This is a genomic window from Bradyrhizobium sp. LeoA1Lang, assembly GCF_055413685.1.
Genome location: NZ_JBVAPG010000012.1, coordinates 1 through 91,037, shown reverse-complemented (window position 1 = coordinate 91,037; position 91,037 = coordinate 1). Strand labels below are relative to the sequence as shown.

The window sequence follows — 91,037 nt, the reverse complement described above, 5'->3', positions numbered from 1 at the left end:
TGTGAGGTTGATCAGGCTCGGCAAACGAGCCGCGTCACGCACGGGCTTGGACCTGGATAGCGACGCTTCGGAGGGACTGCTGATGCATTGCGATTGATGGCCTTGACACGAACCATCCCATGTGAGGTTCTGGCTGGCTGGTTACCCGCCTCGATACGCCGCCCTTCTCAGGCCGTCATCACCCAGATTCCGCCATAGCTCGACCGCAGCTTCGCGGTGCTTTTCCATGTAAATTTCGCAATTCTCTCGGCGCGTGCTATCCCTTCTGCCGCCCTATGCCCTACTCCCTCGTCATCTTCGATCTCGACGGCACGCTTGCGGACAGCTTTCCCTGGTTCTCGCGCAATGTGAACGACGTCGCCGACCACTTCGGTTTTCGCCGCGTCGCGGATGATGACGTCGAAGAGCTGCGGCATGCCGGCTCGCGGGAGATCGTCGCGCGGCTTGAAGTGCCGATGTGGAAGATACCCACGATCGCCCGGCATATGCGGCGGCTGAAGGCGGAGCACCTGGCCGACATCGCGCTGTTTCCAGGCGCCGAGACCACGCTGCGTGCACTCAAGGACGGCGGTCTGCAACTGGCGTTGGTCAGTTCGGACAGTGAGACGAACGCTCGCCGGCTGCTTGGCGAGGCCGCCGCACTGTTCTCCTGGTTCGATTGCGGCGCATCCATTTTTGGCAAGGCCGCAAAATTCCGCCGCGTCGTCAAACGCGCCGATCTGGCTCCATCGCAAACGATCTCGATCGGCGATGAAACCCGCGACATCGAGGCCGCCCGCGCCGCCGGCATCGCCTGCGGCGCCGTAGCGTGGGGCTATGCGGCGCCGGCAAAACTTCGGGCGCTCGGCCCTGACCTGATGTTCGAGCGGATGGAGGACATCACCGGCAATCTGCTGGCATCAGAGACGATCCCGTAGGATGGGTAGAGCGCAGCGAAACCCATCGCCCTGCGCTTGGTGGGTTTCGCTTCGCTCTACCCACCCTACGCAGCTCATTCCTCGATCGCCGCTGTCACGAAGCCCACCGGGTCCGCGTAGAACTCGCGCATCACCTTGTAGTGGTCGGTCTCCTCAACGGTAACAGGCTCAAGGTCGTATTTTGTCAACCGCAACAACGTTGCGTTGGGATAGGCCATCAGCACCGGCGAATGCGTGGCCATCAGCACCTGGCAATGTCCTGTATCGTCCATGCGGCGCAGCAGTTTCAGGAATTCGATCTGGCGCGCAGGTGACAGCGCCGATTCCGGCTCGTCGAATATGAAGATGCCCTGGCGCTGGCACTGCTCGTTAAAGAAACGCAAAAAGCCTTCGCCGTGAGAGTGGGAGAGGAAGTCTGGAGGGATGCCGCGACCAACTCCCGGAATAAATTCGTTGTTGACCTCGTCCAGATATCTCGCGACCGAAAAGAAGCTTTCCGCCCGAAAGAACCAGCCATTGGTGATTTTCGGCAACCAGCTTGCGCGAAGCGCGGTCGACAGTTGCCCGCCCATCTTCTCGATCGCCTTCGAGTGATCGACCGGCATGTAACCATTTCTGCCGCCAGCCTCGTCGAAGCCGGCCAGCACCGCTATACCTTCCAAGAGCGTCGACTTGCCGGTGCCGTTCTCGCCGACAATGATGGTGATCGCACGATCGAAGCTCAGCTCGAAGTCATCCCGCAGCAATGGCAGGCAGAACGGATAAGCGTCCCGGTTCGTGATGCGGGACGGATCGAGCCAAATGCGCTTGAGGTAGGGCGCCGGCAGATTGATCGTTCGGCTTCTTCGCGAGGCCATGGGCGCACCTAACAACCGACGCAGTTCAGAGCTTCAATCTCAGACTGATTATCTGGCATAGTTCATGGAACACAACAAGAACGATCCTGACTATGAGCGTCCGCCCCGCGCCGAGCGCCACCTACGCTCTCTTCCGTGATGCCATTCTCGGCGAGCAGCAGGTCGTCTGCACCTACGAGGGCCGGCCGCGCGAGCTTTGCCCGCACATCATCGGCACCAACAAATCAGGCGAAGAGGTCGTGCTGGCCTGGCAGTTCGCCGGCGAGAGTTCGGGCAGGCTCCCGCAATGGCGCTGCCTGCGGCTCGCCAATGTGCGCGATGCCCGCCTGCGCAAAGGCCGCTGGCACGAAGGCGGCTCGCACCGCACCGAGCAGACCTGCGTCAGCAACATCGACCTCGACATCAACATCCACGTCCGCAAGCGGCGGTGATACCGCTCCGTCCTAGCCGCGCGGGCAGTGCCAGTCCCTCACGGTGAGGAGCCGCGAAGCGGCGTCTCGAGCCATGCAGGCCGAGACCTCGCCCGCGGCCCATCCTTCGAGACGCCTGCTGCGCAGGCTCCTCAGGATGAGGACTGAACTGGTGGCCTCGCTCACGCATCGGATGTCGCCTGAGCAAAGATTCTCCCGCAATATCAAGGTGATTTGCCTCGTCCAGTCGGCCCGCGAAAAACATTCCGCTTCGTTCTGGCCGCAAATCACCTTAGAAACCGCGCCGTCCCGCCTCCACTTGGAGGGGCGTATCGCGATCGTCACGGACGTTGGAAGCGGGATGCGATGGACGTGGCTGTGTCAGGCGCGAATAGCGCCAGACGAATGGCGTGGCTGCGTACGGCGAAGTCGTGTGGTCCTGGCGCCCCGACGCTGGCGCTAAGCTTTTCGCGCGAACAAGTTCGCGCTTGAGGTGACGGTGGCAAGAAAGCCCGGTCACCGGGGAGAGCACGAAGTAAGCCGTAAAGCCGTCGTGCAGGGAAAGCCGGTGTGATTCCGGTTGAACCTGTGGTCCTACCCCCGTGCTTTTTGTTGCACGGGGCCCACGGGTGCAACCAGCACCCGGCTTTCCCTGCGCCCTCTGCTCAATGAGAGGGTCAGAAGCGACGCAAACCTCGGACGCAATGCGCCGCGAGAATGCGAACGTGTATCCTCTCCGCTGTTTGACAAATGAATCAGCAACATCCCCGTCATTGCGAGCGCAGCGAAGCAATCCATGCTTCCGCGCGTGGAGGGGTGGATTGCTTCGCTACGCTCGCAATGACGACGGAGAGAACTACATCCGTAATGACGATGTCGTCCCGGATCAAGGCCGGGACAACAGCCTACCCCTCCTCGTCCAGCACCTCGAGCACGAGCTCCATCGTCATCAGCACCGGGTTGTCGCCGCGCACCAATTTCCCTTCGGCGATGCCTCCGAGATAGTCGACGAGCGCGATATCGAGTTCGGCTTCGAGCTGGCCATCGGCATCGGGAGCGATCGTCCCCGCTCGGACCGCGAGTTCGGTCGCGAACGGCACCACCGTGCGGCCATCGGCGAAGCAGGCGCCAATGGTCGAGCCGACGCCGCCATGCAGGCGCGCATGCAAAATGCCATGCTGGCGGCAAAACTTCTCGAGCGCGCAGGCAAAATCCTGGTTCGGGCGGAGCCGCAGCGCAAAGGCGCGGCTGGTGGTCTCCGCATTCGTCGCCTGGCGCGGCATGGGGCCGAACAGTTTGAAATTGGTCTCGGCATCGCCCTCGGCGACAAACGTCGCGCCGTCGAGACCGAAGGCCTGCACCTCGAAGGGCTCGGCGACCACAGTCTCTTCCGGCAGCATATGGCCGCCGTTGAAGCGCCCGGAGGCTTCGGTCCACAATCCATGGCAGTGGAAGAATGGTGCGCCGTCGCGCTCGCCCAGCGTCATCGTGGCGAATTTGAGCCGGGTGATGCCGTCGGGACGAAAGGTCTCGCTGTAGAATGCGGCGTTGGCGCCGGTCTTCGACAGCGCCGGCATCACGTAAGCGAACGGGCCAAGCGCGCCGCCGCTTACGCTCAAGACGCCGCCCGAAAATCCTTCCGCCGCAAAGCCGCGGCGTGCGGCTTCAAGCAGCGGAATGCCGGCCTGCAGCGTGAAGGAAAATGCGCGCCCGCGCGCTTCCACCCATTGAATGCGCTCGCGCGCAGAGGGACCCGGTTGGGCGATGCTGCGCATCACCCGGTCTGCTTGGTGGAGACGTCGAGCAGCCCGCGCGCTTCCAGCTCATCGCGGATCAGGCGCTTGGGTATCTTGCCGTAGCCCGACTTCGGCAGCGCATCCCAGAAGAAGAAGCGCTTGGGCATCTTGTAGCGCGGCACCTTTGGCGCAAGGTACGCGGCAAGCTCCGCCTCGCCGACCGCGCCGGCGCCCTCGCGCGCGACGCAGACGGCAACGCCAACCTCGCCCCAGAAGGGATCGGGCACGCCGAGCACGGCGACCTCGCCGACAGCAGGATGCGTCAGGATCTTCTCCTCGATCTCGCGCGGATAGATGTTGGAGCCGCCGGAGATGTACATGTCGGATGCGCGGCCGGTGATGTAGACAAAGCCCTCTTCGTCCATGTGGCCGAGATCGCCGGTGCGAAACCAGCCGTCGCGAAACGCCTTCGCGTTGGCTTCAGGGTTATCATAGTAGCCGGCGAACACCGCGGGGCCGATCACGCAGATCTCCCCGGTCTCGAACGGCTTCAGTTCGCGGCCCTGGTCGTCCTGGATCGAGACCTGCATGCCGACGCGCTCGAAGCCGCAGGTGCCGATCCGCGCATGCGGGCCGTCCTCGGGATCGTGCAGCGCCGGCGGCAGCACGGTGATGTTGCCGGTGACCTCGCCGAGGCCGAAATACTGCACCAGCACGGCGCCGAGCTTTCGCATCGCCAGCTTCTGGTCCTCGCGGTACATCGGCGCCCCCGCATAAATCACGTGGCGCAGCGAGGAATGATCGAACTGCTCGACGGCGGGATGTTCGACCATCATCTTCAGGATCGTCGGCACCGTGAAGAGGTTGCTGACGCGGTGCTGCTCGATCAGCCGGAATGTTTCGGCGATATCGAATTTCTCCGAAGGCAGCAGGATGGTCGGCACCCCGCGCGCGGCCTGCATGAGCTGGTGGATGCCGGCGCCATGCGACAGCGGCGCGACCACGATCGAGGCATCCCGCTCGCTGACGCCGGGCGTCAGGTCGGCGAGATGGTTGGTTACCACGAAGGCCATCTGGCCATGGGTCAGCACGGCGGCCTTGGAGCGGCCAGTGGTGCCGGAGGTGAAGAAGAACCAGCAGGGATCGTCATGCTCGACCGCGACATTGTCGACCTTCGCGCCGGCGTGCGCCGCGATCGCTTCAGTGACGGTCCGCTCGCCAAAGCTCCCCTCCTCGCCGATCCGCCAGGTGAATTGCAGCGCGGGATTGGCGGCGGCCGCGGCATGCTCGGGAAAGTCGCCGTGGCAGAGGAAGGCCTTGGCGCCGGAGGCTGCGGCGAGATAGGCGACCTCGTCGGGCATCAGGCGAAAATTGGTGGGCACCCAGACCGCACCGAGGCGGAAGGCGGCGAACATCGACCAGAACATCTCGTCGCAGTTCTTGGAGTGGACGAGGATGCGGTCGCCCCTGACGATGCCCCGCGCCGCCAGCGCGGCGGCAAGTGCGGAGACGAGGCCATCGATCTCGCGCCAGGTCCAGCTTCGATCCCGCCAAATGAAGCCTGCGCGATCGCCATGCCGGCGTGCATTCTGGGTCACGATATGCGCCAGGTTCATCACCCGGCGCGACATCCGCAACTGATCGCCGCGCGGCGCGGCCACGCTACCCGTCTCTCCGCTCATTTCCGTCCCATCGGGAATTTCATCACGCGGGGCTTCTGGCTGCCCCTCTGCGGTTTATCGTCTCCGCACGGGGTTCGGCAAGGGCGGACCCGGCGCCTCCGGCCGCCCGGCCACGGCTCCGCGACGAGGGCGGTCACTGCGGATGGTTGGCGAGTTCCTGGTCGCTCCTGCCCCAATCCTGCCAGAGCTGCAGCGCACCCAGCAGGACCACCAGCGCGCCGAGGATGCCGTGCCAGACCTGCAGCAGGGTGTCGCCGGAATAGCCGAACAGGAACGGCGAAGCGATCAGCCAGCAGCCGAGCACGATGGCCGCGACCTCCTCCCAGCGCTGCAGGGCGACATATTCGAGCTGGGCCAGGCCGAACACCAGCATGCCGATCACGAAGGTGTTGAGGATCATGATGCTGCGGTCGGCGTCAACGACGTCGCGACCGGCCTGCATCGGAAACCACGGCGAGACCACGATCAGCACGCCAAGCAGCATGCCGAACCAGTCCTCCCAAGGTCTATGGGTGCTAAAGAAACGCTTATCCGACATGGTAGACCTCCCTGGAAAAGAGGCATACGTCAGCAGCCAGCGATTATGACATTGCAGGACCAAACGACCATCTGGCCGCTTCGGGGCGTATGTCTTGAAAAAAACGTAGGCCGGTTATGATCGGCTTGCAAGGCGGGCGATTGCCATTTCGCGGGACAACCACGGGGCGATGCCGCGATGCAAACAACGGGAATGAGATAATGGATGGACGTGTCAACGAAGCCGTAGTCAACAACCCGGGGCGCAAGCGCTACGAGCTCGCGGCCGACGGACATATTGCCGCGACCTACTACGAGAAAGCGGACGGTGTGATCACCTTCGTTCACACCGAAGTGCCGCCGGAGCTCAGCGGCAAGGGTATCGGCTTAAAGCTGGTCCGCGGCGCGCTGGACCAGGTGCGCGCCGAGGGCCTGAAGGTGATCGCGCAATGCCCGTTCGTGAAGGCCTTCATCGAGAAACATGCGGATTACCAGGATCTGCTGAAACACTGAAAGCGCAGACATCAGACATGACATCGGTCCGCAACAACACGGCACAAAGCCGCTTCGAACTCGACGTCGAAGGCCGCATCGCGTTCGCAAACTACCGCGCGACGCCGTCGGCTATCATCATCACCCACACAGAAACGCCGCGTGCACTGCGCGGCCGCGGTATCGCCTCCGAACTCGTCAAGGGCGCGCTGGAATTGATCCGCGCCGACGGCCACAAGGTGATCGCCGGCTGCGGTTTTGTCGTCGACTATCTCAGCAAGCATCCCGAATACCGGGATCTCGTGGCGTGAGAGTCGGGCGGCCTGCTACACGATCCGGAGCGACATGTCCGGCAGGCCCTCGAGCTTGCACAACAGCACGTCGCCCTTGACCACGGGGCCGACATTTTCCGGCGTGCCGGAATAGATGATGTCGCCAGCCTTCAGCTCGAAGGCTTCCGACAGTTTTGCGATCTGCTCGGCGACGCTCCAGATCATGTTCCGTAGGTCCGAGTTCTGCCTGATGGTGCCGTTGACCGCGAGCGAAATCGCGCCCTGGGTGAAATGTCCGGTCTTGGAAGCCGGATGGATCGGACCGATCACGGCGGCATGGTCAAAGCTCTTGCCGATCTCCCACGGCTTCTTCTCTGCGGCCATGCCGTTCTGCAGGTCGCGGCGCGTCATGTCGAGACCGAGCGCATAGCCATAGACGTGATCGAGCGCCTTATCGGCGGGAATGTTGGCGCCGCCGGATTTCAGCGCGGCGACGAGTTCGACCTCGTGATGATAATTTTTCGTCAGCGACGGATAGGGATGATCGGCAACCGTCCCGATCGCAACGTTCTGGATCGCATCGGTCGGCTTCTGGAAGAAGAACGGCGGCTCGCGCGTCGGATCGGAGCCGCGCTCGATCGCATGCGCGGCATAGTTGCGGCCGATGCAATAGATGCGGCGGACCTGGAATACCTCGGTCTCGCCGACAATCGGGATCGTCGTCGCTGCTACCGGAAACATCGCCTTCGGCCCGACCTGCGCGTCGGCGGACGTAACCTGCGCGGCCGTTCCCGCCAGCGCGAGCGCGCCGGTGGCGAGCATGGTCCTGCGATCAATCGTATTCATGGGCGTTCTCCTTCGTTGTTGTTATTATCTGGCGGGGTCGACAAAAAAGGCCCGCGACGATCGCGGGCCTTCGAATGCTCAAGTACCAGCGTCGCCTTAATGCTTGATTTCCGGCGGCAGCTTGCCGCCATTGGCCGCAAGTTTGGTCATCACCTGCTTGTGCAGCCAGATGTTCATGCTCGCGGAATCATTGGTGTCGCCGGTGTAGCCGAGTTCCTTGGCAAGCTCCTTGCGCGCGGACAGGCTCGAATCGATGTCGAGCGCCTTCATCAGGTCGACGATCGATGTGCGCCACTCGAGCTTCTCCTTCTTCGCGGCGACGGCTGCATCCAAAATCGGAGCGACGTCGACGCTCTGCGCAGGCGCGGCAGCCGGAGCGGTCGGCGAGGCCCCGGCGGCGGGCGCGCTCCCCGCAGGCGCATCGCTAGCCGGCGCTGCAGTCGCTGTGCTGCTGCCGAAGATCGAGCTCATGATTTTTCCGAAAATGCTCATCGTTCACTCCAAAGGACTTGAGATGTGGTGTCAGGTGGTTCTCTCGGGGCTCTTTTCGACCGGCAGCACCCGCCGGGGTCGCAAAATGATTTTACCCGGACCAGCCAAGGTTGCCAATGCGACATTCACCGAAGCGTGAGTGCGTCTGTCCCGGTTTGGGAGTACCGTGACATCTCAGTTCGCGACATGGCCGCAGGGTGTCTTCGCGTCTGGCCTGTTCGTGATCGCTTAGGAGACGGCACGTCGTGCCCCTCGCTGGCGGGCACAGAAATGCGGCCGCGCAGGGAGACAACGACTATGGCCACCTATCACGACAATGTCACATCACTGACGCAGAGCGGACAGGAAGTCGCGGCTGCGCCCGAGATTCGTACCATCAGTCTCGGCGATCTGCATCGCGCCTTGCAGCTCGGCTGGGAGGATTTCAAGGCGGTCCCGAGTCACGCCGTCATCCTGTGCGTGGTCTATCCGGTGTTGGGCCTGGTGCTTGCCCGCGTCGTGCACGGCTATTCCGTGCTGCCGTTATTGTTCCCATTGGCCGCGGGCTTCGCCCTGCTCGGCCCGTTCGCGGCGATCGGTCTCTATGAACTCAGCCGCCGCCGCGAGAATGGCGAAGAGCCTTCTGCATGGGGCGCAATCGCGATCGTCCGCTCGCCGTCATTCGGCGCCATGCTTGGACTAGGCACGCTGCTGTTCGCGCTGTTCGTGACCTGGATCGCCACGGCGCAGGCCATCTATGTCTCGGCATTCGGTTATGCGACGGCGGCGGGGATCCCCGATTTCCTCACGCAGGTGCTGACGACAGCGCAGGGTTGGTGGTTGATCCTGGTCGGCTGCGGCGTCGGCTTCCTCTTCGCCCTGCTCGCGCTTTGCATCAGCGTGGTGTCATTCCCGATGATGCTCGACCGTCACGCTACGACCGGTGAAGCCATGGTCACCTCGCTTCGCGCGGTCGCGCGTAATCCGGTGCCGATGGCTGCCTGGGGCCTGATCGTCGCAGCATTGCTGGTGCTGGGAACGCTGCCTTTCTTCCTCGGCCTCGCCATCGTCATTCCCCTGCTCGGCCACGCCACTTGGCATCTCTACCGGCAGATCATCGTTCCCGACCCCAATGTGCAGCCGCTCCCGCCACGTCCGCGCGAGCGCAAGCCTGCTGCTGACTTCCCCGCTAACCTGTTCCCGTGGCGTCGGAAAAACAGCGCGTAGATCTTCGGCAAATCTGTTCCATCATCCCGGTCTGGTGCGCCAGCATCAGACTGGGGTTCGTCCGAGCTCCGGCACGTGACATCGCCCCGGCATGGTGGATTGACTTGCGCGTGCAACGCCGACAAGCCTTGTTTTGGCCGCTCTTGCCGCAAACATTTTGGTAGCGTTTCCAGATTAGTGTCGATGATGCGTCGACATGGAGTGAGTGATTTCATGGGCTTTCGCTTTTCCCTCCGGACTGCACTGGGAGCCCTGCTCCTGACCCTCAGCACGCCTTCGTTCGCCGCGACCTGCGGCAGCGGCTCGTTCGATACGTGGCTGGACGACTTCAAGAAGGAAGCGGCATCGAAGGGGATTTCGCAGTCCGCGATCCAGGTCGGCCTGAACGGCGTCACCCTCGACAAGAACGTGCTCACGCGCGACCAGTCGCAGAAGGTGTTCAGTCAGACCTTCGAGGAATTCTCCGGACGCATGGTGCCGCCCCGCCTGACCCGCGGCGCAAACATGATGAAGCAGTACGGCTCGGTGCTGTCCCGCATCGAGGAGACCTATGGCGTGCCGGGCGAAGTGCTGGTGGCGATCTGGGGATTGGAGACCGATTTCGGCGTCAACATCGGCAAATTCCCAACTCTGCGGGCGCTGGCGACGCTCGCCTATGATTGCCGCCGCTCCGATATGTTCAGGGCCGAGCTTCTGGATGCGCTCCGCATCATTGAACGCGGCGATGTCCCTCCACAGGAACTGCGCGGCGCATGGGCCGGCGAGATCGGCCAAACCCAGTTCATGCCGTCGAACTACATCAAATTCGCAGTCGATTTCGACGGCAATGGCCGCCGCGATCTCCTGCACAGCGCGCCCGATGTGCTGGCCTCGACCGCGAATTTCTTCGCCAACCATGGCTGGCAACGCGGCAAGAATTGGGAGCCAGGCAATCCGAACTTCGCGGTAATCCAGCAATGGAACAAGAGCGAGGTTTATGCGCGCACCGTCGCCTACTTTGCTACCCAACTCACCCGCGCACCGTAGCGCTTCCCTCCCTCTCGCTTTAAGGAGCCGATCGCCGCGGGACGATCGGCGCCTGTGAGAAGCGTTGCTCCTTACTTCGCCTCGCCGGCGTGCATCGCCTTGTTCAGATGCGCCGCGCACACGCCCATCTTGCCACCGAGCAGAGCGTCCTGCGCTTGCGCAATCTCCTTTTGCGCCACGATTTTGCCTGGACCGTCCGCCATTGTCTCGACTGCGGATTCGGTCTTGGCGAGATTGTCGCCGCTGCAGCCGACGGTGACCTTAGCCGCGTGGGCGGGAATGGCGGCATAAGCAATGAAAGCCATCGCAGTCGCTGCAATCAGTTTGTTGCGCATCGGTTTTTTCCCCATTTTCCGTATTATTTGAACGGAAGCCGACGTGATTGCCGGAATCCGTGACAACCATTGTTCGCTCATCATCGAAAAGTTCAGAATGAATTCCGCGCGATAGAGATGTGATCGACGCCGCGAGCAAAGCACGCATGCGTTGCATCTATTTTTCATTACAGCTTGGTAAGGAAGGGCAAGCCGCGCGAAGCATCGTTGCCGCTACTGCGGTATCCGGTCCCCTCCGCTCGCGAACCGTACCCCGGAGGATAGGGAGTTGAAGGTTCGGCAGCGGCATCGGCCGCAGGCAGCCTTCGGACTGCAAACATGCTTCAGTGATCCGTCGGTCTTGGCCCGGCTTCGCGGACTCGGCATTCCGCACCAAATCCTGGGACCACGAGGAATATTCTTCTAGATCGACCCCAGAAGAAATGAGTTTAATTTCATTTCTAAGGGTCAAGGCGCATGCGAATCACGCATGAGAAGCTAGCCACCCCGAATCGGTCTCCGGCGTTGCGCCGGGCGGGGCTCAAGGCCGAGCATTTGATTTCACGTCCGTGCGCACCCATATGCCAAGCGTCGACGGAAGTGCCGCCCTCATCGCAAGTCCGTGATTTTACGGACCTTTTCCAATACCGGAACGCGTTCTCACCAACCCGCTGACGCCTCGTCGGGCTGCTCCGCTGATGGGTTAATCAGGCCTTACCGACGTCATGCATTTTTCACTTAGCTGCACCGCAACATAGGAACTACCGCACTGCATCAACTCAACCTATGTTCATTCTATCGACGATGACGCTTCCCATAGAGCTGAATCGTAATTTCTAGGAGACTACCATGTTACTCTCGCTCATCCGCATGATCCGGGCGTTCCGTGATTATCAGCGTAATGTTGCCGAGCTGTCCCAGCTTAGCGATCGCGAGCTGGCGGACATCGGCCTTGATCGCTCTGATATTCCGCGCGTGGCCTCTGGGCACTTCAACGGCTGATCTTTTGTCAGCCCATCAATGAACGGATAACGCCCGCTCCTTTACGCGGGCGTTCTCGTATTCTCTCCCCAGTTTCTCTGCCCGGTTTCAGATGCGCTCGCGGGAAAAACGCGCTAACCCTGCGCGATGACCGCGACCAAGCCTTCTCCTGATCCTGTCCACATCATCGGCGCCGGCCTTGCCGGTTCTGAAGCCGCCTGGCAGGTGGCAAATGCCGGCCGGCGCGTGGTGCTGCACGAGATGCGCCCACAGCGGATGACCGAGGCCCATCGCACCGATGGCCTTGCCGAACTCGTTTGCTCCAATTCCTTCCGCTCCGATGATGCCGCCAACAATGCAGTCGGCCTGCTGCACGCCGAAATGCGCCGGCTCGGCTCGCTGATCATGCGCGCCGCCGACGCCAACCAGGTGCCCGCCGGCGGGGCGCTGGCGGTCGACCGCGAGGGGTTTTCCGCCGCGGTCACCAAGGCGCTCAACGAGCACCCCCTGATCGAGATTCGCCGCGAGGAGATCGCGGGCCTACCGCCCGCCGATTGGCGCAATGTCATCGTTGCGACAGGCCCCCTCACCTCGGCGCCGCTGGCAGACGCCATCCGTGAGCTAGCGGACGAAAGCGCGCTCGCCTTCTTCGACGCCATCGCGCCGATCGTGCACAAGGATTCCATCGACATGAGCGTGGCGTGGTTCCAGTCGCGCTATGACAAGGTCGGGCCGGGGGGCACCGGAGCCGACTACATCAATTGCCCGATGACAAAGGAGCAGTACGACGCGTTCGTCGACGCGCTGCTGGCCGGCGAGAAGGTGGACTTCAAGGACTGGGAGGCCAACACGCCGTATTTCGACGGCTGCCTGCCCGTCGAGGTGATGGCCGAACGCGGTCGCGAGACCCTGCGGCACGGGCCGATGAAGCCGGTCGGCCTCACCAATCCGAACGATCCCACCACCAAGCCCTACGCGATCGTACAACTTCGCCAGGACAACAAGCTCGGCACGCTCTACAACATGGTCGGCTTCCAGACCAAGCTGAAGCATGGCGCGCAGCAGCGCGTGTTCCGCACCATTCCGGGTCTCGAGCACGCCGAATTCGCGAGGCTCGGCGGATTGCATCGCAACACCTTCCTGAACTCGCCCAAGCTTCTTGATTCACAACTACGGCTGCGCGCCGAGCCGCGATTGCGCTTCGCCGGCCAGATGACCGGCTGCGAAGGTTATGTGGAGTCCGCCAGCATCGGCCTGCTCACCGGCCTCTATGCCGCGGCGGACGCTCGCGGCCATTCGCTGGCGCCGCCGCCTTCGACCACGGCGCTAGGCGCGCTGCTGGGCCACATCACCGGCGGCCATATCGAGACCGTCGACACGGGTCCGCGCTCGTTCCAGCCGATGAACATCAATTTCGGCCTGTTCCCGCCGCTGGCCAGCCCGCCAACGAAGAAGCCCGACGGCACGCGGCTCCGCGGCAACGAGAAGACGGCAGCGAAGAAGCAGGCGATATCAGCCCGCGCGCTTGCCGATCTTGACCGCTGGATATCCGACCATTTGCACGTCGCGGCGGCGGCTTAAGCCATGAGCTTGCCGAAAGACGACGCCGCCACCCTGTCGGCGCGATGGCGCGAAGGAGTCCTGCTCAAGCGCGACGTGTTCTCGACCGTCGAGCGCGGACGTTTCCGCATCGAGACCGGCGAAACCGATGCGGTGCTGCGCCGGCTCGACCTGGTGCCGTTCTGGTCGTTTCCACTGGCGCTGCACCTGTTTTCGCGCGAGCGCCGCGCGCTGTCGCTGGCGCGCGACCTCGACGTCGGACCGAAGCTGCTCTGGGCGGGACAACGCGCGCTGGTGCGCGGGTTCATCGACGGCGTGGCGCTGCACCTGGCGAAGCCGCATGGCGATGTCGCCTATTTCCGTTCGGCCAAGGATGCGCTGCGCAGACTGCATCGTGCCGGCATCTGCCACAACGATCTCGCCAAGGAGCAGAACTGGCTGGTCGGCCGCAACGGCCGCGCCTATCTCACCGATTTCCAGCTCGCCGCCTGCTTCAAGCGCCGCAGCCGGCTGTTCCGCATCGCGGCCTATGAGGATTTGCGGCATCTGCTGAAGCACAAGCGCAGCTATGCGCCCGATGCGCTGACCCCGAAGGAACGCAAGATCCTCGCTCGCAAGTCAGTCGTCGCCAGCGTCTGGCTCAAGACCGGCAAAAAGGTCTACCAGGCGATTACCCGTGGACTCTTCAATTTCACCGATCGCGAAGGCGGCGGCCGGCGGCTGGTCAATGACGCGCCGGTCCTGATCGATCTGATCCGGAAGAACCCGGAAGTCCGCGACACCGCGATCGTCGCCTTCGCAGACCGCCGGGTCGGCGTCGGGCTCTATGCCTTCGTGGAAGCCGACGAGGTCGCGCTGGAGAAGAAGCTGCGCAACACGCTTGCCTCAGCCAAGGGTGTCAAGCCGCCCGAGCATATCCAAGTCGTCCATGCGCTGCCGCGCGATGCCGCGGGCAAGCCGCGCACGGAGATATTGCAGCTCGTGGCGATGAACCAGATCGACCTGATCGAGCCGATGATGCAGAACGAGGCCGACCGCGCCTTCCTCAAGGACATCCTTGAGCAGCGCAAGAATCTTCGCGACCGTTTCAATTTCGAAGTCGCCGAGATGGACCGGCTCACGCGCTAGAGCTTCGGTTCTGATGGAATCAGAACCGAAAATGCTCTAGCCGCCGAACACCCGTCGCCGCGACGCCCGCCACACCGTCCACAGCACCCGCAGCCGCGATGTGACCTGTGGGGCGAACGGGTCCGTGCTGGTCCGCGACATCCGCGCGAGATCGCGCTCGAGGAGCGCCAATGGCAGAAAGATCGGCCGCATCGCCGGCGAAACCGTCGGCAACAGCGAGAGCGCGGTCTTCAGATGGCTCGTCGCCTCGCCGATGAGCTGGTCGATCGCAGCGCGCAGTTGCGGCGTCTGCTTGCCGGAGAATACGTCTTCGATTCCGCCGCCGTGCTGCTCAAGGAACTGCAGCGGCAGGAACAATTGCCGTCGCGAGGCGTCGCGCGGCAACGCGCTGATCACTTGCGCGATACCTTGCGCGAGCCCGGCGTGCTGCGCGAGGTGATCAATTTCTTCTGACGGCCGCGCCATCACGCGCGCAGCGAGCGAGAACAGCGCCGAGGCGGTCTCGTTGAGATAGCCCTCGAGCGCTGCCATCGACGGCATCGGATCGTTGTAGAGATCGAACTGGTGCTCCTCGACCAGCCGCGACAGCGGCTCGACGGGCAGCCGGAAATTCCTGATCGCGAGCAACAGCTCTGCTGCGACAGGGTTGCCTTCGACGCTGCCATGGCCGCTGCCTGCGAGCATGTCGGTCCACCATTGCAGGCGTATCTCGCCGGGCAAGGGTTGGCTGACGAGCTCATGAACGCGGGAAATTTCGGCGTTGAAGGCGTAGATCGCGAGCAGCGCGCGGCGTTCGACCGTCGGCACGAACAGCGTGGAGGCATAGCGCGCGAAATCATGGGTGCGCACCAGTTCGGCGCAGAACGCCGCGGCGTCCGTGCCGCCGGGCTCGCTCATGGCACTGCGATCAGCGCCGCCGCCACCCGCCGCCGCTCGCCCATCATGATGTTGTAGGTGCGGATCGCAGGTCCCGTCTGCATCGTATCCAACACCACATGCACCGCGCGCAAGGCGTCGCGCAGCGCCTTGGGCGCTATCCATGTTTCTGTTCCGGTGCCGACGATCAGCGTGTCAATGATGTTGGCCTTCGCGAACACACGCTCGAGCGAGTATCGGTCGATCTGCTGCGGGGTCGTCACCGGCCAGGCCCAGATCCCATCGGGCAGGCAGAGCAGCGAGCCGCGATGCGACATGTCGGCAAAGGCGAAGCCGCCTTTGCCATAGGCCTCGATCGGCGCCGACCTCGGAAGATGTGGAGCGTCCGAGGATTGAACCATGACGAGCTACTTCTTTGCCGCTGCTTCCGGCTTCTTGGCCGGCGTCTCCGGCGCGTCCCCACGTACGGTGCCCACGCCGAGATAGATCAGGATCGGCGCCGCGATGAAGATCGAGGTGTAGGTACCGACCAGCACCACGCCGAACATCATGACAGCGGTGAAGCTGTGGATGGCGTTACCACCAAACAGCAGCAGCGCCAGCAGCGCGAGCGTCACCGTGACGTGGGTGATGATCGAGCGTGACAGCGTCGAGTTGATCGATTCGTTGAGGAGCTGCGGCATCGGCATCTTCTTGTAACGCCGCAGCATCTCGCGGATACGGTCGTAGATCACGACCGTGTCGTTGAGGGAGTAGCCGAGAATCGTCAGCAGCGCCGCGATGCTGGTGAGGTCGAAATCGACCTGCGAGACCGACATGAAGCCGATCGTCAGCACGATATCGTGGACGTTGGCGATCATGGCGCCGAGCGCGAACTGCCATTCGAAGCGGAACCAGAGATAGATCAGGATGCCGACGATCGCGAGCATCAGGCCGAGCATGCCGTAGGCCAGGAGTTCGCCGGAGACGCGCGGGCCCACCACCTCGACACGGCGATATTCGACGGAATCGCCCAGCGCGCCGCGGACCCTCTGCACCGCCTCCTGCTGCGCGCTGTCGCCGCCGGGCTGCTCGGCGACGCGGATCAACACGTTGGCCGGCCCGCCGAACTGCTGCAACTGGACCTCACCGAGGTTCAAAGTGCTGAGCGTGGCGCGCATCGCGGCGATATCGGCGTTGCCGGATTTGGCCTGCACTTCCAGCAGCGTGCCGCCCCGGAAGTCGATGCCGAAATTCAGGCCGTGGGTGAAGAACAGCGTGATCGCGATGATCGAGAGCACCGCCGAGATCGGGAAGCTGATGCGGCGGAAGCGCGTGAAATCGAAATGCGTGTTGTCCGGGACGATGCGCAGCGGCGGCAGGATGCCGAGCGCGGCGACGACGGTCAGCACGGCGATCAGGATGCCAAGGCCAATGAGAACATAATGAGTCACAACAGGCCTCTCAGATCGGCACGGTCTTTTGCGGCCGCTTCCACCACACCCACCACGCGACGATCAGCCGCGTGAGCGTAAACGCGGTGAAGACCGTGGTAATGATGCCGATCCCGAGCGTGACGGCGAAGCCGCGCACCGGACCGGTACCGATGTAGAACAGCACCGCGGCGGCGATGAAGGTGGTGATGTTGGAGTCGAGGATGGTCGCGAGCGCGCGCTTGAAGCCGGCATCGATCGCCGAGATCGCGTTGCGCCCGCCCCGCAATTCCTCGCGGATACGCTCATAGATCAGCACGTTCGAGTCCACCGCGATGCCGACCGTGAGCACGATGCCGGCGATGCCGGGCAGCGTCAGCGTGGCGTTCAAAAGCGACAACAGGCCAAAGATCATCGCGACGTTGACGGCCACGGCGATGTTGGCGAACACGCCGAACAGCCGATACGTCAGAAGCATGAACACGATGACCAGGATCGAGCCGACATAGGCCGCCAGTTCGCCCTTCTCGATCGAATCCTGGCCGAGCCCCGGACCGACCGTGCGCTCCTCGATCACCGTCAGCGGCGCCGGCAGCGCGCCGGCGCGCAAGAGGATCGCGAGATCGTTGGCGGACTGAACCGTGAAGCTGCCCGAGATCTGGCCCTGGCCACCGGTGATCGGCTCGCGGATCACGGGCGCGGAGATCACCTCATTGTCGAGGATGATGGCGAAGGGCTGGCCGACATTCTCGGTCGTGGCTTGGGCGAATTTCCGCGCGCCCGAGGTGTTGAAGCGGAAACTGACGATCGGCTCGCCGGTGCGCTGGTCGAATCCCGGCTGCGCGTCGGTCAGGTCTCCGCCGGAGACCAGCACCTGTTTCTTGACGACGTACGGGACCTTCGGCGTCGACGCGCTCATCAGCAGTTCGGAATCAGGCGGAACCCTGCCCTGCTGGGCCTGGTCGGGCGACACCGAGGTGTCGACCATCCGGAATTCCATCTTCGCGGTCTTGCCGAGCAGTTCCTTCAGGCGTGTCGGGTCCTGCAGACCCGGCACCTGCACCAGGATGCGGTCAGTGCCCTGGCGCTGGATCACGGGCTCGACGGTGCCGAGCTGGTTGACGCGGCGCTCGACGATCTGGATCGACTGCTCGATGGTCTGGCGGATGCGCTCGGTGATGGCGGCCTGCGGCACGGTCAGGCGGATCAGCCCGCCGCCGGCATCGGACACTTCGAGGCTGCGCTGGCCGCTGGAACCGAGCAGGCCGCCGAGCGGCTGCGAGAGCTCACGCAGCTTGGAGAGCGCGGTCGGCAGGTCAGTATCGCGGCTGATCCGTACCTCCACGGCATCATTGCGCGCGTTGAGACCGGTGTAGCCGATCTTGGCGTCGCGTAACACGCGCCGCGCGTCGTCGCGGATCTGGTCGAGCTTCTCTTTCTTCACATAGTTGGAATCGACCTCGAGCAGCAGATAGGAGCCGCCCTGCAGGTCGAGGCCGAGCACCAGGCGCCGCTGCGCCCACCCCGGCCAGGTCTTGACCTGGGATTCCGGGAAGAAGTTCGGCACGGCGCAAAGGCACACCACGAGCGCCGTGAGAATGATTCCCAGCGCCTTCCACCGCGTGAAATACAACATCGGGTTGACCTGTCAGATCGGAAATTGCGGCGCGACAATCAGCTCGCTGACGTCTCGTCCTTGGCCTCGGCCTTTTCCTTCGCCGGCTCGCCCTTGGTGCGCACGCCCGAGATCATCTGCCGCATCTGCCGCACCCGGACGCCATCGGAGATTTCGAACTCGATCTGGTCGTCGTCGACCACCTTGGTCACCTTGCCGACGAGGCCGCCGGAGGTCACGACGGTGTCGCCGCGACGGATGTTTTTGACCAGCTCGGCATGATCTTTCACCTTCTTCTGCTGCGGGCGCAGAATCAGGAAGTACATGATCACGAAGATCAGCGCGAACGGCAAAAGCGACATCAACATGCTGTTGGCATCGCCGCCGGCTCCGGCCTGGGCAAACGCAGGAGTAATCAGCATTCGGACAATCCTCGTGAGACGGGAGAAGGACCGGCGACGCCTGGCGCGTCAAGCCCGGTCCGGGCAAATTCGCGCGGACTATAGCGGCGGCCGGCCCAATTGCAACGTTAACAGCCCCTCATTTAGGCCGCTTGCGGCAGCCGCCAAGGCCCGTTAAAGCCTGCCCCGTCAGGAACTGCGCAAATGTCGAAAAAAGCCAAAAAATCAGCGCCTCGCGCCATGCCCAAACTGGCCTCCAAAGGCCCCCGCAAAACCGCGACAAAAGGTCCGGCAAGCGAGCTCAACGGCGACACCGCGGAGCGGATCGCAAACGCCCTGGAGGCGATCTCGCGCCACCTCTCCGCCGCCGCCCCGGACGCGGATGCAAGCAAGCAGCTCGGTGCGGCCGATGCCTTCGTCTGGCATCCGGACGGACGGCTCTCAAAGGTCGCCCGCGTCAGCCGCGTCGAGATCTTCCTGCTCAAGGGGATCGACCGGATGCGCGACATCCTGATCGAAAATACCGAGCGCTTCGCCAATGGGCTGCCCGCCAACAACGCGCTGCTCTGGGGCGCGCGCGGCATGGGGAAATCGTCGCTGGTGAAGGCCGCACATGCCAGTATCAATCTCGACCGCAAGTTTGCGGACCGGTTGAAGCTGATCGAGATCCATCGCGAGGATATCGAGAGCCTGCCGATGCTGATGGAAGTGCTGCGCGCCTCCGATTTCCGCTTCATCGTGTTCTGCGACGACCTCTCCTTCGACGGCAACGACGCCTCGTACAAATCGCTGAAGGCGGTGCTGGAAGGCGGCATCGAGGGACGTCCCGAGAACGTCATCCTCTATGCCACTTCCAACCGCAGGCATTTGCTCGCGCGCGAGATGATCGAGAACGAGCGCTCGACCGCGATCAATCCCGGCGAAGCGGTCGAGGAGAAGGTCTCATTGTCCGACCGCTTCGGCCTGTGGCTCGGCTTCCACCGCTGCAGCCAGGATGAATACCTCGCCATGGTCAAAGGCTATTGCGACCATTTCGGCATCAAGATCGATGGCGAGGAATTGGAGCGCGAGGCACTGGAATGGTCGACCACCCGCGGCTCCCGCTCCGGCCGCGTCGCCTGGCAGTTCACGCAGGAATTGGCCGGCCGGCTTGGCGTGAGGCTGAGCGGCAAGTAGCGGGAAGTCTTGAGGCACTAACAGCCGTCATTCCCCGCGAAGGCGGGGAATCCAGTACGCCGCGGCCTCTCGACTCAACTACGACTGTCTCTGGAATACTGGATCGCCCGGTCAAGCCGGGCGATGACAGCGCATCTGCGGAGAGTGATAGTCCTGCGAACTCGCGCCTCACGCCCCGTTGAGGAATTGCAGCGGGTCGACCGGGGATGATCCCTTGCGGATCTCGAAGTGAAGCTGCGGCGAAGTCACCTCTCCCGACTGGCCCGACTTGGCAATCACCTGACCGCGCTTGATCGTATCGCCGCGCTTCACGAGCAGCTCACTCGCATGGGCATATGCGGTGACGTAGCCGTTGGAGTGCCGCACCAGGACCAGATTGCCATAACCCTTCAGTTCGTTGCCGGAATAGGCGACGACGCCATCCTCGGCGGCCTTCACCGGCGTGCCCTCGGGCACTGCGAGGTTGATGCCGTCATTGGACTTGCCGTTGGTCTTGGCGCCATAGCCGGTGATCACCTTGCCGCGGGCCGGCCAGCGGAAGGTCGGCAACGAGCTGGTGGTCTCGCTCGGCTTGACCGCCACCGGTTCGGCGGCCGGAGCAGGCTGTTCGACATTCGCCGCGGGCTGGACCAGCCGGGCGCTTTGCGGCTGCGCGGTCGCAACCACCTTCGGTGCCGGAGCAGCCGGCACGGGAGCCGGTGCCAATGCGGGTGCCGGCGCTGCGGGCGCAGCCGCGGCCGTCTTGGCGCCCGGGACGGTCAAGTTCATGCCAAGGCTGAGCTTGGCCGACTGGTCGAGATGGTTGGCCTTCGCAAGCTCGGCCGGCGAGACGTGATGCTGGCGCGCTATGCTGTGCAGCGTGTCGCCCTTGTTGACGTAATGGACGCCTCCGGCAGTGGCTGCGACGGCGACCGGCTTGCTCACCGGCGGCGCGACAGCAGGTGCTGGCGCTGCCGCCACCGCAGCCGGGCGCGGGATGACAAGCTGCTGGCCGGGCGACAGCGCGCGCGGCCCCTTGTAGCCGTTGGCGCGCAGGATTTCGGCGGTCGAGACGTTGTAGCGCTTCGACAGCACTTCCAGCGTATCGCTGGTGCCGACGATGATCGTGGTGCCGCCGTGACCTGCGGGCGCGCGCGCCACCGACTGCGGCACGGTCCCCGTGGCCTCAAGGCGCGGCGGTTGTTGTGGCGGCGCATAGGATGCCACGCCCCGCCCGCCTCCTGACACTCCGGAGTTGGAGACCGGATAGGATTGCGGCGCAGCAACCGGCGGCGGCAGCGGTTGGGATTGATAGGACTGCGACTGCGAATACGGCGATTGCGGCCGCGCATATTGCGGCAGCTCACGCCGCTCGACCGGCTGCTGCGGCACCGAGCCGGTCGCCTGGGGCTCGAAGGCGAAGGGATTGTTGGAATAAGAGTTTTGCGAGAAGCGCGTCGACATGTCGCCGCTGCACCCGGCAAAACCGACCGACATCAGCGCCAGCACCGCCACCTGCGGGACGCGGCGCGAGCGAAGCAACTCGACGACAGCGGACATGGTTACTCACTCGTACGCAACAAAATACTGTTTTGAGTAAACACGTACCGAGTAAACAAGCGCTTAACCTTCGGAATAAGGTATTGGCGCGAGGCAGCAATCCCCAGACTCTACAGTTCCCGCGCCACCCCCGGCAGGGCCGGCACGAAGCGCACGTCGACCAATTCCTTGCGCTCGAATCCGGTCTCGGTCCTGATCACCCGGACCAGCGTCTGGGTACCATGGTGTGGGCCGACCGGCGCGATCAGGATGCCGCCGACCTCGAGCCGCTGCAAAAGCTTCTCCGGAATCTGCTCCATCGCGGCGGTGACGATGATGCGGTCGAAATCGCCGGCGCCGGCGGGCACGTCGAAGCCATCGCCGAGCATGACCTCGATATTGTAATAGTCGAGCTTCTCCAGCCGCTGGCGGGCTGTATCGGCCAATGTCCGGTACCGCTCGATGGTCAGCACATGCTTGCACAGCCGCGAGAGGACCGCGGCATGGTAGCCGGAGCCGGTGCCGATCTCGAGCACCCGGTGCTCCCGGTTGAGCTGGAGCTGTTCGGTCATGTAGGCGACGACGAAGGGCTGGCTGATGGTCTGCCCGCAGGCGATGCCGAGCGCGCTGTCGCGGTAGGCATGGTCGCGGTCATTGGCCGCGACAAAGCGCTCGCGCGGCACCTCCTCCATCGCACGAAGCACCGACTGGTCGCTGATGCCGCGCCGCCTCAGCGCGAGCTGAAACATCATTTTCTCGGGCGGCTCAGATGTGCTGGCCATAGCGGGTCTCGTAAGCTTGCTGCGCGGCACGGTTGCCGAGCACGATCCTAGCCGATTAATGCCACACCAACTCGAAATCCCGCGTTGAGGAAAATTTCCCTCACGATCGCGTTCCCTCCCCGGAACCATAGCCATGACGCGGCGTTGGCGAGCAAGTATTTTATTCCCCATATGATCGGCGACGACGCACGATCGAGGCTCTGTGAGGCGAGCATGAGCGCGAACGTTTACGTTGCGCCTGCGGGAGATATTTGCGAACGTGGCGCGGGGACAGGCAAGGATTCCGACATGACTACCGCACGGCCTGAGGGCTGTTCTGTGTTTCTCGTCGAAGACGAGGTCATGATCCGGATGATGGTCGCCGACATGCTGGAAGAGCTGGGTCACAGCGTGGCGGCCGAGGCCGGGGAAATCTCAGAAGCGGTCAAGCTCGCGCAGTCGACCGAGTTCGACCTCGCGATCCTTGATGTCAATGTCAACGGCAAGGTGATCACACCCGTCGCCGAACTGATCAACGCGCGCAACCGTCCCTTCATTTTCGCGACCGGCTATGGCTCTTCGGGCCTGCCGGAGGAATATCGCGATCGCCCCGCGCTGCAGAAGCCATTCCAGCTTGAAACGCTCGCCCAACTGATCGACAGCACGCTCAAGAGCGCACCGGTCTAGCATTCACAAGGCAAATCCGTAGCCCGGATGGAGCTATTTCAGCGTCGACGTCAGCGCTTCCGAGAATGCCTCATCGGTGCGGTCGAGCCGCAGCGGCGTGACCGACACGTAGCGCGCCGCAAGCGCCGCGAGATCGGTGCCTTCCGCCGGCGTGTCCATCATCGCCGTGCGCTCAAAACCGATCCAGAAATAGGGATTGCCGCGGCCATCGCGGCGCTCATCGATCTTCAGGAAACCGAGATTGCGCTTGCCCTGCCGGGTGACGCGGATGCCCTTGACGTCCTCCGGCACGCAGGCCGGGAAATTGACATTGATCACCGTGTTCTTGGGAATGCCGGCATCCATCACCTTGCGCACGATGTCGGGACCGAATTGCAGCGCGGTGTCCCAGAGCGGCTTTTCACGGGTCTCGAGGCTGAATTCCTGCGACAGCGCAAATGACGGCAGGCCCAGTATGGTGCCCTCGAGTGCGCCGGCGATGGTGCCGGAATAGACCACGTCCTCGGCGACGTTGCGGCCCTTGTTGACGCCCGACAGCACGAGATCCGGCAGTTTCGGACCGAGGATATGGCGCGCGCCCATGATCACGCAGTCCGTCGGCGTCCCCCGGACGGCGAAGTGGCGCGGGCCGATCTCGCGCAGCCGCAAGGGATCGTTCAGGGACAGCGAATGCGACACGCCAGACTGGTCGAGCTCCGGCGCCACGATCCAGACGTCGTCGGACAAAGTGCGCGCGATCTGCTCGACGACCTTCAACCCGGGCGCGTGGATGCCGTCATCATTGGTGCAGAGAATTCGCATCCGTTCAAAATGCCCTGTTCGATCGCCTGTCTTGCCAAAGGTCTTAACCGGCAAACGCCGCAGAGGCAAACCCCGGCGATTTGCGGGTTCTTACCGCTTCATCCGGACACGCCAGGGTCGCAGGAATTTGGCGCTGCCCGCGATCCGAAGCTGAAATCCTGTGGTTTTCGGCGGTAGCGCCTCAATGGCTCCAGCCGTCGCAACGTCCACTTTCTCGACGACCAGCGGCTCGGGCGCCGAATCGACCTCAGCGGTTACAAGCGGTTTCGTGTGGCGCTGCCGCGCGACCCAAAGCCCTTTGCCAAAATCGACCGGATCGAACCATTTCTGCGCGCCCAGATCGCCCGCGAGCCCCTCGTCCCAGAGCCGTGCGATCTCGATATCGAACTTTCCGCCGTGCCGTTGATCGATGAGCTGCATCCCGAAACCGGTGACGGCCCACTGCCGTCCGATCCAGTAGATGTCGCGATGCAGCGCCATCTTGCAGGTTCACTTCATGTGTCGTGCTCGATCACTTTCAAGCCGCCCATATAGGGCTGCAGCACGTCGGGAACGGCAATCGAGCCGTCCTGCTGCTGATAGTTTTCCATCACGGCGATCAGCGCTCGGCCGACCGCGGTGCCGGAGCCGTTCAGCGTATGCACGAAGCGCGGCTTGCCGTCGCCGGCACGATAGCGCGCATCCATTCGCCGGGCCTGGAAATCGCCGCAGACCGAACAGCTCGAGATTTCACGATACGCGCCACCGTCGCCCTGACCTGAAAATTGTCCTGGCATCCACACTTCGATGTCGTAGGTCTTCTGCGCGGAAAAACCCATGTCGCCGGCGCACAGCGTCATCACGCGATAATGCAGGTCGAGCTGGCGCAGCACTTCCTCGGCGCAGGCCAGCATGCGCTCATGTTCGTCGCGGCTGGTCTCCGGCGTGGTGATCGAGACCAGTTCGACCTTCGTGAACTGGTGCTGGCGGATCATGCCGCGCGTGTCGCGGCCGGCGGCGCCGGCTTCGGCGCGGAAGCAGGGCGTGAGCGCAGTCAGCCGCATCGGCAGCTCTTTTTCGTCGACGATGGATTCGCGGACGAGATTGGTCAGCGAGACCTCGGCGGTCGGGATCAGTCCGAGACGCTCGCTCTTCAGCCGCTCTTCACCGGCAGTCAGCAATTCGCCCTTGATCGCCCAGAACTGATCGTCCTCGAATTTCGGTAATTGCCCGGTGCCGAACATCACCTCGTTGCGCACCAGGAGCGGCGGATTGATTTCGCTATATCCGTGCTCGTTGGTGTGCAGGTCGAGCATGAATTGCCCGATCGCCCGCTCCAGCCGCGCCAATCCCTTCTTCAGCACGACGAAGCGCGCGCCCGACAATTTCGCGGCCGCTTCGAAATCCATGTAGCCGAGAGCGCCGCCGAGATCGTCATGCGGCTTCGGCGCAAAACCGTACTGTCGTGGCGCGCCGAATAGGTGGTGCTGCACATTGCCGTGCTCGTCGACGCCATCAGGCACATCGTCCGCGGGCAAGTTCGGAAGCGCGGCGAGTTGCGTGTTCAATTCCTCATCGGCCACCTTCGCGGCGGCCTCGAGCTCCGGTAGCGAGGTCTTGAGCTCCGCGACTTCAGCCATCAGCTTCGCCGCGCGCGCCTCGTCCTTGGCTTTCTTGGCTTCGCCGATCTCCTTGGACGCCGCATTGCGCCGTGCCTGCGCCTGCTCGGACGCCAGAATTGCCGCGCGGCGTTTCTCGTCGATCGCAAGCAGCGACGGCGACAGGGGCGCAAACCCGCGCCGTTTCATTCCGACGTCGAAAGCCTCGGGATTGTCGCGGATCGCTTTGATGTCGTGCATGACCACATTCCTACGTCATGGCCGGGCTTGTCCCGGCCATCCACGCCTCGATTGCACGGTCTGTAAAAGACGTGGATGCCCTGGACAAGCCCGGGCATGACGAATAACGCCCTACTCGGCCGGATTGGTGGCGCTGGGCGTGCCGCCGGTCGAGGTTCGGGCGGCGGCTGCCTTCTTCTCCACCACGCGCACGGCGATGATGGCGCCCTCGTAGAGCGCCAGCAAGGGGATCGCGAGCGAGGCCTGGCTCAGCACGTCCGGCGGGGTCAGGACCGCGGCAATGATGAAAGCGATGACGATGAAATAGCGCCGCTTCTCGCGCAGCATCTGCGAGGTCACGATGCCGATGCGGCCAAGCAGCGTCAGGATCACCGGGAGCTGGAAGGCGATGCCGAAGGCGAAGATCAGCGACATCATCAGCGACAGATATTCGCCGACCTTCGGCAGGAGCTGGATCTGCGCGGTCTCCGCGCCGCCCATCTGCTGCATACCCAGCGAGAACCGCACCAGCATCGGCAGCACCACGAAATAGACCAGCATCGCGCCGGCCACGAAGAACACGGGAGTGGCGATCAGATATGGCAGGAACGCGTTGCGCTCGTGCCGATAAAGCCCGGGCGCCACGAACTTGTAGATCTGGGTTGCGACGATCGGGAACGAGATGAAGCCGGCGCCGAACAGCGCAAGCTTGAGCTGGGTGATGAAATATTCCAGCAGCGCGGTGTAGATGAATTTCGAGTTCTCAGGCCCGGCGACCCAGACGAACGGCCACACCAGCACGTTGTAAATCTGCTTGGCGAAGAAGAAGCAGAAGATGAAGGCCACGCCGAATCCGAGCAGCGCCTTGATCAGCCGCGAGCGCAGCTCGATCAAGTGGTCCATCAACGGTGCCTTGCTGGCTTCGATGTCTTCGGCGCTCATGACGCTTTCGCGCTCTTTTGCACGTCGGGCGCCTCAGGTGCGTCCTGCGGCACTGCCGGTTGCGGCTCAGCCTCTTTGACGATCGCGAGCGGCTCGTTCGCCGCCGCGTGCGCTTCGGCTTCGACAAAGGTCTCCGGCGTAGGCGCGGCCGGCGTCGTTGGAATTACCGGCGTATCGCCCGCCGATGCCGGCGGCAGAGCGGCCGGCGCATCCGCAGGCTTGGCCTCCGCGGGCTTCTCGATGTCGCCGATCTGCAGGGAGTCGTTCACGTCCTTCTGCAGTGACGTCATGACATTCCCGCTGGTAATGCCCGTGGCGGCTTCCCTGACGTCGTCAAAGCCCTTCTTGAGCTCGGCCATCTCGGCCTCGCGCATGGCTTCCTGGAACTGGCCCTGGAATTCAGCAGCCATCCGGCGTGCCTTGCCCATCCACTGGCCCACCATCCGGAGCACGCCGGGGAGTTCTTTCGGGCCGATGGCGATCAGCGCGACGACCGCGATGACGACCAGTTCACTCCACCCGATGTCGAACATGAAAGATTCCGCTCACGCGCGCAAACAACCCCGGCCCTTGTAACAGGATTTGGGGGCGCACGCGTTTTTTCTCAACGAACGTCCATAGCGTTTTCAAGCGAAGTGGTCACCGGTTCGCGTGAAGAAAACGCGTCAGACAAGCCTTAGACTTAGACGGCCTTGCTGCCGACGTCCGACCGTGCTGCCGACGGCGCCGCATTGTGATCAATGGACTTCACCGGCTCGGCGGGCTTTTCTGCAGTCTTGTCATCGTCCTGCATGCCCTTCTTGAAGGCCTTGATGCCCTGCGCGACATCGCCCATCAGGTCGGAAATCTTGCCGCGGCCAAACAGCAGCAGGACCACTGCGATCACGACGATCCAGTGCCAAATGCTAAGCGAACCCATCCTGCAAACCCTCCAAACGTGACCGGCGCACCGGCCGAAGCTTCGAGCGGAAAGTAGGCCCGCAGGGCGTCAAAAACAAGGACTCAAGCCGCGGCAAATCGCTGTCGCGGCTACGCAATATTGCTACCGTTAACCTGCTGCGTTCCGGCTGCGGGGGTCAGGCTGAATCCTTGCCATCACCCTCTGAAGGGCCACCGCCCTCTGACTCCGAATCCTTGCCGCCGCCCTCCTCGGGCTCGGCAACCGGCGCCAGGAACAGTTCCAGATTGTCGCCGGGCTCGAGCGGGTCCTCATCCTCGCGAAGCGTCGGATCGTCCGATGGCGTCGGGACATTGAAGCCGGACGGCAGGCGCGAATCCAAGAGACCGGTTCCCTTCAGCTCGTCGAGACCGGGCAGGTCGCCGAGCGCCTCCAGGCTGAACTGCGAGAGGAACGCTTCCGTCGTGCCGAAGGTGAGCGGCCGTCCCGGCGTCTTGCGGCGCCCGCGGGGGCGGATCCAGCCGGTTTCCAGGAGCACGTCGAGCGTGCCCTTGGAGGTGACCACGCCGCGGATCTCCTCGATCTCGGCGCGGGTCACCGGCTGGTGATAGGCGACGATCGCCAGCACCTCGATCGCCGCGCGCGAGAGTTTCTTCGTCTCCGTGGTCTCGCGCGTCATCAGCCAGGCGAGATCGCCTGCGGTGCGGAAGGTCCATTTGTTGGCGACACGCACCAGATTGACCCCGCGCGGGGCGTATTCCGCCTGCAGTTGCGCCAGCGCGGCCTTGACGTCGACGCCCTCGGGCATGCGCTTGGCCAGGGTGGCCTGGTCGATCGGCTCGGCGGAGGCGAACAGCAGGGCTTCCAGAAGCCGCAATTCCTCGGGCCGCGCCTGCGGATCGGTGACGTGCTCCTCGGCATCTTCCATGCGCTTTTCCGCCAGGCTTGCCATGGCTCGGTCTCCTTCTTCCACTTACTCAGCCGTAATGTCCGGCGCGGTGGCACCGGGCACTTGCGGCAAACGCTTACGAAAATAGAGCGGCGCAAACGCTCGGCTCTGGTTCAGCTCCATCTCGCCTTCCCGCACCAATTCCAGCGCGGCGGCGAAACTCGACGCGAACACGGTCGCCCGCTGCGACGGTTCGACGACGTAGTCCATCAGGAATTCGTCGAGGCAATTCCAGTGCTCGTTATCGGCCGCACCGACGAGGCGTTCCAGCGAGGCGCGCGCTTCGGCAAGCGACCACACCGTGCGCTTGGTCAGATGCACGCTGGCCAGCACCCGCTGCTGGCGCTGCACGGCGTAAGCCGTGAGCAGGTCGTAGAGCGTCGCGGTGAATTTCGGATGCTTGATCTCGGCGATGGACTCCGGATTGCCGCGCGGAAAGATATCGCGCTGGAACTGCGGCCGGTTCATCAGCCGGTTCGCCGCTTCCCGGATCGCCTCGAGCCGCCGCAGCCGGTTGGCAAGCGCGGTCGCCATCTCCTCGGCGCTCGGCCCTTCCGCTGCGGGCGGCTCCGGCAACAACAGCCGCGATTTCAGGTAGGCGAGCCAGGCCGCCATGACCAGATAATCGGCGGCAAGCTCCAGCCGGATCTTCCGCGCCGCCTCGATGAACTGCAGGTACTGGTCCGCGAGCGCCAGGATCGAGATCTTGGACAGGTCGACCTTCTGCTGCCGCGCGAGCGTCAGCAGGAGGTCGAGCGGGCCCTCATAGCCGCCGACGTCGACCACCAGCGCCGGTTCGTCCTCGCTGATTTCAGCCGGCCGGCCGGTCTCAAACGACAGAATTTCCGCGGTCATGCCGTACCTACTTGTCCTATCAAGGCATCCAGTTCGGCCCGTGCCGCCAGCCGGTCGAACGGAAGCGGCGGTTTCCGTGCTGCCAGCGCGCGCTTGGCGCGCTCCAGCGCCTCGCCGGTCAGTTCCGGCGTTTCGCGCGCAACTTCGCGCATCTCGTCGAGCTTGCCGTTGCAGTGCAGGACCATGTCGCAGCCTGCGCTAATGATCGCCCGGGTCCGCTCGGCGATCGATCCCGAGAGCGCGTTCATGGACACGTCATCACTCATTAACAAACCCTGGAACCCGATACCGTCGCGAATCACCTGTTGGATGATTGTCGCAGAAGTCGTCGCCGGTTGGGCGGGGTCCAGCGCGCTAAACACAACATGTGCAGTCATGGCCATCGGCAGATCGGCAAGCGGCCGGAATGCCGCAAAGTCGGTCCGTTCCAGTTCGGACCTGGCCGTATCAACCGTCGGTAGCCGGAAATGGGTGTCCGCCGTTGCCCGTCCATGACCTGGTATATGTTTCAGCACCGGTAAAATACCACCCTGCTCTAATCCGTCCGTCACGGCGCGGGCAATGGCGGCCACCTTGGCTGGATCGGTTCCATAGGCGCGGTTGCCGATCACGGCGTCGGCGCCTTCGACCGGCACGTCCGCCAGCGGCAGGCAGTCGACGGTGATCCCGAGATCCGCCAGATCGGCGGCAATCAGCCTCGCGCTGAGCCGCGCGGCGGCAAGCCCGAGCTGCGAATCGCGATCGTACAGCGCACCAAACGCCGCCCCGGCGGGATAGACGGGCCAATGCGGCGGTCCAAGCCGCTGAACCCGGCCGCCCTCCTGGTCGATCAGGACCGGCGCCTCAGGTTGACCTACGACTGAACGGCATTCACGAACAAGTGCAGATACTTGATCGGGGGTTTCGACGTTCCGTTTGAACAGGATGAAGCCCCACGGCCGTTCGGCGCGAATGAACTCGCGCTCGGCATCGGTCAGCTCAAACCCGGATACGCCCGTGATGAATGCTCGGTTTACCATGCGGCCGATTAGGCCGCATGTATCCCGAGCGTCAAGGAAACCGCCGTTAATTCCTTTGGATGAGGCACTGCGGCCCGCCGGCAGCCTTCAGGCTGCTGCAAACCTGCGTCGCCTGATCCAGGGAGCTGAACGGACCGGCAAACGCCCGGTAGTACACTCCCTTCTCGCCGAGATCGACGCGCTTCACGAGCAGCGACTGCGAGCCGAGCACGCTTGGATACTTGCCCTGCAGCGCCTTGTAGGAGGCCTGCGCATCCGCCTCGTTCCGTTGCGAGGAGACCTGAACCACATACCCTCCGCTGCTCACGCTCGCGGTGGGATTGGTCGAAGCGACACGGGTCGGCGCCGGATCGGGCTGCGGCGCGCCGGGTGCCAGCGACATCGGCGTGTTGGCGCTCGCATTGGCCGAGGCTGGGTTGCCATGGGACGGGGTCACCGACGCAGTCCGCATGACAGGCGCTGACTTGGCTGGCGGAGGCGGCGCCGACGCCGGCACGCCGGCATCTGCCGAATCGCCCTTGACCGAAAGCGTCCGGATCCGCCGCGGCTCATTGTTAGGCAGCGTACCGCTCGTGGTCAGCGGCGAAGCTGCCGAGGGAGCGACGCTCGCCACCGGCGGTGGGTTGGCATTCTGGTTCAACGGCGGAAACACCACGCGGGGACCGGTATTGGAGGTGACGTCGACCGGCGTCTCCTCACGCGAGATGAGCTTTTCCGTGCCGTTGCCGGACGCCATGCGGTCTGGCGCCTTGCCGGCACCGTCAGGCTGCGACATGATCTTGGTCGGGCTGTTATCGGCCTTGATGATCGGCGGCTCGCCGCTGCGGGGCGACCCCACATAGGTCCGGTAGCCAAAGGCTGCGCCGGTGCCCACCACCGCGAGCGCTAGCACGGCCCCTACCGTCATCAGTCCGCTGCTACGCTTCCGCGGCGGAGGCTCCTCGTCTTCGTAAGCGGCGCTCTGATAGGCGTAGGGATCGTCGGGATACGCCGCTTCGCGCTGAAAATCCTGCTCGCCGGCTTCGATCTGGCCATAAAGCGCATCGTCGTAGCGCGACGGATCAAGCTGCTGCGCCGGCTCCTCGAACGGCAACTCCTCGCGATATTCCGGCACCGGCGCGCGATATTCTGGCGTCGGCACCGGCGCCGCTGCGTGCTGCGCGGTGTAGCGATGCAGCGGGTGCACGGCGCTCGGCTGAATATCCGGCTCTTCGTAGTCCTCCGATGGCGCTGCATAGTCCTGCGACGGCGCAGCATATTGCTGCGGCGGCGCGACCTCATGGCGGGCGCGCTGCATCCAGGGCGGTGGGCTGGCCGGCAGGTCCACCTCCTCATCCTCAGCCTGCGGCTGATAGGTCTGCGGCCGGACATTGGCCCGCGACTGCAGCGGATGCGGCGCCGGCTGCGGCTTGGGCGGAGTGGTGGCAAACGGATCGGCTTGTCCGATCAGCCGTGCCAGTTCGGCCAGCGGGTCGTTTTCGGCCCGACCCGTGGCATTGGTGCCGCGATCGTAGTCGAGATCGGCGGGAAAAATTCGGTTTTGATATCGATCAGCCATCGTGATCTTGCATCCCCTTCGGGACAGCGCCAAGTCGCCTGCAACTTCCTGGTGCGAACGAGTTGGTCCCTGCCAAGTACCCCCACGATCCCCATCGCGAGAGGCTTCGCCCCTGCTGCTACCGCATCTCGGTTAGGGCGTGGACGCCTAGAACAGCTAGACCCGATGCCAGAACCGAGACGACGCCCTGAACCATTGCCAGTCGCGCCCTTGTGATCTCTGCATCATTATTCATAATGAAGCGTAAATAGGGCAGATCGCCTCCTTTGTTCCACAGCGCGTGGAACTCGCTGGCCAAATCATACAGATAAAAGGCGATCCGGTGCGGCTCGTGTGCGACGGCCGCAGCCTCGATCATGCGCGGATAGAGCGCCAACTGCTTGAGCAGGCTGAGTTCTGCCGGATCGGACAGCCGCTCGAGCGCCGCCCCCGAAAGATAGTCCCGCCGCGCGCCGTCCTCATCCGGCAGGTCCGTCAGCACCTCCTGCCGCGCGTTACGGAAGACCGAATGGCCGCGGGCATGCCCATACTGGACGTAGAACACGGCATTGTCCTTGGTCTGCTCGATCACCTTGGCGAGGTCGAAATCGAGCACGGCGTCGTTCTTGCGGAACAGCATCATGAAGCGCACCGCATCCGAGCCGACCTCGTCGACGACTTCGCGCAGCGTCACGAACTCGCCGGCGCGCTTCGACATCTTCACCGGCTCGCCGTCGCGCAGCAGCCGGACGAGCTGCACGATCTTCACGTCGAGCTCCGCCTTGCCGGCGCTCACGGCCTTAACCGCCGCCTGCATGCGCTTGACGTAGCCGCCATGGTCGGCACCGAACACATCGATCAGATTGTTAAAGCCGCGCTCGAACTTGTTGCGATGGTTGGCGATATCCGACGCGAAATAGGTGTAGGTGCCGTCCGACTTGATCAGCGGACGATCGACATCGTCGCCATAGGCGGTGGCACGGAACAGCGTCTGCTCGCGGTCCTCGTAATCCTCGACCGGCTTGCCTTTCGGCGGCGGCAGACGTCCCTCGTAGATGTCACCCTTGTCACGCAGGAAATCGATGGTCTCGGCGACCTTGTTGTTGCCGGTCTCGATCAGCGAGCGTTCGGAGAAGAACACGTCGTGCTTGATGTTGAGCGCGGCGAGATCGTCCTTGATCTCGGCCATCATCATCGCGATCGCCTTGTCGCACACGATCGGCAGCCACGCGGCCTCGCGCATCGAAAGCAGCTTGTCGCCGTATTCCCTGGCAAGCGCCTGCCCCACCGGCTTCAAATAGTCGCCGGGATAAAGTCCTTCCGGGATGGCGCCGATGTCCTCGCCGAGCGCCTCGCGGTAGCGCAGATAGGCCGAGCGCGCGAGGACGTCGACCTGCGCGCCGGCATCGTTGACGTAATATTCGCGGGTGACGTTGAATCCAGCGAACTCCAGCAGGCTGCAAAGCGCATCGCCGAACACCGCGCCGCGGCAATGGCCGACATGCATCGGTCCGGTCGGGTTCGCCGAGACGTACTCGACATTGACCTTCTCGTTGCCGCCCATCGCGCTGCAGCCAAAGCCCACCCCCTCGCGCAGGATCGTGCGCAGCTCGCAGATCCAGACGTGCGGCTTCAAGGTGAGATTGATGAAGCCGGGACCTGCGACGTCGACGGACGCCACCAGTTCGTCTTCCCGCAGCTTCGCCGCGATCTTCTCGGCGAGATCGCGCGGCTTGGCCTTGGCCTCCTTTGCCAGCACCATTGCGGCGTTGGTCGCCATGTCGCCATGGCTGGCCTCCCGCGGCGGCTCGACCACAATGCGCGAAAAATCGGTGCCTTCAGGCCATTGGTCCTCAGCCGCGAGCGCGGCACAGATCGCCCGCACGCGCGCGAGCACATCGGCAAAAAGGTGCGAAGAAGCAGGTTTGTCGGCCATGGGCGCCGCCTAACGCAAATCCGGGGTCGAGTCAAAAAGCCTGTTATGCTCGATCAGGGCGTAGCGGTCGGTCATCCCGGCAATGAAATTACCGATCCGCCTGGCGCGTTCCGCCTCGGTCTCCGCCTCCCTGCCCTCCACCCACTCGGGCGGCAGGTCGCCCGGGGATTGCCGGTAGCGCGCGAACAGGTCAAACACGATCTGTTCGGCGTCGTCCATTATCCGCATGACCCGCTGGTGGCGGTACATCCGCTGCCAGAGGAAGCTCTTGATCTCCGCCTCCTCCTGGGCCACGGCCGGTGGAAATGCGATCAGCGGCCCATTGTGACGGCGCACGTCATGGGCGGATTGCGGCTGTGCGGCCTCGAGCCGCCGGCTCGCCTCGGCGAATACCGCGCTGATGAAATGCGAGATCAATTCGCGCACCAGTTCCGCGCCACGCCGGACTTCGTCCAGAGCCGGATAGTGCCGGTCGATTTCCGCGATGATCTCCGCGGTCAACGGCATCACCTTGAGTTCGTCAACCTTGAACAGCCCCGCGCGCAGGCCGTCATCGATGTCGTGGGCATCGTAGGCGATGTCGTCGGCGAAGGCCGCGACCTGGGCTTCGAGCGAGGCAAAACTCCATAGCTCCAGATCGTAGGTCTTGTTGTAGTCGGAAATACCGATAGGGATGCCGCCTGTCTCGCGGTAGCGTCCGGCCGGCGCACCGTCGCACTCGGTCAGCGGGCCGTTGTGCTTGACGATGCCCTCAAGCGATTCCCAGGTCAGATTGAGCCCGTCGAATTCCGGATAGCGGTGCTCCAGCGCGGTAACCATGCGCAGCGTCTGCGCATTGTGATCGAAGCCGCCATGGGGTTTCAGGCACCTGTCCAGCGCCCGCTCGCCGGCATGGCCGAACGGCGGGTGTCCGAGGTCATGCGCCAGCGCCAAGGTCTCCGTCAGGTCCTCGTCCAGCCCGAGCTGGCGAGCCAGCGCACGGGCGATCTGTGCAACTTCCAGCGAATGGGTCAGCCGCGTGCGATAGTGGTCGCCCTCGTGGAACACGAAGACCTGGGTCTTGTACTTCAGCCGCCGGAACGCAGTGGAATGGATCACCCGGTCGCAATCCCGGCGGAAGGCGCTGCGGGTCTTGCTCGGGGCCTCCGCGAACAGCCGCCCGCGGCTGCGATCGGGGTCGCAGGCATAGGGCGCGCGGGGGGCAGCCATTCCGACCGACACGGTTTTTTAGTCCTTATCCATTTGATTCCGCTTCCTTCCGCACTTAACTATGGTGAGGGCGGGATACCAAATGAAATGGGTATGACGCTGCGAGCATGATCCGGAAAAGTGGATACCGGTTTCCCCTCGCGACAAACGCGGAGCGTCTGCGCGGAGATCATGCTCAAATGATAAGGCTTCGGAGCTTGCCATGACTGATTCTGTCACCATCACCGAGCGGGCCGCCCGCCGGATCGGTCAAATCCTCAAGAGCGAGGGTGACGGTGCGATGCTGCGCATTTCGGTCGAGGGCGGCGGCTGCTCCGGTTTCCAGTATAAGTTCGACGTCGACCGCGCCAAGGCGGAAGACGATCTCGTGATCTCCCGTGAGGAGGCGGTGGTCCTGGTCGATTCGGCGTCCGCGCCGTTCCTGGTAGGGTCCGAGGTCGATTTTGTCGACGATCTGATCGGCGCGTCGTTCCGCGTGGTGAATCCGAACGCTACCGCCTCCTGCGGCTGCGGCACCAGTTTCTCGATCTGACTCTTCTCTCTCAGCGGCTGGCGAACAACGCCCGCGCATTGCCGTGCGCGATCTTTGCGGCGATGTCGGGCGGTAGCTGATCGAGCCAGGCGCGGTAGCCGGCCATGATGTCGCCGTAGCTTGCCCAGCGTTCCGGCACCCAGGTGTCGGAGCCCAGCAGGAAGCGGTCGGGATAGCGCTCGAACAGCGTCCGCCAGTCCGCCGTCAGCTTCCCTGCCCCGTCGACAATGCCGCCGCGATAGGACAGCTCGCCCCACAGGTTCGGATATTTGCCGAGCATGGCGGCGACGCGATCGGTCGGCAGGCCAAAGCCGGTATGCGCCCAGATGATCCTGGCGCGCGGATTGTGCCGCATCAGGATCTCGACGGCTTCCTGATCGGCGTGCGCGTGCAAATAGAGATCGTGGTCGACGGCGAAATCGACGGTCTTCTTCACCCACTCGGTGTCAGCCGCTTTGCCCGACAAATGGAATTCGCCGATACCGCGATAATAGCCGCGCTTGAACTCCTGCTGCACGAGGTCGAAGATCGCGGGATCGCCAAACCAGGTCTGGATGTCGGCACGCACGCGGTAGGGCCGGAGGAACGGCACCACCTCGAGGCCATCAGCCTTGGCATCGACCAGTACATGCGTCCCGGTATTGGGACGGCTGGTGGCGATGATGCCGGTGATGCGGTTCTTCCTGAACAGCGCCAGCACTTCATCGAGCGTGTAGGTAGGCGTCGGCTCCCAATTGTAGTGCAGATGCGCGTCGAAGATCTCGATCGGCTCGGCCGCGCGGGCAGGCGCGCCGATCGTTGCCAGCCACGCGGCGGCGGCAAATCCCGCCGCCCACATTGCACGGGGAGACATCATCACTCCGCCGCCACCACGTGCGGCCGATCCTCGCCACCCTCCTCCTGCGGCTCGAGCCTGCGGCGCAGCCGACGGTCGATGCGGTCGAGATAGATATAGATCACCGGCGTGATGAACAGCGTCAGCAACTGCGAGACGCAGAGTCCCCCGACCACGGCCACGCCGAGCGGCTGGCGCAGCTCGGCGCCGGCGCCCGCACCGAGTGCGATCGGCAGCGTGCCGAAGATCGCGGCAAATGTCGTCATCATGATCGGGCGGAAGCGCAGCAGCGCCGCTTCACGTATCGCGTGTTCGGCGCTCAAGCCGACGCGACGACGCTCGAGCGCGAAGTCGACCATCATGATCGCGTTCTTCTTGACGATGCCGACCAGCATCACGATGCCGATCATCGCGATGACCGACAGCTCCATGTTGAACAGCATCAAGGTGAGGATCGCGCCGATGCCGGCCGACGGCAGGCCGGAGATGATCGTGATTGGGTGGATGAAGCTCTCGTAGAGAATGCCGAGGATCACGAACGCCGCGAACACCGCGGCGAGGATCAGCACGCCCTGCCCCCGCAGCGAATCCTGGAACACCTGCGCAGTGCCTGAGAATCCGGTCGCGATCGTCGCCGGCAGGTTCGAGCTCTGCTCCAGCGCCGTGATCTGGTCGACCGCATAGCCCAGCGAAGTGCCGGGCGCGAGGTTGAACGAGATCGTCACCGCCGGCTGCTGGCCCTGGTGGTTGATCTGCAGTGGCCCGACCGACGGCACCAGCCTTGCGACAGCATCCAGCGGAATGGTCTGGCCGCTCCCCGTCTTCATGTAGAGCTTGGACAGGTTCGATGGATCGACCCGGAACTCCGGCTGCACCTCCAGGATGATCTGGTAGTCGTTTGAGGGCATGTAGATGGTGCCGACCTGGCGTGCGCCATAGGCGTTGTAGAGCTGGTTGCGCACCTGATCGACGGTGACGCCGTAGACCGCGGCCTTCTCGCGGTCGATGTCGACCGTCATCTGCGGGTTCTTGATGTAGAGATCGGTGGTGACGTCGAGCAGGCCCGGAATCTTCTCGATCTTGTCGCGCATCTCAGGCGCGATCCGGTACAGCGACTCGGTATCACCGCTCTGCAGCACATATTGATACTGGCTCTTGGAAACGCGGCCGCCGATGTTGAGGTTCTGGACGCTCTGGAAGAATGCCTGCATGCCCGGGATGGCGCGGGCCTTCTGGCGCAGCCGTCCGATCACAACGCTAGCGTTGTCGCGCTCCTTCTGCGGCTTCAGTGCGATGAACAGGCGGCCGTAATTCGCGGTTGGGTTGGGGCCGCCGGAACCGACGGTCGAGTTGACGTAGTCGATCGCAGGGTCGGTCCGAAGCACGTCGACCAGCGCCTGCTGGCGCACCTTCATCGCTTCGAATGACGTGTCGGTCGCAGCCTCGGTCACGCCGATCAGGAAGCCGGTGTCCTCCTGCGGGAAGAAGCCCTTCGGCACGATCATGTAGAGATAGAAGGTGCCGGCGAGCGTCGCCAAGGTGACCGCGAGCATCAGCGCCTTTTTCGCCAGCACCCAGTCGAGCGCCCATTCATACGCCCGCAGCAAGGCGTCGAACATCGCCTCGAACGCCCGCAGCACGACATTCGGGCGCTTGGTCTCGTCATGGGCGCGCAGCACGCGCGCGCACAGCATCGGCGTCAAGGTCAGCGAGACGAACCCGGACACGATGATCGCGATCGAGATCGTCACCGCGAATTCGCGGAATACCCGGCCGACAATGCCGCCCATCAGGAGCACCGGGATGAACACGGCGATCAGCGAGAAGGTGATCGAGATGATGGTAAAGCCGATCTCGCGCGCGCCCTTCAGTGCCGCCTCGAACGGTCGCATGCCGCGCTCGATGTGGCGGACGATGTTCTCCAGCATGACAATGGCGTCGTCGACCACAAAGCCGACCGACAGCGTCAGCGCCAGCAGCGTCATGTTGTTGACGGAGTAATCCAGCGCGTACATCGCGGCGAAGGTGCCGAGCAGCGAGATCGGGACCGCGAGCGCCGGAATGAAGGTGGCCCACAGCGACCGCAGGAACAGGAAGATCACCAGGATGACCAGCGCGATCGCGATCAGCAGGGTTTCCTCGACGTCGTTGACCGCCTGCCGGATCGAGACCGAGCGATCCATCATCACCTGCATGGTCACCGAGGGCGGGATCGAGGCACGCAGTGCCGGCAGCTTCGCCAGCACGGAATCGACCACCGCAACCGTATTGGCGTCGGGCTGCTTCTGGATCGCGAGCACGATCGCGCGCTCGTCGTTCAGCCAGGTCGCGACCTTGTCGTTCTCGACGCTGTCATAGACCTTTGCGATTTCATCGAGTCTGACCGGCGAGCCGTTACGCCAGGCGACATAGATCTGCCGGTAGTCGGCTGCCTTGTCCATCTGGCCGGAGGCCTGCAGCGCGACGTCCTGCTTCGGCCCGTTCAGCGTTCCGACCGGGGTCGAGGAATTCGCGCGCGACACCGCGGTCCTGATGTCCTCGAGCGACACCCCGCGCGCCGCCGCGGCCACGGGGTCGGCCTGGACCCGGATCGCGAATTTCTGAGCGCCGTAGATCAGGACCTGGGCGACGCCCGGAAGCTGCGACAGCGCCTGGCCGACGGTGATGTCGCCATACTCGTTGACGGCCGAGAGTGGCAGCGTCGCCGAGTTCAGCGAGATGAAGAGAATCGGGAAGTCCGCAGGGTTCACCTTGCGGAAGCTCGGCGGTGTCGTCATCTCGATCGGCAGCCGGCGCTGCGCGATCGTCAGCGCGGTCTGCACGTCGAGCGCCGCGGCATCGATGTTGCGGTTGAGATCGAACTGGATGGTGATGACGCTCGTGCCCTGCGAGGAGTTCGAGGACATCGAGGATATGCCCGCGATCGTCGAGAGCTGCCGCTCGATGATGCCGGCGACCGAGGCCGCCATGGTGTCGGCGCTCGCGCCCGGCAGGGTCGCGGTCACCGCAATGGTCGGGAAATCCACTTTCGGCAGCGCCGAGACCGGCAACAGGCGGAAGCCGAAGATGCCAAAGGCGATGATCGCCGCGGTGATCAGCGTCGTCATCACCGGTCGCCGGATGCAAAGTTCGGGCAGCGACATCGCTCACGCCCCGGCCTTGCGGGCGCGCGGCTCGGCCCGCGTGCCGTCCGACAACAGCAACTGGCCGTCGACGACGACGTCCTCGCCGCCGGAGAGCCCCTCGGCGATCACCGAGAAGCCGCCGAAGGTGCGGTCGACCTTGACCGGCATGACCTTGGCCACGCCGTCCTTCACGGCGAAGACATAGTTGCCGTTCTGGCTGCGCTGGACCGCGACTGTCGGAACCACCACGGCATCCTCGTTACGGATGATCAGCTTGGTCTGCACCAGAATGCCCGGCCACAGGGTCTCATTTCCATTGTCCATGATGCCGCGGACGGTCACCATGCCCGTGGTCGAGTCCACGGTGTTCTCGACCATCGCGACCTTGCCCTCTTCCGAGCGCTTGTGCCCGGGGACGGTCGCGATCACCTTGGAATCGCCTTTCGCCATCGCGTCGCGGAGGTCGACCAGCACGCGCTGCGGAATCGCGAAGGTGACGTAGACCGGCGCCATCTGGTTGATGGTGGCGAGCGGCTGGGTGTCGGCGGGGCGCACGAAATTGCCGACCTTCACATTGGCGGCGCTGATGCGGCCCGCGAACGGCGCGCGGATGACAGTGTAGCTTTTCTGGACCCGCAAATTCTCCAGTGCCGACTGGTCGGCCTTGATGGTTCCGATCAGGATGTCGGACTGGGTCTTGGCGTTGTCGACATTGACCTGGGTGGTCGCGCCCTTGGCGACGAGATCGTTGTAGCGGCGGAGATCGCGCTGCGCGCCCTCGAGCTGGGCCTGGTCCTTGGCCAGCACGCCCTCGGCCTGCTCGATCTGGGCGTCGATTTGCCGCGCGTCGAGCGTGAACAAGAGGTCGCCCTCATTGACCTTGGCGCCGTCGTCGAAATGCACGCCAATGATCGTGGTCTCCAGCCGTGACTTCAGCGCCACGCTGGCAATCGGCGTCACTGTTCCGATGGCGTCGACATCGACGGGCACCGAACGCCGCTCCGCCTTGGCGAGCTCGACCGAAACCGCGCGCGGCCGCTGCGGCGCCTGCGCGCTCGCGCCACCACCGGCGAGCCACGAAGAGCGGGTGGCGTAGGCGGCCACGGCAACGATGCCGATGACGCCTGCAACGAGGATCAAATTTCTTTTCTTCATGCTTTTTGCTCGTCCGCCGGCCCGCAACGGCCGTGACGACCCAATCCTGCCCCTGCCAGCCCCTCGACGGCGCATTTTGCGCCATTAATTCTTAAATCGTTATCACAGCCCTGCGGCACATGGTATGCCAACGGCCGAAATTGTGGCTACGACTTAGGTCCCCTTCATGCGCATCGCGACGTGGAACGTCAATTCGATCCGGCAGCGGCTCGAGCTCCTCCTCACTTGGCTTAAGGAGTGCTCCCCCGACATCGTCTGCCTGCAGGAAATCAAATGCACCGACGAAGCGTTTCCGCGGCTGGAGATTGAATCGCTCGGCTACAACGTCGTCACCCACGGACAAAAGACCTTCAACGGCGTCGCCCTGCTCTCCAAGCTGCCGTTCGACGAGACCAAGTCGGGCCTCGCCGGCGATGATGAGGATGCCCACGCCCGCTTCCTCGAAGGCGTCGTCACCCACAAGCACGGCGTGCTCAGGATCGCCTGCCTCTATCTGCCCAATGGCAACCCGGCGAATAGCGACAAATATCCCTACAAGCTCAAATGGATGTCGCGGCTTCTTGAGTATTCGAGGGAGCGACTTAAAGCGGAAGAGCCGCTGATCCTTGCCGGCGACTTCAACGTGATCCCGGCGGCCTCGGACGTCTACAACCCGCCGGCCTGGGTGGAAGACGCCCTGTTTCGCCCGACCACCCGCGAAGCGTTCCAGTCCCTGCTCGGCCTCGGCCTGACCGACGCGCTGCGCGCCGTCACCGACGCGCCCGGCCAGTACACGTTCTGGGACTATCAGGCCGGGGCCTGGCAGAAAAACTGGGGCCTGCGGATCGACCACCTCTTGATGTCGCCCCAAGCCAGCGACCGGCTGACCCATGTCGGGGTCGACAGCTACGTCCGCGCCTGGGAAAAACCGTCAGACCACGTGCCGGTCTGGGCCGATCTCGACTTCGAGGCCGCGTAAAAACAGCACTCTCGCCCTCCCCGCTAACGTAAGAGGAAGTGCGGCATCCAATCGCGGAGGATGCAATGCGACCCAATCTCGGCTAGTCGCGGCGGCCCTGCACCCAGTGCTCGAGCATCTGCAGCGCCATCGCACGGTCGTCGTCGGAGGCCTTGGCGAACGCGCGGTTATAGCTTTCCTTGATCCACATCTCGTCGGGAGCGGCGCTGTCGCGGGCGAGCGTCAGCCACATCAGGCCGCGGGCCCGCTGCGGCGGCAGCCTGTCGCCGTTGAACAGCATCTGGCCGAGCAGCGCCTGGGCCTGGTGCTGGCCCTTCTGGGCCGCAAGCCCGAGCCAGCGCGCGCCATAGCGGAAATCTTCCCGCGAGGCGTCCGGCGTCTTTAGATAGAGCCGGGCGAGGTCATACTGGGCGTCCGCGTTGCCGAAATAGGACGCGGCATAGGAGAACATCTCCCGCGCCCGCTCGGTATCCATCTTGATCTTCGAGTTCGGGATGCCGTTGAGGTAGTACCGCCCCAGCGCCACGAAGGCCTGGGCCACGATCGTCGCCTGCGGCGCCGACGGGCTGTCCTCGGCATGCGCATTGGCGATGCGGCTGAAATATTCGAAGGCGCGCAGATCGTCCTGGGCGACACCGTCGCCTTCGGCATACATCCGGCCAAGCTTCCACTGGGCGACGGGATGGCCGCCCTCTGCGGCAAATTGCAGCGACGAGAAGGAGCTCGTGGAATTGGCGGCGTTCGCCGTGGGCGGCGGAACCGCGATCCGCTTCAATCCGCCCCCCGCGCTGGGCTGAGGGGAAACCATCGGCAGCGTGGCGTCCGACGGATTGACCGGGGCCCCGTCAAACGCGAATCCGGGGCCCGCCACCGGAATGGCCCCTAAAATCAACGCAATAATCGTACGCTCAAATGTCCGCATAACACTGTTTCTCGTGCGCGCCACCCGGATGGGTGATCGCGCCATCCACCGCAGGCCCGACCTGCTGGGCATACTTCCACAGCGCACCAGATGTGTGGTTAGTCGCGCGAGGGGCCCATTTGGTCTTGCGTTCGGCGAGCTCGGCGTCGCTCAACTTTACGTTAAGAGTCCCGGCCACCGCGTCGATCTCGATGATGTCGCCGTCCTGAAGCAGCGCGATCGGTCCGCCGATGGCGGCTTCCGGCCCGACATGGCCGATGCAGAAGCCTCTCGTGGCGCCCGAGAACCGGCCGTCGGTGATCAGCGCGATCTTGCCGCCCATGCCCTGCCCGGTCAGCGCCGCCGTCGTTGCCAGCATTTCCCGCATGCCCGGACCGCCCTTCGGCCCCTCATAGCGGATGACGATGACCTCGCCTTCCTTATAGGTCCGCTTCTGGACCGCCTCGAAGGCGTCCTCCTCGCGGTCGAAGCAACGGGCAGGCCCGGTAAACTTCAAGTTCGACATGCCCGCGACCTTCACGATCGCTCCTTCCGGCGCAAGATTACCCTTCAAGCCGACGACACCGCCGGTGACGGTGATCGGCTTGTCCGCCGGACGGACCACGTCCTGGTGCGGATTCCATTTCACGCTTTTGAGGTTTTCGGCGATCGTTCGGCCCGTCACGGTCAGGCAATCGCCGTGGAGGTAGCCGTTATCGAGCAGCGTCTTCATCAGCAGCGGGATGCCGCCAGCTTCAAACATGTCTTTGGCAACATAACGGCCGCCCGGCTTCAAATCAGCGACATAGGGAGTCTTTTTGAAGATTTCCGCCACGTCGAACAGATCGAACTTGATGCCGCATTCATTGGCGATCGCCGGCAGATGCAGCCCGGCATTGGTCGAGCCACCGGAGGCCGCGACCACGGCCGCGGCGTTCTCCAGGGATTTACGGGTGATGATGTCGCGCGGCCGGATGTTCTTGGCGACCAGCTCCATGATCTTCTCGCCGGCGGCAGCGCAGAACGCGTCGCGGATCTCGTAAGGCGCCGGCGCCCCGGCAGAATACGGGAGTGCGAGCCCGATCGCTTCCGACACGGTCGCCATGGTGTTGGCGGTGAACTGGGCACCGCAGGCACCGGCCGAGGGACAGGCCACCCGCTCGATCTCATCAAGGTCGGCATCCGACATGGTGCCCACCGAGTGCTTGCCGACGGCTTCGAACATGTCCTGGACGGTGACCTGCTGGCCGCGGAAATTGCCGGGAAGAATCGAGCCGCCATAGATGAAGATCGAGGGCACGTTGAGGCGGACCATCGCCATCATCATTCCGGGCAGCGACTTGTCGCAGCCGGCGAGGCCAACCAGGGCGTCATAGGCGTGGCCGCGGACGGTCAGCTCGACCGAATCGGCGATGCATTCCCGAGATGGCAGCGACGAGCGCATGCCGTCATGGCCCATGGCGATGCCGTCGGTGACCGTGATGGTGCAGAATTCGCGCGGGGTGCCGCCGGCGGAGGCCACGCCCTTCTTCACCGCCTGAGCCTGGCGCATCAGCGAGATATTGCAGGGCGCGGCTTCGTTCCAGCAGGAGGCCACGCCGACGAACGGCTGGTGGATCTGCTCGGTGGTGAGCCCCATGGCATAGAGATACGAGCGGTGCGGGGCGCGCTCGGGGCCCTCCGTCACGTGGCGGCTTGGCAGCCTGTTCTTGAGATTGGTCTTGGCGTCCATCGCGAACCCAGTTTCCCTAGCCATCTCTGCCTTGACCCGGGAAATGGTGATCTTCCCTTCGCTTCGCGAGTGCCGTGGCTTTAGCCTTACGAAGCATCATTTCATGCAGGGGTGTGGCCAAAAAGCGGCGCGTGCAACACCCGGCTGATCAAACGGTTAAATCTTAGAGAACTGTTGCCTCATCGCAACAAACGTTGCCCCGCAGCAACCATTTGGACGCGTTCCTGGCGCCTAGCAGGCGTTTTTTGGGCACGCGACTGGCATCACAGGAGAAGTAATTCTGGCCACGTAGTGGGTTTGGCTCGGCGATTCTCGCTCTGTGGTCGCTGCCAAAGCGAGGTCCCATAACGACCAGAGGTTGACGTGACGCTAGCAAGCGGCCACCCGCTCGGCGCATCACCAGCGCCTGTAGTTATGGATCCTGGTCAAGCCAGGGACAGTTCTCCCCTCTCCGCTGTCATCGTCCGCGAAGGCGGACGATCCAGTATTCGACAGCAGGCAGTGCTTGCGTTCGGACGCCGCCGGTTACTGGATGCCCGCCTTCGCGGGCATGACACTGAAGTGAGGAGGTAGTTCCCGTTCTCGCGAGGCGATGCGCCCGAGGTTACACCTCGCTTCACCTCTCTTTGGCCAAGATTGTCGGCTGAGTTCGCGCCGCTCGCGTCTGTTCGGTGGGAAGCATCACACGACGACGCGATCATTGGCAGATGCGAAGTTCCATCTCGATCAGTCCGCAATTCAACCGCGGTTAGAGTTCCATTCACGTCAGCGTTTTTTGCGCTCTGTGGCTTGAGCGCGACAGTTGCGAATCGACGCTGTGATAACCTTAGGTCACTCAAGCCGCACGGTTTGCGACTTGGTTTGTCTAATGGTTCGCAGGGGGACCATGGAATGAACCAGTGCTTACGTTCGCTGTCTTGTCTCCTCACCGTGGCTGTGCTCGCGCTATTCTCGACGGATGCGACGGCACGCTCGAGCCACAAGCAAGCGCACATCAAAAAGACGAACGACGCGAAGGCGACGAAGGGGCGCAACCAGCGTGATGCCTCAGTCGGAAAACGCGGACGTGGCAAGCACGCCGATGCGCGCCGCAAGTCGAAGAAATCGAAAGACGCATCCGCGAAGGAAGCTCCTGCGCTGACGCCGGCACTGTCAGGCGATCTCGCACTGGTGAAAGACGGGATCGATCTGGCGCGCAAGGCGAAGACGGAAGAGGCGACCGCCACCAGAGACAAGATCACCGACCCGGCGGGCCAGAAGCTGGTCGAATGGTATATCCTGCGCCACACGGAGACGACGGCGAATTTCAGCCGCTATGTGGCGTTCATGGCCGCCAATCCGGATTGGCCGAGCATGGCGCTATTGCGCCGCAAGGCCGAGGGGCGGCTGTGGCAGGAGCGCAGCGATGCGGTCACGGTTCATCGCTTCACCCGCGATCGGCCCACCAGCGCCAAGGGCAAATTCGCGCTGGCGCGGGTGCTCCTGACCGAAGGCGACCGCGATGGAGCTGCGCGTCTGGTGGGCGACGCCTGGCGCTCGGATGAATTGTCGGATCGGCTGGAAGGCGACGCATATGAGCTGTTCGGCGATCTCCTCACCCGCGAGGATCACCGCGCGCGCATGGACAAGCGGATCGGCGCCAGGGATCTTGCCGGCGCCAAGCGCGCGGCGCAACGGCTTGGCAGCGACGAGCTTGCGATCGTGAAGGCCTGCGGCGCGGTGGCCGCGAAATCGAGCAAGGCGCTCGACCAGCTCAACAATGTCGCGACTGAGGCCCGCAAGGATCTCGGCTACACGCTTTGCCGCCTGCAGTGGCTGCTCGGCGAGAACCGGGTTGATGACGCGGCGGACCTGGTGCTATCAGCCGCGCCCGAGACCATGGCGCTGCAGGACACCGATCAATGGTGGCGCGAGCGGCGCTCGCTGGCGCGCAAGCTGCTCGATCAGGGCAAGTTCCAGACCGCATACCAGGTTGTCGCCGCCGCCGCGCTGCCGGCCAACGAATATTACCGTGCTGATTTCCACTCCACGTGCGGCTGGATCGCCTTGCGCTATCTCGACGATCCCGTGACGGCGGCGACGCATTTCGCGCGCATCGACGAAGGCGCGGCCAATCCGATCGTGCTGGCGCGCGCCAACTACTGGCGCGGCCGCGCCGCCGAAGCGCTCGGAGAAAAGGACGCGATGCGCGCCAGCTTTGAGGCTGCCGCGCGCTACCCGACCGCCTATTACGGACAGCTCGCGCGCGCCAAGCTCGGCCTTGATGCGATCGAGCTGCGGGCGCCCTCGCCTGCTGCTGCCGCCGACGATACGGCTGCCGTAGACGAGCGCGTGCGCGCCGCCGATATGCTCTACCAGATCGGCGAACGCGACGTGGTGCTGTATTTCGCCGCCGATCTCGGCGAACAGAGCACGGATGTCCCCATGCTCAACGCGCTCGGCGAGCTCACCGCCCGCCGCAACGATGCGGCCACCATGCTGCAGCTCGGCAAGCTGGCGCTGGGGCGCGGCCTTGCACTCGATCAATACGCCTTCCCGACCATCGGGATCCCCCAACATACCCAGGTCGCGCCCGAGATCGAGCGCAGCATGATCTATTCGGTGGCGCGCACCGAGAGCGCGTTCGATCAGCGCGACAAGTCGCCGGCCAATGCCGTCGGCCTGATGCAGGTGACGCCGGAAGCCGGCCGCGACACCGCCAAGCGCTTCGGCGTGACCTATGACTGGGACCGGATGGTTTCCGATCCCGTCTACAACACCCAGATGGGCGCCGCCGAGCTCAGCGCGCTGCTCGCAGATTACAAGGGCTGTAACATCATGACGTTCGCCGGCTACAACGCCGGCCGCGGCCGGGTCCGCGACTGGGTGAAGGCCTATGGCGACCCGCGCGATCCGAACGTGGATCCGGTCGATTGGGTCGAGCGCATTCCGATCTCCGAGACGCGCAACTATGTGCAGCGCGTGATGGAGAACTTGCTGGTCTACCGCGAGCGCTTTAACAGCAGCACGGCGGTGGCAACAAAGACCGATCAGCGCGTGGTTACGCAGGAGACGAACGCCGCGGCACCGGCGACCGCGGCTGCAGGCGCTGCGCAGTGACTTCCCCTGCGGCTCGCGCTGCCAGACCCTCATGGTGAGGAGCGCGCAGCGCGTCTCGAACCATGAGGCCCCTATCTGGCCCGCGGCCCATCCTTCGAGACGCCTGCTTCGCAGGTTCCTCAGGATGAGGATCTCACGTGCGGCAGCGCGCGAGCTTCGTAGCCCGGGTGGAGCGTCAGCGTAACCCGGGGCCGCTCGTACACGTTGATAGAGATGTCCCGGGTTGCGCTTCGCTTCACCCGGGCTACTCGCTACGATTTCAATCCACCTTCACGTCGGCGGCTTTGATCATCGGCCACCATTTTGCGATCTCGGCCTTCTGCCAGGCGCCGAGGGCTTCGGGCGTGAGCTGGTTCTTCGGCGGCATGCGCAGGCCGAGGTTTTCGAGCTGCTTCACGACCGCGGGATCGTTCAGCGCCTCCACCGCCGCGGCATTCAGCTTGGCGACGATCTCCTTCGGCGTACCCTTGGGTACCCAGAGGCCGGACCACAGCGTCATGTGGAAGCCCGGCAGGCCGGCTTCATCGGTGGTTGGGACCTCGGCCGCGGAGTCGACGCGCTTGTCGTCGGTCACGGCATAGGCGCGGATGGTGCCGCCGCGGACCTGGTTGATCGAGTTGGAGGTCTGATCGATCATGATGTCGATCTGTCCCGCGACAAGGTCGTTCAACGCCGGCGCTGTCCCGCGATAGGGCACATATTGCAATTTGATGCCGGCGACGTTCTCGAAATAGAGCCCGGCGATGTGGCTGCCGGAGCCGGCGCCCGCAGTGCCTGCGGTCGGCGGCGACGGGCGCGACTTCAGCCAGGCCAACAATTCGCTCAGCGATTTGGCGGGGATCGCATTCTTGCTGACGATGATCATCGGGTTGCTCGGCAGCAGCACCACGGGATCGAGATCGGCGACGAGGTCATAGCCGAGCTTGTAGACGGCGCCGTTGGCGACATGCGTGCCGAGATGGCCGAAAGAGATGGTGTAGCCGTCCGCCGGCGAGCGCACCGCGCGGCCGACGCCGATCGAGCCGCCCGCCCCCGTCACGTTCTCGATCAGGAGGGTCTCACCGAGCGAGGCCTTCATCCGCTCGGCGAGGATACGCGCCATCGCATCCGACGGCCCGCCAGCCGAGAACGGCACGATGACGGTGATCGGATGCGAAGGATAGTTTTGGGCGACGGCGGTGCCGCCGAACAAGAGAACTGCCAGCATCGCCAGAACTATTCTTCGCATCGCTCCCTCCCCTGTAAAGAAAGCCGTGCTCGGCTTGTTCTTATTTGGACATGGTCAACTCAACAGAACGGCCCCCGCTTTTTTCTAATTCCTTAGAATTGCGCGAAGTCGATCGGCTTGAAACGATCGAGCGTGCGCGTGACCGGCGGCAGCGGATATTTAAGGCCTGTCGCGCAATTGAACAGCATCACGCGATCGTTTTTCGTGACGCGTCCGTCGGCGAGGCTTTGCTTGTAGGCGGCGTAAGTGGCCGCGCCCTCGGGGCACAGCAACAGCCCCTCCTCGCGCGCGACTTCGCTCAGCGCAGCAGAAATCTTCTCGTCATCGACCGCAATTGCGAAACCTTTGCTCTCGCGGACCGCGCGCAGGATCAGAAAATCTCCGATCGCCTGTGGCACGCGGATGCCGGAGGCGATGGTGTGCGCGTCTTCCCAGCGTGTCGCATGCTCGGTGCCTGCTTCAAAAGCACGCACCATCGGGGCGCAGCCGGAGGCCTGCACCGCGACCATGCGCGGGCGCTTGCTGCCGATGAAGCCGATCGCCTCCAGTTCGGCAAAGGCCTTCCACATGCCGATCAGGCCGGTGCCGCCGCCGGTCGGATAGAAGATCACGTCGGGCACGTCCCAGCCGAGTTGTTCGGCGAGTTCGAGCCCCATCGTCTTCTTGCCCTCGATCCGGTACGGCTCCTTCAGGGTCGACGTGTCGAACCAACCGACCTTGGCCTTGCCCTCGCCGACGATCTTGCCGCAATCGTCGATCAGGCCGTTGACGCGATAGACGGTCGCGCCCTGCAGCTCGATCTCGCTGACATTCACCTCCGGCGTGTCGGCCGGGCAGAAGATCGTGGTCTTGATGCCGCAAGCGGTAGCGTAAGCGGCGAGCGCAGCACCGGCATTGCCGTTGGTCGGCATCGCCATGTGCTTGATGCCGAGCGCCTTGCCCATCGACACCGCCATGACAAGCCCGCGCGCCTTGAACGAGCCGGTCGGCAGCCGCCCCTCGTCCTTCACGATGATCTCGCCGCCGCCGAGCTTGGCGCCGAGCTTCGGCAGCCGGATCAGCGGCGTCGTCACCTCGCCGAGGCTGACGATGTCCTTGCACTGGCGCACCGGCAACAATTCGCGATACCGCCACATCTCGGCGGGACGCTCCTTCAGCGCATCCTTGCTCAGCGCCTTCTTCACGCCCGCAAGGTCGTAGCGCACGAGCAGCGGCTTGCCGGCCTTGGAGAGATTGTGCACCTGGTCGGCGGGATAGCGGTCGCCCTCCATCGCGCATTCGAGATGGGTGACGAAGGTCGGGCGTTCGATGGTGAGGTTGTCGTTGTCTTTCACGATTCGCCATCCCTTCCGTTACATGTTGAGGACGCGCCCATAGGCGTCCAGCACCGCTTCCTTCATCATCTCCGACAGCGTCGGATGCGGGAAGATGGTGTGCATCAGCTCTTCCTCTGTCGTCTCGAGGTTCATGGCGATCACATAGCCCTGGATCAGCTCGGTGACCTCAGCGCCGACCATGTGGGCGCCGAGAAGCTGGCCGGTCTTCTTGTCGAAGATCACCTTGACCATGCCCTGGTCCTCGCCGAGCGCGATCGCCTTGCCGTTGCCGACGAAGGGGAAGCGGCCGACACGAATGTCGCGTCCGGCTTCCTTGGCCTTGGCCTCGGTCATGCCGACGGACGCCACCTGCGGATAGCAATAGGTGCAGCCGGGGATCATGTTCCTGTCCATCGGGTGCGGATGCAGGCCCTTGATCGCCTCGACGCAGATGATGCCCTCATGCTCGGCCTTGTGCGCGAGCATCGGAGGGCCAGCGACGTCACCGATCGCATAGATGCCGGGGACGTTGGTCCGGCAATAACCGTCGATGGCGATGATGCCCCGCTCGGCCTTCACGCCGAGCTTCTCCAGCCCGATGCCTTCGACATTGCCGACCACGCCGACGGCCGAGATCACGCGGTCGAACTCGATGGTCTGCGGCTTGCCCTTGCCGTCGTCGATGGTCGCGACCACGCTGTCGCTCTTCTTGTCGAGCTTCGTCACCTTGGTATTGGTGAAGATCTTGATGCCCTGCTTCTCGAACGCCTTGTGCGCGAATTTCGCGATTTCGGTGTCCTCTACGGGCAAGATCTGCGGCAGCACTTCGACGACCGTCACCTCCGCGCCGAGGGTGCGATAGAACGAGGCAAACTCGATGCCGATCGCGCCGGAGCCGATCACCAAGAGCGATTTCGGCATCTTGTCCGGCACCATCGCCTCGAAATAGGTCCAGACCAGCTTCTTGTCGGGCTCGAGTCCCGGCAGCACGCGCGGCCGCGCGCCGGTCGCGATGATGATGTGTTTTGCCTGGTAGGTCCCCTCACCGAGCGCGCCCTTCGGCGCCTCGACGGAAGACTTCTTGACCGTCAGCTTGCCGGGCGCATCGATCGTCGCTTCGCCCCAGATCGTCGTGATCTTGTTCTTGCGGAACAGGAAGCCGACGCCGTCATTCAGCCGCTTCACCACGTTGCGCGAACGCTGCACCACCGCCTTCGGATCGAACGAGATGTTTTCCGCCGACAGGCCGTAGTCCTTGGCGTGCTGCATCAGATGATAGACTTCCGCCGAGCGCAGCAGCGCCTTGGTCGGGATGCAGCCCCAATTGTTGCAGATGCCGCCGAGATAAGCCTTTTCCACCACCGCGGTCTTGAAGCCGAGCTGCGCCGCGCGGATCGCGGTGACATAGCCGCCGGGGCCGGCGCCGATGATGATAACGTCGAAGGAAGTGTCAGCCATCACAAATCCGATCTAGCGAGAGCAACCAGGAATCCGGTCCATCCAAGCGCAAGCAGCCCGGCGCCGCCCAGCATGATCCGGAACTGGGTCGTCGATGCCAGATCACGCGCGCGGACGATCAGCGCAGCAATCGCCAGCGCTATTGCAAGAACATAGGGACCATAGAGCAATGCGTTAGACGTCACGCATCACACCATCATCATGACGGGGTTTTCGATGAGCTGCCTGAAGGCGCCGATCAGCTCGGCGCCGAGCGCGCCGTCGATCGCGCGATGGTCGCAGGACAGCGTCACGCTCATGATGCTGGCGATCTCGATCTTGCCATTGCGCACCACCGGCCGTTCCTCGCTGGTGCCGACGGCGAGGATCGTCGCATGCGGCGGGTTGATCACGGCGGTGAAGTGGTTGATGCCGTACATGCCGAGGTTGGAGACGGCGGTGGTGCCGCCCTGATACTCTTCCGGCTTCAGCTTGCGCGCACGGGCGCGGGCGGCAAAATCCTTCATCTCGCTCGATATGACCGACAGCGTCTTGGTTTCCGCTTTCCGGATGATCGGCGTGATCAGGCCGCCCGGCATCGCCACCGCCACGCCGATGTCGGAATGCTTGTGCTTGACCATGCCGCCTTCGGTCCAGCTCACATTGCAGTTCGGGATCTTCTGCAGCGCGACCGCCATCGCCTTGATGACGAAGTCATTCACCGAGAGCTTGTAGAGCGGCTTCTTGTCGGCGTCCTTCGGCGCGGCGGCGTTGATCTCTTCGCGGGCGGCGAGCAGCTTGCCGATATCGCAGTCGATCGTCAGATAGAAATGCGGGATCTGCTGGATCGACGCGGTCAGGCGCTGCGCGATGGTGCGGCGCATGCCGTCATGCGGCACGATCTCATAAGAACCCGGCTCGAACAGCGCGAGGATCTGCTGATCCGACATTGACGGCGCGATAGACGGCGTCGTGCTGGGCGCGGCCGGCGGCGCCTTCAGGCCCTTGCCGGATTTCGCCTCCTCGACGTCGCGCGCGATGATGCGGCCGTGCGGCCCGGTGCCGTTGATGCGCCCGAGCTCAATGCCGGCTCCCTTGGCAAGACGGCGCGCCAGCGGCGACGAGAAGATGCGGGCGTGGCCGTTGCCCTGGGGCGCCGGTGCTGCGGTTTGCGGCGCGGGTGCCGGCGCTGCAGCAGGCGCTGCAGCTTTCGGGGCCGGCGCCGGTTGGGCGGGGGCCGGCGCAGGCGCCGGTGCTGGAGCGGGCTTTGCGGCAGGCGCCTCAGCGGCTTTCGGCGGTGCAGCGCCTGCGCCGCTCGCTGCCGCCTTCACGTCCTCGCCGTCGCCGGCCAGCACCGCGATCACGTCGTTGACCGGGACGTCCTGCGTACCCTCAGGCACCAGGATTTTGGCGATGGTGCCCTCGTCGACCGCCTCGACTTCCATCGTCGCCTTGTCGGTCTCGATCTCCGCGATCACATCGCCGGACTTGACCTTGTCGCCCTCCTTCTTGAGCCATTTGGCCAGATTGCCCTTCTCCATGGTAGGCGACAGCGCGGGCATCAGGATGTTGATGGGCATGGTGACCTCACAAAGCTAACTTTTGCATGGCGGCTTCCGTCGCGTGAGGAAACCTGCCGGAATCGTGTGGGCGGATCGGTGTGGGCGGAAGAGCCTCAATTGCCGATATCGCCCTGCCAGGTGCGCTCGTTGGCGGGATCCGAGCGCCAGTTCTTCATCATGTCGATCGAGCGGTCATCGACGAGATCGATGAAGGGGATGCCGAACTGCGTCAGGATGTCCTTGCTGCCCGGGAATGTTACGGACTCCCCGATCACCAGGAGCTTCAGCTTGAACAATCCGATCGCGCCAGCGCACATCGAGCACGGCGACAGCGTCGTGTACATGACCGTATCGTGGAACGAGATCAGGCCGGCGTCGCGCAGGCACGACATCTCGCCGTGCAGGATGACGTTCTTCTCCTGCATCCGCCGGTTATGGCCGCGCGCGACGATCTTGTTATCGCGCGTCAGCACCGCGCCGATCGGCAGTCCGCCCTCGGAGATGCCGATCTCCGCCTCGCGGATCGCTTCCGCCATGAAGTCGTAGTGGTATTGCTCGACGGTCACGATCAATGCCCCTGTTTCGATCGCGGCGTGGTGCTGCCCGGATCGGTCGGCCGCGCGACCTCAGCCTGGAACATGTCGATAATGCGGGCGAGCGCCTCTTCCTCGGTGTACTCGCTCTCGCGTGCATAGGCGCGTGCGGCATGGCGCGCGATGTCGACCAGCATCAGGCCCCACGTATCCGGCTCCTCGAAGGCGCGCTGGAACGCGATGGAAAGCCCGCCGTCGACGACAAAGGCGCGCAGCACCTCGATCGCGTCGTCGCGACCCATCACGTCAGGCGGTAATGGCTGTTCCTGCGGCCCTACCATGCGTCACCGGTAACAAACGGCCTTGGCGGCTTCCACCACCTCGGCGACCGAAGGCAAAGCCATCTTCTCCAGATTGGCCGCGTAGGGCATCGGCACGTCCTTGCCGGATACGCGCGTAACGGGCGCATCCAGATAATCGAAGGCATGCTCCATGATACGGGCGGCAACCTCGGCCCCGACGCCGCTCTGCTGCCAGCCCTCCTCGACCGTCACCGCGCGGCCAGTCTTCTTCACGGACTCGACGATGGTCTCGGTGTCCATCGGGCGCAGCGTGCGCAGGTCGACCACTTCGGCCTCGATACCTTCCTTGGCCAGCTCATCGGCCGCCTTCAGCGAATAGGTCATGCCGTTGGACCAGGAGATGATGGTGACGTGCTGGCCTTTGCGCGCCACGCGCGCCTTGCCGATCGGCACGATATAGTCGTCGAGCTTCGGCACCTCGCCGGAATGGCCGTACAGCACCTCGTTCTCGAGGAAGATCACCGGATTGGGATCGCGGATCGCGGATTTCAAGAGGCCCTTGTAGTCGGCGGCCGAGAACGGCGCGATCACCTTCAGCCCTGGGATGTGCGAGTACCAGGACGAATAATCCTGGCTGTGCTGGGCCGCGACGCGGGCGGCGGCTCCGTTCGGCCCGCGGAACACGATCGAGCAGCCCATCTGGCCGCCGGACATATAGAGCGTCTTGGCCGCCGAGTTGATGAGCTGGTCCATCGCCTGCATGGCGAAATTGAAGGTCATGAACTCGACGATCGGCTTGAGGCCCGCCATCGCGGCGCCGATGCCGATGCCGGCAAAGCCATGCTCAGTGATCGGCGTATCGATCACGCGCCTCGCGCCGAACTCCTGCAACAGCCCCTGGCTCACCTTGTAGGCGCCCTGATATTCGGCGACCTCTTCGCCCATCAGGAAGACATCCGGATCGCGCCGCATCTCCTCCGCCATCGCGTCACGGAGCGCTTCGCGGATGGTCTGCGTGATCATCTCGGTGCCGGCGGGCACCTCGGGCTCAGGCTCGCTGACGGCCTTCGGTGCGGCCGGCACTTTCTCTTCTGCCTTGGGCGCAGGTGCTTCGGCCTTGGCCTGTGCGGGAGGCGCGGACTCGGCAGCCTTCTCCTGCTTCGCGGGACTTACGGCCTTGGCGAGATCGGCTGCACTCTCGCCGTCGGCCAGGATGGTTGCGATCGGCGTGTTGACGGCGACGTCGGCGGTGCCTTCCGGGATCAGGATCTGGCCGAGCGTGCCCTCATCGGTGGCCTCGACCTCCATGGTGGCTTTGTCGGTCTCGATCTCGGCGATGACGTCACCCGACTTGATCGGCTCGCCTTCCTTCTTCAGCCATTTGGCGAGGTTGCCTTTCTCCATCGTGGGAGACAGCGCAGGCATGAGAACTTGAATGGGCATATCGGCTCCCGGATACTCTTTCGTATTCAGTCTGCGCTTAGCGGTAGACGTCGGTGTAGAGCTCGGACGGATCGGGCTCGGGATCGTGCTGCGCGAAGTCGGCGGCGGCATTGACGATATCGCGCACCTCGGCGTCGATCGACTTCAAGTCCTGCTCGCTGACATTGGCGGCGAGCAGGCGGTTGCGGACCTGCTCGATCGGGTCATGGTCATGGCGGACCTTCTCCACCTCCTCACGCGTCCGATACTTCGCCGGATCGGACATAGAGTGGCCGCGATAGCGGTAGGTCTGCATCTCCAGGATATAGGGGCCCTTGCCGGCGCGGCACCAAGCGACCGCCTCGTCGCCTGCCGCCTTCACCGCGCGCACGTCCATGCCGTCGACCTGCCGGCCCGGAATGTTGAAGGAGGCGCCGCGCTTGGAGAAATCGGTTTGCGCCGAGGAGCGCGCCACCGAGGTGCCCATGGCATAGCGATTGTTCTCGATGATGTAGACCACCGGCAGCTTCCACAGCTCGGCCATGTTGAAGCTTTCATAGACCTGGCCCTGGTTGGCGGCGCCGTCGCCGAAATAGGCAAGGCTCACGAAATCGTTTTCACGGTAGCGGTTGGCGAAGGCGAGCCCGGTGCCGAGCGAGACCTGCGCACCAACGATGCCGTGGCCGCCGTAGAAGTGCTCGGCCACGCTGAACATGTGCATGGAGCCGCCCTTGCCCTTGGAATAGCCGCCGCGGCGTCCGGTCAGCTCGGCCATCACGCCCTTGGCTTCCATGCCGCAGGCCAGCATGTGTCCATGGTCCCGGTAGCCGGTTATGACCTGGTCGCCCTTCTTCAGGGTCATCTGCATGCCGACGACGACGGCTTCCTGGCCGATATAGAGATGGCAGAAGCCGCCGATCGCGCCCATGCCGTAGAGCTGGCCGGCCTTCTCCTCGAAGCGCCGAATCAGGAGCATGTCGCGCAGTGCCTTGAGTTCCTGCTCCTTGGTGAATTCCGGCGGGGAGCTGTCCCCCTTCTCCTGCCCTGCTTCCTTTGTGACGCTTTTCTTGGGTGCGGCCATGGCATTTCCGGATGAGAGGGGTGATTTGGCCCTCTCTATCCCAACTCAAACGGCCGGGGAAGGATTGCGTGATGTCGCACGGCAATTGCTATGCCGCAGTGCAGCGGAGATCAAAATATTACTATCGATTGATGCGTTTGTTCGGAATTTCATTGCGTGACAACGGCGCGGGCAGACGCCGCGCCGTCATCACGCCCCCGTATCAGAAGAAGCCGAGCTTCTTGGGGCTGTAGCTGACCAGGAGATTCTTCGTCTGCTGGTAGTGGTCGAGCATCATCTTGTGGGTCTCGCGGCCGATGCCCGACTGCTTGTAGCCGCCGAACGCCGCATGCGCCGGATAGGCGTGGTAGCAGTTGGTCCAGACGCGGCCGGCCTGGATCGCCCGCCCAAACCGGTAGCAGCGGTTGGCATCGCGGCTCCAGACGCCGGCACCAAGGCCGTAGAGCGTGTCGTTGGCGATGGCGAGCGCCTCCTCATCGGTCTTGAACGTGGTCACCGACACAACCGGGCCAAATATCTCCTCCTGGAAGATCCGCATCCGGTTGTTGCCTTCGAACACGGTGGGCTGGACATAGAAGCCGCCTTCGAGATCACCGGGCAGCATCGCGCGGGCCCCGCCGGTCAGGAGCTTGGCCCCCTCTTTCGTGCCGATGTCGATGTAGGAAAGAATTTTCTCGAGCTGCTCGTTCGAGGCCTGGGCGCCGATCATGGTGGCGGGATTGCGCGGGTCGCCCTGCTCGATCGCCGCGACGCGCTTCAGCGCTTTCTCCATGAAGCGCTCATAGATCTGTTCCTGCACCAACGCCCGGCTCGGACAGGTGCAGACTTCGCCCTGGTTCAGCGCGAACATCACAAAGCCCTCGATCGCCTTGTCGAGGAAATCGTCGTCTTCCGCCGCCACATCCTTGAAGAAGATGTTCGGCGACTTGCCGCCGAGCTCGAGCGTGACCGGGATCAGGTTCTGGCTGGCGTATTGCATGATCAGCCGTCCCGTCGTGGTTTCACCCGTGAAGGCGATCTTGGCGATCCGCGGGCTCGACGCCAGCGGCTTGCCAGCCTCTAACCCGAAGCCATTGACGATGTTGAGGACGCCGGGTGGCAGCAGGTCGGCAACGAGCTCGATCCACACCATGATCGAGGCCGGGGTCTGCTCGGCGGGCTTCAGCACCACGCAATTGCCGGCGGCAAGCGCGGGCGCCAGTTTCCAGCACGCCATCAGAAGCGGAAAGTTCCACGGGATGATCTGGCCGACAACGCCAAGCGGCTCATGAAAGTGATAGGCCACGGTGTCGTGGTCGATCTCGGCGAGACTCCCCTCCTGCCCGCGCACGACGCCGGCGAAGTAGCGGAAATGATCGATCGCGAGCGGCACGTCGGCGGCGCGGGTCTCGCGGATCGGCTTGCCATTGTCCCAGGTCTCGGCGATCGCGAGCCGCTCCAGGTTCTCCTCCATGCGGTCGGCGATCCGGTTGAGGATGTTGGCCCGCTCCACGACGCTATGGCGTCCCCACGCGTCCTTGGCGGCATGTGCGGCATCGAGCGCGAGCTCGATGTCCTGCGCATCCGAGCGCGCGATCTTGCAGACCACCTTGCCGGTCACCGGCGAGGCGTTGTCGAAATACTTGCCCGAGCGCGGCGCGACCCATTTGCCGCCGATGAAATTGTCGTAGCGCTCCGCGAACGGGTTCGTCGATGTCGTGAGGAATTCAGGCTTGTTCATGCTTCACTCCCGCTGTTGTTTGATTGCTGACCGCCGCCGGCTCATGCCGCGCGATGGCAGGAAAAACATGTCGGGCGGAAGCAAGGATGTCAGCGGGGTGGCATCAGAACACGACGCCAACCTGTCGCAGATTTGCGACACTCAGAACGCGGGGACCGACGCGTTTCATTCTGGAGGACGATAGGGCTGCGTGAGCTTCCAGAAACTTCTCTCGAAGCGCAGATAAACCGTGAGGACAGCGAGTGCCGCCATCCAACCTCCAGATTGCCCTTACCATTCTGAATCCGTAAGAGTAGTGCTCATCAAAAGGATTACCGGTTTGAGCACTTTAGATCCCAGTGACAGTTCTCAGCTTTCGGTTCTCGCCGAAGAGATTCGTCATTTCCGGAAGAAGAACAACTTCTCGCTCGAACAGCTCGCCGAGGCGTCCGGTGTCAGCCGCTCCATGATCTCCAAGATCGAGCGCTGCGAGACGGTTCCCTCCACGGTGATCCTGTCCAAGCTGGCGGAAGCTCTGGGCGTCACGTTCTCCCAACTGATGGCGCCCGCGGTCGAACGCGAGATCGTTTATATCCCGGCCGCCCGCCAGCCGATCCTGAGGGACGAGGAATCCGGCTTCCTGCGGCGGTGTATTTCTCCGGTGCTTCCCGGGCGCGGGATCGACTGGGTGCTCAACACGCTGCCGCCGGAAGCGGAAACCGGAACCTTCGTGGCCCATCGCCGGGGCGTGGAGGAGTACATCTTCGTGCTGCGCGGACGGATGCGGGTCTCGATCGGCGATCAGCGCGTCAATCTCAATCAGGGGGATTCCCTTTATTTCCAGGCGGATGCCGACCATTCGTTCCTCAATCTCGGCAAGACGCCATGCGAGTATTTCCTCGTGATCGACACCGCGAAGGTACGATCGTGATCCACTGAAGTGGAAACTAATCTCCTATCCGCGTCGTGATCCGCCGTGACCGATGCCGCGGCCAAAGCTGCTTTTTCAGTCACTTCGGTCAATTGATGGGCGTCGGCGCGCCGTCGCAGGCGCCTTGCCGTACTCGCATGCAGCGCCGAATTTGCGGGCTTTTTTGACGCCAGCAGCTTCCAAATTCATCAAAGCATTCGAGCTTGCGAAAAAGCTCAGCGTTTTCGGCGGAGGAATTCCGGCACACCGCTTGCATCCACTACTTTAGAAAAATCTCTCATAAACGGGAAATGTGTTCCCCGGGGTTTTTTGAGGAGTTGGAAATGAGCATTGCTGCGACCATATCTGACGCCCGAACGGCTGGCTCCAAGATGCGATCGATCGTGATTGCGAGCAGCGTCGGCACCATCATTGAGTGGTATGACTTCCTGATCTATGCGACCGCTGCGGCGCTCGTGTTTAATAAGACGTTCTTTCCGACCATTGATCCGCTGACGGGAACGCTTGCCGCGCTCGGCACTTACGCCGTCGGCTTTGTGGCCCGCCCGCTAGGCGGCGCGCTGTTCGGGCACTTCGGCGACCGGATGGGGCGCAAGTCGATGCTCGTGCTCACGATGTTCATCATGGGCCTCAGCACGTTCTGCATCGGGTTACTGCCGAACTACGCCTCCATCGGTGTGCTCGCCCCCATCCTCCTGATCCTGCTGCGCATCATTCAAGGCATCGGCCTTGGCGGTGAGTGGGGCGGCGCCTCGCTGATGGTCATCGAGCATTCGCCCGCCGACAAGCGCGGCTTCTACGGCAGCTTCGTGCAGATCGGTTTTCCCATCGGCCTGGTGCTGGCGACGCTGGTGTTTGCGCTGGCGACGAAGCTTCCCGAGGCCGACTTCCAGGCGTGGGGCTGGCGCATTCCGTTCCTGGCCAGCGTCCTTCTGCTCGCGCTCGGTACGTTCATCCGCTCGCGGGTTCCGGAGACACCGGTCTTCGAGAAGATGAAGGCCACCGACTCGTTCTCGAAGAATCCGTTCGGCGAGGCTCTCGGCAAAAACTTCAGGACGTTCCTCATCGCCGTCGGCCTGAAGCTGTCCGAAGTGTCCTGGGTCTATATGCTCACGGTGTTCGTGGTCGTGTACGCCACAACGACACTGGCGCTGCCCAAGCAGATGATGCTCGATGCGGTGATGTATGCCGCATTGTTCGAGCTGATCACGCTGCCTCTGTTCGGCTGGCTGTCGGACAAGATCGGTCGCCGCGTGTTCTTCATCCTGGGCGCACTGTTCACCATCGCTTTCGCGTTTCCCCTGTTCTGGATGCTGGAAACCAAGAGCGTCGCCACGGTGACGCTGGCCATCATCATCGCCATGAATTTCGGGCACGGCATGATGTTCGGACTGGAATCCACCTACTTTCCCGAACTGTTCGGGCCGCGGGTTCGCTACAGCGGCGCTTCGTTCGGATTTCAGGCGGCGGCCGCCATCGGCGGCGGATTCTCGCCGATCATCGCTACGGCGCTGGTCGGTTACTTCGGCGGCACCGCGGGCGTCTCGGTGATGATGATCGGCATCGCCATCCTGACGCTGTGGGCGGCCTTTGCCGCGCGGGAAACCAAGGATGACACTATCGGCTGAAGCGGAAAAGCTCCATGCTGTTTGGAATCTTCATCTACGACGGCGTCGAGCCGATTGATCTCGCAACCTTCGGCGTGCTGTCCATGGCACGCCGGATCGTTCCTCGCATCCGCATCTGCACCATCGCGCCGAAGGCGGGTATCGTCCGCCTGTCCAATGGTCTCGACGTCATCGCGCAGTTCGGCATCGACGATGCGCCGGTGTGCGATGTCGTCATCGTGACCGGCGGTCCGGGATGGGAGCAGCAGGCCGTGTCGGAGACAACCCTGGACTACATCCGGCGCGTCCATGCCTCGACGCAGGTGGCCTCCGTCTGTACGGGCGGCATGATCCTCGCGGCCAGCGGCGTGCTCGACGGCATCGCCGCCACCACGAAACGCGCGATCGCGCCACCGGAGGTATCACCGCTCGGGCGGATGCGCAGCACGTATCCGCAGATCGATGCGCAGGAGGCTCCCATCGTCGACAGCGGTGCGGTGGTGACGGGCGGAGGCGTGTCGCTCTGCATCGACACCACGCTGCACATCATCCAGCGCATGCTGGGTGAAGCCGTCGCCAGCGAAACCGCGCGCATCATCGAGTATCAGCGCGCACGCAAAGCCAACATGAACCGCGAGGAATTTCTCGCGGGATAGACCTCGACTCGAACGTCAGAAAAAGAAAGCGAAGACCACATGACTACCAAATTCCTCGTCAGCACCGACAAGGCCGCGCCCGCGGCCGGTCCGTATTCGCAGGCCGTGCGGACCGACCAACTCGTGTTTGCGTCCGGGCAGCTTCCGATCGATCCTGCAAGCGGGACGATTCCGGAGGGCATCGAACAGCAGACACGCCAGTCGCTGGCCAATTTGTCCGCGGTGCTGGAAGCAGGCGGCGCTTCCTTCGAGAGCGTCGTCAAGACCACGGTGTTCCTGAAGAACATGGACGACTTCGCCGTGATGAACGGGATCTACGCCGAGTTCTTCAGCTATGCGCCGCCGGCGCGTTCGACCATCGAGGTCGCGCGGCTACCGAAGGATGCGTTAGTGGAAGTCGAAGCCATTGCGCTACGCACCAAAGGATAAGCCATGAACATGCGTTCGCCAGGGCGGCCGCCGCCGAAGATGATCGAGGCGTTCGCGCATCCCGCAGGTTCGGTCGCCGTCACCAAAGACGGCGGCGCCACGCAGTGGCGCGGCGTCCTGCTGCACATCCACATCGCGCCAAGCGCCAGCTACGAGATGGAGGAGCTTGCCGAGGCGGAATGCGTGGCGGGACGGGGGATCGTTGGCGACCGTTACTATAACGGTCTCGGCACCTATTCGCCGAAGCCTGATGTACGCGAGCTCACGCTGATCGAGCAGGAAGCGCTGGATGCTATCTCCCGCAACGATCCTCCCTTGCAGCAGGCGCCGATCACGCTGGAGCCGCGCGACCACCGCCGCAATCTGACAGTGAAGGGCGTGCCGCTGAACCATCTCGTCGGGCGGCGTTTTCGCGTCGGCGACGTGATCCTGCGCGGCGGGCGGCTGAACTTTCCGTGCAAGTACCTGGAAGAGCTTTTGGGTCTGCCGGTCTTCCTCCCGCTCTACAATCGCTCCGGACTGAACTGTGGCATCGAGCGTGGCGGCATCATCCACCCAGGCGACAAGATCGAGTTGTTAAGCCCATGACAGCACGTTTGATCATGAAGCTGCGTGTTGAGAATCTGAGCTTCTCGACACCGGACGTTGTTCACCTGAAGCTCGTTCATCCCCTGCGGCCGGCTCTGCCTGAATGGAGCGCGGGTGCCCATGTCGACATGCGCCTGCCCGACGGGCGCGTGCGGCAATACTCCTTGTGTGGCGATCCAGCCGACACCGCGCGCTACGAGATCGCCATCAAACGGGAGGCGAACGGCCGTGGCGGCTCGGTGTGGGCGCACCAGACACTGAGAGAGGGCTGCGAAGTCCACATCTCCGCGCCGCGCAACAATCTTCCTCTAACGTCGGACGGCGAACGCTATGTCCTGATTGCGGGCGGGATCGGCATCACGCCGTTGCTGGCGATGGCGCGCAGCCTGAAGCAGTGGGGCAAGGCATTTACGCTCCACTATTGTGCGAGGTCGCCGTCCGAGGCGCCGCTGCTCGCTGAACTGGTGCAGGTCTGCGGCGATGATCTGCAATGCTGGTTCTCCAAACACGGCGAACGGTTCGATCCGGCAGTGATCGGTCCACACAGTCCCAGCACCCACGTCTACATCTGTGGGCCGCAACGGCTGCTTGATGCTGTGCAGTCGTCGCTGTCGGAATGGTCCGAGGAGCAGATTCACTGCGAACATTTTCAGATGACGGTGGATGAGAACTTCAAGCCCGAGCCGTTCGAGGCCACCGTGGCGTCCACCGGGCAGCGGATTCTGGTGCCTGCGGATAAGTCGTTGCTCGATGTGCTGCGCGAGCATGATTTCCCGCTGCCGTCGTCCTGCGAGATGGGCGTCTGCGGCTCCTGCGAATGTGGCTATCGCGACGGCATTGTCCTGCATCGCGACAAGGTGTTGCCGACGTCGAAGCGGCAGGACCGGCTGATGCTATGCGTCTCGCGCGCTCGGGTGAGTGTAACATTGGAGCTGTAGTGAAGGTTCCTTCACGCGCACCAAAGGAGGCGGCTTCATCGCAGCATCGGAACCTTCCCTTTGCAAGGTCGCCTCCTGTTTCAGAATCGATATGACATGCGGCTAGGCTTCGCCGCTTCTGACCCGTAGCCGATATGTGCGGCCGCGCCGTTGACGTTGCCGCCCTCACCTTCCTTCGAGCATTTCGACGAGCTGAACGAGATTGCCGCATGTGTCGTCAAAGACAGCCATTCTGACGGGGCCAGCATCCATCGGCTGTACCGTGAATTCGACACCGAGGTCGCGCAATCTCTCGAACTCTTTTTCGAGATCATCCACTTTGAAGGACGCTGCAGGAATCCCATCGTTCACAAGCGCAGATTTGTATGGCCCAACGGCGGGGTGCTCACTCGGCTCAAGCAGGAGCTCCGTTCCTTCCGGTGCCTCCTTCGACACAACAGTCAGCCAGCGATGATCGCCGCCAAGCGGGATATCGTGCTTCACGATGAAACCCAGCTTCTCCGTGTAGAAATCCAGGGCTTTGGCCTGATCGTCAACGAAGACGCTCATGACATAGATCCTCATGTTCCACTCCCTTTTTTCAGATGCTTGTTGAGCCAGGCGTCGGCGGCTTTCCGCAGAGGCGCAGTGTCGAGAGTATGCATCTTGGTGCGCCCGCTCCAATGCGTCTGGACAAGCCCAGCCCTCTCCAGCATGTCGAGGTGCTGCGAGATCGTTTGTCGCGACAGGCTTCTGCCATCCTCTGCGACCGACGAAGCGCAGATCTCAAACAAGGACTGCGCGGGACGCTTCGCCAAGCGATCAAGGATGCGGCGACGCACGGGATCGCCGAGCGCCTTGAAGACATTGTCGAGCTGGTCGTCGTCCACCCGGATCAAAATGCAGTAATTTTACTGCATGTCAAGTTGCGCGCCGCAAGGGAACAGCGACCATATGTCTCTGAGTGATGCGATGACGCGCGCAGCCTGACCGTATCGTTCGACCAAGAGTTCTGTCAGGCAAGCGACTACTGCTGCGCGACAAGTTGTCCTCGCGGAAATGGCTACCCTATGGTTGAAATTTGAGCTAAGCTATACGGATTGTCGCAGGGCAAAATTGCAGGACGCGAAGACAAAATTCGATTGTACCCAGAACATCAGCAAGGGCGATCCGCGGGACGATTTACCAGTCCGGGCTCGACCTCGCCGATCTCGGCCAATACCGCGGCTGCGATCGCGCAATTCGATAGGCATCTGTAGTCGATCAGTCTGTCGTCGAAGAGGACGATCCCATTGCTGCGCCTGGACGCGCTGGAATGGGCCGATTTGTAGAGAAGCGTGCTGAAATACGCCGATTGAGTCACACCATGCTTGCAGCGTGAACCAGCACACACACCGGCGACGGATCACGTTGTAAAATACACGCGCCGTTTTTTCTGCGTACGGCTGCGTACTGCATGGATAACAGTTCGGTTCATGCCGGTGTGCGCCTCAAAGGCCGAAGACGCAATCGCTTGCAAAATAGCTATTGGGTGACACGGGAGTGAAATAGACGGTCAAGGAAAGGACTACTGATCGTCTATCAGATGAAACAGTTTATTTGGCCCGACACTCACGCATGATCGGGCCTTACCAGTTGATTTGTGCCGGGGAGTCGTTTTGTGGACAACACGACGAAGCCGACCCTGCATGACACCCTGAAGCCTGATGTGGCGTCTCGCTCTGAAAGCCACAAGGTACAGGGCGATCTGGCTGCATCGGCCAACTACTTTGTTGTGGATCCGGTTTTTTTGGCCACTGCCTCAGTGCAGCCGTACCAACGGGCGCACCACGATCCGATCTTTCGGCCGCTTAGAATCTACACACTCGATCCAACGGCAAGTCGCCTGGATGGCGCAGTGGCTACGATAAACGTCCCATTCGAACAATTGAGCTCGGGTCCAGTGGGCAGCATCCTGGAAGTGGTCGATTGGGACCAAACGACCGGGCAGTCCAACGAGCCGGTGGACTTGGACAATCCTCGCATCCTGATGGAGAGCGGACGAGTCCCCTCGCCGTCCGACCCCATGTTCCGGCAACAAATGGTCTACGCCGTCTGTGCGTCCACCTACTATGCCTTCCGGCGGGCGCTTGGCCGCGATCCGTGCTGGGGCTTCCGTGCCAAGCCCGGCCAAGCTTATCCAAAGCTCAGGATTCGACCGCAGGCGTTCTGCGACCGCAACGCCTACTACGATCCGTCAGCAGGTGAACTCAAGTTCGGATACTTCAGTGCCGATGGTGACGTTCAGGGGCGCAGCCGCCCCCATGGCCGGGTCTTCACCAGCCTTTCACACGACATCATCGTGCACGAAATGACTCACGCGTTGCTGGATGGTCTCCGGACGCGCTTTCGGCTGCCGACCCACCCGGATGTCTCGGCCTTCCACGAAGGATTTGCCGACCTTGTGGCAATCCTCATGCACTTCTCATATTCGGATGTCGTTCATGCCGCGATTGAGCGGTCGGGCGCCAAGCTTGAGACCGATGAGCTGCTTCTGTCACTCGCTTCCCAATTCGGACATGCCACAGGTTCTGGCGGACCGTTACGCTCAGCGATCACTCTCGCTGGCCCTGGGCAGCACGAGGAACGCAGCATCGAACGGTATGACAAGGCTGGAGACGAGCCACACGAGCGCGGTTCGCTTCTGGTAACTGCGATCTTCGAAGCATTCGCGACGGTACTGCGGCGGAAGACGAAACGGTACCTTCGCCTGGCGCGTCTGGCTCCCGGTGAAGCTCCCGGCCCGGAGCTCGCCGGGATTTTCGCGGACCAGGCAAGCACATTGGCATCGCAGTTTCTTTCAATTTGCATACGTGCCATCGACTACTGCCCGCCGTTCGACCTGCGTTTTGGCGAATATCTGCGAGCCCTGATCACTGCGGATTTCGATCTCGTTCAAGACGATCCCTTCGGCTATCGCGAGGCCATCATCGATTCGTTCGCGCGCCGCCGCATCTACGCCGATGACGTGCCGGACCTCGCGGAGGATTCTCTGCTGTGGCGACCACCTGACAGAAAGATGGAACCGATCGAAGCCCTGCACTTCAAGGAGATGCGCTTCGCCGGCGATCCGGGACGAGCAGCCGATGAGACCGAGCTGCGACGCCAGGCCGAGGCACTTGGGGCCTATGTCATGCGGCCAGGATATGCACATGCGTTCGGCTGTGCCTTGCCAGGCGACAGCCGATTGGAGGGCGATCGCGTCGATCCGGCCGTTGTTGGTTCTATTCGATCCCTGCGTCGTGTCGGACCGGACCGGCAGGTCACCTTCGATACTGTAGCCGAGATCACCCAGCGGCGCTGGTGCAAGCAGAGCTCGAAAGCAACAAGTGAAGTTTTCGGCGGCTCTACCGTCATCCTGGGTCCGGATGGGCAAGTTCGCTACGTGATCCGCAAGAGCGTTACGGATCGACGCCGAATACAGGCACAAGCAGACTATCTTGACAGCAAAGGCGGCTCGAAAGGGTGGACGAAACGCGGAATGCGCCGTCACCTGCCACGATCGAGCAAATGCCATCTCTTCCAGCAGAATGTCGACGACGCCAGCAAGCAGCAACGAGGAGGAGGATAACATGTGCGATAGCGACCAGAAACTCCGCCAGGCTTTGATGAGAATCGCGGAGGTGGCTCAGACAGCCGTGGATAGCGGTCCGTATACGGACGAAGACGATAGCAAACCGCATGGCGAGACGACGCGAGGTTCCCATATCCACGCGGGTGGGAGAAACGCGCACTGTTCGATTAAGCAACTGCCCGATCGTCTGGTCGAGAAGGCCGCAAAGACCGCAATATCAATCAACCCCGTGAATCGGGTTAGCTTCGGCCCGATCGGCGCTGTGGCGCGCGGTCTGGTGCTCTCGCCGGCAGCGATTTCAGTTCTGGTTGGGAAGTATTGGGGCCCGCAGCAGCGGCAACTCACGGTCAGCTTTCTGGATGGCGGGCCAAGCGATCTGCGCCGCCGGATCATTCAGCACATGGATGCCTGGAACCAAACCGCCGGCATCTCGTTCGTGGAGACCCGCGGTGTCGGGAAGGTGCGTATCTCGCGGAATCAAGCCGGATATTGGTCCTATCTCGGCACCGACATTCTGCATATCCCCAGCAATCGGCCGACGCTGAACCTCCAGGGTTTCACGATGAACATGCCGGAACGCGAATTCCATCGTGTGGTTCGTCATGAAGCCGGGCACACGCTCGGCTTCCCGCATGAGCACATGCGTGAGGAGCTGGTTGCGCTCATAGATCCAGAGAAGGCGTACGATTTCTTCCTGCGCACACAGGGTTGGTCTCGCGAGATGGTGGACCAGCAGGTGCTGACACCGCTCAGCCAGGATACGATCATGGGCACCCCGCCGGACCAGGATTCGATCATGTGCTACCAGCTTCCGGGATCGATTACGAAAACCGGCGAGCCGATCCGGGGAGGCATAGACATCAACGCCACCGACGCCGCGTTCGCCGGGCGGATCTACCCGAAGGTGTCGGCTGAGCGTGCCCCGTCGATCCAGGCTGGGATGGGCCTCGCCGACGAATGGTCGCCATCGGAAGACGTCGAAGTGGACGAGGAAATGGTGCAGTAACGCTTTGGCGCACCTTATCGAGATCCAGGCATGCGACGCCCCCCCACCCGTGCTGCATGTGCGGGTGGGAGACTTGCTGCTATTCGGGGCAACCGGCGGGCGCGTTCTGGAAGGCGGGACGGCCGTCGAACTCGTGGGGGTCTTCTCGCCCGGCGTGGTCTCGGATGACGGCTGTGTGCTGAGCCCGGCCGGACCGCCGACCAGCGCGTTGTTTCGGGCGCTCCAATCCGGGCAGGCCCGCATCGAGGTGATCAGAGGGAATCCATGGCAGGCTACCCCGGAAACGCGGCAGATCGCGATTGTCGTCGCCGCCGCCTGACGATCAGCTATTGGGCGGAAAAGCTGTCTATGCCCTGCCCGATCGTCGCATCATAGCGACGCAGCGCTGCAACCTTGCTCCGCCGGCAGTTCCTCGGCATTCGGGTCGCCTGGGGCTGTCGCCCAGGCCAGTTCGACCAGTGTCACGATCCTTCGACCTGCACCGTCAAGCTGGCAGACGATAAGGCCCTGATCCTCGATATATGTCAGCAGACGTTGCGCGCGGCGTAACGAGTGTGAGCCATAGGCGCGCGCAATCGCTGCATCGCTGGGGCACGGCCGGCCCTCCTTCGCCGCGCGGGCGATCATCATGAAGACGCCCTGCATATCCTCCGGCAAAATGGAGGCGCGAAGCGAGACATCCTGCCACGCGTCATCCTCGACCAGATCGGAGCCGAGCCCGGCGCGGGCGCGCGTCAGCATGCGGCGGAAGTCGTTGAGGTCCGGCACCGCCGAACCGAGGCCCTCTATCCGGCAGCGGACCACGAACTCCTGATAGAGGACACCGATGGCGCGGAATCCCGCATCGGGCTCTGCAAGGACGGCGCTCAGGATACGGTCCACCTGCTCGCGCCGCTCGGCCAGCTCCTCATCGCTGATTGGCACCTCAATCGCTTCGGGACGGATATCCGGGACCGCGGACTTCGCCGCCCTGAGCTGTTCGAGAAGATCCGGCGCCGGCCGGCGCTGCGGCCGGCCAGCCTCGGGCGGCGGCGCTGCCAGGATCACGGCGCGCGCGTCTTCCAGCGTCGCTTCCGGCAGCGGCAGCAGTCGCGGCGTCGCATTGCGCGCGTGGGTATCCGTCGGGCCAATGCGCAGCCCCAGGGGACGGCGGGACAGCGCCGGGCCCAGCGCCATGAATTGTCCACGCTCCAGGTCCCGGAAGGCCTCCGCCTGCCGCCGCTCCATGCCGAGAAGATCGGCAGCGCGCGCCATGTCGATATCAAGGAAAGTTCGGCCCATGAGGAAATTGGACGCCTCGGCCGCGACGTTCTTGGCGAGCTTCGCAAGTCGCTGGGTTGCGATGATCCCGGCAAGCCCACGCTTGCGGCCACGGCACATGAGGTTCGTCATGGCGCCGAGCGAGAGCTTGCGCGCCTCGTCCGAAACTTCCCCGGCGATCGCCGGCGCAAAGAGCTGCGCTTCATCCACCACCACAAGCATCGGATACCAGTGGTCGCGCTCGATGTCGAACAGGCCGCCGAGGAAGGCGGCGGCGCGGCGCATCTGGTTCTCTGCGTCCAGCCCCTCGAGATTAAGCACGGTGGAGACGCGATGGATGCGCGCCCGCTCGCCGGCAACCTGCAGGCCTCGCTCGGTATGGTCCTCGGCATCGATCACGAGATGACCGAAACGATCGGCCAGCGTCACGAAATCGCCTTCGGGGTCGATGATGGCCTGTTGCACCCAGGCGGCACTCTGTTCAAGGAGGCGGCGCAGCAGATGGGATTTGCCGGAGCCTGAATTGCCTTGCACCAGGAGGCGGGTCGCCAGCAATTCCTCGAGGTCCAGAACAGCCGGGGCGCCGGCCGTCGTGTGCCCCATCTCGATCGCAACGGTCATGTCCCGACTCAAACTCTCCTTGCGGAGAGCGGCTTATCAACCCGTTCACAGCCCGTCGAGCGCCCCACGGCCAATTAGCCAGTGTTCCACACAGCGTCCACCGATAACTCCGAGTCGCGCGTTTCCGGCTTAGATCATGATCCGATTGGACGGAATCGGATCATGATCTCATCTCTTTGTTTGAGCATGATCTTTCCGGAAAACCGGTATCCACTTTTCCGGATTATGCTCTAATGCCCCTTGAGGTCGAAGCGCTTCAGCTTGCGGTGCAGGGTGGCGCGGCTGACGCCGAGCGCCTTCGCCGCGGCCGAGACATTGCCCTGCGCACGCGCCAACGCCCGCTGCAGCGCCGCGCGCTGCGCGTCGCCAAGGTGCTCGCAGCGCCCTTCCCGGCCATCGAGCAAGTCGGCCGCCGGAACCGGCCGGAGGGTGCGGTCGGGCGGGATACCCAGGGCGAGCCGCGCCGAACGCGTCGCGCCGATCACGAGGTCGTCGCTGTCGATCGCCAATAAGCCGCCGCCATGGGCTTCGGTCGGCGGTGTCAGCACGATCCGAGCGTTGGCAAAGGCGTTGCGGAACAGCTCGGCCTCGATTCGCCGTGCCGCCTCGCCCGCCGCGAGCGCAATCAGATTGGCGAACGCGTCGGTACGGTCGGCGCGGCACGAGGAGACATCGAGCACGCCGACGAGCCTTGCGTGCTCGTCATAGATCGGGGCCGCGGTGCAGCTCAGCAGCGTGTTGCGGGTGAAGAAATGCTGGTCGCGGTCAATGGTCAGGACGCGCTGCTCGACCAGGCAGGTGCCGATGCCATTGGTGCCCTCGTGCTCTTCGTTCCAGATCGCACCGGTCCACAAACCCCAGTCCTCGAAGGTGGAATCATCAGCCACGTGGCCGCGCCGCTCCAGCGGAATACCGTCGTGATTGGCGAGCAGCACGCAGCAGCCGGCGGCGCCCACCGCCTGGTACAGCCGGTCCATGCTGGCTTGCGCCGCGCGCAATAGCGGCGCGACCCGCTCCCGCGCCACTTGGAGCTCAGCCCCGGTCAGCCGTTGCGGCGGCCGTGTTCCGGCGGGATCAAGCTGATGCAATCGGGAAGACCGTCGCCATGACGCCACGAGCGCGGATCTCGCGGCCTGCCCGGCTTCGATCGCGGCCTCGACACGGGCCGCGTGATGAGCGAGCTTAAGCTCCTTCATCCCGCTGATACTCCCTCCCTTGACCCAATATTGGGGCATGCGGACCATGGCTTCCTTGACCTTCGTCAAAGTCAGTCACGGTAGGAGCTGGACCGCCATCGCGGGGCTCGCTGGCGTTTGATGCGTTCTTTTTACCCCGATTGGGGCCACTGCGCTCGGAACGCTTCCACCACCTTACGGCAATTGGGACGGCTCGACAATTAGTTCGACTTGCTGATCCGCACCAGGTCACGCGGATTGGCGTAGTCGAGCTGGAAGCGGGCACGCTCGTCCAGCATATCGGGGTCGAGGCTCTCTGAACGGAGCAACGACACCCGCTTCTCGCCTTCGATGCGTTCCTTCTTCAGCCGCTGCAACTCGGAGGTCAGCGCGATGATCTCCTGGTCGAGCTCCTGCCGGGCGTTCAGGCCGTATTTGCCGGTATAGGCGTTGACGCCGAAATACCCGATCATCAGGGCCGCCATCGTGTAGAGGGCGAGCCCGGTCAGGATCGATTTGAGGCGCGTGCGGGAGACCATGCTGCCAGCTTGGGACGCCGCGGTTAATGGACTCCTAAAGTGAAGCTATTTGTTGTGCTTCTCGACATGGGCCGCGAACGCGTCAACGTACTGCTGCAGCACCTGCCGGAGCGCGTCCTTGGTGACCTCGCCATTGGCGTCGAAGCCGTCGCCGATCGCGTTCAGATAGATCTCCGGCTGCTGCAGGATCGGACCCGTAATCCCCGGCAGGATGTTCTGCAGGTGCTTGGCGGCTAACACGCCGCCGAGCGGCCCCGGCGAATTGCTGACGATGCCGACCGGCTTGCCGTTGAACGAGCTCTTGCCATACGGGCGTGAGCCGACATCGATGGCGTTCTTCAGGACGCCGGGGATCGAACGGTTGTATTCCGGCGTCACGAACAGGATGCCGTTCGACTGCTGCAGCTTCTCCCGAAATGCCAGCCAGTCGGCCGGCGGGTTGGCCTCCAGGTCCTGGTTGAAGAAGGAAATGCCGTTCGGGGTCATGACGTCGAGCTTCAGCGAGGACGGCGCGAGCTTTGCCAGCGCGCGAGCGATCTTCAGCGAGAAGCTTTCCTTGCGCAGGCTGCCTGCGATGGTGACGACGGTGTAGGCCATTTGGGTTCCCTTCGATCGACGAGTTCGACGCGCGACTTAAGCCGCGACCACCAAAAGAATGCAAGTGCATGGAACATGCAATTGCGGAAACACAGTGTTCGCGGAAATGAGCCTGGCGGAAAACGAGGGAGCTGACTGCAAATCAGGCGCCACCCCGTAGCCCGGGTGGAGCGGAACGCGCAACCCGGGGCATTTGCATCAACATCTACGAAGGTCCCGGGTTACGCTGGCGCTTCACCCGGGCTACGGCACTACTTGTTCGGATTGATCAGGAATTTCTCACCGGTGGCGCGCTTGGCATAGATAGCGATGTTGGAGAGCGACAACGCCTCCGGCAGCGACACCACTTGCGTGTAATGGCTCGCAAAGGTGGTCTTGAGTTCGTTGACCACCCGCTGGCGCAACCTTGCGAAATCCGCCGGCGGCAGCTTCTGCAGGAAATAGGTCAGGAGCCAGCCACCGACGCCCCAGGCCATGCCGAAACCGCGCGGCAGTTCGACCGGGCCGGTGTCGAGGCTGCCATAGATATAGACCTGCTTGTGCACGGCCGAGCCGTAGCGGCTGTATTCCTTGGCGGTCTTGTTGATCGCGACTTCCATCGCGTTGAGGATCTGGCCGGCGAGCTTGCCGCCGCCGATGGCGTCAAAGGCGATGGTGGCGCCGGTCTCGACCAGCGCGTTGGTGAGGTCATCCACGAATGTCGGCGCGGAGGAATCGACGACGTGCTTGGCGCCGATCTTGTGCAGGATGTCGGCCTGCGCCTTGCTGCGCACGATGTTGACCAGCGGAATGCCGTCCTTGAGGCAGATCTTGTTCAGCATCTGGCCGAGATTGGAGGCGGCCGCCGTATGCACCAGCGCCTTGTGGCCCTCGCGCCGCATGGTCTCGGTCATGCCGAGCGCCGTCAGCGGATTGACGAAGCAGGAAGCGCCTTCGGCAGGCGTCGTGCCCTCGGGCAGCACCAGCACGTCCCTCGCCCGCGCCACGCGATACTGCGCATACATCGCGCCGCCGAGCAGCGCGACCGTCTTGCCGAGCAGCGCCTTCGCCGCATCAGACGATCCGGTCTTCACGACGACGCCGGCTCCCTCGTTGCCAACAGGCATCGATTGATCGAGCCGCGCCACGAGCCCGCCAAGCGCCGCTTGCGGCACCTTGGCGGAGATAACCGGAGATTCCTTGCTGCCGGAGACCTTGACGGTCGAAAGGTCCGCAGGGCCGATCAGAAGCCCGAGGTCGGACGGATTGATCGGCGTCGCCTCGACACGGACCACGATCTCGTCCGGACTGGGTTCGGGGGTCGGCACCTCCACCAGCGAAATTTCCAGCTCGCCACTCTTCGTGATCAGCGAACGGAGCTGAAGCCCAGTCTTGCCGTCGGATGCCATCGTACCCCTCCCTTGCTTGTTGTCCGGCCGCCTTCAATTAGGCGGGCCGGCCGCAACAAACAAGGGCCGAAGCCTGCGTAGCCCGGGTGGAGCGCAAGCGTAACCCGGGGCCGCTGGTGAACGTTGAGGCCGCGGTCCCGGGTTGCGCTCCGCTTCACCCGGGCTACGAGACCAAGGCGACGTTCGCGAGCCGCCCTAGGCCAACGCCTTGAACGCCGACTTGCCCGCGTACAGTGCCTGCTTGCCGAGCTGCTGCTCGATGCGCAGCAACTGATTGTACTTCGCGGTCCGGTCGGAGCGCGCGAGCGAGCCGGTCTTGATCTGTCCGCAATTGGTGGCGACCGCGAGATCGGCGATGGTGGCGTCTTCCGTTTCGCCGGAACGATGCGACATCACCGAGGTGTAGCCGGCCTTGTGCGCCATCTCGACGGCCGCAAGCGTCTCCGTCAGCGTGCCGATCTGGTTGACCTTGATCAGGATCGAATTGGCACGGCCGCTCCTGATGCCGTCGGCAAGGCGCGTCACGTTGGTGACGAAGAGATCGTCGCCGACGAGCTGGCACTTGCTACCGACCAGCTCGGTCAGTTCCTTCCAGCCCTCCATGTCGTCTTCGGACATGCCGTCCTCGATGGTGACGATCGGATAGCGCGAGACCAGATCGGCGAGATATTTCGCCTGCTCCGAGCGAGAGCGCGTCTTGTTCTCGCCGCCATAGACGTATTTGCCGTCCTTGAAGAATTCGGTGGAGGCGCAGTCGAGCCCGAGCATCACGTCATGGCCCGCCTTGTAGCCGGCCTTGCCGATCGCGTTCATGACGAAATCGAGTGCGGCGTCCGCGGACGGCAGGTTCGGCGCAAAGCCGCCTTCGTCGCCGACATTGGTGTTGTGGCCGGCCTTCTTCAGTTCGCCGCGCAGCGTGTGGAAGATTTCCGAGCCGCAGCGCAGCGCTTCGGCGAAGGTTTCGGCGCCGACCGGTAGGATCATGAATTCCTGGAAGTCGATCGGGTTGTCGGCATGCACGCCGCCATTGATGATGTTCATCATCGGCACCGGCAGCGTCCGCGCCGAGGTGCCGCCGACGTAGCGATAGAGCGGCATGTCGAAGGACTCGGCGGCCGCCTTGGCGCAGGCGAGCGAGACGCCGAGGATGGCGTTGGCGCCGAGCCGGCCCTTGTTCGGCGTGCCGTCGAGGTCGATCATGATCTGGTCGATCCGGACCTGGTCCTCGACCGCGTGATCGCTAAGCGCCTCGAAGATCTCGCCGTTGACGGCGCCGACCGCCTTCTGCACGCCCTTGCCGAGATAGCGCGCCTTGTCGCCGTCGCGCAGCTCGACGGCCTCATGCGCGCCGGTGGAGGCACCCGACGGCACCGCGGCGCGGCCGACCGCACCGTCTTCCAGCACCACATCGACCTCGACCGTGGGATTGCCGCGGCTGTCGAGAATTTCGCGGCCGATGATGTCGACGATGGCGGTCATGATGTGCACTTCCTCAGGTGTGGTTCTGGTTGGATGCGCTGCGTCATACACGGCATGCAGGCAAATGTGAACGCTTACGCTTTGACACGCATCTGACGCGGCAATGTGGTAGGTTTATGCTGATCTTCGCGTTTCAACCCATTGTTTTACAAAGCCGGGGTAACGCAATGAATCGCCGCAAGTTTCTCGCTTCGAGCGCTGCCACAATTCTGGCCACGCCCACGGTGTTGCGCGGGGCCGGCGCCCAAGAGGCCCAGGCGGGCGCGTTCCCCGTGAAATATTTCCCGGTAACCCGCGGAATGGGCTCGCGCGACGTCAAGCCGGCCCCCGACGGCACGATCTGGTTCTGCGGACAGCGCAATGGGAAGCTCGGCCGGCTCGATCCGCGGGACGGCACCTTCAAGCTGATCGACCTCGGACAGGGCGCCGCGCCGCACGGGGTTACCCTTGGTTCGGATGGCGCGCCGTGGATCACCGAGGGTGGACAGAATGCGATTGCCCGCGTCGATCCCGGCGATCACAAGGTGACGCTGTTTCCACTGCCCGAAAAATTCGCCTACGCCAATCTCAATACCGGCGTGTTCGACAAAAGCGGAATCTACTGGTTCACCGGTCAGTCCGGCTACTACGGCCGGCTCGATCCCAAATCCGGCGCGATGAAAGTATTCGAGGCGCCGAGAGGCGTCGGCCCCTACGGCATCACGGTCACGCCGAAGGGCGATGTCTGGTACGCCTCACTTGCGGGAAGTCACATCGCCAGGATCGATCTCGCGACGGGGCGAGCGAACGTGGTCGAGCCGCCCACGCCGAAGCAAGGCGCGCGGCGGATCTGGTCGGATTCACGGAGCCGGCTGTGGATCAGCGAATGGAACAGCGGCCAAGTGTCGATGCACGATCCCGCCGATGGCTCCTGGAAAGCCTGGAAATTGCCGGGCGACAACCCGCGCGCTTATGCCGTCCATGTCGATGACAAGGACAAGGTCTGGCTCACCGATTTCTCGGCCAACGCGATCGTGCGTTTCGATCCGCTGACGCAGGCGTTTCGCTCGTTCCCGAGCGACAAGCCCGGCGCGAATGTGCGGCAGCTCGATGGCCGGCCGGGCGAGACCTGGGGCGGCGAATCCGGCAACGACCGCCTCGTCATGATTCAAACGACGGCGCCGGCATAGATCCGGCGCAATCCTGCTGGCACTCGTCAGCGATGTGTCACGCTCGCGCCTCGCCTTGACGGTTGACGAACAACCCCGCTTGCGTCCATGTCAGCGCTCCCCGAAGGACAGATTTCATGGCGCAAAGACCCCTGCAACTCGGCCGTGCCGTCGAATGGCCCGACAGCCCGGACAAGGCCGTCCTGGACCGCGTGCCGAATCCACAAGCAGGCACCGATTACCTGGTGCGGTTCGCGGTGCCGGAATTCACCTCGATCTGCCCGGTGACGGGCCAGCCGGATTTCGCGCATCTCGTGATCGACTACGTGCCGGGCCGCTGGCTGCTCGAGTCCAAGTCGCTGAAGCTCTACGCCGCCAGCTTCCGCAATCACGGCGCCTTCCACGAGGACTGCACGGTGATGATCGGCAAGCGGATCGCAAACGAGATCAAGCCGAAATGGCTCCGCATCGGCGGCTATTGGTATCCGCGCGGCGGCATTCCAATCGACGTGTTCTTCCAGACCGGGCGCCTGCCCAAGGGCGTTTGGGTCCCCGACCAGGGCGTCGCGCCCTATCGCGGGCGGGGCTGAACCACACCCTTTTCGCGGTCAGAGCCGATAGGCATCGACCGCGGCATGGGCGTTCGAGCCGAAGCCCGCCACCCCCACGCTCATCAATGCCGGCCACACGATGGGGCCGGCATTGTGACCGCCGAGATGCCAATTCATGGCCGCCAGCATGTCCGGCGGCGGCTGGAGGGCGAACGACGCGCATCCGAAGGCCGCAACCAGCAGACATATCGCGAGCGTGCCGGCGACGCGCTCCGGCTCCGACGGCGATAGCCGGCGCGACGCGTGGCGGATTCGCGCGCTCGTCGACGCAACATAGCGGCACTTGGTCAGCGCCACTCCTGCGGCCAACAACAGGTAGACCGATCGCAGCGACGCAACGACGGAAAATGCCCGGTCGTTATCGGAGCCCGACGCGAACGAGATCACGAGCGGCGTGACTACGAGGACGACAGCGACTTGAACACACCCGGCGACCAGGCCGGCCTGGAACAACTGAAGTCGTTCCCCGCCCCTCAACTCGAACTGCCATTTGCCGCCGTACGATCGAGCAGAGAGAGCAGTCCCTGCAGGATCTTGACCGGCGACGGCGGACAACCGGGAATATGAAGATCGACGGGAACGACCTGCGAGACTCCTCCGACGACCGCATAGCTGCCGGCAAAGCAACCGCCGTCGCGCGCACAATCACCGACGGCGACGACCCATTTCGGATTGGGGGTCGCATGATAGGTCCGCTCCAGCGCCTCGCGCATGTTCTTCGTCACCGGCCCGGTCACCATCAGCACATCAGCGTGGCGCGGCGAAGCAACGAAGCGGATTCCGAAGCGCTCGACGTCGTAGTAGGCATTGCTGAGCGCGTGAATCTCGAGCTCACAGCCGTTGCACGAGCCGGCATCGATTTCGCGGATCGACAGGCTTCTGCCGAGGCGCCGCCGCGCCGCACGCTGGAACGCCGCCGCCAGTTCGTCGACGGCGGCTTGTTCGGGCAGCGGCGGCTGCTCCGCGAGCGGGCTTCGGAACAGACTCTGAAAGAGAAGCTTGCGCATGTCTTCTCCTAAACGTCATGCCCGGAATAGGAGCAGTTGAACGATTTGTTGCAGAGTGGAAAATCCGCGACGATGTTGTTCTCGATGGCCGCTTCCAGCAGCGGCCACTGAAACCAGGATGGGTCGCGGAGATAACAGCGGTCGATCCGGCCGCCAGCGAGCCGGAGCCACACCATGATGTCGCCCCTGAAGCCTTCGACCAATGCCATGCCCTCTCGCGGCGCCGCTTGGGAGGGCACCGGCACGCGCAGTTCACCGTCGGGCAGCCGGTCCAGGATCTGCCCCGTCAAGGACAGGCTCTGCTCGACTTCGCGAATTCGGATCCAGATGCGTGCGTTCACATCGCCGCCGTCGAGCACCGGCACCTCGAAGCGCAGCCCATCATACGGAGCGTAGCCCGGACTGCAACGGGCATCGAACACGCGTCCGGACGCGCGGCCGACATAGCCGCCCGCAGCATATTGTCTTGCCAGAGCCGCTGTGACGATCCCGGTAGCGACAGTGCGATCCTGCAGCGATGCCGTGTTGTCGTAGAGCTCGATCAGCGCCGGAAAGCGCCGCCTGATATCGTCGAGAACCGTGCGGATCGCTGCTCGTCCGCTTTCGTCGAGATCGCGGACGATGCCGCCGGGAACGATGATGTCCCGCATCAGGCGGTGACCGAAGGCGCTATCGGCCGCGCGGAGGATTCCTTCGCGCAGGATGTTGCAATGGGCCTGCATCAGGTTGAACGACGCGTCGTTGCAGATGGCGCCGATGTCGCCGAGATGATTGGCCAGCCGCTCAAGCTCCGCAAGCAGCGCCCGCAGCCAGACCGCGCGGGACGGCGCCTTGAGCCCCAGCGCCGCCTCCACTGCCTGCGAGAACGCGAGCGCGTAAGCAACCGTGCTGTCTCCGGAGACACGGCCGGCGAGCCGGACCGCCCGATCGATGTCCGCTCCCACCATCAGTCCGTCGATGCCCTTGTGGACGTAACCAAGACGCTGCTCGAGCCGGACCACGGTTTCCCCGCTTGCACTGAAGCGGAAGTGCCCGGGCTCGATGATGCCGGCATGCACCGGCCCGACCGCGATCTGATGCAGGCCCGGGCCGTCGGCGGAAAGAAACGCGTAAGCTGCCGAGTTGACAGGCGACGCGACGGAATCGCCGAGCGGATGCCGGACGCCCCACTCGCCGTGATCGAGCCACGGGCGCGCATCGGGCGAGCCCTCAGCCGTAAGACCAAACAAATCAGTGATGGTGCGCTCAGGACGAAGCGCCGGCGGGTGATGCCGTCCGATCGACGGAAAACGCCGGTCCGCACATTCGAGGCTGAGGACTGCGATCTCCGCGGCCTCCTCCTCCCGCACCGCCATGTGCACCATCGCTTGCTCACCCCACAGGCCGAGCAGGCTCCATCGGCCGAACGCCAATTCGCCGGCGGCGAGATTCCAGGTGTCAGCGTCGACGATCGCCCGCCGCCAGGGCGCGTGGCGCTCGGCCGGGCGGCCGGTCAGGACGAGATCAATCAGCGAGGGCATGGCCTGACCTCCTCACTCTATCCCAGGAGCCGCGCCACATGTTGAAACCAGTCGACGAGCGGGCCAGGAAAATAGATGCCCGCGATCAGCACCAGCGCGAGATGCGCAAACATCGGCAGATAGGAAGCGTCCGCCGGCGCCTTGCTGCCGCGCGGCTCGCCGAATGCGACATTGGTCAGACGAAGGATCAGTGCGCCGAACGCGACCAGGATGCCGAAGACAAGCACGAGGGCGAGCAAAGGCTGCCGCGCGAATGTCGAACTCACGACCAGGAATTCGCTCATGAAGATGCCGAGCGGCGGAAGTCCGGCGATCGCTACGACACCCACCACGAGCCCCCACCCGAGCGCCGGATGGGTCACCGTCAATCCCCGTATCCGCGCAATGCGCTGCGTGCCCTTGATCTGCGAAATGTGACCGACGGCGAAGAAGATCGCCGACTTCGTCAGGCTGTGCATCACCATGTGCAGCAGGCCGGCGAAGTTGGCCAGCGGACCGCCCATTCCGAATGCGAACACGATGATGCCCATGTGCTCGATCGACGAGTACGCGAACAGGCGCTTGATGTCGCGCCGCCGGTAGAGCATGAACGCAGCGAACACAACGGAAATCAGCCCCATCGTCACCATCAGCGGGCCCGGCGCGATCGCACCGGGGCTGGCGGCGAGCAGGATCTTGAAGCGCAACAGCGCGTAGAGCGCGACGTTGAGCAGGAGTCCCGACAAGACCGCCGATATCGGCGTCGGGCCTTCTGCATGCGCATCGGGAAGCCACGCATGCAGCGGCGCCAGGCCCACTTTCGTGCCGTAGCCGAGCAGCAGGAAGACGAAGGCCACGTTGAGCAATGCCGGATCGAACTTCGCGGTCTGCCCGACCAATACGGTCCACACCATGGCGTCCGGCCCCTCGCCCACGATCGGTCGCGCCGCCATGTAAACCAGGATCGTCCCGAACAGCGCGAACGCAATCCCGACGCTGCCGAGGATGAAATATTTCCAGGCCGCCTCGAGCGCCGCATGCGTTCGGTAGATACCGACCATCAGCACCGTCGTCAGTGTCGCCACCTCGACGGCGACCCACATCAGCCCGATATTGTTCGACACGAATGCGAGATTCATGCCGAACATCATGGTCTGATACATCGCGTGGTAGAAGCGCAGATAGACCGGCGTCAGCCGCCCGGTTTCAAGTTCATGCGCGATGTAGCCTGCGCTGAAGATGCTGGTCGTGAATCCGACGAAGGTATTGAGGACGATGAAGACGATGTTGAGGTCGTCCACCAGCAGATAGGCCTCGGGCGGCGGACGATCGATCAGGAACAGCGACAGCGCCGCAACGAAGGTCGCCAAACTGGCCACGATGTTGAGGCGCGCCGTCAGGCGGTAGTCGGGCAACGCAGCGAGCAGCAGCGCCGATGCAGCCGGGATCCACAGCACGGCCGCCGCGGGATCGAACGAGAGCCCGGTCATCGCCGCTCTCCCCGGAAGTCATCGAGCGTGGAGATGTCGACGGAATCGAACCGCTCCCGAATCCGGAACAGGAAGATGCCGATCACGATGAACGCGATCAGGATCGAGAATGCCACGCTGATCTCGACCACGAGCGGCATGCCCTTGGCGCCGGTGGCCGCCAGCACCAGCCCGTTCTCCAGCGACATGAAGCCGACCACCTGGCTCACGGCGTTGCGCCGTGTCACCATGACCAACAGTCCGAGCAGCACGACAGAGAGCGCGAACGCCAGGTCCTCGCGCGCCAATGGGTCTGCCTCCGGCGTGACCCGCAGCATCAGCACCATCGAGAGCGCCACCAGCCCCATCCCGGCCAGCATGGTCGGACCGATTCCGACTGCGGCCTCGATGTCGCGGTGGATTCCGAGCCGCTGCACGATACGATGCAACGCCACCGGGATGATGATCGCCTTGAAGACCAGCGCGATGGCTGCCGTGACGTAGAGATGCGGCGCGTCCTGGATGAAGGCCTGCCAAGCGACTGAAAGTGCGAGCACCACGGCGTGCAGCGCAAACACATTGAGCAACGAATAGAGCCGGTCCTGGTACAGCATCAGGAAACTGATCAGGACCAGCCCGCCGGCGAGCGTATGGGAAACGTCGAAGGCGAGACTGTGCAATTGCATCAGAAGCTCCTCGACACGAACAGCAGCAGCGTTCCAAGCAGGCCGAGCATCAGCGCGGCGCCCAGGAACTGCGGAACGCGGAACACCCGCATTTTCGCCGTCGCCGTCTCGAACAGCGCCAGCAGGAAACCTGCAACCGCGAGCTTGACGAGATAGGCGCCGGCACCGATCGCGTAGGCCGCCACCGTGCCGGAGCCAAACACCGCGATCTTCCAGGGCATGAACACGCAGGCGATCAGCGAAATGTAGAGTAGCAGCTTGAGGAAGGCGCCGAATTCGATCATCGCGAGATGGCGTCCCGAATATTCGAGAACCATCGCCTCATGGACCATGGTCAGCTCGAGATGCGTCGCCGGATTGTCGATCGGGATGCGCCCGTTCTCCGCCAGCGCGACCATGATCAGCGCAATCAGCGCCATTCCAAGCGATACCCGTAGTCCGACGTAGGACGAGGCCAGGACGTTCGCGACAGTCGACAGTTGCGTCGACCCGGCGACCAAAGCCAGGCAGAACACCATCAGCAGCATCGCCGGCTCCGCCAGCGCGGCGATCATGACTTCGCGGCTGGAGCCGATGCCGCCGAAGCTGGTGCCGACATCCATGCCCGCGAGCGCCAGGAAGAAGCGCGCGCTTCCGAGCAGCGCGACGATGGCGATCAGGTCCGCCGTCCAGTTGAACAGAAGGCCGGTCGCGAACGTCGGCACCAGGGCAGCGGCAACCCAGATCGCGGCAAAGGTCACGTAGGGCGTTACCCGGAACAGCCACGACGCATTGTCGGCGAGCACCACTTCCTTGCGCATCAGCCGCAGCAGGTCGCGGTAAGGCTGAAAGACCGAAGCTCCCTCGCGGCGCACCAGGCGGGCCTTGACCTTGCGCACGAAGCCGGTCAGCAGCGGCGCGAGCAGCAGCACCAGCAGCATCTGCGCGCCCTGAACCATGATGTCGGAGATCACGACCATATCGCGAGCACCAGCAGCAGCGTGACGAGCGTTGCGAAAACAAGACTGAGATAGCGGCGGATGGTCAGGAATTGCAGGCGATTGAGCCACCCGGCGGAAAAGCCGACCGCCTCTGCGATCGGCCGATAGCCTCGCTCCCACACCAGATCATGCAATTCGATCCTGAGGCGCGCCGGCCTTGTATCTCCCGGAGGCGGCATCGCGACGTGATCGCGGGCATGGAAGGCGAGCGTACCGAACACGCGGCGGATCGGCTGGGCGAAGCTTTCGCCGGAATATTGCGCAGCCGGTACGGGATCGGAAAATCCGCACCCCCACGCCGGCCCTCGCCTCAGCGCGCGGGAAGCGAAGCGATGGATGAAGAACGCGGCCGACGAGGCACAGATCGTGATGAACACCATCACCAACAGTCCGTTATATGAACTGCGGCTGTCGGCGATCGGCACGATCGAGAGCCAGGCTTCGTTGGCCTGGACCGGCATGCGGCCACCGACGATGTCGATGCTGACGGGCGAAAGCGCGTCGATCACCAGGCCCGGCAGGATGCCGGCGAACAGGCACAAGGCGGCAAGAATGAACATCGCAGTGAGCGAATAGCGATCGACTTCGCCCGCCGTCTCTGCTGGCGCGCTGCGCGGCCGCCCGAGGAACGTGACACCATAAGCCTTGACGAAACAGGCCGCCGCCAGCGCTGCCGCAAGGGCCAGCGCCGCACCGACCGCGGGCACCATGATCTTCAGCGCCCATTGCGGCAGGTCCGGACTTTGCAGCACGGCCTGGAACATCAGCCATTCCGAAACGAAGCCGTTGAATGGCGGAAGCGCCGAGATCGCGACGCAGCCGACCAGCACGGCGAAGCTCGTCTTTGGCATGCGGTGGATCAGGCCGCCCAGCCTGTCCATGTCCCGCTTGCCGGTCGAGGTCAGCACGGCGCCGGCGCCGAAGAACAACAGGCTCTTGAACAGCGAGTGGTTGAGCACGTGAAACAGCGCCGCGGTGAACGCGAGCGCGGCCGCGAGGCGCAAGCCGTTGGCCTGGAACCCCAGCGCAAGGCCGAGGCCGACGAAGATCACGCCGACGTTTTCGATGGTGCTGTAGGCCAACAAGCGTTTCAGGTCCTGCTCCATCATGGCGTAGAGAATCCCCATCACGGCTGTGACGGCGCCAAGGAAAAGAACGATCACGCTCATCCACCAGGCCGGCTGTCCCAACAGATCGAAGACGACACGGATGAAGCCGTAGATCGCGACCTTGGTCATGACACCGCTCATCAGCGCCGAGACATGGCTCGGAGCCGCCGGATGCGCCAGCGGCAGCCAGACGTGCAATGGCACCAGGCCGGCCTTGGAGCCAGCACCGAGCAGCATCAGGATCAGGACCAGTCCGACGGCGCCGGGCGCATGTTGCGCGGCGCGGATGGCCGCAAATCCATAATCGCCCGCCGGTCCCGCCAAGAGGCCAAAGGCCAGCAGCAATGCCAGCGTACCGAAGCTTGCCATCACCAGATAGACGTAGCCCGCCGCAGCATTTCCGGGTTCGCGGTGATGCGCGAGCACCAGCGCCCATGACGCCAGCGACATGAACTCCCAGCAGAGCAGGAAGGAAAACGCATCGTCGGCCAGGATCACGAGGTTCATGCCGGCAAGAAACGCCGGAAAGAACGGAAGCACCCGATGCGGCTCGGTTTCATGGTGGCCGTAACCAAGACCATAGAGGCTTGCGGCCGCTCCGCCGAAATTGACGACGACCAGAAAGAAGGAAGCGAGATTATCCAGGCGGAAATGCGCGCCGAGCCATGGCAGCCCGACCGGCAGGACGAGCGCGGAGGTTTCCGGCCCGCCCCTGACCAACCAGTTCATCGCGGCTGCAGTCGCGACGACAGAGATGGTTATCGTCATGCCGTAGATGAGGCCGGCGGCATTCCTTGAGCGGCTCAACACGATCGCCAGCGCGGCAGCCGCCAGGAGCGCCGCGACGCACGACATCTGGAGAGCGACCGCCGACATCATCAGGGCATCCGACCTCCCGCCACCTTGTCGTTGGAACGGTCACCTGGCGAGGCATTGTCTGATGCCGCTCGATCCTTCAGCCGCACCCCGCGGCCCTGCCCGCTGCTTGCCGTCCCCTCGCTGATCAGCTCGATCCCGGCTTTCTCGAGCGCGGTGATCAACTTCATCAGTGAATCGACATTGCCGCGAACCACGGTGTCGCTCGCTTCCATGCGTTGGATCGTAGGAACCGACAGTCCGGAGAGATCAGCAAGCTGCCGTTGGTCAATTCCCAACAGACCCCTGGCCGCCCGCATTTGCCCTGCAGTGATCATCAGCCTGGCCGCCGAAGCGCTTTCCAGCGCGCATCAAATATGCCGCTTCCATCCTAATTAATGATGTCAAGAAAGCAAGAACTGATATCTGAGATATCTTTACCACCGAGCTGGCCGCGTTGGCTCGGCGTCAAGGTTCGACATCGGGACGACCGGCGGCATCCGCCGGAATCCTTTGCTTCAGCAATGTTGCGCAGGCCAGTCCCAGCGCGATCATGATCACGGCCGCCGTCAGCAAGGTCGGCACCTTGCCGGCGTGCTGCAGGCCGAAGCCATAGGCGATCGGGCCGATCGTCTGGCCCATGAAGAAAAAGAACGAATGCAGGGACATCGCGGTCGCACGCGCCTCCACCGACAATTCGCTGGCGAACACCTGCAAGCAACCATGGATCATGTAGAAGCCCCACCCCATCGCCAACAAGCTCAGCGCCTGGATCTTCCAGCCGGGACTGAACGCGACGGCAACAAGCTGGACGCCGACCAGCGTTGCGCCGGCGATCATCATGCCCTTCACGCCGAGCCGTGGGAGAAAGCGCGACACGGTCATGGTGTAGAACAAGCCGCCCACCGCAAACCCCGCGATGACGATCCCCGCGATCGACAGCGAGGTTTCGCCGAGATCGAACAGGAACGACGCCACAAACGGAAACAGGCCGAGCACGCAGCAGCCCTCGATGAAGACTGCGGAATAGCAGATCGGCGCGTTCGGATTGGTGAAGATGGTGCGGTAGCCCTGCCTCAAGGCAGAAAAGCTCGTCTTGGGCGGATGCGCGAGCTTCTCGCCGCGGAAGCCGGCCAGCACCGCGACGGAAGCGAGCACGACAATCGCGCCGAGCACGGCGAGCACGCCGCGCCAGCCGAGGAAATCGCCGATCAGGCCGGAGGCCGAAGCGCCGAGGAGGTTGCCGGTCATGGCGCCCGCGAGCGTTCGCCCGATCGCGACCTGCCGCTTGTCGGGTGCCACGAGATCGCTGGTCAGCCCGAGCGCGACCGGAAACACGCCGCCGGAGCCGATGCCGGCGAGGATGCGGCTGGCGAACAGCATCGAGAACGATGTCGACAGCGCGCCGAGAATGTTGGCGAGCCCGAGCAGCACGAGACAGATGATCATCAGCCGCGCCTTGCCGAACAGGTCGGCGGCGGCACCCAGCAGCGGCTGGACGATTGCGAAGGTGAAGGCGAACACCGCGGCAAAGCTTGCGGCGGTGGCGATGCTGACGCTGAACTCGTCGGCGACATGCGGAAGCACCGGATCGAGCGCACGCGCCGAAAGACTCGCGGCGAAGGTTGCGATCGCAATGATGTTGAGCGCCGGCGGCAGGCGGCCAGTTGCGGTCACGACCTTCGCACCTGCCCCCTCAACGCGCCGTCTTCTTGGCCAGCGCGTCGAATTCCATCAGCGTCCTGACCAGCCCCTCGAACTCGCGGAGCGGCACCATGTTCGGTCCGTCGGATGGGGCGCGGTCGGGATCGGGATGGGTCTCGATGAAGACGCCGGCAACGCCGACCGCCACGGCGGCGCGCGCCAGCACGGGGACGAATTCGCGCTCGCCGCCCGAGGATGCCCCCTTCCCGCCCGGCTGCTGCACCGAATGGGTGGCATCGAAGATGACTGGCGCGCCGGTGGTGCGCGCCAGGATCGGCAGCGCGCGCATGTCGGAGACCAGCGTGTTGTAGCCGAAGGAGACGCCGCGCTCGGTCACCAGCACGTTCGGATTGTTGGTGCCTGTCAGTTTTGCAACCACATTGGCCATGTCCCATGGCGCCAGGAACTGGCCTTTCTTGACGTTGACGACCTTGCCGGTTGCGGCTGCCGCAAGCAGCAGATCGGTTTGACGGCAGAGGAAGGCCGGAATCTGCAGCACGTCGACTGCCTGCGCCACCTCGGCGCATTGCGCGGGCTCGTGCACGTCGGTCAAGACAGGCAGGCCGAGCGAGGAGCGGATCTCGGCAAAGATCGGCAGTGCGTGCGCCAGCCCGATGCCGCGCGCGGCGGATGCGCTGGTGCGGTTGGCCTTGTCGAAAGAGGTCTTGTAGACGAGCCCAACGTTCAGGCGCCCCGCGATCTCCTTCAACGCACCGGCCACCTCCAGCGCATGCGCCCGGCTCTCGAGCTGGCACGGCCCGGCGATGATGGAGATCGGCAGGTCATTGCCGAACTTGACCGGGCCGACACTGACGATCGGGGCGGCCGAGGTCTTGGCGTTCAAGGGTGTGTCCTTTCAATTTCGCGCGGACCATGCCGGTCCGCGACACCAGGATCAACCCCGGTTATGTCAGGAGTATCGGGGATGCGCGCTGAACCTCACTTCAGCGCGGAGAATGAGGTCGGCACCAGCAACTGGTTGACGATATTGCCGACGATCTGACCATCCTCTTCCGTCTTGGCCCGCGCCGAAATCCATTCCGGATCGGTCTGGAACGCAGTCCATTTCTTCTCGCGATCGGCAAGCGATTCCCAGGCCAGGATGTAGGTCAGTTCCTGATTGGATTCGCCGACCAGCGTCGTGAAGAAACCGACCTGCTTGATGCCGTGCTTCTCCCACAGCTTGAGCGTGATGGTGTCGAAGCGCTTGAGCAGCGCGGGCAGCCGGCCCGGCAGGCAGCGATAGACGCGGGTTTCGTAGATCATTCGTGGCTCCTCCCAGATTATGCGCAAGCGGTTATAGCGGCTACACGGAACACTGTCTTGAGGACCAAATTACATGGCTCCTCTGTCATGCTTGACCGACCTGATGGTCTAATCGTATATACAAAAAGTGAGTGACTTCGATCCAGCGAAGGATAAAATCGACCGTTCCCAGCACGGGATTTCGCTCGCGCGCTGGGTCGATATGGATATCCGGGCAATCGTCAGGGCCGAGCCCTTCGACTACGGCGATCCCCGATATCGCGCGTACGGCTTCATTGATGGCGTTGCACATTGTCTGGTTTTTACGGTGCGCAACGAACGTTACCGTCCCATCAGCCTCCGACGCGCGCATGCAAAGGAGATGAGACGCTATGTCAAAGAAAGCTAAGCCGCCTGTATTTGATGAAGATAACCCGGAATGGACCAAGGCAGATTTCGCCGCGGCGACGAAGTTTCCGCGCGGCGTGCGCCTGAAGGATTTGAAGCCCGGCGAACTTGAGCGGATCGTCCGAAAGCGCGGACCGCAAAAGACGGCGACGAAGATTCCGGTATCGATCCGCCTCAGCCCCGAAGTCGTGAGCCACTTCAAAGCCAAAGGCCCAGGCTGGCAGTCGCGGATTGATGCCGCGCTACGCAAGATCGCCAAGAAGGCGAGCTGACCGACGCCGCTTGCCTACACCAATCGGCTCTGTGCCATTGCCGCCTGGATGAACGAGGCGAACAGCGGGTGCGGCTCGAACGGCCGCGACTTCAGTTCGGGGTGGAATTGCACGCCGATGAACCAGGGATGGTCCTCATATTCCACGATCTCCGGCAGCACGCCGTCGGGTGAGAGACCGGAGAAGCGCAGGCCGTGCTGCTCGAGCCGGTCCTTGTAGGCCGTGTTGACCTCGTAGCGGTGGCGATGGCGCTCGGAGATTTCGGTGGCGCCGCCATAGACTTCGGAAACGCGGCTGCCGCGCTTGAGGACCGCAGGGTACGCGCCAAGCCGCATGGTGCCGCCGAGATCGCCAGCCTGCGACCGCTTCTCCAGTTCGTTGCCGCGCAGCCATTCCGTCATCAGGCCGACCAACGGCTCAGGCGTCGGGCCGAATTCGGTGGAATTGGCCTGCTCGATGCCCACCAGATTGCGCGCGGCCTCGATCACCGCCATCTGCATGCCGAAGCAGATGCCGAAATACGGCACGTCGCGCTCGCGCGCGAATTGCGCCGCCCGGATCTTCCCTTCCGCGCCGCGCTGGCCGAAGCCGCCGGGCACCAGGATGCCGTTGACGTGCTCGAGGAACGGCGCGGGGTCTTCGTTCTCGAACACCTCGCTCTCGATCCAGTCGAGATTGACCTTCACCTTGTTGGCGATGCCGCCGTGGGAGAGCGCCTCGATCAGCGACTTATAGGCATCCTTCATCCCGGTATATTTGCCGACGATCGCGATCGTCACCGCGCCCTCGGGGTTGCGGACGCGCTCGTTGATGACGTGCCAGCTCTGCAGCGCCGGCGGAATCTTCGGCGCGATCCCGAAGGCGGCCAGCACCTCGTCGTCGAGGCCTGCGGCGTGATAGGCCTCGGGCACGGCATAGATGTTGTCGACGTCGCGCGCCTCGATGACAGCGCTTTCGCGCACGTTGCAGAACAGCCCGAGCTTGCGCCGCTCCTCCTTCGGAATCTCGCGATCGGTGCGGCAGAGCAGGATGTCCGGCTGGATGCCGATCGAGCGCAATTCCTTCACCGAATGCTGGGTCGGTTTTGTCTTGAGCTCGCCTGCACTTGGGATGTACGGCAAAAGCGTCAGATGAATGTAGACGGCGTGATCGCGCGGCAATTCGTTCTTGAGCTGGCGGATCGCCTCGAAGAACGGCAGGCCCTCGATGTCGCCGACCGTGCCGCCGATCTCGACCAGGACGAAATCATAGCCGTCGTTGCCGTCGAGCACGAATTCCTTGATCGCATTGGTGACGTGCGGAACCACCTGGATGGTGGCGCCGAGATAATCGCCGCGGCGTTCCTTTGAGATGATGTCCTGGTAGATGCGCCCGGTGGTGATGTTGTCGGCCTTGGTCGCCGGCCGCCCGGTGAAGCGCTCGTAGTGGCCGAGATCGAGATCGGTCTCGGCGCCGTCGTCGGTCACGAACACTTCGCCGTGCTGGTACGGCGACATCGTTCCGGGATCGAGGTTGAGATAGGGATCGAGCTTGCGGAGGCGGACCTTATACCCGCGTGCCTGCAGCAGGGCACCTAGTGCCGCTGAAGCCAGACCCTTGCCGAGTGAGGAGACCACGCCGCCGGTGATGAATATGTACCGCGCCATGGGGCCTAACCTTTATCTCCACGGTGGCGATTCGCCAAAATGATTCGTGTTGTCCCGGCAAACATAATGCCGGGCTGTGAGTGACGTGAATTTTACTGCTTGGTCAGGGCCTTAATGGGGCTTCCTGACGCAGGATGCCAGTCCTTCACCCTGCATAGCCACCCCGCATTATTGCGAGCGCGGCGCCTGCGGGCCGGCAGGCGCCTGCGGGGCCTGCTGCTCGTCGGCCTTCTTCAGCGAATCCAGGATGCCGCCGGAGGTCGGCGGCGTGATCGGCGCGCCGCCGACAGGCTGCTGCGTCGGCGCCGGCGCGCCGGTGCCGATGATCGAGGTAGGCTGCCGGCTAAGACCGGCATGCCAGGACAGGAACAGGCTGGTCGCGAAGAACAACACCGCCAAGACCGCGGTGGTCCGCGTCAGCAGGTTGGCGGTGCCGCGGCTCGACATGAAGCCCGCGCCCCCACCCATGCCAAGGCCGCCACCCTCGGATTTCTGCAGCAGCACGGCGCCGATCATCACGGAGACGATCATGAGGTGGACGACGATGACGACAGTCTGCATTGTGACCTTCCGTCGCAAGCTTAGAGCGCCGGGTTCCGGCGGCACGCGCTATCAGCGGGTTTTCCTGAAGTTGCGCGGTGTTACACGATCGGGACCGGCAACGCCACCCCAATAACCGCCACAATCTAGCTAGGGAGCGCCCGCCGCGATCGCAAGGAAATCGGCAGCCTTCAGGCTGGCGCCGCCGACCAGCGCGCCGTTGACGTTGGCGACGCTCAAGAGTTCGGCCGCATTCGAGGGTTTTACGGAGCCGCCGTAGAGAATCCGGATGTTTACGCCCTCCCCTTTGAAGCGATCCGTCAAGATACCCCGGATAAACTTATGAACTTGCTCGACATCCCGCACCGTGGGGGTCAGCCCGGTGCCGATCGCCCAGACCGGCTCATAGGCGACCACCAGGTTGGCCGCGGTCGAGCCGTCAGGCAGCGAGCCCTTGAGCTGGGTGCCGCAGACGCCGAGCGCCCGCCCCGCATCGCGCTGCTCGCGGGTCTCGCCGATGCAGACGATCGCGGTAAGGCCAGCGCGCCAGGCGGCTTCGGCCTTCTGGCGGACCAGCGCGTCGGTCTCGCCATGGTCGGCGCGGCGCTCGGAATGGCCGACGATGATGGCGCTGGCGCCGGCATCCGCCAGCATTTCCGCCGAGATGTCGCCGGTATGGGCGCCCGACGCCTTGGGATGGCAATCCTGGGCGCCGACTGCGACCTTCGACCCGCGGGCCTTGTCCGCAAAGGCGGCAATCAGGGTCGCCGGCGGGCAGACCAAAAGATCGGCCTTGCCGCCAAGCGCGCCGGCCCCCGCCAGCATGGCGTCGAATTCATCAGCGGAAGCTTTCAGGCCGTTCATTTTCCAGTTGCCGGCGATCAGCGGCCGGATGGCGTCGGTCATGGCAGGATTCCCGAGAAATGGTGGTCGACATGCGCTAGCAGAGCCCGGCCGCCACTTCCAGACCGGGCTATCCGCCGCTTCAAATCGCCGCCATACCGGGACGGCATCCGCCGTCCCGCGTTAGCTTCTTGTTTGAGCATGATCTTTCCGGAAAACCGGGGTCCACTTTTCCGGATCATGCTCTAGGCTGTGTGGACTCTTGGGATTCTCAAATCAGACGGAACGTGATTCAAGGCTTTCTTTTAGGAGGAAGCCTTGGGGGTTCTGGATCGGCTCGTTCTGAACGACACGCAATGGGACCGTATCTCCGGCTTGATCATCGGTCGGCCGGACCAGCGTGGTTCGACAGGCCGCGACAACCGGATGTTTGTCGAGGGCGTGTTAT

Annotated in this window: 90 protein-coding genes and 1 pseudogene; 28 read left to right on the top strand and 63 right to left on the bottom strand. The window is 63.5% G+C overall.

From position 1 onward, the window contains the following. Positions 1 to 275 precede the first annotated feature (275 nt). Positions 276 to 917, top strand: coding sequence for an HAD-IA family hydrolase (locus ACZYOF_RS07105; RefSeq protein ID WP_130580981.1), 642 nt, complete (start codon positions 276 to 278; stop codon positions 915 to 917). Positions 918 to 991: 74 nt separating this feature from the next. Here ACZYOF_RS07105 and ACZYOF_RS07100 read toward each other — a convergent pair whose 3' ends face one another. Beyond that, positions 992 to 1,774 carry an AAA family ATPase gene (locus ACZYOF_RS07100; RefSeq protein WP_463715280.1) on the bottom strand — a complete coding sequence of 261 codons (783 nt, stop codon included), beginning with the start codon at positions 1,772 to 1,774 and terminating at the stop codon, positions 992 to 994. A 92-nt stretch (positions 1,775 to 1,866) separates the two neighbouring features. Between ACZYOF_RS07100 and ACZYOF_RS07095 the strand changes: the two genes are divergently transcribed. Continuing rightward, positions 1,867 to 2,205 carry a hypothetical protein gene (locus ACZYOF_RS07095; protein WP_463715279.1) on the top strand — a complete coding sequence of 113 codons (339 nt, stop codon included), beginning with the start codon at positions 1,867 to 1,869 and terminating at the stop codon, positions 2,203 to 2,205. Between the two features lie 884 nt (positions 2,206 to 3,089). Here the strand turns inward: ACZYOF_RS07095 and ACZYOF_RS07090 are convergent. The 3 genes from ACZYOF_RS07090 to ACZYOF_RS07080 form a co-directional block, all read right to left on the bottom strand. Continuing rightward, positions 3,090 to 3,959: a PCC domain-containing protein gene (locus tag ACZYOF_RS07090; RefSeq protein ID WP_463715278.1), complete on the bottom strand. Its 870-nt coding sequence runs from the start codon at positions 3,957 to 3,959 to the stop codon at positions 3,090 to 3,092. Then, the gene (locus ACZYOF_RS07085; protein ID WP_394568977.1) at positions 3,959 to 5,602 is read right to left on the bottom strand and encodes an acyl-CoA synthetase; all 1,644 of its coding nucleotides are present in this window, start codon (positions 5,600 to 5,602) and stop codon (positions 3,959 to 3,961) included. Before ACZYOF_RS07085 ends, ACZYOF_RS07090 begins: the two co-directional genes overlap by 1 nt. A gap of 133 nt (positions 5,603 to 5,735) precedes the next feature. Continuing rightward, positions 5,736 to 6,140 (bottom strand): SPW repeat protein, encoded by a 405-nt coding sequence (locus ACZYOF_RS07080; RefSeq protein WP_027579056.1) that lies wholly within the window; start codon positions 6,138 to 6,140, stop codon positions 5,736 to 5,738. A 200-nt stretch (positions 6,141 to 6,340) separates the two neighbouring features. Between ACZYOF_RS07080 and ACZYOF_RS07075 the strand changes: the two genes are divergently transcribed. Beyond that, positions 6,341 to 6,631 carry a GNAT family N-acetyltransferase gene (locus ACZYOF_RS07075; RefSeq protein ID WP_463715277.1) on the top strand — a complete coding sequence of 97 codons (291 nt, stop codon included), beginning with the start codon at positions 6,341 to 6,343 and terminating at the stop codon, positions 6,629 to 6,631. Between the two features lie 17 nt (positions 6,632 to 6,648). Beyond that, the gene (locus ACZYOF_RS07070) at positions 6,649 to 6,921 is read left to right on the top strand and encodes a GNAT family N-acetyltransferase (RefSeq protein WP_130581302.1); all 273 of its coding nucleotides are present in this window, start codon (positions 6,649 to 6,651) and stop codon (positions 6,919 to 6,921) included. Between the two features lie 15 nt (positions 6,922 to 6,936). On the opposite strand, the gene ACZYOF_RS07065 is transcribed toward ACZYOF_RS07070, so the two are convergent. Both ACZYOF_RS07065 and ACZYOF_RS07060 read right to left on the bottom strand, forming a co-directional pair. Continuing rightward, on the bottom strand, positions 6,937 to 7,728 hold the full coding sequence (locus tag ACZYOF_RS07065; protein WP_463715276.1) for a fumarylacetoacetate hydrolase family protein: 792 nt from the start codon (positions 7,726 to 7,728) through the stop codon (positions 6,937 to 6,939). 96 nt (positions 7,729 to 7,824) lie between these two features. Beyond that, entirely contained in the window at positions 7,825 to 8,220 is a 396-nt protein-coding gene (locus ACZYOF_RS07060; RefSeq protein WP_463715275.1) for a DUF3597 domain-containing protein, read from the bottom strand. Between the two features lie 297 nt (positions 8,221 to 8,517). Between ACZYOF_RS07060 and ACZYOF_RS07055 the strand changes: the two genes are divergently transcribed. Together ACZYOF_RS07055 and ACZYOF_RS07050 are read left to right on the top strand one after the other, a co-directional pair. Continuing rightward, positions 8,518 to 9,426 (top strand): DUF2189 domain-containing protein, encoded by a 909-nt coding sequence (locus ACZYOF_RS07055; RefSeq protein ID WP_463715274.1) that lies wholly within the window; start codon positions 8,518 to 8,520, stop codon positions 9,424 to 9,426. A gap of 213 nt (positions 9,427 to 9,639) precedes the next feature. Continuing rightward, on the top strand, positions 9,640 to 10,452 hold the full coding sequence (locus ACZYOF_RS07050) for a lytic murein transglycosylase (RefSeq protein ID WP_463715273.1): 813 nt from the start codon (positions 9,640 to 9,642) through the stop codon (positions 10,450 to 10,452). Between the two features lie 71 nt (positions 10,453 to 10,523). On the opposite strand, the gene ACZYOF_RS07045 is transcribed toward ACZYOF_RS07050, so the two are convergent. Further along, positions 10,524 to 10,871 (bottom strand): hypothetical protein, encoded by a 348-nt coding sequence (locus ACZYOF_RS07045; RefSeq protein WP_349016978.1) that lies wholly within the window; start codon positions 10,869 to 10,871, stop codon positions 10,524 to 10,526. Positions 10,872 to 11,615: 744 nt separating this feature from the next. On the opposite strand from ACZYOF_RS07045, the gene ACZYOF_RS07040 reads away from it, so the two are divergent. The 3 genes from ACZYOF_RS07040 (at position 11,616) to ACZYOF_RS07030 (ending at position 14,435) form a co-directional block, all read left to right on the top strand. Next, positions 11,616 to 11,768 (top strand): DUF1127 domain-containing protein, encoded by a 153-nt coding sequence (locus tag ACZYOF_RS07040; RefSeq protein WP_130581297.1) that lies wholly within the window; start codon positions 11,616 to 11,618, stop codon positions 11,766 to 11,768. Between the two features lie 126 nt (positions 11,769 to 11,894). Next, complete coding sequence (gene trmFO, locus ACZYOF_RS07035; RefSeq protein ID WP_463715272.1) at positions 11,895 to 13,328, top strand: methylenetetrahydrofolate--tRNA-(uracil(54)-C(5))-methyltransferase (FADH(2)-oxidizing) TrmFO; 1,434 nt, start codon at positions 11,895 to 11,897, stop codon at positions 13,326 to 13,328. A 3-nt stretch (positions 13,329 to 13,331) separates the two neighbouring features. Beyond that, positions 13,332 to 14,435 (top strand): serine/threonine protein kinase, encoded by a 1,104-nt coding sequence (locus tag ACZYOF_RS07030; protein WP_463715271.1) that lies wholly within the window; start codon positions 13,332 to 13,334, stop codon positions 14,433 to 14,435. Between the two features lie 36 nt (positions 14,436 to 14,471). Here ACZYOF_RS07030 and ACZYOF_RS07025 read toward each other — a convergent pair whose 3' ends face one another. The 5 genes from ACZYOF_RS07025 to yajC are packed head-to-tail and all read right to left on the bottom strand — an operon-like array spanning position 14,472 to position 18,760. Then, positions 14,472 to 15,332 (bottom strand): phytoene/squalene synthase family protein, encoded by an 861-nt coding sequence (locus ACZYOF_RS07025; protein ID WP_463715270.1) that lies wholly within the window; start codon positions 15,330 to 15,332, stop codon positions 14,472 to 14,474. Continuing rightward, the gene (locus ACZYOF_RS07020) at positions 15,329 to 15,712 is read right to left on the bottom strand and encodes an Mth938-like domain-containing protein (protein ID WP_463715269.1); all 384 of its coding nucleotides are present in this window, start codon (positions 15,710 to 15,712) and stop codon (positions 15,329 to 15,331) included. The genes ACZYOF_RS07025 and ACZYOF_RS07020 overlap by 4 nt, the downstream gene beginning before the upstream one ends. Positions 15,713 to 15,718: 6 nt before the next feature. Further along, the gene (secF, locus tag ACZYOF_RS07015; protein ID WP_463715268.1) at positions 15,719 to 16,744 is read right to left on the bottom strand and encodes a protein translocase subunit SecF; all 1,026 of its coding nucleotides are present in this window, start codon (positions 16,742 to 16,744) and stop codon (positions 15,719 to 15,721) included. A gap of 10 nt (positions 16,745 to 16,754) precedes the next feature. Then, the gene (secD, locus tag ACZYOF_RS07010) at positions 16,755 to 18,359 is read right to left on the bottom strand and encodes a protein translocase subunit SecD (protein ID WP_282527096.1); all 1,605 of its coding nucleotides are present in this window, start codon (positions 18,357 to 18,359) and stop codon (positions 16,755 to 16,757) included. Positions 18,360 to 18,397: 38 nt separating this feature from the next. After that, complete coding sequence (gene yajC / locus ACZYOF_RS07005) at positions 18,398 to 18,760, bottom strand: preprotein translocase subunit YajC (protein ID WP_463715267.1); 363 nt, start codon at positions 18,758 to 18,760, stop codon at positions 18,398 to 18,400. A 183-nt stretch (positions 18,761 to 18,943) separates the two neighbouring features. On the opposite strand from yajC, the gene ACZYOF_RS07000 reads away from it, so the two are divergent. Beyond that, the gene (locus ACZYOF_RS07000; RefSeq protein ID WP_463715266.1) at positions 18,944 to 19,915 is read left to right on the top strand and encodes an ATP-binding protein; all 972 of its coding nucleotides are present in this window, start codon (positions 18,944 to 18,946) and stop codon (positions 19,913 to 19,915) included. A 168-nt stretch (positions 19,916 to 20,083) separates the two neighbouring features. Here ACZYOF_RS07000 and ACZYOF_RS06995 read toward each other — a convergent pair whose 3' ends face one another. Beyond that, positions 20,084 to 21,454, bottom strand: a complete 1,371-nt coding sequence (locus ACZYOF_RS06995; RefSeq protein WP_463715265.1) for a peptidoglycan DD-metalloendopeptidase family protein — start codon at positions 21,452 to 21,454, stop codon at positions 20,084 to 20,086. Positions 21,455 to 21,564: 110 nt separating this feature from the next. After that, positions 21,565 to 22,215 (bottom strand): protein-L-isoaspartate(D-aspartate) O-methyltransferase, encoded by a 651-nt coding sequence (locus ACZYOF_RS06990; RefSeq protein ID WP_207234475.1) that lies wholly within the window; start codon positions 22,213 to 22,215, stop codon positions 21,565 to 21,567. A gap of 288 nt (positions 22,216 to 22,503) precedes the next feature. On the opposite strand from ACZYOF_RS06990, the gene ACZYOF_RS06985 reads away from it, so the two are divergent. Further along, positions 22,504 to 22,881: a response regulator gene (locus ACZYOF_RS06985; RefSeq protein ID WP_028165592.1), complete on the top strand. Its 378-nt coding sequence runs from the start codon at positions 22,504 to 22,506 to the stop codon at positions 22,879 to 22,881. Between the two features lie 33 nt (positions 22,882 to 22,914). Here ACZYOF_RS06985 and surE read toward each other — a convergent pair whose 3' ends face one another. From surE to ACZYOF_RS06925, 12 genes are all read right to left on the bottom strand, one after another. Further along, entirely contained in the window at positions 22,915 to 23,682 is a 768-nt protein-coding gene (gene surE, locus ACZYOF_RS06980; protein WP_463715264.1) for a 5'/3'-nucleotidase SurE, read from the bottom strand. Positions 23,683 to 23,772: 90 nt separating this feature from the next. After that, positions 23,773 to 24,162 (bottom strand): hypothetical protein, encoded by a 390-nt coding sequence (locus ACZYOF_RS06975; protein WP_282527091.1) that lies wholly within the window; start codon positions 24,160 to 24,162, stop codon positions 23,773 to 23,775. 14 nt (positions 24,163 to 24,176) lie between these two features. Continuing rightward, positions 24,177 to 25,520, bottom strand: a complete 1,344-nt coding sequence (gene serS / locus ACZYOF_RS06970; protein ID WP_463715263.1) for a serine--tRNA ligase — start codon at positions 25,518 to 25,520, stop codon at positions 24,177 to 24,179. Between the two features lie 111 nt (positions 25,521 to 25,631). After that, positions 25,632 to 26,441, bottom strand: a complete 810-nt coding sequence (gene tatC / locus ACZYOF_RS06965; RefSeq protein WP_282527089.1) for a twin-arginine translocase subunit TatC — start codon at positions 26,439 to 26,441, stop codon at positions 25,632 to 25,634. Then, positions 26,438 to 26,974 (bottom strand): Sec-independent protein translocase protein TatB, encoded by a 537-nt coding sequence (gene tatB / locus ACZYOF_RS06960; RefSeq protein ID WP_463715262.1) that lies wholly within the window; start codon positions 26,972 to 26,974, stop codon positions 26,438 to 26,440. Before tatB ends, tatC begins: the two co-directional genes overlap by 4 nt. A 149-nt stretch (positions 26,975 to 27,123) precedes the next feature. After that, a complete protein-coding gene (locus ACZYOF_RS06955) occupies positions 27,124 to 27,360 on the bottom strand; it encodes a twin-arginine translocase TatA/TatE family subunit (protein WP_130579159.1) in 237 nt (78 codons plus the stop codon). A gap of 157 nt (positions 27,361 to 27,517) precedes the next feature. Next, a complete protein-coding gene (scpB, locus tag ACZYOF_RS06950; RefSeq protein ID WP_282527087.1) occupies positions 27,518 to 28,291 on the bottom strand; it encodes an SMC-Scp complex subunit ScpB in 774 nt (257 codons plus the stop codon). A 21-nt stretch (positions 28,292 to 28,312) separates the two neighbouring features. Further along, positions 28,313 to 29,143, bottom strand: a complete 831-nt coding sequence (locus ACZYOF_RS06945; protein WP_130579157.1) for a segregation and condensation protein A — start codon at positions 29,141 to 29,143, stop codon at positions 28,313 to 28,315. Then, on the bottom strand, positions 29,140 to 30,162 hold the full coding sequence (nagZ, locus tag ACZYOF_RS06940) for a beta-N-acetylhexosaminidase (RefSeq protein ID WP_130579155.1): 1,023 nt from the start codon (positions 30,160 to 30,162) through the stop codon (positions 29,140 to 29,142). Before nagZ ends, ACZYOF_RS06945 begins: the two co-directional genes overlap by 4 nt. 46 nt (positions 30,163 to 30,208) lie before the next feature. Then, positions 30,209 to 31,720, bottom strand: coding sequence for an SPOR domain-containing protein (locus ACZYOF_RS06935; protein ID WP_463715261.1), 1,512 nt, complete (start codon positions 31,718 to 31,720; stop codon positions 30,209 to 30,211). A gap of 118 nt (positions 31,721 to 31,838) precedes the next feature. Next, a complete protein-coding gene (gene argS / locus ACZYOF_RS06930) occupies positions 31,839 to 33,635 on the bottom strand; it encodes an arginine--tRNA ligase (protein WP_463715260.1) in 1,797 nt (598 codons plus the stop codon). A gap of 9 nt (positions 33,636 to 33,644) precedes the next feature. Beyond that, on the bottom strand, positions 33,645 to 34,856 hold the full coding sequence (locus ACZYOF_RS06925) for a deoxyguanosinetriphosphate triphosphohydrolase (RefSeq protein ID WP_463715259.1): 1,212 nt from the start codon (positions 34,854 to 34,856) through the stop codon (positions 33,645 to 33,647). A gap of 190 nt (positions 34,857 to 35,046) precedes the next feature. On the opposite strand from ACZYOF_RS06925, the gene erpA reads away from it, so the two are divergent. Next, the gene (gene erpA, locus ACZYOF_RS06920; RefSeq protein ID WP_463715258.1) at positions 35,047 to 35,376 is read left to right on the top strand and encodes an iron-sulfur cluster insertion protein ErpA; all 330 of its coding nucleotides are present in this window, start codon (positions 35,047 to 35,049) and stop codon (positions 35,374 to 35,376) included. A gap of 10 nt (positions 35,377 to 35,386) precedes the next feature. On the opposite strand, the gene ACZYOF_RS06915 is transcribed toward erpA, so the two are convergent. From ACZYOF_RS06915 to ACZYOF_RS06905, 3 genes are read right to left on the bottom strand one after another with little or no spacing between them, the layout of a single operon-like run. After that, entirely contained in the window at positions 35,387 to 36,229 is an 843-nt protein-coding gene (locus tag ACZYOF_RS06915; protein WP_463715257.1) for an amidohydrolase family protein, read from the bottom strand. A gap of 2 nt (positions 36,230 to 36,231) precedes the next feature. After that, positions 36,232 to 39,354 (bottom strand): efflux RND transporter permease subunit, encoded by a 3,123-nt coding sequence (locus ACZYOF_RS06910; RefSeq protein WP_463715256.1) that lies wholly within the window; start codon positions 39,352 to 39,354, stop codon positions 36,232 to 36,234. Between the two features lie 3 nt (positions 39,355 to 39,357). Next, a complete protein-coding gene (locus ACZYOF_RS06905; protein ID WP_463715255.1) occupies positions 39,358 to 40,491 on the bottom strand; it encodes an efflux RND transporter periplasmic adaptor subunit in 1,134 nt (377 codons plus the stop codon). Between the two features lie 166 nt (positions 40,492 to 40,657). Between ACZYOF_RS06905 and xth the strand changes: the two genes are divergently transcribed. Next, complete coding sequence (gene xth, locus ACZYOF_RS06900; protein WP_130579143.1) at positions 40,658 to 41,449, top strand: exodeoxyribonuclease III; 792 nt, start codon at positions 40,658 to 40,660, stop codon at positions 41,447 to 41,449. Between the two features lie 82 nt (positions 41,450 to 41,531). On the opposite strand, the gene ACZYOF_RS06895 is transcribed toward xth, so the two are convergent. Then, positions 41,532 to 42,371, bottom strand: a complete 840-nt coding sequence (locus ACZYOF_RS06895) for a tetratricopeptide repeat protein (RefSeq protein WP_463715254.1) — start codon at positions 42,369 to 42,371, stop codon at positions 41,532 to 41,534. Continuing rightward, positions 42,358 to 44,082: a dihydroxy-acid dehydratase gene (ilvD, locus tag ACZYOF_RS06890; RefSeq protein WP_463715282.1), complete on the bottom strand. Its 1,725-nt coding sequence runs from the start codon at positions 44,080 to 44,082 to the stop codon at positions 42,358 to 42,360. The genes ACZYOF_RS06895 and ilvD overlap by 14 nt, the downstream gene beginning before the upstream one ends. A gap of 891 nt (positions 44,083 to 44,973) precedes the next feature. On the opposite strand from ilvD, the gene ACZYOF_RS06885 reads away from it, so the two are divergent. Beyond that, on the top strand, positions 44,974 to 47,181 hold the full coding sequence (locus tag ACZYOF_RS06885) for a lytic transglycosylase domain-containing protein (protein ID WP_463715253.1): 2,208 nt from the start codon (positions 44,974 to 44,976) through the stop codon (positions 47,179 to 47,181). A 259-nt stretch (positions 47,182 to 47,440) separates the two neighbouring features. Here the strand turns inward: ACZYOF_RS06885 and ACZYOF_RS06880 are convergent, their stop codons facing one another. From ACZYOF_RS06880 to adh, 10 genes are all read right to left on the bottom strand, one after another. Beyond that, entirely contained in the window at positions 47,441 to 48,409 is a 969-nt protein-coding gene (locus tag ACZYOF_RS06880; protein ID WP_463715252.1) for a tripartite tricarboxylate transporter substrate binding protein BugD, read from the bottom strand. A gap of 92 nt (positions 48,410 to 48,501) precedes the next feature. Continuing rightward, complete coding sequence (locus ACZYOF_RS06875; protein WP_282527078.1) at positions 48,502 to 49,743, bottom strand: threonine synthase; 1,242 nt, start codon at positions 49,741 to 49,743, stop codon at positions 48,502 to 48,504. 18 nt (positions 49,744 to 49,761) lie between these two features. Further along, positions 49,762 to 51,183: a dihydrolipoyl dehydrogenase gene (lpdA, locus tag ACZYOF_RS06870; RefSeq protein WP_130579135.1), complete on the bottom strand. Its 1,422-nt coding sequence runs from the start codon at positions 51,181 to 51,183 to the stop codon at positions 49,762 to 49,764. Then, a complete protein-coding gene (locus ACZYOF_RS06865) occupies positions 51,183 to 51,368 on the bottom strand; it encodes a hypothetical protein (protein ID WP_028167551.1) in 186 nt (61 codons plus the stop codon). The genes lpdA and ACZYOF_RS06865 overlap by 1 nt, the downstream gene beginning before the upstream one ends. 3 nt (positions 51,369 to 51,371) lie before the next feature. After that, a complete protein-coding gene (locus ACZYOF_RS06860; protein WP_463715251.1) occupies positions 51,372 to 52,742 on the bottom strand; it encodes a pyruvate dehydrogenase complex dihydrolipoamide acetyltransferase in 1,371 nt (456 codons plus the stop codon). A 95-nt stretch (positions 52,743 to 52,837) separates the two neighbouring features. After that, on the bottom strand, positions 52,838 to 53,290 hold the full coding sequence (locus ACZYOF_RS06855) for a nucleoside deaminase (protein WP_463715250.1): 453 nt from the start codon (positions 53,288 to 53,290) through the stop codon (positions 52,838 to 52,840). Between the two features lie 2 nt (positions 53,291 to 53,292). Then, positions 53,293 to 53,598, bottom strand: a complete 306-nt coding sequence (locus tag ACZYOF_RS06850) for a DUF5076 domain-containing protein (protein WP_282527076.1) — start codon at positions 53,596 to 53,598, stop codon at positions 53,293 to 53,295. Positions 53,599 to 53,601: 3 nt separating this feature from the next. Then, a complete protein-coding gene (locus tag ACZYOF_RS06845) occupies positions 53,602 to 55,002 on the bottom strand; it encodes a pyruvate dehydrogenase complex E1 component subunit beta (RefSeq protein WP_130581732.1) in 1,401 nt (466 codons plus the stop codon). Positions 55,003 to 55,039: 37 nt separating this feature from the next. Continuing rightward, the gene (gene pdhA, locus ACZYOF_RS06840; RefSeq protein ID WP_130581733.1) at positions 55,040 to 56,062 is read right to left on the bottom strand and encodes a pyruvate dehydrogenase (acetyl-transferring) E1 component subunit alpha; all 1,023 of its coding nucleotides are present in this window, start codon (positions 56,060 to 56,062) and stop codon (positions 55,040 to 55,042) included. A gap of 202 nt (positions 56,063 to 56,264) precedes the next feature. Beyond that, positions 56,265 to 57,782, bottom strand: coding sequence for an aldehyde dehydrogenase (adh, locus tag ACZYOF_RS06835; protein WP_463715249.1), 1,518 nt, complete (start codon positions 57,780 to 57,782; stop codon positions 56,265 to 56,267). A 319-nt stretch (positions 57,783 to 58,101) separates the two neighbouring features. On the opposite strand from adh, the gene ACZYOF_RS06830 reads away from it, so the two are divergent. The 6 genes from ACZYOF_RS06830 to ACZYOF_RS06805 all read left to right on the top strand — a co-directional run bounded on the left by ACZYOF_RS06830 (position 58,102) and on the right by ACZYOF_RS06805 (position 62,910). Further along, complete coding sequence (locus tag ACZYOF_RS06830) at positions 58,102 to 58,692, top strand: helix-turn-helix domain-containing protein (protein WP_282527073.1); 591 nt, start codon at positions 58,102 to 58,104, stop codon at positions 58,690 to 58,692. A gap of 323 nt (positions 58,693 to 59,015) precedes the next feature. Continuing rightward, on the top strand, positions 59,016 to 60,320 hold the full coding sequence (locus ACZYOF_RS06825) for an MFS transporter (RefSeq protein WP_282527072.1): 1,305 nt from the start codon (positions 59,016 to 59,018) through the stop codon (positions 60,318 to 60,320). A gap of 14 nt (positions 60,321 to 60,334) precedes the next feature. Further along, positions 60,335 to 60,955 carry a DJ-1/PfpI family protein gene (locus tag ACZYOF_RS06820; protein ID WP_130581737.1) on the top strand — a complete coding sequence of 207 codons (621 nt, stop codon included), beginning with the start codon at positions 60,335 to 60,337 and terminating at the stop codon, positions 60,953 to 60,955. 39 nt (positions 60,956 to 60,994) lie between these two features. Next, positions 60,995 to 61,384 (top strand): RidA family protein, encoded by a 390-nt coding sequence (locus ACZYOF_RS06815; protein ID WP_282527070.1) that lies wholly within the window; start codon positions 60,995 to 60,997, stop codon positions 61,382 to 61,384. A 39-nt stretch (positions 61,385 to 61,423) separates the two neighbouring features. Next, entirely contained in the window at positions 61,424 to 61,972 is a 549-nt protein-coding gene (locus ACZYOF_RS06810; protein ID WP_207234584.1) for an MOSC domain-containing protein, read from the top strand. 14 nt (positions 61,973 to 61,986) lie between these two features. After that, positions 61,987 to 62,910, top strand: coding sequence for a PDR/VanB family oxidoreductase (locus tag ACZYOF_RS06805; RefSeq protein ID WP_463700374.1), 924 nt, complete (start codon positions 61,987 to 61,989; stop codon positions 62,908 to 62,910). A 165-nt stretch (positions 62,911 to 63,075) separates the two neighbouring features. Here the strand turns inward: ACZYOF_RS06805 and ACZYOF_RS06800 are convergent, their stop codons facing one another. Both ACZYOF_RS06800 and ACZYOF_RS06795 read right to left on the bottom strand, forming a co-directional pair. Beyond that, positions 63,076 to 63,474 (bottom strand): VOC family protein, encoded by a 399-nt coding sequence (locus ACZYOF_RS06800; RefSeq protein WP_282527069.1) that lies wholly within the window; start codon positions 63,472 to 63,474, stop codon positions 63,076 to 63,078. Further along, a complete protein-coding gene (locus ACZYOF_RS06795; protein WP_463715281.1) occupies positions 63,471 to 63,731 on the bottom strand; it encodes an ArsR/SmtB family transcription factor in 261 nt (86 codons plus the stop codon). The genes ACZYOF_RS06800 and ACZYOF_RS06795 overlap by 4 nt, the downstream gene beginning before the upstream one ends. An 818-nt stretch (positions 63,732 to 64,549) precedes the next feature. Here ACZYOF_RS06795 and ACZYOF_RS06790 point away from each other — a divergent pair. The 3 genes from ACZYOF_RS06790 to ACZYOF_RS06780 all read left to right on the top strand — a co-directional run bounded on the left by ACZYOF_RS06790 (position 64,550) and on the right by ACZYOF_RS06780 (position 67,827). Then, a complete protein-coding gene (locus tag ACZYOF_RS06790) occupies positions 64,550 to 66,499 on the top strand; it encodes a hypothetical protein (protein WP_463715248.1) in 1,950 nt (649 codons plus the stop codon). A 1-nt stretch (position 66,500) separates the two neighbouring features. Then, on the top strand, positions 66,501 to 67,508 hold the full coding sequence (locus tag ACZYOF_RS06785; protein WP_463715247.1) for a M12 family metallopeptidase: 1,008 nt from the start codon (positions 66,501 to 66,503) through the stop codon (positions 67,506 to 67,508). Between the two features lie 73 nt (positions 67,509 to 67,581). Further along, a complete protein-coding gene (locus ACZYOF_RS06780; protein WP_463715246.1) occupies positions 67,582 to 67,827 on the top strand; it encodes a hypothetical protein in 246 nt (81 codons plus the stop codon). A 50-nt stretch (positions 67,828 to 67,877) separates the two neighbouring features. Here the strand turns inward: ACZYOF_RS06780 and ACZYOF_RS06775 are convergent, their stop codons facing one another. The 6 genes from ACZYOF_RS06775 to eno all read right to left on the bottom strand — a co-directional run bounded on the left by ACZYOF_RS06775 (position 67,878) and on the right by eno (position 74,567). Continuing rightward, positions 67,878 to 69,389: a helicase HerA domain-containing protein gene (locus ACZYOF_RS06775; RefSeq protein WP_463700378.1), complete on the bottom strand. Its 1,512-nt coding sequence runs from the start codon at positions 69,387 to 69,389 to the stop codon at positions 67,878 to 67,880. A gap of 230 nt (positions 69,390 to 69,619) precedes the next feature. Then, complete coding sequence (locus ACZYOF_RS06770; protein ID WP_463715245.1) at positions 69,620 to 70,585, bottom strand: GAF domain-containing protein; 966 nt, start codon at positions 70,583 to 70,585, stop codon at positions 69,620 to 69,622. Positions 70,586 to 70,785: 200 nt separating this feature from the next. Then, complete coding sequence (locus ACZYOF_RS06765) at positions 70,786 to 71,103, bottom strand: FtsB family cell division protein (RefSeq protein WP_130580428.1); 318 nt, start codon at positions 71,101 to 71,103, stop codon at positions 70,786 to 70,788. 45 nt (positions 71,104 to 71,148) lie between these two features. Next, the gene (locus ACZYOF_RS06760; protein WP_463715244.1) at positions 71,149 to 71,700 is read right to left on the bottom strand and encodes an NADPH-dependent FMN reductase; all 552 of its coding nucleotides are present in this window, start codon (positions 71,698 to 71,700) and stop codon (positions 71,149 to 71,151) included. Positions 71,701 to 71,951: 251 nt separating this feature from the next. Further along, positions 71,952 to 73,088 (bottom strand): zinc-binding dehydrogenase, encoded by a 1,137-nt coding sequence (locus tag ACZYOF_RS06755; protein ID WP_463715243.1) that lies wholly within the window; start codon positions 73,086 to 73,088, stop codon positions 71,952 to 71,954. Between the two features lie 195 nt (positions 73,089 to 73,283). After that, positions 73,284 to 74,567 carry a phosphopyruvate hydratase gene (eno, locus tag ACZYOF_RS06750; protein WP_463715242.1) on the bottom strand — a complete coding sequence of 428 codons (1,284 nt, stop codon included), beginning with the start codon at positions 74,565 to 74,567 and terminating at the stop codon, positions 73,284 to 73,286. Between the two features lie 167 nt (positions 74,568 to 74,734). On the opposite strand from eno, the gene ACZYOF_RS06745 reads away from it, so the two are divergent. Next, the gene (locus tag ACZYOF_RS06745) at positions 74,735 to 75,736 is read left to right on the top strand and encodes a Vgb family protein (RefSeq protein ID WP_463715241.1); all 1,002 of its coding nucleotides are present in this window, start codon (positions 74,735 to 74,737) and stop codon (positions 75,734 to 75,736) included. A 116-nt stretch (positions 75,737 to 75,852) separates the two neighbouring features. Continuing rightward, positions 75,853 to 76,305, top strand: coding sequence for a preQ(1) synthase (gene queF / locus ACZYOF_RS06740; protein WP_463715240.1), 453 nt, complete (start codon positions 75,853 to 75,855; stop codon positions 76,303 to 76,305). Positions 76,306 to 76,323: 18 nt separating this feature from the next. Here queF and ACZYOF_RS06735 read toward each other — a convergent pair whose 3' ends face one another. The 11 genes from ACZYOF_RS06735 to ACZYOF_RS06685 all read right to left on the bottom strand — a co-directional run bounded on the left by ACZYOF_RS06735 (position 76,324) and on the right by ACZYOF_RS06685 (position 86,901). Further along, on the bottom strand, positions 76,324 to 76,779 hold the full coding sequence (locus ACZYOF_RS06735; RefSeq protein ID WP_394568613.1) for a hypothetical protein: 456 nt from the start codon (positions 76,777 to 76,779) through the stop codon (positions 76,324 to 76,326). A 20-nt stretch (positions 76,780 to 76,799) separates the two neighbouring features. Next, entirely contained in the window at positions 76,800 to 77,333 is a 534-nt protein-coding gene (locus tag ACZYOF_RS06730) for an NADH-quinone oxidoreductase subunit B family protein (RefSeq protein WP_130580434.1), read from the bottom strand. A gap of 8 nt (positions 77,334 to 77,341) precedes the next feature. Beyond that, the gene (locus tag ACZYOF_RS06725) at positions 77,342 to 78,853 is read right to left on the bottom strand and encodes a hydrogenase large subunit (RefSeq protein WP_463715239.1); all 1,512 of its coding nucleotides are present in this window, start codon (positions 78,851 to 78,853) and stop codon (positions 77,342 to 77,344) included. Positions 78,854 to 78,870: 17 nt separating this feature from the next. Further along, positions 78,871 to 80,322, bottom strand: coding sequence for a hydrogenase 4 subunit F (locus ACZYOF_RS06720; RefSeq protein WP_463715238.1), 1,452 nt, complete (start codon positions 80,320 to 80,322; stop codon positions 78,871 to 78,873). Next, positions 80,319 to 80,987: a hydrogenase-4 component E gene (locus ACZYOF_RS06715; RefSeq protein WP_463715237.1), complete on the bottom strand. Its 669-nt coding sequence runs from the start codon at positions 80,985 to 80,987 to the stop codon at positions 80,319 to 80,321. The genes ACZYOF_RS06720 and ACZYOF_RS06715 overlap by 4 nt, the downstream gene beginning before the upstream one ends. After that, positions 80,987 to 81,946: a respiratory chain complex I subunit 1 family protein gene (locus ACZYOF_RS06710; protein ID WP_130580438.1), complete on the bottom strand. Its 960-nt coding sequence runs from the start codon at positions 81,944 to 81,946 to the stop codon at positions 80,987 to 80,989. The genes ACZYOF_RS06715 and ACZYOF_RS06710 overlap by 1 nt, the downstream gene beginning before the upstream one ends. Beyond that, complete coding sequence (gene hyfB / locus ACZYOF_RS06705; protein ID WP_463715236.1) at positions 81,937 to 83,955, bottom strand: hydrogenase 4 subunit B; 2,019 nt, start codon at positions 83,953 to 83,955, stop codon at positions 81,937 to 81,939. Before hyfB ends, ACZYOF_RS06710 begins: the two co-directional genes overlap by 10 nt. Then, positions 83,955 to 84,269 carry a helix-turn-helix domain-containing protein gene (locus ACZYOF_RS06700; protein ID WP_130580439.1) on the bottom strand — a complete coding sequence of 105 codons (315 nt, stop codon included), beginning with the start codon at positions 84,267 to 84,269 and terminating at the stop codon, positions 83,955 to 83,957. Before ACZYOF_RS06700 ends, hyfB begins: the two co-directional genes overlap by 1 nt. Positions 84,270 to 84,399: 130 nt before the next feature. Then, positions 84,400 to 85,608 carry an MFS transporter gene (locus ACZYOF_RS06695; RefSeq protein ID WP_463715235.1) on the bottom strand — a complete coding sequence of 403 codons (1,209 nt, stop codon included), beginning with the start codon at positions 85,606 to 85,608 and terminating at the stop codon, positions 84,400 to 84,402. Between the two features lie 19 nt (positions 85,609 to 85,627). Further along, positions 85,628 to 86,479: a 3-deoxy-8-phosphooctulonate synthase gene (kdsA, locus tag ACZYOF_RS06690; protein WP_394569722.1), complete on the bottom strand. Its 852-nt coding sequence runs from the start codon at positions 86,477 to 86,479 to the stop codon at positions 85,628 to 85,630. A 95-nt stretch (positions 86,480 to 86,574) separates the two neighbouring features. After that, complete coding sequence (locus tag ACZYOF_RS06685) at positions 86,575 to 86,901, bottom strand: NIPSNAP family protein (protein WP_130580442.1); 327 nt, start codon at positions 86,899 to 86,901, stop codon at positions 86,575 to 86,577. Between the two features lie 127 nt (positions 86,902 to 87,028). Here ACZYOF_RS06685 and ACZYOF_RS06680 point away from each other — a divergent pair, with 127 nt between their 5' ends. Next, positions 87,029 to 87,289, top strand: coding sequence for a BrnT family toxin (locus tag ACZYOF_RS06680; protein WP_463715234.1), 261 nt, complete (start codon positions 87,029 to 87,031; stop codon positions 87,287 to 87,289). Next, positions 87,273 to 87,560, top strand: a complete 288-nt coding sequence (locus ACZYOF_RS06675) for a BrnA antitoxin family protein (RefSeq protein ID WP_130580444.1) — start codon at positions 87,273 to 87,275, stop codon at positions 87,558 to 87,560. The genes ACZYOF_RS06680 and ACZYOF_RS06675 overlap by 17 nt, the downstream gene beginning before the upstream one ends. 14 nt (positions 87,561 to 87,574) lie before the next feature. On the opposite strand, the gene ACZYOF_RS06670 is transcribed toward ACZYOF_RS06675, so the two are convergent. The 3 genes from ACZYOF_RS06670 to tpiA all read right to left on the bottom strand — a co-directional run bounded on the left by ACZYOF_RS06670 (position 87,575) and on the right by tpiA (position 90,652). Continuing rightward, positions 87,575 to 89,206, bottom strand: coding sequence for a CTP synthase (locus tag ACZYOF_RS06670; protein WP_282527052.1), 1,632 nt, complete (start codon positions 89,204 to 89,206; stop codon positions 87,575 to 87,577). Between the two features lie 168 nt (positions 89,207 to 89,374). After that, positions 89,375 to 89,767: a preprotein translocase subunit SecG gene (gene secG / locus ACZYOF_RS06665; RefSeq protein WP_394569724.1), complete on the bottom strand. Its 393-nt coding sequence runs from the start codon at positions 89,765 to 89,767 to the stop codon at positions 89,375 to 89,377. A 129-nt stretch (positions 89,768 to 89,896) separates the two neighbouring features. Then, on the bottom strand, positions 89,897 to 90,652 hold the full coding sequence (gene tpiA / locus ACZYOF_RS06660) for a triose-phosphate isomerase (RefSeq protein WP_463715233.1): 756 nt from the start codon (positions 90,650 to 90,652) through the stop codon (positions 89,897 to 89,899). Between the two features lie 255 nt (positions 90,653 to 90,907). Between tpiA and ACZYOF_RS06655 the strand changes: the two are divergent. Further along, positions 90,908 to 91,037: pseudogene (locus ACZYOF_RS06655) on the top strand (IS5/IS1182 family transposase); the annotation flags it as partial.

Coding starts and splice junctions, on each gene's coding strand:
- ACZYOF_RS07105 (WP_130580981.1), top strand. CDS start 276: ATGCCCTACTCCCTCGTCATCTTCGATCTCGACGGCACGCTTGCGGAC.
- ACZYOF_RS07100 (WP_463715280.1), bottom strand. CDS start 1,774: ATGGCCTCGCGAAGAAGCCGAACGATCAATCTGCCGGCGCCCTACCTC.
- ACZYOF_RS07095 (WP_463715279.1), top strand. CDS start 1,867: ATGAGCGTCCGCCCCGCGCCGAGCGCCACCTACGCTCTCTTCCGTGAT.
- ACZYOF_RS07090 (WP_463715278.1), bottom strand. CDS start 3,959: ATGCGCAGCATCGCCCAACCGGGTCCCTCTGCGCGCGAGCGCATTCAA.
- ACZYOF_RS07085 (WP_394568977.1), bottom strand. CDS start 5,602: ATGAGCGGAGAGACGGGTAGCGTGGCCGCGCCGCGCGGCGATCAGTTG.
- ACZYOF_RS07080 (WP_027579056.1), bottom strand. CDS start 6,140: ATGTCGGATAAGCGTTTCTTTAGCACCCATAGACCTTGGGAGGACTGG.
- ACZYOF_RS07075 (WP_463715277.1), top strand. CDS start 6,341: ATGGATGGACGTGTCAACGAAGCCGTAGTCAACAACCCGGGGCGCAAG.
- ACZYOF_RS07070 (WP_130581302.1), top strand. CDS start 6,649: ATGACATCGGTCCGCAACAACACGGCACAAAGCCGCTTCGAACTCGAC.
- ACZYOF_RS07065 (WP_463715276.1), bottom strand. CDS start 7,728: ATGAATACGATTGATCGCAGGACCATGCTCGCCACCGGCGCGCTCGCG.
- ACZYOF_RS07060 (WP_463715275.1), bottom strand. CDS start 8,220: ATGAGCATTTTCGGAAAAATCATGAGCTCGATCTTCGGCAGCAGCACA.
- ACZYOF_RS07055 (WP_463715274.1), top strand. CDS start 8,518: ATGGCCACCTATCACGACAATGTCACATCACTGACGCAGAGCGGACAG.
- ACZYOF_RS07050 (WP_463715273.1), top strand. CDS start 9,640: ATGGGCTTTCGCTTTTCCCTCCGGACTGCACTGGGAGCCCTGCTCCTG.
- ACZYOF_RS07045 (WP_349016978.1), bottom strand. CDS start 10,871: ATGATGAGCGAACAATGGTTGTCACGGATTCCGGCAATCACGTCGGCT.
- ACZYOF_RS07040 (WP_130581297.1), top strand. CDS start 11,616: ATGTTACTCTCGCTCATCCGCATGATCCGGGCGTTCCGTGATTATCAG.
- trmFO (WP_463715272.1), top strand. CDS start 11,895: ATGACCGCGACCAAGCCTTCTCCTGATCCTGTCCACATCATCGGCGCC.
- ACZYOF_RS07030 (WP_463715271.1), top strand. CDS start 13,332: ATGAGCTTGCCGAAAGACGACGCCGCCACCCTGTCGGCGCGATGGCGC.
- ACZYOF_RS07025 (WP_463715270.1), bottom strand. CDS start 15,332: ATGAGCGAGCCCGGCGGCACGGACGCCGCGGCGTTCTGCGCCGAACTG.
- ACZYOF_RS07020 (WP_463715269.1), bottom strand. CDS start 15,712: ATGGTTCAATCCTCGGACGCTCCACATCTTCCGAGGTCGGCGCCGATC.
- secD (WP_282527096.1), bottom strand. CDS start 18,359: ATGTTGTATTTCACGCGGTGGAAGGCGCTGGGAATCATTCTCACGGCG.
- yajC (WP_463715267.1), bottom strand. CDS start 18,760: ATGCTGATTACTCCTGCGTTTGCCCAGGCCGGAGCCGGCGGCGATGCC.
- ACZYOF_RS07000 (WP_463715266.1), top strand. CDS start 18,944: ATGTCGAAAAAAGCCAAAAAATCAGCGCCTCGCGCCATGCCCAAACTG.
- ACZYOF_RS06995 (WP_463715265.1), bottom strand. CDS start 21,454: ATGTCCGCTGTCGTCGAGTTGCTTCGCTCGCGCCGCGTCCCGCAGGTG.
- ACZYOF_RS06990 (WP_207234475.1), bottom strand. CDS start 22,215: ATGGCCAGCACATCTGAGCCGCCCGAGAAAATGATGTTTCAGCTCGCG.
- ACZYOF_RS06985 (WP_028165592.1), top strand. CDS start 22,504: ATGACTACCGCACGGCCTGAGGGCTGTTCTGTGTTTCTCGTCGAAGAC.
- surE (WP_463715264.1), bottom strand. CDS start 23,682: ATGCGAATTCTCTGCACCAATGATGACGGCATCCACGCGCCCGGGTTG.
- ACZYOF_RS06975 (WP_282527091.1), bottom strand. CDS start 24,162: ATGGCGCTGCATCGCGACATCTACTGGATCGGACGGCAGTGGGCCGTC.
- serS (WP_463715263.1), bottom strand. CDS start 25,520: ATGCACGACATCAAAGCGATCCGCGACAATCCCGAGGCTTTCGACGTC.
- tatC (WP_282527089.1), bottom strand. CDS start 26,441: ATGAGCGCCGAAGACATCGAAGCCAGCAAGGCACCGTTGATGGACCAC.
- tatB (WP_463715262.1), bottom strand. CDS start 26,974: ATGTTCGACATCGGGTGGAGTGAACTGGTCGTCATCGCGGTCGTCGCG.
- ACZYOF_RS06955 (WP_130579159.1), bottom strand. CDS start 27,360: ATGGGTTCGCTTAGCATTTGGCACTGGATCGTCGTGATCGCAGTGGTC.
- scpB (WP_282527087.1), bottom strand. CDS start 28,291: ATGGCAAGCCTGGCGGAAAAGCGCATGGAAGATGCCGAGGAGCACGTC.
- ACZYOF_RS06945 (WP_130579157.1), bottom strand. CDS start 29,143: ATGACCGCGGAAATTCTGTCGTTTGAGACCGGCCGGCCGGCTGAAATC.
- nagZ (WP_130579155.1), bottom strand. CDS start 30,162: ATGGTAAACCGAGCATTCATCACGGGCGTATCCGGGTTTGAGCTGACC.
- ACZYOF_RS06935 (WP_463715261.1), bottom strand. CDS start 31,720: ATGGCTGATCGATATCAAAACCGAATTTTTCCCGCCGATCTCGACTAC.
- argS (WP_463715260.1), bottom strand. CDS start 33,635: ATGGCCGACAAACCTGCTTCTTCGCACCTTTTTGCCGATGTGCTCGCG.
- erpA (WP_463715258.1), top strand. CDS start 35,047: ATGACTGATTCTGTCACCATCACCGAGCGGGCCGCCCGCCGGATCGGT.
- ACZYOF_RS06915 (WP_463715257.1), bottom strand. CDS start 36,229: ATGTCTCCCCGTGCAATGTGGGCGGCGGGATTTGCCGCCGCCGCGTGG.
- ACZYOF_RS06910 (WP_463715256.1), bottom strand. CDS start 39,354: ATGTCGCTGCCCGAACTTTGCATCCGGCGACCGGTGATGACGACGCTG.
- ACZYOF_RS06905 (WP_463715255.1), bottom strand. CDS start 40,491: ATGAAGAAAAGAAATTTGATCCTCGTTGCAGGCGTCATCGGCATCGTT.
- xth (WP_130579143.1), top strand. CDS start 40,658: ATGCGCATCGCGACGTGGAACGTCAATTCGATCCGGCAGCGGCTCGAG.
- ACZYOF_RS06895 (WP_463715254.1), bottom strand. CDS start 42,371: ATGCGGACATTTGAGCGTACGATTATTGCGTTGATTTTAGGGGCCATT.
- ilvD (WP_463715282.1), bottom strand. CDS start 44,082: ATGGACGCCAAGACCAATCTCAAGAACAGGCTGCCAAGCCGCCACGTG.
- ACZYOF_RS06885 (WP_463715253.1), top strand. CDS start 44,974: ATGAACCAGTGCTTACGTTCGCTGTCTTGTCTCCTCACCGTGGCTGTG.
- ACZYOF_RS06880 (WP_463715252.1), bottom strand. CDS start 48,409: ATGCGAAGAATAGTTCTGGCGATGCTGGCAGTTCTCTTGTTCGGCGGC.
- lpdA (WP_130579135.1), bottom strand. CDS start 51,183: ATGGCTGACACTTCCTTCGACGTTATCATCATCGGCGCCGGCCCCGGC.
- ACZYOF_RS06860 (WP_463715251.1), bottom strand. CDS start 52,742: ATGCCCATCAACATCCTGATGCCCGCGCTGTCGCCTACCATGGAGAAG.
- ACZYOF_RS06850 (WP_282527076.1), bottom strand. CDS start 53,598: ATGGTAGGGCCGCAGGAACAGCCATTACCGCCTGACGTGATGGGTCGC.
- ACZYOF_RS06845 (WP_130581732.1), bottom strand. CDS start 55,002: ATGCCCATTCAAGTTCTCATGCCTGCGCTGTCTCCCACGATGGAGAAA.
- pdhA (WP_130581733.1), bottom strand. CDS start 56,062: ATGGCCGCACCCAAGAAAAGCGTCACAAAGGAAGCAGGGCAGGAGAAG.
- adh (WP_463715249.1), bottom strand. CDS start 57,782: ATGAACAAGCCTGAATTCCTCACGACATCGACGAACCCGTTCGCGGAG.
- ACZYOF_RS06825 (WP_282527072.1), top strand. CDS start 59,016: ATGAGCATTGCTGCGACCATATCTGACGCCCGAACGGCTGGCTCCAAG.
- ACZYOF_RS06820 (WP_130581737.1), top strand. CDS start 60,335: ATGCTGTTTGGAATCTTCATCTACGACGGCGTCGAGCCGATTGATCTC.
- ACZYOF_RS06815 (WP_282527070.1), top strand. CDS start 60,995: ATGACTACCAAATTCCTCGTCAGCACCGACAAGGCCGCGCCCGCGGCC.
- ACZYOF_RS06810 (WP_207234584.1), top strand. CDS start 61,424: ATGATCGAGGCGTTCGCGCATCCCGCAGGTTCGGTCGCCGTCACCAAA.
- ACZYOF_RS06805 (WP_463700374.1), top strand. CDS start 61,987: ATGAAGCTGCGTGTTGAGAATCTGAGCTTCTCGACACCGGACGTTGTT.
- ACZYOF_RS06800 (WP_282527069.1), bottom strand. CDS start 63,474: ATGAGGATCTATGTCATGAGCGTCTTCGTTGACGATCAGGCCAAAGCC.
- ACZYOF_RS06785 (WP_463715247.1), top strand. CDS start 66,501: ATGTGCGATAGCGACCAGAAACTCCGCCAGGCTTTGATGAGAATCGCG.
- ACZYOF_RS06775 (WP_463700378.1), bottom strand. CDS start 69,389: ATGACCGTTGCGATCGAGATGGGGCACACGACGGCCGGCGCCCCGGCT.
- ACZYOF_RS06770 (WP_463715245.1), bottom strand. CDS start 70,585: ATGAAGGAGCTTAAGCTCGCTCATCACGCGGCCCGTGTCGAGGCCGCG.
- ACZYOF_RS06765 (WP_130580428.1), bottom strand. CDS start 71,103: ATGGTCTCCCGCACGCGCCTCAAATCGATCCTGACCGGGCTCGCCCTC.
- ACZYOF_RS06760 (WP_463715244.1), bottom strand. CDS start 71,700: ATGGCCTACACCGTCGTCACCATCGCAGGCAGCCTGCGCAAGGAAAGC.
- ACZYOF_RS06755 (WP_463715243.1), bottom strand. CDS start 73,088: ATGGCATCCGACGGCAAGACTGGGCTTCAGCTCCGTTCGCTGATCACG.
- eno (WP_463715242.1), bottom strand. CDS start 74,567: ATGACCGCCATCGTCGACATCATCGGCCGCGAAATTCTCGACAGCCGC.
- ACZYOF_RS06745 (WP_463715241.1), top strand. CDS start 74,735: ATGAATCGCCGCAAGTTTCTCGCTTCGAGCGCTGCCACAATTCTGGCC.
- queF (WP_463715240.1), top strand. CDS start 75,853: ATGGCGCAAAGACCCCTGCAACTCGGCCGTGCCGTCGAATGGCCCGAC.
- ACZYOF_RS06730 (WP_130580434.1), bottom strand. CDS start 77,333: ATGCGCAAGCTTCTCTTTCAGAGTCTGTTCCGAAGCCCGCTCGCGGAG.
- ACZYOF_RS06725 (WP_463715239.1), bottom strand. CDS start 78,853: ATGCCCTCGCTGATTGATCTCGTCCTGACCGGCCGCCCGGCCGAGCGC.
- ACZYOF_RS06720 (WP_463715238.1), bottom strand. CDS start 80,322: ATGACCGGGCTCTCGTTCGATCCCGCGGCGGCCGTGCTGTGGATCCCG.
- ACZYOF_RS06715 (WP_463715237.1), bottom strand. CDS start 80,987: ATGCAATTGCACAGTCTCGCCTTCGACGTTTCCCATACGCTCGCCGGC.
- ACZYOF_RS06710 (WP_130580438.1), bottom strand. CDS start 81,946: ATGGTCGTGATCTCCGACATCATGGTTCAGGGCGCGCAGATGCTGCTG.
- hyfB (WP_463715236.1), bottom strand. CDS start 83,955: ATGATGTCGGCGGTCGCTCTCCAGATGTCGTGCGTCGCGGCGCTCCTG.
- ACZYOF_RS06700 (WP_130580439.1), bottom strand. CDS start 84,269: ATGATCACTGCAGGGCAAATGCGGGCGGCCAGGGGTCTGTTGGGAATT.
- ACZYOF_RS06685 (WP_130580442.1), bottom strand. CDS start 86,901: ATGATCTACGAAACCCGCGTCTATCGCTGCCTGCCGGGCCGGCTGCCC.
- ACZYOF_RS06675 (WP_130580444.1), top strand. CDS start 87,273: ATGTCAAAGAAAGCTAAGCCGCCTGTATTTGATGAAGATAACCCGGAA.
- ACZYOF_RS06670 (WP_282527052.1), bottom strand. CDS start 89,206: ATGGCGCGGTACATATTCATCACCGGCGGCGTGGTCTCCTCACTCGGC.
- secG (WP_394569724.1), bottom strand. CDS start 89,767: ATGCAGACTGTCGTCATCGTCGTCCACCTCATGATCGTCTCCGTGATG.
- tpiA (WP_463715233.1), bottom strand. CDS start 90,652: ATGACCGACGCCATCCGGCCGCTGATCGCCGGCAACTGGAAAATGAAC.